The sequence below is a fragment of the Acidovorax sp. Leaf160 genome, assembly GCF_001424265.1.
In the GTDB taxonomy this organism is placed as follows: domain Bacteria; phylum Pseudomonadota; class Gammaproteobacteria; order Burkholderiales; family Burkholderiaceae_C; genus Paracidovorax.
Genome location: NZ_LMOV01000002.1, coordinates 1 through 111,392 on the forward strand (window position 1 = coordinate 1; position 111,392 = coordinate 111,392).

The following is a 111,392-nucleotide window of genomic DNA, read 5'->3' on the forward strand; positions in this document are numbered from 1 at the left end:
CCGAAGTGCTCGGTGGACTGCATTTCCTGGTTTTCGCAGTGCTCATGTTGCCCGCTGCCGTACGGGTGCTGACTTCGGCGGGAAGTTCATAACACGCTCTAGAGCAGGATGAGTTCGCCCACCAGGGCATTGGTGGTGTCAGCTCCGCCGTCCACCACCAGCACGTGGCCGGGGCGCATCAACGTCAGCGCCTTGTAGATCAGCAGGTTGTCTCCGGGGCGCACCTTCACCGTGAGTGCCGTGCCGACGAGCCTGGTGCGGGTGTGAATGCGCCGCAGGTTGCACAGGCCCGACAGGCGCTGGAGGTTGTCGCTCAGATGCGAGACGGCGATCTCGCGGAACGACTCGGCCAGCGGGTGCGGGTCGGGAGTGGGCAGGACGGTGTAGGGGCTGGGGTTTGCGCTCATCGGTTGACTTCAATGCCATGTAACGAGCGCCCATTCTTCGATGTCCGGCAGTTTAAAAAAAGCGATATTTATCGATATTTTTCAATATCAGAACTTGATATATTGGCCGGGTAAATACCCCCTCCATCCATGTTTTCCTTCAAGCAACTCGAAGCGGTCTACTGGATCGACCGGGCCGGCAGTTTCGCTGGCGCCGCACTGCGGCTCAACACGTCCCAGGCGGCCATCTCCAAGCGCGTTCAGGAACTGGAGTCGGTGCTTTCCGCCGACATCTTCGATCGCAGCCAGCGCCAGGCCCGCCTGACCGAGAAAGGCGAGGAAGTGCTGCAGGCCGCCGTGCGGCTGCTGGAACAGCGCGATCAGGCGCTGGAAGCTCTGACCCGTCCCGAGGCGATGACCCGGCGCCTGCGCATCGGCGTCACCGAACTGACCGCCATGACCTGGCTGCCGCTGCTGCTGCAGCGCGTGCGCGCCGAATACCCGCGCGTCGCCATCCTGCCCGACGTGGATTCCGGCCTCAATCTGCGCGACAAATTGCTGGCCGATGAGATCGACGTGGCCATCGCTCCACAGGCCCTGGACGAACCCCGGTTCTCCACGCTGTCGCTGGGCCAGGTTCCGTTCGCCTGGATGTGCCAGGCCGGGGCGCTGCCTGCCGACCGGAAAGTGGCCGCCCACGAACTCGCCGGGCAGACCATCCTGGTACAGGGGCCGAAGTCGGTGCTGGGCACCTTGGTGGAGCGCTGGCTGCGCAGCCAGCAGGTGCACCGCGCGCAGTCCATCTCCACCGACAGCGTGCTGCCGCTGATCGGCCTGACCGTGGCCGGCATGGGCGTCAGCTACCTGCCGCGCGACTGTCTGGCGACCTGGATCGACAGCGGTGCGCTGCAGGTCTTCCACACGTCTCTGCCGGCGCCCGAGGTGCACTACGCCGTCTCGTGGCGGGCAGAGCGCCGCAGCGTGCTGGTGTCGTCGGTGACCCAGATCGCCAGGGAGTGCTGCGACTTTTCCAACTTGTTCCAGCGGTCGGCGCAGGAGCCTGCCGCGGGGCGCGCCTGAGAGCCGATACCCGCTTTGTCCGGTCTGGGACAGAAGTGTCTTGGACGTGCCTTCCACCGCCCCTAGAATGGAAAAGCACGATCGTTCGATTCGTCGCCCAGCGCGGCGTCCCGTTGTTTCCCATCCTTTCACTTCTGAGGAACCCCAGAGCATGACCGCTGCCTACGAAGTCCACGGCGACATTGCCGTGATCACGCTGAACAACCCACCCGTCAACGGGCTGGGCCATGCCACCCGCAAGGGCATCACCGACGGTCTGGAGCGTGCCAACGCCGATGCCGCCGTCAAGACCATCGTCATCACGGGCGCGGGGGGCGCGTTCTCGGGTGGGGCCGACATCAAGGAATTCGGCACCGACAAGGCGCTGCAGGAGCCCAACCTGCTGTCCGTCATCAGCACGGTCGAGAATTCCCCCAAGCCGGTCGTCGCCGCCATCCACACCGTCTGCATGGGCGGCGGCCTGGAACTCGCCCTCGGCTGCCACTACCGCATCGCCGCGCCCGGCTGCAACGTGGCCCTGCCGGAGGTGAAGCTCGGCATCCTGCCCGGTGCCGGCGGCACGCAGCGGCTGCCGCGCGTGGTGGGCGTGGAGCCGGCCCTGAACATGATCGTGAGCGGCGAGCCGGTCAAGAGCGAGCTGATCGGCTCCATGCCCGGCCAGAAGCTGTTCGACAAGATGGCCGCTTCGCCCGAATCGCTGGCCGAGGAAGCCCTGGCCTTCGCCCGCAGCGTGGCCGACGCGCGCCCGCTGCCGCTGGTGCGCAACCTGCCCTGCAAGCACCCCGAGGGCGATGCTTACTTCCAGTTCGCGCGCAACATGGTCAAGGGCATGGCCAAGAATCTGCCCGCGCCCGCCAAGTGCGTGGATGCGGTCGAGGCCGCCACCAAGCGCAAGTTCGCCGACGGCATGGCCTATGAGCGCGAACTGTTCATCAACCTGATGTGGACGCCCGAGTCGCGCGCACTGCGCCACATCTTCTTCTCCGAGCGCGCGGCCAGCAAGATTCCGGACGTGCCGTCCGACACGCCGCAGCGCGCCATCAAGACGGTGGGCGTGATCGGCGCCGGCACCATGGGCGGCGGCATCGCCATGAACTTCCTGAACGCCGGCATTCCCGTGATCATTTTGGAAACGAAGCAGGAAGCGCTGGACCGGGGCATCGCCACCATCAAGAAGAACTACGAAGCCCAGGTCAAGAAGGGCAAGCTGAAGGAAGACAAGTTCCAGCAGCGCATGGGCCTGCTGCAAACCACGCTGAGCTACGACGACCTGAAGGACGCCGACCTTGTCATCGAGGCCGTGTTCGAGGAAATGGGCGTCAAGGAAGCCGTGTTCAAGCAGCTCGACGCCGTGGCCAAGCCCGGCGCCATCCTGGCCTCCAACACCTCCACGCTGGACGTGGACCAGATCGCCTCCTTCACGAAGCGCCCGCAGGACGTGGTGGGCATGCACTTCTTCAGCCCCGCGAACGTGATGCGCCTGCTGGAAGTGGTGCGCGGCAAGGAAACCGCCAAGGACGTCCTGGCCACGGTGATGGCGATCGCCAAGAAGATCAAGAAGACGGCCGTGGTCTCTGGCGTGTGCGACGGCTTCATCGGCAACCGCATGATCGAGCGCTACAGCCAGCAGGCCGGCTTCCTGCTGGACGAAGGCGCCACGCCCCAGCAGGTGGACCGTGCCATCGAGAAGTTCGGGTTCGCGATGGGCCCGTTCCGCATGGGCGATCTGGCCGGCAACGACATCGGCTGGGCGATCCGCAAGCGCCGCGCCGTCGAGCGTCCGGACATGAAGTACAGCCGCACGGCCGACAAGCTCTGCGAGCTGGGCCGCTTCGGCCAGAAGACGGGTGCGGGCTGGTACGACTACCAGGCCGGCAAGCGCGACGCCATCCCGAGCGATCTGGTGAACAAGATGGTGGAAGACCACCGCAAGGAACTGGGCGTGACGCCGCGCAAGATCAGCGACGAGGAGATCGTGCAGCGGCTGGTGTTCGCGCTGGTGAACGAGGGCGCGAAGATCCTGGACGAAGGCATCGCCAGCAAGGCGGGCGACATCGACATGGTGTACCTCACCGGCTATGGCTTCCCCATCCACCGCGGCGGCCCCATGCACTACGCCAGCGAACTGGGCCTCTTCAATGTCGAGCAGTCGATGAAGCGATTCGCGCAGAACCCGCTGGACGACGCCTCCGCCTGGGAGCCCGCGCCGCTGCTCTCGCGCCTGGCCGCCGAAGGCAAGGCCTTCGCCTGAGCACGGCGCCTTCGCCGCTCCCGCTGACCGAACAAGGAATCTTGCACATGACCTCCGCAGTGATCGTCTCCACCGCCCGCACCCCGCTCGCCAAGAGCTGGAAGGGCTCGTTCAACATGACCCACGGCGCCACGCTGGGCGGCCACGCCGTGCAGCACGCCGTGCAGCGCGCCGGCATCGACGGCGCGCACGTCGATGACGTCATCATGGGCTGCGCCACGCCCGAAGGCGCGACCGGCAGCAACATCGCCCGCCAGATCGCGCTCAAGGCCGGCCTGCCCGTCACCACCTCGGGCATGACCATCAACCGCTTCTGCTCCTCGGGCCTGCAGACCATCGCCACCGCCGCCCAGCGCATCATCGCGGGCGAGGGCGACGTGTACGTGGCCGGCGGCGTGGAAAGCATCTCCTGCGTGCAGCAGGAAATGAATCTGCACATGATCCGCGACCTGGCGCTGGAAAAGCAGAAGCCCGAGATCTACTGGAACATGCTGCAGACGGCAGAGCAGGTCGCCAAGCGCTACGGCATCGGCCGCGAGGCGATGGACGAATACGGCGCCGCCAGCCAGCAGAAGGCCTGCGCCGCGCAGGCCGCCGGCCTGTTCGACGCCGAGATCGCGCCCATCACCGTCACGGCCGGCATCGCCGACAAGACGATGGGCCTGATCACGAAGCAGGTCACCGTCTCCAAGGACGAAGGCACGCGCGAAGGCACGACGGTCGAGGCCATCCGCGGCCTGCGCTCGGCGCTGCCGGGCGGCCTGGTGTCTGCCGGCAACGCCAGCCAGTTCAGCGACGGCGCGGGTGCCTGCGTAGTCACCAGCGAGGCCTACGCCAGCCAGCATGGACTCAAGCCCCTGGGCCGCTTCCTCGGCTTCGCGGTGGCCGGCTGCGAGCCCGACGAGATGGGCATCGGCCCCGTCTTCGCCGTGCCCAAGGTGCTGAAGAAACTCGGCCTCACGGTGCAGGACATCGACCTCTGGGAGCTGAACGAAGCCTTCGCCGTGCAGGTGCTCTACTGCCGCGACAAGCTGGGCATTCCGGCCGACCGCCTGAACGTCAACGGCGGCGCCATCGCCCTGGGCCACCCCTACGGCGTGAGCGGCCAGCGCCTGACGGGCCACGCGCTCATCGAAGGCAAGCGGCGCGGCGCCAAGCGCGTGTGCGTCACGATGTGCATCGGCGGCGGCATGGGGGCTGCGGGCATCTTCGAGGTGCTGTAAGTCGGGTGGCCATCCGCTGATGGCCCCGCTGTCCCGCTATCCCGCTGATCCAGCGACCCAGCCCCGTGCGGACGACCTGACCGCACGGGGCTTTTTCATTGCGCCACGGTGCCTGCGCCGGACGGCGCTGCCGCGGCGGCGGGGCGCCCCAGGCCATCGGAAAGCAGCGAGGCCATCGGCGGGACCGGCTTACCGGCTGCGGCCGACCATCGCCAGAATGGTCGCCCGCAATTCATCCCGCGCCTGCTCTTCGTCGATGTCTCCGGCCACCGCGGCCTGCGACAGCGCATCCGCCGCACCCAGCATCGCCCACAGGCCGGCCGGCGACACACCCTTGGGGCCTGCGAAGGGCGCGAAGATCGCCTCGCACTTTTCAATGAAGGCTTGCTGGTACTGCCGCTTCACCGCAGCCAGTTCCGGCGACCCGCCCAGGGCCGCAAGCACGTCCGGAATCTCGCGTCCCTGGGTCAGCACGCATGCGACGTAGCTGGCAGCGATGACGCCTGCTTTGTCCTCCAGCGTCGGCCGGCTGGCAGCGATGGCTGCGTCGATCACCGCCGTCTGACGGATGTCGAAGTCCTGATAGAGCGCAGCCAGCAGGCCGTTGCGCGTGCCGAAGTGGTCATAGACCACGGGCTTGGTGACGCCCGCGGCGTCGGCGAGTCGCCCCAAGGTCAGGGCATCCGTGCCTTCGTTTCCGATCAAGACCCAGGACACATCCAGCAGTTGGCGCAGCCGCTCGCCCTTGGGCAGGCGACGGCGGGGTGGATCCTGGGCGGTTTCAGGGGTTTTGTTTGCGCTTGACATCGCTATGTACCAAAGGTAACTTACCGTTTGTAGGTTACCTAAAGTATATAGCGCCCATTTCCGGGACGCCATCGGAACGCGCACGCAACGAGCCCAAGACCATGCCAAACCACACTCCATCGACAGCGCAACCCGCCGGCCGCAAAGCCTGGCTGGGCCTTCTCACCGTTCTTGCCCTCGTCCTGCTGGTGGCGATGGATGGTTCGGTGCTGTATCTCGCCATGCCGCGCGTCACGTCCTCGATCCGGCCTTCGGCGGAGCAGGCTCTTTGGATCCTCGATATCTATGGCTTCGTCGTGGGTTCGCTGCTGATCACCTTCGGCAACATCGGCGACCGCTATGGGCGGCTGAAACTGATCATGGCTGGGGCCGTCATCTTCGGCCTGGGATCCCTGGGCGTGGCGTACTCGACCACGCCGGAGGCCATGATCGCATTCCGTGCGCTGATGGGTCTGGGTGGAGCCACGCTGCTTCCTTCGGGGCTGGCCATCGTCAGCGCCTTGTTTGCCGACCCGCGCCAGCGTGCGCAGGCCATCGGCATCTTCGCGGCGACTTTTGCGGCGGGTTTCGCCATCGGACCGGTCATCGGCGGGCTGCTGCTGCAGCGCTTCGACTGGGGCGTGGTTTTCCTGATCAACGTTCCCGTGGTGCTGGCCTTTCTGCTGGCCGCACCCCTGCTGTTGCGCGAAGTACGGGCGACACGCTATGGCCGCATCGATGCGCCCAGCCTGCTCCTGTCCTTCGCCGGCATTCTGCTGCTCACGTACTCGATCAAGAGCGCAGCGGCCATGGGCTTCGGGATGCCCCAGATCGCCTTGAGCCTCTTGGGCATCCTGGCGCTGGCGATCTTCGTTCGCAGGCAGTCAAAGATCGAATTCCCGTTGCTGGACCTGGCTCTGTTCAAGGACCGCATCTTCCTGATCGCCATCCTGACCGGCCTGCTGTCACTGGTGGTCTGGTCCGCGGCGGGCTACTTGTCGGGTATCTATCTGCAATCGGTGCTGGGATTCGAGGTGTTCACCGCAGCCCTGCTGACGCTGCCTGGCGCCGTGGTGCTCACGCTCACCTGTATCGGCACCAGCCGCATCGTGGAGCGCACGGGCCGCAAGGCCGCGCTGGTCGCCACCCATTTTTTGATCAGCGCCGGCGTGTTCTTGCTGCTGTTCACGACGACAGGGGCAGGCGCCATCGCGTTTGTCGCTTCGACCGTCATTGCCGGGATGGGGTTCGGCCTGTCATTCAGCCTGGTGGCCGAAATTGCGGTGTCGGCCGTGCCGCCCGAGCGTGCGGGCGCAGCCGGCTCGATTGCAGAAACCAGTAATGAGATCGGCAATGCCCTGGGCATCACGCTGCTTGGATCCCTGGCGGCGCTGGTCTTCCGCCTGTCCGGGCCCGGTGTGGCCGGCACCTTGAACGAAACGCTGGACCACGCGGGTCTGTCCGACGCAGCAGTCATGCAGGCGAAGGAGGCTTTTATGGCGGGGCTGCACCTCGCGGTGGGCCTCGGTGGGCTTCTGACGCTGTTGGTGGGTATAGCCGCCTGGTTCTGGCTGCCGAGAAAGCTGCCGGACTAGGGAGCCGGGGGCGGAATTTCGGGCTTGCTGTCGCCCGTCCGAGCGCTAGTGCGGCGGCGATGAACGGTCACTCACCCGGCCGCCGTCGGGGCCGCGTTGGTCGTCCGGGCTCTGCGGCACGTCACGCAGCGGACATGCCGCAGCCTGCGCCCGCTCCCATAATTTCCCGCATGACCACCTCCCTGCGTTCCACCCTCGACTTCCTGCTCTACGACTGGCTGCAGGCCGAAGCGCTGCAGCAGCGCGAACGCTTTGCCGACCATGCACGCGAGACCTTCGATGCCGTGCTGGACACCAGCGAGCGCATCGCCCGCGAGAAGTTCGCGTCCTTCAATCGCCTGGTCGATACCGAAGAGCCGCGCACCGAAACCCAGCCCGGCGGCACGCTGCGCGTGGTGCTGCCCGAGGCCACGCATGCCGCGCGCCGCGCCTATGCCGAATCCGGCCTGCTGAGCGCCGCGCAGGACTACGCCATTGGCGGCATGCAGCTGCCCTACACGGTGGAGGCGGCGGCCAACAGTTTCTTCGCGGCGGCGTCGGTCAGCATCGGCTCCAACCTGCTCACTTCGGGCAATGCCAACCTGCTGATGGCGCACGGCACGCCGCTGCAAAAGCAGGTGTTCGCGCAGAACGAATTCGACGGCCGCTGGGCCGGCACCATGTGCCTGTCGGAGCCGCAGGCCGGCTCTTCGCTGTCCGACGTGGCCACGCGCGCGGTGCCCGATGGCGAAGGCTTCGAGGCCGACCCGCTCGGGCCGCGCTACCGCCTGACCGGCAACAAGATGTGGATCAGCTCGGGCGACCACGAGATGACCGAGAACATCGTGCACCTGGTGCTGGCGAAGATTCCCGCAGCGGACGGCAAGCTGGTGCCGGGCGTGCGCGGCATCTCGCTCTTCATCGTGCCCAAGCAGCTGGTGAACGCGGAAGGCCAGCTGACCGGGGAGCGCAATGACGTCGCCCTGGCGGGCCTGAACCACAAGCTGGGCTGGCGCGGCACCACCAACACGCTGCTGAACTTCGGCGAAGGCACCTACCCCGTGCGGGGCGGTGCCGGGGCCATCGGCTACCTCGTCGGCCAGCCGGGCGAGGGCCTGAAGTGCATGTTCCACATGATGAACGAGGCGCGCATCGGCATCGGCATGGCGGCCACCATGCTGGGGCTGGCCGGCTACTACGCCAGCCTGGACTACGCAAAGAACCGCCCCCAGGGCAGGCCCGTCGGCAAGGGCGGCAAGGACGCCGCCGCGCCCCAGGTGCGCCTGATCGAGCATGCCGACATCAAGCGCATGCTGCTGGCGCAAAAGAGCTATGGCGAAGGCGCTTTGGCGCTCAACCTGTACTGCGCGCGGCTGGTGGACGAGCAGCACACCGGCGATGCGGCCCAGGCCGACGAGGCGCGCCTCTTGCTGGAGGTGCTCACGCCCATCGCCAAGAGCTGGCCCAGCGAGTGGTGCCTGGAGGCCAATTCGCTCGCCATCCAGATCCACGGCGGCTATGGCTATACGCGCGACTTCCCCGTGGAGCAGTACTGGCGCGACAACCGCCTGAACATGATCCATGAAGGCACGCATGGCATCCAGGCCCTGGACCTGCTGGGCCGCAAGGTGCTGATGGAGGGCGGCCGGGGCCTGGCCCTGCTGGCCGCGCGCATCAACGCCACGGTGCAGCAGGCGATCCAGCAGCCCGAACTGGCGGCGCACGCCAACGCCCTGGCCGGCGCGCTGGGCGAAGTGGGCGCGGCCACCAAGGCCGCCTGGGCGACGGGCGAGCCCACCGAAGCGCTGGCCAACGCCGTGCCCTACATGCAGGCCTTCGGTCACACCGTGATGGCCTGGGTCTGGCTGGACCTGGCGCTCGCCACGCTGCGCTCTGATGCTACTACTTCGATAGCATCGAGCCAAGGCAGGTTGGGCGCTGCACGCTATTTCTTCCATTACGAGCTGCCCAAGATCGGCGCCTGGCTGAACGTGGTGAGGCAGCGGGACACCACCTGCGCAGCGCTGCCGGAAGACGCCTTCTGACCGTGCCCCGGTAGGGCCGCTCCGGCCGGTCAACGGCGCGACACGGCGCGCGCCGGGCGGCCCCCACAATGCTGCCCAGGGCCCCGGCCGCCCCAGCCATCCAGGCCGTCCAGGCCCGCCGCTGCGGGCTGGCCACGTCCCTTCCGCCATTCCAACGAGCCTTACCAGGAGACCTTCGACCATGAGCCGCACCGTCCAGCAACTCTTCGACCTTTCGGGCAAGACCGCCCTCGTCACCGGCGGCTCGCGCGGCCTGGGCCTGCAGATGGCGCATGCGCTGGGCGAAGCCGGCGCCCGCGTGCTGATCACCTCGCGCAAGGCGGCCGACCTGGAGGAGGCCACCGCCACGCTGCAGGCCGCCGGCATCGATGCGCGCTGGGTCGCGGCCGATTGCGGCCAGGAGGCCGACATCCAGCGGCTGGCGGCTGAGACGCTGCAGCGCCTGGGCGACGTGGACATCCTGGTCAACAACGCGGGCGCCAGCTGGGGCGCGCCGGCCGAGGACCACCCCACCGCCGCCTGGGACAAGGTGATGAACCTCAACGTGCGCGGCTACTTCCTGCTGTCGCAGGCGATTGCCAAGCAGAGCATGATCCCGCGCAAGAGCGGCCGCATCCTGAACGTGGCGTCGGTGGCGGGCCTGGGCGGCAACCCCATCGAGATGAAGACCATCGCCTACAACACGTCCAAGGGCGCGGTGATCAATTTCACGCGGGCGCTGGCGGCCGAGTGGGGCGTGCACGGCATCACGGTGAACGCCATCTGCCCGGGCTTCTTCAAGACCAAGATGGCGTCGGTGCTGATCGAGACGCTGGGCGAGGAGAAGATGGCCCAGCACGCGCCGCTGCGCCGCCTGGGCGACGACGAAGACCTGAAGGGCATCGCGCTGCTCTACGCCAGCGACGCGGGCAAGCACATCACCGGCCAGTGGATGGCGGTGGACGGCGGCGTGAGCGTGGTGACGGGCGGCTGATTGCGGTACAACCGCCTGCTGTCCTCCACGCCCAACGTCCGTCCTTGCATCCATCCATGTCCCCACACAACGATTCGCTGAGCTTCGGTGTCGAGATCCCGTTCGTCACCCACCTGGGTTTCACCCTGCACCACATGGAGGGCGGCGAATCCGAGCTGCGCTATGAGGCCGCCCCGGAACATCTGAATTCGTTCGATGTGACTCACGGCGGGGCCACCATGACGCTGCTGGACGTCACCCTGGCCACCGCAGCGCGCAGCGTCACGCCCGATTTCGGCGTGGTCACCATCGAGATGAAGACCAGCTTCATGCAGCCGGCCGTGGGGCCGCTGGTGGCCAAGGGGCGCCTGCTGCACCGCACCCGGTCCATCGCGTTCGTCGAAGGCACGGTGTATGACGCCCAGGGGCGGGCCTGCAGCCATGCGACCGGCACCTTCAAGTACGTGAAGCGGGCGCCGGCCGAAGGCGCGGCCGTGTCCACGGACTGACGCACGCACCCCGCAGGCCGCGCGGCAGGCGCTGACGGCTTGCAACTTCTGCATCCGATCGTGCTGCAGCGCTTGATTTACCGGCGCATGCAGCTATCGTAAAAATAGCAAAGGAGATTCCCGCATGCCACGCAACCAACAAGTTCTGCTCGACAACCGCCCGCAGGGCGAAGCCACCACCGGCAACTTCAAGCTCGTCACCACCGACACGCCCGCCTTGCAAGACGGCGAGGTGCTGGTGCGCCACCACTATCTGAGCCTCGACCCCTACATGCGCGGCCGCATGAACGAAAGCAAGAGCTACGCAGCCAGCCAGCCGCTGGGCGAACCCATGATCGGCGGCACGGTGGGCGAGGTGGTGGAAAGCCGCAACGCCAAGTACGCCGTGGGCGACAAGGTGGTCGGCATGGGCGGCTGGCAGGAATACAGCGTGGCCGACGGCAACGCGCCCGGCATGCTGCGCAAGGTCGATACGACCCACGTGCCGCTGCCTTCCTACCTGGGTGCCGTGGGCATGCCCGGGGTGACGGCCTGGTATGGCCTCGTCAAGATCATCGAGCCCAAGGCCGGCGAGACGGTGGTGGTGAGCGCCGCCACGGGCGCGGTGGGCAGCGCGTTCGCGGCCCTGGCCAAGGCGCGCGGCTGCCGCGTGGTGGGCATCGCCGGCGGGCCCGAGAAGTGCCGCTACGCCACCGAAGAGCTGGGCTTCGACGTCTGCATCGACCACCGCGAACACGGCGATCTGAAGGCCATGTCCAAGGCGCTCAAGGAAGCCTGCCCGAACGGCATCGACGGCTATTTCGAGAACGTGGGCGGCTACATCCTCGACGCGGTGCTGCTGCGCGCCAACGCCTTCGCCCGCGTGGCGGTGTGCGGAATGATCGCGGGCTACGACGGCCAGCCGCTGCCCCTGCAGAACCCGGCGCTCATCCTGGTCAACCGCATGAAGGTGCAGGGTTTCATCGTGAGCGAACACATGGATGTCTGGCCCGAGGCGCTGAAGGAACTGGGCGGGCTGGTCGGCTCCGGCAAGCTGCGCCCGCGCGAGACCATCGCCGAGGGGCTGGCCGCCGCGCCGGAAGCCTTCCTGGGCCTGCTCAAGGGCAAGAACTTCGGCAAGCAGCTGGTCAAGTTGGTCTGAATGGCCGCAGCCTCGACCGCAGCCTCTGCCTGGCACTGGACCTGGGCCCGATTCGACGACCTGGGCGTGCATGCGCTGCATGATGCCCTGGCGCTGCGCTGCCGCGTGTTCATCCTGGAGCAGGGGCCCTACCAGGACCCGGACGACGCCGACAAGACCGCCTGGCACCTCTTGGGCCGCGCCGCGCCGGGCGGCCCGCTGCTCGCCACCTTGCGGGTCGTGGACCCGGGGGTGAACTACCCCGAGGCCTCCATCGGCCGCGTGGTGACCGCCCCCGAGGCGCGCGGCACCGGCGCCGGCCGTGCGCTGGTGGCCGAGGGCCTGGCGCGCTGCCGCCAGGTGTGGCCGGGGCAGGCGGTGCGCATCAGCGCGCAGGCGCACCTGCAGCGCTTCTATGGCGACCACGGCTTTGCCACCGTGTCGCCCGAATACCTGGAAGACGGCATTCCCCACGTCGAAATGCTCTGCCCACCCGCCTGAGGGCGGTGCGGCAGCCAAGCCAAGGAGACTCCCATGACCACCGAACTGATCCTGCACCACTATCCCTCGTCGCCGTTCTCCGAAAAGATCCGGCTCGCGCTGGGCATGAAGCAGCTGGCGTGGAAGTCCGTCATCGTGCCCAGCGTGGCGCCCAAGCCGGACGTGGTCGCGCTCACCGGGGGCTACCGCCGCACGCCCTTCGTGCAGCTCGGGGCCGACATCTACTGCGACACCGCCCTGATCTGCGATGTGCTGGAGCATGTGCAGCCCGAGCCGCCGCTGCACCCGCCGCACCTCAAGGGCGTGGCGCGTGTCTTTGCCCAGTGGGCCGACACCACGCTGTTCTGGGCCGCCATGGCCTACAACCTGCAGCCCAGGGGCGCCAGCGTGCTGTTCGCCAATCTGCCGCAGGCGGCGCAGCAGGCTTTCGTGGCCGACCGGCGCGCCATGAACGGCGGCATGCAGCGGCTCGACCCCCGCGACGCGACGGCGGCCTACCGCTCGTACTTGCGCCGCATCGCCCACATGGCCGAAGAGCACGACTTCCTCTTCGGCGCCGAGCCCTGCGTGGCCGACCTGGCCGCCTACCACCCGCTGTGGTTCACGCGCCAGTGCGTGCCGGTCATGGCCGACATCTTCACGGCCACCCCGGCCGTCACCGAATGGATGGACCGCGTCGCCGCGCTGGGCCACGGCCGCATGGAGAAGTTCGACGCCGAGGGCGCCATCGCCGTGGCGGCCCGCTCGGAGCCGCTGCCGCTGGTGGGCGACGTCTTCCAGGACGAGCACGGCATACCGCTGGGCAGCGAGGTCACCATCACGGCGGAAACCTTCGGCCCCGAGCCCACGCAGGGCACGCTGGTGGCTGCCACCCGTACCCGCTACACCCTGCGCCGCACCGACCCGCGTGCTGGCACGGTGCATGTGCATTTCCCCCGCATCGGGTATGCATTGAAGCGATCCCCCTGAGGCGCTGCGCGCCTTCCCCCTTCTCTCGTCCCGCTGCGCGGTCCGGGAAGAGGGACGACGCCAGCGGAGTCCCGCGGCGTCTGCTGGCTTAGGCCGCGATGAGGCATACCCCGCCGACCGATTCACAGTCACGTAAAACCGTACGCAGGAGACACAAGATGATCGAAGACTTCCACGGCAAGACCGCCGTCATCACGGGCGCGGGCTCCGGCTTCGGGCTGGAATGCGCGCGCATCGGCGCGCAGCGCGGCATGAACCTGGTGCTGGTCGATGTGCAGCAGAACGCACTCGACGCCGCAGCGGCCGAGCTGCAGGCCGCCGGTGCCCAGGTGCTGGCACGGCGCGTGGACGTATCGGATGCAGGGCAGATGGAGCAGCTGGCCGCGGACGTGCAGGAGCGCTTCGGCGCCCCGCACCTGGTGTTCAACAACGCGGGCGTGGGTGCGGGCGGCCTGCTGTGGGAGAACACGGTGGCCGACTGGGAATGGGTGCTGGGCGTGAACCTCTGGGGCGTGGTGCACGGCGTGCGCCTCTTCACGCCGATGATGCTGCAAGCGGCGGCCCAAGACCCCGCCTGGCGCGGCCATATCGTCAACACCGCCAGCATGGCGGGGCTGCTGAACCCGCCCAACATGGGTGTCTACAACGTCAGCAAGCACGCCGTGGTGAGCCTGAGCGAGACGCTCTACCAAGACCTGTCGCTGGTCACCGACCAGATCGGCGCCAGCGTGCTGTGCCCTTACTTCGTGGCGACGGGCATCCACTCCAGCGAGCGCAACCGGCCCGGCACCCTGGCGGCAGGACAGCCCACCAAGAGCCAGCTGATCGGCCAGGCCATGACGGGCAAGGCCGTCAGCAGCGGCAAGGTGTCGGCTGCCGACGTGGCGGCCAAGGTGTTCGACGCCGTCGCCAGCAATCAGTTCTATATCTACAGCCACCCGAAGGCGCTGGGCCCCGTGCAGACCCGGCTGGAAGACGTGATGCAGCAGCGCAACCCGACCGACGCCTTCGCCGACAAGCCAGAACTCGGCGCCCAGCTGCGCGCGCAGCTGCGCGGGGCCTGAGCCCTCGGCTCACAGCCAGCCCAGCCACGTGCCCCAGACAAGCTGACCCATCGCCCGCTGCGGCAGCAGGGTGAAAAGCCCGGCGACGAGGCAGGCCCCCATATAGAGCCGCTGCATGCAGCGCCGGTGCCTGGGGATGTCGCCTCGCGCCAGGGCCCGGAACGCCGCGAACAGGTAAGCCGCCGTGACCACGACCAGCAGGTGGATCGGCGTGAACCCTGCGACGTTGGGCAGCCCGAAGTCGCGAATGAAGATGGCCGATGTGGCGGTGATGACCATCAGCACCACCCACGCATAGCCGAACATGCGGTGCAGTCGCGGACGGGTGATCCGCCCGTGGCGGGCCCACAGAGCCACCGGCCCGGTGAGCACGGCCAGCAGGGCAGCGGTCGCGTGAAGGGCGATGAGCGGTGTGAAGTGCATGGCGGCCTGACGGGGGGTGGTGCACGCACTGTGCCGGCGGCCCGCGCGGGCCGCCGTGCGCTTGCGACGGGCTGTGCCTGCCGCGCCGCGAGCGGTGCGGTGGCTGCGCGAACGGCGGCCCGAACGGCGGCCCGGTGGGCAATACCCGCCGGTGAATCGACGTCCGTTCGTGCCGGCCTGCCGAAGCCTGTGGACCGGACGGGCCCAGCCCTTTGGCAGGCGCACGGCGAGCGAGTCAACGGACTGCCACGAGGCCCAGGGGGCAGCGCCGCGCGGCGCGCAGCGCGGTCAACGCGTGTCTGTGTCCTGAGGGCCACCGGGTGCCACTGAGTTCCGCCGGGTGCCCACGGGTTCCGCCGGTCAGCGCGGCGGCCCCATGCCGGCCGCCGTGCAGCTCAGCCCGCCGGGGGCGCCACCGACGCGCCTTCGATGCCGTGCCGCGCCAGCGCCTGCGCCACGAACCCGCTCGCCTTGGCCTCTTCGACGAACGCGGCCAGAGCCTGCGCGGCCTCGGCGCCGCGCGACCTGGGCAGGCCCAGGGCCTGCTGGATCACCATGAAGCGGCCCGGCAGCAGGCGCAACCCCGGGTGGTGGGCGGCGTCGGACTGCAACTGCTGGCGCACCCCGGCTGCCACGTCGGCCTGCTCGGCCAGGAAGGTGGCGACCACCTCGGGTGACGTGGGCGCGCGCAGCAGCTCGGCGTGGCGTATCTCGCGCGAGAGGTGCAGGTCGTAGGCGCTGCCGCGGCCCACCACCAGCCGGTGGCCGGGCGCATCCACCTCGGCGTTGTCCTGCAGCGGGGAGTCGTAACGCACCAGGTAGCTGCCCTCGATCAGCACGTAGGGGGCTGAAAACGCGATGCCGGCGCCGCGCACCGGGTCCACTGCGAAGAAGCCGAAGTCGGCCCGCTCGTCCGTCACCGCTTCGACCGACTTGCCGGCGGCGTCGAAGACGCACAGCTGCAATGGCACGCCCAGCTGATCGGCCAGGCGCCGCGCCAGATCCACCGACACGCCTTCGGCGCCGCCGTCGCCGGCCGGCCGCGCGAGGATGGGGTTGCCGGTGTTGATCGCCGCGCGCAGGGTGCCTGCAGGGGCCAGAAGGGGGCGGAGAGCGCTGGACAGGGGCATGGAGCATCAGGCGGTGAAAGGCCTGCCGGTGGAGGAAGAAAAGAGACGATACGGCATACGCCGGTCTGCGAAGCCCTGTCGGCCGGAGCCGGGCGCCGGCGCACTGCCCAGGGCGTGCTTTGGCTTCGGCAGGCTCAGCCCGGCTAGGCTTTACTCGTGTCGACTCGATGGCATCGGCTTCACGGCGATTGCAGGGGGCGCGTCACCCGAGGATTCGGGCATGCCGTTCACGGCATCGGCCGCACGAGACGCACCGGCAGCCGCGTGCCTTTGCCGATGTTGCCGCGCGCCTCGCCGGTTTCCATGTCCACGGCCCAGCCCTGCTGCGCCTGCAGGCCGCTTTCGCCGCTGCCGCCGCGCGCCACGGTGCCGTAGTTGTAGGGGTTCACCGTGGCGGTGTTCACGCTCGCCGTGCCGGTCCAGTGCCATTCCATCGGCGTCGCCGGGAACAGCACCGGATCGACGATGGCCGGCTGGCGCGTGCGATCGACCAGCCGGCGCAATTCCGGCACGCGCGGTAGGCGCCAGCGCACGCCCTCAGCCTTCCAGCGCGCCTGGGCCAGCGCCTGGGCCTGCGAATAGGTGAAAAGACGCGCCTCGCCAGCGCAGCTGCGGCCCGTCCACTGCATGCCCTCGACGCAGCGGGGCCAGGCCAGCCGCGCGCGTTCGTCCAGCACCGAAGCACCGTCCGCAGACGGCGCCAGCACGGGCCGGCGGGACGGCGCCCCCTCGGGCTCGCCGGCGTCCTGCGCCGCTGCGCCGGCCGCGAAGGAAGGGGGCGGGAACACGGCGGCCGCAGCGCCCAGCGCCAGCAGGACGGCCGCCGCAGCGTGGGAGGCGGCATGGCCGTGGGACGGGAGCAGGGCGGTTGCAGGCATGGTCCCGGCATTCTCGCGCAAGCCCCTGCGCGGCGCGCGGGCCTGGCGGCCAGGGCGCTGCAGGGCGGCACAATGTCGTCCCCTTTCGTTTGGCATGCCGGTGCATGCCGGCCGTTCGCACACTTCCCGCCCGTATCGCTCGCCCATGTCCACCACGCTTTCTCCTGCAGGCAGTTCGACTGCGTCACGGCGCCTCGCTTCCATCGACGCCCTGCGCGGACTGGTGATCGTCTTCATGCTGCTGGACCATGTGCGCGAGACGTTCTTCCTGCACCACCAGGTGACCGATCCCATGGCGGTCGCCACCACGCTCCCCGAACTCTTCGGCAGCCGCCTGCTGGCCCACCTGTGCGCGCCGGTGTTCGTCTTCCTCACCGGGCTGTCGGCCTTTCTCTACGGCGCCCGGCAGGCGGATGGACGCGCCGCCACCGCTGTCTTCCTGGCCCAGCGCGGTCTGTTTCTGGTGCTGCTGGAGCTGACGTTGGTGAACTTCGCCTGGACGGCCCAGTTTCCGCCGCAGGTCATCTATCTGCAGGTGATCTGGGTCATCGGCCTCAGCATGCTGGCGCTGGCCGGCCTGCTGTGGTTGCCGCGCCCGGTGCTCGTGGCCCTGGGGCTGGTCATCGTGGCGGGCCACAATCTGCTGGACGGCCTGCACTTTCCGCCCGGCGACCCGCTGCACGTGCCCTGGGCGGTGCTGCACGATCGCGGCTGGCTGTCGTTCGGGGGAGAGGGCGGCGAAGCCGGCCTGCGGCTGCGCACCTCGTACCCGCTGCTGCCCTGGATCGGGGTGATCGCGCTGGGCTACGCTGCGGGGCCCTGGTTCGCGGCCAACGCCGACCCGGCCGCGCGCCGCCGGCGCCTGTGGGGCTGGGGCCTGGTGCTGCTGGCCGGTTTCGTGCTGTTGCGCGCGCTGAACGTGTATGGCGACCATCCGTGGGCCGCCGGCGAGTCCGGCCTGCGCACGGCGATGAGCTTCGTCAACATCACCAAGTACCCGCCGTCGCTGCTCTACGTGGCGCTGACGCTGGGCGTCGGCCTGCTGCTGCTGTGCGGGTTCGAGCGGATGAACCCCGACGGCGCGCTGGTGCGGGTGCTGACGGTGTATGGCGCGGCCCCCATGTTCTTCTACCTGCTGCACATCTACGTGCTGCGCTGCGCCTACATGGCGGCCGTCGCGCTGTGGGGGCCGAACCAGGGTGCGTATTTCGGCTTCGACAGCGTGGGGGCCGTCTGGCTGGCCTCGCTGGTGCTGGCCGTGGCGCTGTTCTGGCCGGTGCGCGCCTTCGGGCGCTTCAAGGCCCGCCGCAAGGACATCGCCTGGCTCAAGTACCTGTGAGCCGGGGCTGGCCGCCGCCGCCGACGTGCATGTTGCCGTGGCGTTGAATGCTATCAATATGATAGCTGAAGGCCTAGGCAGTATCAGCGGTTGAGGCTTGAAACGCTGCAGGTCTTGCCCCCACGGCGGCGCACTGCGGCGGGTAAGGCGACAATCGCCGGAATGCGTTCCCCGTCCGACTCTTCTCCTCCCGCCCATTCTTCCGCCCCACCTTCCGCTGGCCCCGCCGCCAGTTCCTCGCCGTCTGCCGCCGCCGCGCCTGCGGCTTCCACGACCCACTTCGTGGGGCTCGCGCTGGTGCTGGGCCTGCTGTCTGCCATCGGCCCGTTCGCCATCGACATGTACCTGCCGGCGCTGCCCGACATCGGCGCCAGCCTGCGCGCCGACGTGGGTGCCGTGCAGTGGAGCCTGACCGCCTTCTTCGTCGCGCTGGGGGTGGGTCAGCTGGTCTACGGCCCCGTCTCCGACCGGGTCGGCCGCAAGCCGCCGCTCTACTTCGGGCTGGCCTTGTTCGCCGTCACCAGCGTGGGCTGCGCGCTCGCCACCGACATCCAGACGCTGATCGCGCTGCGCTTCCTGCAGGGGCTGGGCGCCGCCGCCGGCATGGCGATTCCGCGCGCGGTGGTGCGCGACCTGCACACCGGCACCGAGGCCGCACGGCTGATGTCGCTGCTGATGCTGGTGTTCAGCGTGTCGCCGCTGCTGGCGCCGCTCGCGGGCAGCGGGGTGATCGCGCTCGCCGGATGGCGCGGCGTCTTCTGGGCCGTGGCGCTCGCCGCGGTCGCCGGCCTGGTCATGGTGAACCGTTCGCTCGAGGAAACGCTGCCCGCCGCGCGCCGGGCGCAGGGCCCGCAGGCCTCCTGGGGCCGGGCGTTGGCCGCGTACGGGGTGCTGCTGCGGGACGCGCACTACCTGGGGCTGGTGCTGATCGGTGGCTGTTCGATGGCCGGCTTCTTCGTCTACCTGGCCAGCTCGCCCTTCGTACTGATCAACCACTACGGCCTGTCCTCCGTGCAGTACAGCTTGGCGTTCTCGGTCAACGCGGCGGCCTTCTTCGCGGCGGCGCAGTTCACCGCCCGGCTGGGGCAGCGCTTCGGGCTGGTGCGGGTGGTGAAGGCTGCGGTCTCCGTGGCCGCCGCCGTCATGGCGGTGATGCTGGCCTACTACGCTTCGGGCGGCGACCGGCTGGGCGTGCTGCTCGGCCTCTACTTCCTGGCCAGCGCCGCGATGGGCCTGGTGATTCCCACCACCTCCGTGCTGGCCCTGGAAGAGCACGGCGCCATCGCCGGCACGGCATCGGCCCTGCTCGGCACGCTGCAGATGCTGGTGGGCGCGGCGGCGATGGGGGTGGTCGGCCTGTTCGCCAGCGGCAAGCCCTTGCCGATGGTGGTCGGCATGACGGCGGGCGCCCTGGTGGGCTTCGCGCTCACCTGGCTCACGCTGGGCGGCAAGCGCGCCCACCGCGTCGGCGGGGCGGGGCTTTGACGGGCCTGCCAGCGCCGGGCGCGGCCGCAGCCGATGGCCTGCCCCAGCCGGCGCGCACGCACGCCATGCTGGTCATCATCCTGGGCCTCACGCTGGCGGTGCTCGACAGCAGCATCGTCAACCTGGCGCTGCCGGGCATCGCGCGCGAGCTCGATGCCAACGCCTCGCAGGCCATCTGGGTGGTCAATGCCTACCAGATCGCCGCGCTGGTGCTGCTGCTTCCGCTGGCCGCGCTGGGCGACCGGCTGGGCTACCGGCGTGTCTACCTGGTCGGCATGGCCGTCTTCGTGCTGGCCTCGGTGGGCGCCATGCTGGCCTCGTCGCTGTCCGCGCTGATCGCTGCGCGGGCGGTGCAGGGCATCGGCGCGGCGGGCGTGATGAGCGTCAATGCGGCGCTGGTGCGGCTGATCTTTCCGCGCGCCATCCTGGGGCGCGGCGTGGCGCTCAACTCGCTGGTGGTGGCGGGCGCCACCATGGCCGGGCCTTCGGTGGCGGCGGCCATCCTCTCGGTGGCCAGCTGGCCCTGGCTGTTCGCCCTGAACCTGCCGCTCGGCGCCTTCACGCTCTGGCGCGGCCGGCAGGCGCTGCCCGGCAATCCGGTCAAGGCGGGCGGCGCGCCGATCTCGCTGACCGACGTGGCGCTCAACATCGCCATGTTCACGCTGATCTTCATCGGCGGGGAGCGCCTGGGCGTGCGAGCCGAGGCGGCAGGTGCTGCCGGTGCGGCAGGCCCTGCGGGCGTTTCCGGCGGGTGGCTGCTCGCGGCCGGCCTGGCGGTGGGCGTGGCGTTCCTGCGGCGGCAGTGGCGGCTGCAGGCCCCGCTCTTTCCGGTCGATTTGCTGCGCATTCCGGTGTTCGCGCTGTCGATGGCCTCGTCGGTAAGCGCCTTCTGCGCGCAGATGCTGGCCTTCCTGGCGCTGCCGTTCCTGCTGCTCGAAGTGCATGGCCGCTCGCACATCGAAGCGGGCCTGCTCATCACCGTGTGGCCGCTGGGCATCGTGCTCGTCGCCCCGATCGCCGGCCGGCTCATCGGCCGCTATGCCGACGGCGCGCTGGGCGGCATCGGGATGGCCGTGTTCGCCTGCGGCTTGCTGGCGCTGGCCTTCCTGCCCGTGCATGCCGGCAGCGCCGACATCGTCTGGCGCATGGCCCTCTGCGGCGCGGGTTTCGCGCTGTTCCAGTCGCCCAACAACCACACCATCGTCACGACGGCGCCGCTGCACCGCAGCGGCGCGGCCAGCGGCATGCTGGGCACCGCGCGCCTGACCGGCCAGACGCTGGGCGCCGTGCTGCTGGCAGGCATCTACGCGGTGTGGCACCAGCACGACGGGCGGGCCGAATCCATCGCCATGCTGCTGGCGGCCGGCAGCGCCGGGGTGGCGGGGGTGTGCAGCACATTGCGGGTGGGGCGTGCTCGGCAGTGACGGCCCAAGGCGCCCGCGTCTCGACCGGGCGGCGCGTGCCCCTCAGCCTTGCGCCACGATCCGTTCCGCCAGCGTGCGGATCGTGAGCGGCGCACACCCCTCGGCGTGGTTGCTGATCGTGACGTAGGCGTTCTGCCCCCGCGCCGTGATGCCGGCGACCGCGTGCGCGAGCTCGGCATGCAGGGCCGGGTCCGGGTGGTGGATGCGGTCGAACGGCTCATACAGCTTTTCGGCGTCTTCGTAGCCGTACATGCCGTGCACCGGGTTCAGGTTCCAGCGGCAGACCAAAGGGCCGGGCCAGAGCATCCGCAGCAGCGGCAACTGATCCTGCAGCGCCGGCATGCGCGCATGCAGGCCCAGGCAGTAGGTGGCGCCGCTGGCGCGCAGCACCTCGGCCAGGCGCGGCAGCACCGCCGCAGTCAGCCACTCGGGGTCGCGCACCTCTACGGCCAGCACCGCGTCCGGGGCGACGTCATGGAGCGGCGGCTGGGCGCGCAGCATCGCATCGAGCCGGTCCAGCACATCGGGCAGCCGGTGCAGCAACGGCGGCGGCAGCGGGCTGAGCTGGAACACGAGCGCCCCGGCCTTGGCGCCCAGCCCCTCCAGCACCGGTTGCACGAATTCCTGCAGCGCCAGCTCCGGGCTGAGGAAGGCGCTGTTGGCCTGCTTGCCGCGCCCGTCCTCGCTGCGCACCAGCGCATCGGTCACCAGACTCGGCGCCTTGACCACGAAACGGAAGTCGTCGGGCACCTGGGTCGCGTAGCGGGCGTATTGCTCGGCGGTCAGCGGGCGATAGAAGCTGCGGTCGATGCTCACGGTGCGCAGCAGCGGGTGCTGCGCATAGACCGCCAGGCCCTGTTTCGACAGCACCGCCTGGGAATGTTCGCCCTCCCAGACCAGCCCCTTCCAGCCCGGGTAGGTCCAGGAGGAAGTGCCCAGGCGCACGCGGCGCGGCAGCGCGGCGCCCAGGGCGCGCAGGGGTTCGTCCCAGTCGGCAGGCTGCACGCCGGCGGATCGGCGGGGCGGTGGTTGGGTTGCGGGCTCGGCCGCCGCCCGCCGGGCCCGGGGTGCGGCAGCAGACTTCGCCGCGCCCGTCTCGGGTTCGGGCGCGAGCGTGTCGGCAGGCAGGTCGCCGAACAGGTCGTCCTGCACGGCGCCTGACGCAGGGGCCTTGCTCACGCGGTGCCGGGGCCGAACAGCCCGTCTTCATCCAGCAGATCCCAGGCGATCTGCGGCCGCTGGTCCATGCTCTTCTTGATGGCGGCGGGTATGGCCTGCCGGGTTTTGCGGCAGAGGCCAGGCTGCTCGTGCACGAGGATGGTGATGCCGCGCAGCGTGCGCACTTCGTTGCCGCCTGCTGCGATCGAGAGGCGGACACCCAGTTGCTGGACGAGCCGCTCTTCCATCCGGCGCAGATCCGGCAGGTCCACCAGGTTTTCGAGCCGCTGCAGCAGCCGTTTCTCTTCCTCCCGGGTGAGCCGCAAGATCCGCATGTCCCCGTCGGGCTGGCCGATCAGCACGTCCCGCCCGCACACGCAGGCACCCGGCGGGCATTCGGTGCGGATCGGAAAGGGCAGGTGCGGCATCTTGGAAAGAAGAATCGGGCGCGGCCCGGGTGGGGGCCGCGCCCGCATTCTAAAAACGATTGCGCACCCCGCACGCAGGCGGGGTGCGCAGCCAGGGGCGCGGGCCCCGGCCTCAGCCCGCGTTCTTCAGCGACTTCTTGGCCTTGTTGGCGGAGTGTTCCGAGCGCTTCTTGTGGTAGCCGGCCTTGGTGTTGTTCACCGCCTTGCCGACCGGGCCGCTCTTTTGTGCTTCGTTCTCCGCACGCTTTTGTTCGATCTTGTGCTCTGCCGAGTCGGAGGCTTCGGCCGCCGCCTTGCCGACCTGGGCGGTTGCGGTGCCGGCGGCAGCCAGGAGCGACAGCGACGCGGCGATGGCGAGCAAAGTCTTGCGTTGCATGGAAGGCCTTTCTGGAGTGGGTTGTTGTTTGCACATGGTTGCAGTTGCGCCAGGCAGTCCGTGTCGGCCGGGGCCGAAACGTCCGTAGGCGCTATGGCAAACTGCCCGGTTTCGTTTTTCGTCTCATTCATCGGCAGAACATGCAGCAGATCATCCGGCAGTTGGCGGCAGAAATCAGGGTCAGTGAACATCAGGTGCGTTCGGCGGTCGAGTTGCTGGATGGCGGCGCCACGGTGCCGTTCATCGCGCGCTACCGCAAGGAAGTGACCGGCGGGCTGGACGACATCCAGCTGCGCGAGCTGGAGGCGCGGCTTTCGTACCTGCGCGAGCTGGAAGACCGGCGCGCCGCCGTGCTCAAGGCCATCGACGAGCAGGGCAAGCTGACCGATGCGCTGCGCGCGGCCATCGCCGCCGCGCCGACCAAGCAGGAGCTGGAGGACATCTACCTGCCGTTCAAGCAGAAGCGCCGCACCAAAGGGCAGATCGCCCGCGAGTTCGGCATCGAGCCACTGGCCGACAAGCTGTTTGCCGACCCCACGCTGGACCCGGCCGCCGAGGCCGCGGCCTTCACCCGTCCGCCCGAGGTGCTGGACGACGGCAAGCCCGGCGCCGACTTCTCCACCGTGCCGGCGGTGCTCGACGGCGTGCGCGACATCCTGTCCGAGCGCTGGGCCGAAGACCCGGCGCTGGTGCAGTCGCTGCGCGAATGGCTGTGGGCCGAGGGCCTGCTGCGCAGCAAGAAGGTCGATGGCAAGAACGAAGCCGACCCGGAGGTTTCCAAGTTCCGCGACTACTTCGAATACGACGAGCCCATCGGCCGGGTGCCGTCGCACCGCGCGCTGGCTGTCTTCCGCGGCCGGGCGCTCGAAATTCTGGAGGCCAAACTGGTGCTGCCGGTGGAGCCCGAACCCGGCAAGCCCAGCGTGGCCGAAGGCAAGATCGCCCTGCACCTGGGCTGGAGCCACGCCGGGCGCGCCGCCGACGACCTGCTGCGCAAATGCGTGGGCTGGACCTGGCGCGTCAAGCTCAGCCTGTCCACCGAGCGCGACCTGTTCGCCCGCCTGCGCGAAGAGGCCGAGAAGGTCGCCATCAAGGTCTTCGCCGACAACCTGCGCGACCTGCTGCTGGCCGCGCCGGCCGGCCCGCGCGTGGTGATGGGGCTGGACCCGGGCATCCGCACGGGCGTGAAGGTCGCGGTGGTCGATGCCACCGGCAAGCTGGTCGAAACCGCCACGGTCTATCCGCACGAGCCGCGCCGCGACTGGGAAGGCTCGTTGCACACGCTGGCCAAGCTGGCGGACAAGCACGGCGTGAACCTGATCGCCATCGGCAACGGCACGGCCAGCCGCGAGACCGACAAGCTGGCCGCCGACCTGATCAAGCTGGCGGCCAAGGCCGAGCGCGTGATCGAGAAGGTGGTGGTGAGCGAGGCCGGTGCGTCGGTCTATTCGGCGAGCGAGTACGCCAGCCAGGAAATGCCCGATGTGGACGTGAGCCTGCGCGGCGCGGCCTCCATCGCCCGCCGCCTGCAGGACCCGCTGGCCGAGCTGGTGAAGATCGACCCCAAGAGCATCGGCGTGGGCCAGTACCAGCACGACGTGAACCAGAGCGAGCTGGCGCGCACCCTCGGCACCGTGGTGGAGGACTGCGTGAACTCGGTCGGGGTGGACCTGAACACGGCCAGCGTGCCGCTGCTCTCGCGCGTCTCGGGCCTGTCGGGCAGCGTGGCCAAGGCCGTGGTGCGCTGGCGCGAAGCCAACGGCGCGTTCAAGAGCCGCCGGCAGCTGATGGACGTGAGCGGCCTGGGCGCGAAGACCTTCGAGCAGAGCGCGGGCTTCCTGCGCATCCGCGGTGGCGACAACCCGCTGGACATGACCGGCGTCCACCCGGAGACCTATCCGGTGGTCGAGCAGATCATGGAAAAGACGGGCAAGCCGGTGGCCGAGCTGATGGGCCGGGCCGACATGCTCAAGACCCTGAAGCCCGAACTCTTCGCCAACGAGAAGTTCGGCGTCATCACGGTCAAGGACATCCTGGGCGAGCTGGAAAAACCCGGCCGCGACCCGCGCCCGGACTTCAAGGTGGCGCGCTTCAACGACGGCGTGGAAGACATCAAGGACCTGAAGGAAGGCATGGTGCTGGAGGGCACGGTGAGCAACGTGGCCCAGTTCGGCGCCTTCGTCGACCTGGGGGTGCACCAGGACGGGCTGGTGCACGTGAGCCAGCTGAGCCACAAGTTCGTGAACGACGCCCGCGAGGTGGTGAAGACCGGCGACATCGTCAAGGTGAAGGTGATGGAGGTCGATGTGGAGCGCAAGCGCATCGGCCTGTCGATGAAGCTCGACGCCGTCCCCGCCCGTCGCGACGGGCCGCGCGACAACCGCTTCGAAGGCGCCAGCCGCAGCCAGCAGCATGCGCCCCGGCGCCAGGCCGAGCCGGCTGGGCAGTCGGCGATGGCCTCGGCGTTCGCCAAGCTGCAGCAGGGCAAGCGCTGACGGCTCGGGCGGCCGAGGGCCGGCGCGGGTCGCCCCGCCGGTCACGGGCGCGGGCACGTGCAGGGGCGGGGGAAGGGGCAGGGCGCATCGATGTCTGGTGGCGCCCCGAGCTGCGGCTTAGCTTGGATAATCCCTGGTCTGCCCGCCCCGTCGTCCCGAACCCCCGCCCCCCAACCCACCACCTTCCATGGAGCTGAACGCACTGCTGGCTGTCCCCATCGCGCTGCCGAGCCAGCCGAAGGCCGTGGCGTTGCTGATGAGCGAGCTGGCGTCGCCGGAGCCGAACCTGCGGCGGGTGAACCAGGTGTTCTGCACCGACCCCGCCATGGCGGCGCGGTTGCTGGAAGAGGCCAACTCGCCGGCCTTCGGCTCCGAAGGGCATATCGCCGGCATCCCTGAAGCGCTCGCCCTGCTCGGCCTGCGGCAGCTGCGCACGCTGGTGGCTTCGGCGCCGCTGGGCACCACCTCGCGCTCGGTGCCCGGGGTCAACCTGCAGCAGTTCTGGCGCTACAGCCTGCGCACGGCCAAGCTGGCCCGCTCGCTCGCGGGCATCGTCCACCAGAACCCGCTGGCGGCCTATACCGCCGGCCTGCTGCACGCCCTGGGCGAATTGGCCCTGCATCTGGCCGACCCGGAGCGCGCCCAGTCCATCAATGCCCTGATCGCCCCGCTGGAGCTGCGCCGCGCCAAGCTGGAGCAGCGTGTGATGGGCTACACCTATGCGCATGTCAGCGCCGGCCTGGCGCGCCGCTGGCAGCTGCCGCCGACGGTGGTCGATGCGCTGCAGCACCACTGCGCGCCGTTCGACAACGGTGTCTACGAACCCCTGGCGGGCGTACTGCACCTGTCGGCCTGGCGCGTGCGCGCGGGCGAGGCGGAGATGGGCGAGAGGGAGCTGGCGGTGAGCTTTCCCGACGAGGTCGGGGTGGCGCTGGGCCTGGACATCGACATGGTGCTGCAGCAAGACCCCATCGACTGGGCGCCGCGGGCGGACCCGGGCGACTGGGTGTGAAGGCGCTGCGCATCCACGCCGGGCCGGGCGCGCTGCGCCGGCTGTGCGAGCGTGGCGGCCTGCACCCGGCCGATGTGGGCGTGGTGCCAGCGGCTGCCGGTGGGCCGAAGGGGCTCGTGCTGGGCCCGCTCGACCGCTTCCTGTTCGGCGACTGGCTCGCCGCCTCAAGCCAGCCGGTGCATCTGGTCGGTGCCTCCATCGGTGCCTGGCGCATGGCCACGGCCTGCCTGCAGCAGGACGCGCCTGGCGCCTTCGACCGGCTGGAGCACGAATACCTCCACCAGACCTACGAGGTGCCGCCCGGCGCGCGCCGGCCGACCGCCGCGCATGTCAGCGAGCGCTTCGGCCAGACCCTGCGCGGGGTCTTTGGCGGTCGGGAGGCGGAGGTGCTGTCGCACCCACGCTGGCGGCTGCACATCGTCACCGCGCGCGGCCGGCATGTGCTGGCGCGGGAGCATCGCTTCGCCACGCCGCTGGGCTATCTGGGCGCCTTCGCCAGCAACGCCTTGCACCGGCAGGCGCTGGGCTGGTGGCTGGAGCGGGTGGTGTTCTCTTCGGGCGCGGGGCAGGGGGCGGGGCAGGGCGGCGGTCCGGCAGCGCTGCCCTTCGATGCGGGTGACCTGCCGACCCGGCAGGTGGCACTGTCGGCGGCCAACCTGCTGCCGGCGCTGCAGGCCAGCTGTTCGATTCCGTTCGTGCTGCAGGCGGTGCACGGCATTCCGGGCGCGCCACCAGGTGCCTATTGGGACGGCGGCCTCACCGATTACCACCTGCACCTGAGGTATGGCAAAGCAGATTCGAATGCTATAGATAATATAGCTGAAAACCCATATGCATCAAGCGCTGCAGGCCATTTTGATTCGAAAAACGCCGCGCGCCTGGTGCTCTACCCACATTTCCAGTCCAGCGTGGTGCCGGGCTGGCTGGACAAGCACCTGCGCTGGCGGCACCGCAGCACGCCCGCCCTCGACCCGGTGATCGTGCTTTCGCCCAGCGCGCAGTGGATTGCGGGCCTGCCTCTGGGCAAGCTGCCCGACCGCAACGACTTCATGCACTACGGCACCGACACGGCCGCCCGCGTGCGCGCGTGGAGCGCTGCGATTGCCGCCAGCCGTCGGTTGGCGGACGAATTCGCCGAGTGGCTGCGGCGCCCCGACCTGGATCGCGTGCAGCCGCTGTGACGCCCGGTAGCGGGCGGCCCGCTGCGGCCCGCCCGGGCGGAGCCTGTCGAAGCCAGGGCCAGCCGCCGGCGACTGGTCCGTCCGGCCAGGCTCCGCGTTGCCCGGCCCTCCTACATCGACGCGCGCAGCATCTCGCGGTAGTCCTCCACGCTGGCTTCGCGCGGATTGGTCTTGTGGCAGTGATCGGCCATGGCGCCGCGGATCACGTCGTCGAACATCTCCTCGGTCACGCCCAGGCCGGCCAGGCCCGTCGGCAGGCCCAGCCGGGCCGTCATGTCGCGCACGGCTTCGGGCACGTCGCTGGCGCTGGCCAGGCCCATGGCATGCGCCATGCGTTCCAGGCGCCGGCTTTGCTGCACGGCCGGGGCGCCCGCATTGAAGCGGATGACGGCGGGCAGGAAGACGGCGTTGAGCGTGCCGTGGTGCAGGCGCGGATCGACGCCGCCCAGGCTGTGGCTGAGCGAATGCACGCAGCCCAAACCCTTCTGGAAGGCCATGGCGCCCTGCATGCTGGCGCTCATCATGTTGAGCCGGGCCTCCTGGTCGGCGCCGTCGCGCGTGGCGCGCTCGATGTGGTGCCAGCCGCGCTCCAGCCCGTCCAGCGCGATGCCGTCGGCCGGCGGGTTGAAGGCCGACGACATGAAGGTTTCCATGCAGTGCGCGATGGCGTCCATGCCGGTGGCGGCGGTCAGGTGGGCCGGCAGGCCCAGCGTCAGTCCGGGGTCGCAGATGGCGGTGCGCGGCACGATGTGCCAGGAATGGAAGCCCAGCTTGCGGTGGTCGTCCACGATGATGATGGCGCCCCGGGCCACCTCGCTGCCGGTGCCGCTGGTGGTGGGCACGGCGATCAGCGGCGCGGCCTGGTCGGTGATGAGGCCGGAGCCGCCCTCGATGGTGGCGTAGCGCGTGAGCGGCCCCTCGTGCGTGGCGGCGATGGCGATGCCCTTGGCGCAGTCGATGGCCGAGCCTCCGCCCACGGCGATCAGGCCGTCGCAGCCCTGAGCGCGGTAGAGCGCCACCGCGTCGCGCACGGCCGCCTCGGTGGGGTTGGAAGGCGTCTGGTCGAACACGGCGTGGGGCAGGCCGCCCAGGGCATCCAGCGCGGTCTGCAGCACGCCGGCCGCCTTCACGCCCTGGTCCGTCACCACCAGCGGGCGGGTGATGCCGACGCGCGCGCATTCCTGCGGCAGCAGGCGCACGGCGCCGAATTCGAACTGGATCTGGGTGACGTAGTAGATGAAAGCCATGGTGCGCTGTTCGAGAGTCCTCATTACGATGCCCCACACCCTACAACCCGGAGACGTGCATGACCATGAAGCAAACCCTCATCGCCCCCATCGCCCTCATGGCCGTGGTCGCGTGCGCGACAACCACCGCCGCCCGGGCCGACTGCCTGAGCGATGCGCAGGTCGCCGAGTTGGCCGGCCACTATCTGGCCAAGACTCCCGCGCCGAATTTCCCGGCCCTGTCGGACGCCGATGGCGCCTGCAGCCGCGCCAAGCTGAATGCACAGCTCGCGCCCCGGCTCGGCAAGGTGATCGGCTACAAGGCAGGCCTCACCAACCCGGCGGTGCAAAAGCGGTTCAACACCGACAAGCCGGTCTGGGGCAAGCTCTATGAAGGCATGGTGCTGGCGAGCGGCGCCACGGTGGACGCTGCCTTCGGCGCACGCCCGCTCTATGAAGCCGACATGCTGGTGCGGGTGAAGAGCGCCGCCATCAACCACGCGCGCACTCCGCTGGAAGTGCTGCAGCACATCGACCAGGTGATCCCGTTCATCGAACTCCCCGACCTGGCCGTGCAGGCGCCGCCCCAGCTCAACGGCGCGGGCGTGGCCGCCATCAACGTGGGCGCGCGGCTCGGCGTCGCGGGCTCGCCCATCGCGGTGCCGGCGACGCGCGGCGAGCAATACGCGCTGCTCGACGCGCTGGAGCGCATGACGGTGACGCTGACCGACGGCCAGGGCTACCGGCTGGGCGGCGGCCAGGGGGCCGACATCCTGGGCCAGCCGCTGCAGGCGGTGGTGTGGCTGGCCGAAGCGCTGCAGCAGGAGAACATCGCGCTGCAGCCGGGGGATCTGGTCAGCCTCGGATCGTTCTCCGCGCTGCTGCCGCCCCGCGCCGGGCTGGCGGTGACGGCCACCTTCGACGGGCTGCCGGGCGCCCGGCCGGTGCGGGTGAACTTCAAATGACCGGCGCTGCGCCGCCGGCCGCCGGCTGCGCGGCCGTCTGCCGGTGCACCCAGTCCACCACGTCCTCGCTGGGCTGGTAGCCCGCCACCAGCCGCTGCAGCAGGGCGCGCACCGCCACCACGTCGTTGCCGTGCGCTGCGGCCCGCAGCGCGGCCAGCTGCGGCTCCAGCACCGGCCAGGGCAGGAAGTCCTCGTGCGCCTTCATGATGCGTTCGTGCGCCGTGGGCTGGGGGGCGTTGCCGATCAGCAGTTCCTCGTACAGCTTCTCGCCCGGCCGCAGGCCCACCACGCGGATGGGCACGTCGCCGTCGGGCCGCAGCTCGTCCTGCACCGACAGGCCCGACAGCTCGATCATCCGCCGCGCCAGGTCGGCGATGCGGATCGGCTGGCCCATGTCCAGCACGAACACGTCGCCCCCGCGCGCCATCGCACCGGCCTGGATCACCAGCTGCGCCGCTTCCGGGATGGTCATGAAATAGCGGGTGATGTCCGGATGCGTCAGCGTGACCGGCTCGCCCCGGCGGATCTGATCGCGAAAGAGCGGCACGACCGAACCGGACGAGTCGAGCACGTTGCCGAAGCGCACCATCGACAGGCGGGTCCGCCCGGCGGCCCCGGGCTGGTCCGACAGGGCCTGCAGCGTCATCTCGGCCAGCCGCTTGCTGGCGCCCATGATGTTGGTCGGGCGCACGGCCTTGTCGGTGCTGACCAGGACAAAGTCGGCCACGCCGTGGGCGATGGCGGCCCGCGCCGTCTGCAGCGTGCCGAACAGGTTGTTTTCCAGACCCTCGGCCGGATTGCGCTCCACGATGGGCACGTGCTTGTAGGCGGCTGCGTGGTAGACGGTGTCGGGCCGCCAGGCGCCCATGACGGTGTGCAGCCGATCGGCGTCGCGCACCGAGGCCAGCAGCGGCACCAGTTCGGTCGGCAGGCCGGCCTGGGTGCAGCGCTGGGCCAGGTCCAGGCTGATTTCGTGCAACGCCGCCTCGCTGTGCTCCACCAGCACCAGCGTGCTCGGCTGCGCCATCAGGATCTGCCGGCACAGCTCGCTGCCGATGGAGCCGCCCGCGCCCGTCACCAGCACCACCTTGCCGGTGATGTTGCGGCCGAGCAGCGCCGGGTCGGGCGGGATCGGGTCGCGCCCGAGCAGGTCCGACACGTCCACGTCGCGCAGTTGGCTCACCTGCACGCGGCCCTGGGCGATGTCGGTCACCGTGGGCAGGGTGCGCACGGCCAGGGCCGGCGCCACGGCGCGCACCGCCTGCACGATCTCGGCGCGGCGCTTGCGCGTGGCGCTGGGCAGGGCCAGCAGCAGTGCATCGACGCGCGTCTTGCGCAGCAGCTGCGGCAGGTCGGCGGGCGGCAGCACCGGCACGCCCTGCAGGTTGGAGCCATGCAGCCGCGCATCGTCGTCCACGAAGCCGACCAGCCACACCTTGCGGCCGTGGGCCAGGGCGCTGGCCAGCTGCTGGCCGGCGTTGCCTGCGCCGTAGATCAGCACGCGCGGCCACTTGTCGCGCAGCTTCAGGTCGCGGTGCAGGCCGCCCAGCCAGTAGCGTGCGACGGCGCGCGACGTCAGCACGAAGGTCAGGAACAGCACCGGCTGGATGATGCCCACCGTGCGCGGCACGCCCCCCACGCGCAGCAGCGTGAACACCGCCGCGTAGACCACGCCATAGACGGCGGTGGCCTTGACCACCTGGGCCAGCGCCGTCCAGCCGCTGAAGCGGAACACCTCGCGGTAGAGGCCGGCGGCCACGAAGATCGGCAGGAACAGCAGCAGCGCGCCGGCCAGGCCCGGCAGGTAGATGGCCTGGAAGACGTCGATGCGGTCCAGCCGCACCATGAGCGCCAGGGCGAAAGCGGCGGCGCAGAGGGCGGTGTCCAGCGACACGACCACCAGCCGCTTCACCGGCCGGGGCAGCTGGCGGATGCGCCGGGCGATGGGCTCGCGGCGCGCCCGGGCCGGGTCGGCGGCGGGGTGCGGAGTCACTGCGCCGTCGCCTCGGTCAACACGGCGCGCAGGGCGGCCACCGTGCAGTCGATGTCGCCCTGGCGCAGCGTGGGGTGCACCAGCAGCATGACGCTGGTCTCGCCCAGCTGCCGCGCCACCGGCAGGCGCTCGGCCGGTCGCCAGGGGGTGCCGTCGAACGCCCGCTCCAGGTACACCTCCGAGCACGAGCCCTGGAACGCCGGCACGCCGAGTTCCGTCAGCGCCTGCACGATGCGGTCGCGGTTCCAGCCCGGCGCCAGCCGCTCGGGGCGCAGGTAGAAATACGCCTTGTAGTTCGCGTGCCGGGTCTGTCCGCCATCGGCCGGGCAGCGGGGCACCCGGGCGCAGCCGTGCCGCGCCGCTTCGTCCAGGATCGCGTCTGCGTTGCGCTGTCGCAGCGCGCTCCACTCGGCCATGCGGCCCAGCTGGATGCGCCCGATGGCGGCCTGCATCTCCAGCATGCGCCAGTTGGTGCCGAAGCCGTCGATCACCCAGCGATAGCCGGGCGGGTGTTCGCGCTCGTACACCGCCTCCCAGGTCTTGCCATGGTCCTTGAAGGCCCACATGGCGGACCAGAGGGCGGCATCCTGCGTGGTGACCATGCCACCTTCGCCGCCCGTGGTCATGATCTTGTCCTGGCAGAAGCTCCAGGCGCCGACGTCGCCCAGCGTGCCCACGCTGCGGCCCTTGTAGCGGGCGCCGTGCGCCTGCGCGCAGTCCTCGATCACCTTGATGCCGTGCCGGCGTGCCAGGGCCAGGATCGGGTCCATGTCGGCGGGCCAGCCCGCCAGGTGCACCACGACGATGCAGCGGGTGCGCGGCGTGAGCACGCGCGCGATGGTCTCGGCCGTCAGGTTGCCGCTGTCGGCATCCACGTCGGCGAACACCGGCGTGGCCCCGGCATTCACCACACACGACACACTGGCCACGAAGGTGCGGGGCGTGACGATGACCTCGTCGCCCGCGCCCATGCCCAGCCCGCGCAGCGCCAGGTCCAGCGCCAGCGTGCCGTTGGCCACGGCGACGGCGTGGCGTGCGCCGCTCCATTGCGCAAACTCGCGCTCGAAGTCGCGGCCTTCGGTGCCCGTCCAGTAGTTCACTCGGTTGGACAGCAGCACCCGCTGCACGGCTTGCGCTTCCTCCGGCGTGAAGCTGGGCCAGGGGGCGAATCGGGTATTCAGCATGCGGATTCCTTTCGCGGCAGCGGCCGGGCCGGGTTGCCGGCCACCACGGCGCCGGGCGGCACGTCGCGCGTCACCACGGCGCCCATGCCGACCACGGCCCCCGCACCGATCACCAGCGGAGCGCCGGGCCTGCCCTGCCGGATGACCGCGCCGGCGCCGATGTAGGCATGGTCACCGATGACCACGTTGCCATTGCAGCGCACGCCGGGCGCGAAGGTCACGTAGTCGCCGATGACGCAGTCGTGCGAGACGTGGCTGTAGAGGTTGGCATGGAAGCAGCGGCCGATGCGCAGGTTGCACGTCAGCGCGGCGAACGGGCTGATGAGCGCGCCGGCGCCCAGTTGCACGTCGTCCATCAGCACGGCATTGGCGGCCTGCAGGCTCCAGAGCGCCACGGCGTGGGCCTCGCAGCGCAGCGCCAGCCGCTCGCGCACGCGGCTGCCGGCGATGGCGATGGCGGCGTGGCGGGAGGTGGCGTCCTGCTGCAGGAACGCCTCCCAGGTCAGCACGCGGTGGCCGTTGACCAGCGCGGCCGGGGGGGCGTCGTCGATGAACACCAGCCGGTCAGGCGGCAGCCCGTGGCTGGAGCACCAGCCGCGTGCCAGGGGCATGGTTTCGCGGCCGTGGCCACTGGCGCCGTACACGGCATAAAGCGGTAATGTCATGGCGTTTCGATTCTGTCGCAGGCGGGTGGGGCGCTGCCGGTGAAGGGCGCCACCGTGGCTTCGCCCGGCGCGTTGATGCCGTCGCGGCGCAGCACCTGCGCGACCGTCATCCACAGGATGCGCAGATCGAGCCGCAAGGAGCGATGGTCCACATACCAGACGTCGAAGGCGAACTTGTCTTCCCAGCGCAGCGCATTGCGCCCGTTCACCTGCGCCCAGCCGGTGATGCCCGGGCGCACGTCGTGGCGCCGCATCTGTTCCTTCGAATAGAGCGGCAGGTATTCCATCAGCAGCGGGCGCGGGCCGACCAGGCTCATGTCGCCGCGCAGCACGTTGATGAGCTCGGGCAGCTCGTCCAGGCTGGTGGAGCGCAGCCAGCGGCCGAAGGCGGTGAGCCGCTCGCCATCGGGCCGCAGCGCGCCCTGTGCGTCGCGTGCGTCGGTCATGGTGCGGAACTTGAACATCAGGAACGGCTGGCCGTGCAGGCCGGGCCGCTGCTGGCGGAACAGCACCGGGCTGCCGAGCCGGCGGCGCACGCGCCACGCCAGCCACAGCAGCGGCAGCGCCAGCAGCACCAGCGCCACCGTTGCGCACACGATGTCGAAGAGGCGCTTCACGATGGCAAGCCTTGCGCGGACACCGGCGCGGCCGGATCGGGCGGCAGGCCCATGGCCCGCAGCATGGCGTCGTTGACCAGATCCACGTCGTATTTCGCCAGCGCGATCTGCCGGGACCGCTCGCCCATCCGCTGCCGCTCTGCCGCGTCCGCCGCCAGCGCGGCCATGGCCTCGGCCAGCGCCTCGGCCGAGCGCACGGGCACCAGCAGCCCGTTGTCACCCGCGACCACCGTTTCCCGGCAGCCCGGCGCGTCGGTGGTGATGATGGCCCGGCCCATCGCCATGGCCTCCAGCACCGTGCGCGGCGTGCCTTCGCGGTAGGAGGGAAGCACGAAGACATTGCATTGCGCGATGGCAGGGCGCACGTCGGACAGCCGTCCCAGGTATTCGATGTCGCCGCGCTCGATCCAGCGCTCCAGTTCGTGCCGGGCGATGGCGTCCGGGTTGTCGCCGTCGATCCAGCCCACCAGCAGGCACCGCGTGCCCGGGTGCCGGCGGCGCACGCTCGACGCTGCCTCGGCGTATTCCCGCACGCCCTTGTCGCCCAGCAGCCGGGCGATCAGCAGGAAGCACGCCGGGCCGCCGGGCAGTGGCTCCGGCGCGAAATGCCGCACATCGACGCCCGAGCCCGCAACCACCACCGCCGCGGTGGGCGGGCGCACCAGTTTGCGCGACTGGAACAGCGCCAGGTCGTCCGGGTTCTGGAAGAACACGGTGTGCACCTTCGCCAGGGCCACGCGGTAGAGCGACTGCACGATGCGCCGCAGCAGGCCGCGCTGCCCCTCGCCCTGGAAGGCATAGCCCAGCCCGGTGATCAGCGCATGGCGGCGCGGCACGCCCGCCAGCCAGGCGGCGAGCGAGCCCCAGACCACCGGCTTGACGGTGTAGCCCAGCACGAAGTCGGGCCGGATGCGGCGCATCAGCCGCCATAGCGCGATGAGCGATCGCAGGTCGCCCAGGGGGTTGGTGCCCGTGCGGGCCAGCGGCACGCTGTGCACGGTCACGCCGCGCTCCTCCAGCGCCTGGCGGATGGGGTCCCCTGCGGCCAGGCCGGGCGCGGCCACATGCATCTGCACGCCGCGTGCCTGCATCGCGGCGATCAGCGGGCCGCGGAAGTTGATGAGCGAGTCGGCCCAGCCCGCAATCAGCAGTCCTTTCATAGCCGGCCCCCCTGGGCAGACTCCGCCGCCTGCCGGAGCAGCCGCGCCAGTCGCGGCGCGGTCACCTCCAGGCAGTAGCCTTGCTCCACCCGCGACCGACCCGCACCGCCCATGCGCTGGCGCAGTGCGGCGTCCTGCAGCAGGCGCGCCAGCGCCTCCACCCAGTCCTGCGGGCTGCGTGCCAGAAAGCCCGTGGTGCCATGCACCACGATGTCCCGGTTCGCGCCCACGTCGCTCGCCACCGTGGGCAGGGCGCACGCCATGTACTGGATGAGCTTGTAGCCGCACTTGCCGCGCTCCCAGGGTGAGTCGTGCAGCGGCATGATGCCGGCCGCCGCGCCCTGCAGCGACGGCACCTCGGTGGCCTCGCTCCACGCGACCGCTTCCGTCTGCACGCCGGGCAGCGGCACCTGGCCGCCACCGATCACGCGCAGCACGAAGGGCGTGCGGCGGGCCAGGTCGCGCAGCGGCTCGGCCACCGCCTGCAGGTAGCGCGCCGTGGAGGGCGAGCCGATCCAGGCGATGCGCGCGGGCTCCATCGGCGCGACGCAGGCTGGCGCGGCCAGGGGATAGCGCTCCAGGTCGACCACCGTGGGCACGATCTCGACCTGCCGCGCGCCTGCCTTCGCCGCCCGCTCCGCCAGATAGCCGTTGCCGGCGACCACCAGTGCCGCGCGGGCCATCAGCCCGTCCAGCTTGCGGCCGTAGAGCCGCCGCACGGCGGCAGCGCGGTGCAGGTCGTACTGGTGGAAGGTCGCGTCGTCGTAGTCGAGCACATAAGGCCGCCGCCGCAGCAGCGCCGCTTCCAGCGGCAAGGGCAGCCAGGCCAGCGCTTCCTTTTCGATCCAGAGCAGATCGAACGCCCCCGCGCCCAGCAAGTCGCGCAGCCGGCGGGTGTAGGCAAGCAGCAGTGCGGCCGGGCCGTAGCGCCCCCTGTCGTAGCGGGCCTGGAGCATGGCGTCGGGCACGAGCGGGTGCACGTCCAGCTGCACGCCGTGCTGCGCCAGCAGCGGCAGGTACTGCAGCGTGCGCATGCGCGACGAGGCGCCGAGCCGGCCGTATTTGGTGAGCGCGAGCACGCGCAGCGGTGCCGTCATGGCAGGGGCTCCCGCACAGCCGGGTTCAGCAGCCAGCGCCACAGCATCGCGTAGGCCGCGCCGGTCTCGCGTGCGGATGCCCAGGACCGCCGCACCAGCGCCTGCGCCAGCCGCGCCAGCGGTTCCGCCAGCAGCGTGGCGGCAGCGACGGCGGCCCAGCCCGGGACGCTGAAATGCTTGCGCGCGTAGAGCAGGCGGCTGCGCAGCGAATAGAAAAGCCGCCGGGCCTTGACCTGGCGCGACGTGCCGCCGCCCGCATGGAAGGCCCGCGCGGTCGCCACATACCAGCTGGCCCAGCCGGCATGGTGCGCACGGCGGGAGAAGTCCAGGTCTTCGAAATAGAGGAAGAACCGTTCGTCGAAACCGCCCAGCGCTTCGAACAGCGAGCGGCGCACCAGGTAGAAGGCACCGATCACATGGCCCACCTGGCGCGTGGCGTCGTGCGGCCATTCGGCCATGGCATAGCCCAGCCGCGGAAAGCGCCGCGTCAGCCCGGCGGCGTGCGCGGCCATGCGGGCGGCGGTGGGCAGGCGCGCGCAGCTGCGGGCCACATGGCCGCGTTCATCGACCAGCTGCACGCCGCAGATGCCGGTGCGTGCGTGGCCCGGGCTGCGCAGGGCGGCCAGCGCCTGCGAGAGCGCGTCGCCGCGCAGTTCGGCGTCGGGGTTGAGAAACAGGATGAACTCGGCCTGCCCCTGCCGGGCGCCCCGGTTGCAGGCCTTGCCGAAGCCCAGGTTGGCGCCGGCCCGCACGAAGGCCATGTCGCTGAACGCGGCTTCGGCGGTGTCGAGCGAGCCGTCGGTGGAACCGTTGTCGACCACCCGCACCGTGCAATGCGGCCACTGCCTGTCGGCGCGGATGGACTGCAGGCAGCGCATCAGCTGCTCGCTGGCGTTCCAGTTGACGATGACGATATCCACCGTCGCGTCGGCAGCGGTATCGGCGGCGGTATCGGCGGCGCTGGCGGCGTTCATGCGGCGGCCCTCCGCGGCCGGGTGCCGCCCAGCGCGAACCACGCCAGCAGCGCCGCGTCAGCCACCATGCGCAGGGTCCACGCCCAGGCGGCGCCGCGCAAGCCGTACTCCTGGATCAGCCCGGCCAGCAGCAGCAGGAAGACGGGCAGTTCCACCACATGCAGGCGCGCCGTGATGTCTGCGCGGCCCCTCGCATGCAGCAAGGCATAGAACAGGGTGCCGAGCGCGTTGGCGAACACGCCCAGGCACAGAATCTGCCCCACGGCGACCGACACCGGCTGCAGCTGCGGCCCGATCCAGGCGCGCAGCAGCAACGGCAGCAGCAGCGCGAGCAGGCCGCACACCAGCGCCATCAAGGCGGCCACGCGGCCCAGCCAGGTCATGAAATAGTGCCGCCAGCCCAGCGGGTCTTCCCGCAGCAGGCGGCTGAGGCCCGGGAACATCACCGACGACACCGCTCCCGTCAGCACCAGGCTCTGCACCACCACCTCGTAGGGCAGCACGTAGGCCGACACGGCGGCCGCCGACACCAGCGCGCCGATGGTGAAGCGGTCCGCCTGCACCAGCATCGGGCTGATGATGCTGCTCACCGTGACCCAGCGGCCGAAGGCGAAGAGTTCGCGCCCCGTGCGGGGCCGGTAGCGGCCGGGGGCGGTGGCGCCGCCCTGGCGCACGCAGCGCCACGCGAGCGCGCGGTAGATCGCCAGGCTCAGCAACCGGCTGGCCACCAGCGGCAGCACCAGCCAGCCCAGATGCGGGGTGAAGTGCGACACCAGCCACGGCCCTGCGAAGTTCACCACCCCCAGGCCCGCGCGCAGCAGGCTGATGCCGCGGAAGTTCAGGTACGCCTCGTTGAGCCCGCGGTAGGTCGCGCTCATGGCCTGGGCGGGCAGCGCCAGGGCCAGCAGCAGTACCGCTGCGGTGATCTCGCCGCGCGGCGTGCCTGCGGCATGCACCCAGCCGGCCGCCCCGGCGGGCACGGCCAGCAGCACCAGCACGCCGAAGCACAGCCCGGCGATCAGGGTGATGCGCCCGGCCGTCGCCAGCACGTCGGGCACGTCGTGTTCCTGCCCGGCGCCGCGCAGGCCGGCCACCCGCTGGGTGAGCGCGCGGCCCAGGCCCAGGTCCAGCCCGCTGGCATAGCCGATCAGGCCCCAGGCCAGCGCCAGCAGGCCGAACCGCTCGGGCCCGATGCGCGCCAGCAGCGGTGGCACGGTGAGCGCTGCCACGGCCAGCGGCACGGCCAGCCCGCCCAGGTTCCAAGCCACATGGGAGAGACGCACGGTCAGCCCGCGCCCTGCAGGTCGGCTGGTCCGCCAGCCTGCTCGCCGCGCGGCCCGCCGACGTGTTCGGCGTACCAGTCCACGCAGGCGTCCAGGCCCTGGGCCAGCGTATGCGAGGGCATGTAGCCCAGCAGCCGCTCGGCCTTGGCGATCTCGGCCTGGCTGTGGCGAATGTCGCCCGCACGGAAGTCGCGGTAGAGCGGCGCCGCCGCAGCCGGCACGCCGTGGCCGCTCAGCCGGTCGCGGATCAGCCCGAACAGCGCATTCAGGCTGGTGCGCTCGCCCACCGCCACGTTGTAGATCTGGTTGCGCGCCTCGTCGTTTGCCGTGGTGGCGGCCAGCAGATTGGCCTGCACCGCGTTGGCCACGTAGCAGAAGTCGCGGCTGGTCTCGCCGTCGCCGTTGATGTGGATCGGCTCGCCCTTCAGCAGCGACTGGGTCCACAGCGGAATCACCGCGGCATAGGCGCCGCCCGGGTCCTGCCGCTGCCCGAACACATTGAAGTAGCGCAGGCCTATCGAATGGAAGCCGTAGCTGCGGCTGAACACCTGCGCATACAGCTCGTTGACGTACTTGGTCACGGCGTAGGGCGACAGCGGCTTGCCGATGGCGTCCTCCACCTTGGGCAGGCCCGGATGGTCGCCATAGGTCGAGCTGGACGCCGCGTAGGTGAAGCTCTGCACGCCCGCGTCCCTGGCGGCCACCAGCATGTTGAGGAAGCCGTCGATGTTGGTGGCGTTGGTGGCGATGGGATCGTTGAGCGAGCGGGGGATGGAGCCCAGGGCGGCCTGGTGCAGCACGTGCTGCACGCCCTCGCACGCGCCCCGGCAGGCGGCCAGGTCGCGGATGTCGCCTTCGATGAACCGGAACGCCTGCCAGCGTGCCTCGCCCACCAGCGAACGCACCTCATGCAGGTTGCGCCGGTGGCCGGTGGCAAAGTTGTCCAACCCCACCACGCGCTGGTTCAACCGCAGCAGGGTTTCGAGCAAATGGCTGCCGATGAAGCCCGCCACACCGGTGACCAGCCAGGTGCGCGGGTCGCCGGCAAGCTGGGTCTGGAGGGCGGCGTAGGCGTGGGGCATGGGAAATGGGGATGGGGATGTGGGGCCGAAGGAAGGGGCGGTTGGCAGGGGTGGGCTGCAAGGGCGAAAGCCGCCTCACAGCCGGAGATCGGATTCTGCGGCGCCCAGCACGTACTTCAGGTCGAACAGTACATGCTCGGGCTTGCCCAGCGCGCGGATCGCGGCGGCGCCCATGGTGCGGAACTGCCCGTGCGCGACAGCCACGATGATCGCATCGTAGGCGCCCGCCGCGGGCGAAGGCACCAGCGCGATGCCGTATTCGTCCTCGGCCTCGCGCGCGCTCACCCAGGGGTCGTGCACGTCGGCCTGCACGTCGTACTGCGCCAGTTCGCGCACGATGTCCACCACGCGGGTGTTGCGCAGGTCGGGGCAGTTCTCCTTGAAGGCCAGCCCCATCACCAGCACGCGGGCGCCCTGCACGTGAATGCGCCGCTGGGTCATGGCCTTGACCAGCTGCGTGACCACGTAGGCGCCCATGCTGTCGTTCAGCCGCCGGCCCGCCAGGATGATCTCCGGGTGGTAGCCGATCGACTTGGCCTTGTGCGTCAGGTAGTACGGGTCCACGCCGATGCAGTGCCCACCCACCAGGCCGGGGCGGAACGGCTGGAAGTTCCACTTGGTGCCGGCCGCCTGCAGCACCGCCTCGGTGTCGAGCCCCAGGCGGTTGAAGATCAGCGCCAGCTCGTTCACCAGGGCGATGTTCACGTCGCGCTGGGTGTTCTCGATCACCTTGGCGGCTTCGGCGATGCGGATGCTGGCAGCGCGGTGGGTGCCGGCGGTGATGATCTCCGCATAGAGCGCATCGACCAGATCGGCCGCCTCGGGCGTGGAGCCGCTGGTGATCTTGACGATGCCGGTCAGCCGGTGCGCCTTGTCGCCCGGGTTGATGCGCTCGGGGCTGTAGCCGGCAAAGAAATCGCGGTTGAACCGCAGGCCGGAATGGCGCTCCAGCACGGGCACGCAGTCTTCCTCCGTCGCGCCCGGGTAGACGGTGGATTCGTACACCACCACGTCGCCCGGTTTCAGCAGCCGCCCGACCGTCTCGCTCGCGCGCATCAGCGGGCCCAGGTCGGGCTGCTGGTGTGCGTCGATCGGCGTCGGCACGGTGACGATGAAGACGTTGCACTGCGCCAGGTCGGCCGCCTGGGCGGTGAAGCGCAGGTGGGAGGCCTGGGCGAGTTCCTCGGCGCTCACTTCGAGCGTGTGGTCCTGGCCGGCCCGCAGCGCGGCGATGCGTTCTTCCCGGATGTCGAAGCCGACCACCGGCCGGTGCTTGCCGAATTCCACGGCCAGGGGCAGGCCCACGTAGCCCAGTCCGATGACGGCGATGTGAACGGAGGACAGGGTGGGCAGCATGCGGATGGGTGGGAGGAGGCCAGCGGCGGAAAGGGGCGGCTGCGGAATGCAGCCCGGCGGGCGTCGCGCAAAGCGCAAGGCAGGCGGGCGGGGCGCCGGTGATCCGCTATTGTGTCTGGCTGGCAGCGGCCCGTGGCGATGATGCGCTTTTGGCCTGGCCGTCCGCCGCTCATTTTTCAGGATCGTCCGCCCGTTTGTCTGTCCCTTCGCCTATGCCCCAGCCTGCCGTTTTTCTGACCCCCAAGATGCGCGACGTGCTCGACCGCATGGTTCGCGCCGGCCGCCCGCCGCTGCACACCCTGGGCCCGGTGCGCGCCCGCGCCGCGTACGAATCCGGCGCAGGCGTGCTGGAAGTGCCCAAGGCCCCGCTGGCCCGCGTGGAGGAGCTGGGCATTCCGGCGCGCGACGGGGCGGTGCTGCCCGCGCGGCTCTACGCCCCCGTGGCGGCCGGCGACTCCGCCGGCGCCGGCCTGCCGCTGCTGCTCTACCTGCACGGCGGCGGATTCACGGTCGGCAGCGTGCAGACCCACGACGTGCTGTGCCGCGAACTGGCGCGCCTGGCCGGCTGCATGGTGGTGTCGCTGGACTACCGGCTGGCGCCCGAGCATCGGTTCCCCACCGCATCGAACGACGCCTGGGACGCCCTGGCCTGGCTCGCCGCGCAGGCGGCTGCGCTGGGCGCGGACGCGACCCGGCTGGCCGTGGGCGGCGACAGCGCCGGCGGCACGCTGGCGGCTGTGAATGCCATCCTGGCGCGCGATGCGGGCCTGCCGCTGGCGCTGCAGCTGCTGTTCTACCCCGGCACGACGGCGCACCAGGACACGGAATCGCACCGCCGCTTCGCCCACGGCCTGGTGCTGGATGCGGAGGCCATCGACTGGTTCTTCAGCCAGTACATCGAGCACCCGCAAGACCGCGAGGACTGGCGCTTCGCACCGCTGCTGGCACCCGACGTGGACGGCGTCGCCCCCGCCTGGGTGGGCCTGGCCGAGTGCGACCCGCTGGTGGACGAAGGCGTGGCGTATGCCGACCGCCTGCGCGCCGCCGGCGTGCCGGTGGACCTGGAGATCTACCGGGGCGTCACACATGAATTCATCAAGATGGGCCGCGCCATTCCCGAAGCGCGCCAGGCGCATGCCGACGCCGCCCGCGCCCTGCGCAACGCCTTCGGACTGGAGCCATGACCCCATGACCGCGCCTTCCACTCCTTCCACCCCTTCCACGCTTTCCACGTCCTCGGCCCCGTCGACGCGTCCCGCCGCCCTGTCGGCCGACCGGCCCCGCCGCGCCCAGTTCCGCTGCCTGCACCGCCTGCGGGTGCGCTGGGCGGAGGTGGACATGCAGAAGATCGTCTTCAACGCCCACTACCTCATGTATGCCGACAACGCCATGGGCGAGTACTGGCGCCAGCTGGCCGTGCCGTACGAGGCTGGCATGCAGGCGCTCGGCGGCGAGCTGTACGTGAAGAAGGCGGAGGTGCAATACCACGCCTCCGCCCGGCTCGACGACGTGCTCGACGTGGGCCTGCGCTGCCTGCGCATCGGCCGCTCGTCGCTGCAGTTCGTGTTCGGCATCTTCTGCGGCGACCGGCTGCTGGTGTCGGGCGAGCTGATCTACGTGTTTGCCGACCCTGCGACCCAGACCTCGCGCCCGGTGCCGGAGGCGCTGCGCGCCATGATCGAACGCTTCGAGGCGGGCGAGCCGATGGTGGAAGTGCGGGTGGGTGACTGGGCGACCTGGGGCCCGGCTGCGTCCGCCCTGCGCACCGAGGTGTTCGTGGCGGAGCAGGGCATTGCGGCTGCCCTGGAGCAGGACGGCCGCGACGCCGACGCCGTGCATGCCGTGGCGTTCAACCGCCTGGGGCTGCCGGTGGCGACCGGCCGGCTGCTGCGCGGTGACGCCGGTGAAGGGCTCATCGGCCGCATGGCGGTGGACCGGGCCGTGCGCGGCCAGGGCTGGGGGCGCGAGGTGCTGGATGCGCTGGTGGATGCCGCTGCGCAGCGGGGCGACGGGCGGGTCACGCTGCATGCGCAGGCGACGGCCGAAGCGTTCTACCGGCGGGCCGGCTTCTCGGTGCGGGGCGAGCCGTACGAGGAAGCCGGCATTCCCCACGTCACCATGCAGCGCCAACTGTGCACTGCTATCGAATCAGGAGCTGCCTGCGCTTGATTCACCGGCGCTTCAAGCCATTTTTACCTGAAAGTATTGGCAGGGCGGGCGCAGGCAGCTATTGATTCGATAGCTTCCGCGCCCAGCGAGAAGGGCGCGCCTCAGATGTCTTCCAGCAGCGCGTAGGGCAGCGGCTGCAGCGTCAGCGCCGGGCCGTCCGCACTGGTTACGGTCAGCGCCGGGCCGTCGGCCGCGCTGATCTGCATGGAGACGATCAGGTCCACGCCGTCGCCGGGCGCCGGGGCGGCCTGCACCACGGTGCCCACCGGCTGCTCCGCGTCGCCGCCTGCGAACACTTCGCTGCCTACCGCCACGGTGGACGCCACATCCGGCGCGGCATCCGGCGCCACGTGCGCCAGGTACGCACGGCGCTTGAGCGTGCCGCGGAACTGGCTGCGCGCCACCACTTCCTGGCCGGGGTAGCAGCCCTTCTTGAAATTGACGCCGCCCACCGACTCGTAATTGAGCATCTGCGGAACGAAGGCCTCGACCACGGGCGCCGTCAGCGTCGCCACGCCGCTTTGCACTTCGCTCCACTGCCAGAGTGCCTCGCTCAGGCTGGCGCCGGCTGGCGCTGGCGTGCCTGCCGGCGCCACCCACAGCGCCCGCGGCTGGCCCTGCGCCGGGTAGAGGCGCACGGCGGTGGCGCCGTCCACGTCGCGCTTGGCCCAGGGAGCCTGCGCACCCTCCAGCAGCGCTTCGGCGGCGGACCCGGCCAGCCCGCAGAGGGCGAAGTCGCCCGTGGCGTCGGTTAGCCGGGCCTTGGCGCGCAGGACGAACATCGACAGGCGCTTGAGCGTGGGCGCCAGCAGGTCATGCGAGCAGATCAGCAGCACCTCGGTGGCACTGCGCTTGAAGCCGATGAAGCTCGCCTGCATGCGGCCCTTGGCCGACAGGAAGGCGGCCAGGCGGGCCTCCTGCAGGCCCAGCAGGGCGAAGTCCTGCGTCAGCTGGCCGTGCAGAAAGGCGGCGGCATCAGCGCCTTCGACGCGGATCACGCCGAGATGCGAGAGCGGCGCGACGCCGTCCAGAAGCGGGGGCTGGGAAGAAGTCATGCCTGAATTATGATGCCCGGTTCCTTTCATACAGGCAGCAGGGTCGTGCGTCGTTTCCTCGCATTGGTGTTGGTCATTCTTCTTGCGGCGGGCGCCACGGCGGCCTGGTGGCTGCACGCGCCCATGCCGGTGGCGCCCCGCACCGGCGTGGCGCCGGGCGATCCGCTGGAGCTGGCCATCGAGCCCGGCACCACCCCACGCGGCGTGGCCCAGGCCGTGGCCGCCGCGGGCGTGGCCATCGACCCCCGGCTGCTCTACGCCTGGTTCCGGGTGTCGGGGCAAGACCGCCTCATCAAGGCCGGCAACTACGAGATTCCGGTGGGCACCACCCCGCGCGAGCTGCTGCAAAAGCTGGTGCGCGGCGAGGAAGCCCTGCGCGCGGTCACGCTGGTGGAGGGCTGGACCTTCCGGCAGGTGCGCCAGGCGCTGTCGCGCGAGGAGCAATTGAAGCCCGAAACCGCCAACCTGCCCGAGGCCGAGATCATGCAGCGCCTGGGCCGCCCGGGCGTGGCGGCGGAAGGCCGGTTCTTCCCCGACACCTACACCTACGCCAAGGGCAGCAGCGACCTGGCGGTGCTGCGCCGCGCGCTGCACGCCATGGACAAGAAGCTGGAGGCCGCCTGGGCGCAACGCGCCGCCGATACGCCGTTGAAGTCGCCCGACGAGGCGCTGACGCTGGCCAGCATCGTCGAGAAGGAGACCGGCCGCGCCTCCGACCGCGCGCAGATCTCCGGCGTGTTCACCAACCGCCTGCGCATCGGCATGCTGCTGCAGACCGATCCGACGGTGATCTACGGCATGGGCGAGAAGTTCGACGGCAACCTGCGCCGCCGTGACCTGCAGACCGACACGCCCTGGAATACCTACACCCGCGCCGGCCTGCCGCCCACGCCCATCGCCATGCCCGGCAAGGCGGCGCTGCTGGCCGCCGTGCAGCCCGAGCGCACGCAGGCGCTGTATTTCGTCTCGCGCGGTGACGGCACCAGCCATTTCAGCCCGACGCTGGACGAACACAACCGCGCCGTGAACCGCTACCAGCGCGGCCAGCAGTGACCCCGCCCGGCATGGATGCACACACCTTGACCCCTGATCACGCAACGCCTGCGAAAGCCGGGCTCTTCATCACCTTCGAGGGGATCGACGGTGCGGGCAAGTCCTCGCACATCGATGCGCTGGCCGCCGCCCTGCGCGGGCAGGGCCGCCAGGTGGTGGTGACCCGCGAGCCCGGCGGCACCCCGCTGGCCGAGAAGCTGCGCACCCTGCTGCTGAACGATGCGATGGACCCGCTGACCGAGGCCCTGCTGGTCTTCGCCGGCCGGCGCGACCATCTCCGATGCGTGATCGAACCCGCCCTGGCGCGGGGCGACGTGGTGCTGTGCGACCGCTTCACCGACGCTACCTTTGCCTACCAGGGCGCGGGCCGGGGCTTCGACATTCGTCTGCTATCGATTCTGGAGCGCATGGCCCAGGCTGCATCTGCGCCGGAGGGCGATTTCATTCGTAATCCCGACCTCACGCTGTGGTTCGACCTGCCCCCCGCCGACGCCGCCGCCCGGCTGGCCGCGGCGCGCACGCCTGACCGGTTCGAGTCGCAGCCCGAGGACTTCTTCGCCCGCGTGGCCCAGGGCTATGCCGACCGCGCCGCGGGCGCGCCGGAACGATTCGTGCGGCTGGATGCGCGCCAGGAACGCAGCGCCGTCTGGGCGCAACTGGCGGCGGCGCTGGCCGCACGCGGCCATCTGCCCGCTGCGGCGGAGGGCTCGGCATGAGCCCGGCGCCGGTCACCGCCGACGGCGCGGCGCCAGTGCCCGTCGCGCCCTGGATCGCCCAGCAGCGGCAGTCCCTGCTGGCGCAGCGCGGCCATGCCTGGCTGCTGCAGGGCCCCTCGGGCCTCGGGCAGTACCCGTTGGCGCTGGAGCTGGTGCGCGCCTGGCTGTGCGATGCGCCCACGGCGGGCGGCGCCTGCGGCGTCTGCACGAGCTGCCATGCCATCGACGTGCGCGCCCATGCCGACCTGTGCGTGCTGATGCCCGAGACCCAGATGATGGAGCTGGGCTGGCCCCTGCCCGAGAAGGCGCAGGCCGACATCGACGACAAGAAACGCAAGCCCAGCCGCGAGATCCGCGTGGACGCGATGCGCGACGCGGTGGAATTCTGCCAGCGCACCTCCGCGCGCGGGCGCGGCAAGGCGGTGCTGGTGTATCCGGCCGAGCAGATGAACCACGTCACGGCCAACGCGCTGCTGAAGACGCTGGAGGAGCCGCCGGGCGACGTGCGCTTCGTGCTGGCGACGGAAGCGGCGCACCAGCTGCTGCCCACCATCCGCAGCCGCTGCCTGGGCCACACGATGGTCTGGCCGCAGGACGCCGCCATGCACGACTGGCTGGCAGGGCAGGGCGTCGCACCCGGCGCGGCCACCGCGTTCCTGCGGGCGGCGGGTGGCCGTCCCGACGACGCCCTGGCGCTGGCCCGCGCCGGCCGCAGCCCCGAGGCCTGGTCGCGCCTGCCCAAGGCGATGGCCCGTGGCGACGTGACCGCGCTGGCCGACTGCTCGCCTGCCCAGGCGGTCGATGCGCTGCAAAAGCTCTGCCACGACCTGCTGGCGCATCGCGTGGGCGCCGCGCCGCGCTATTTCGACGCGGCCGACCTGCCTGCGCCGCCGGGTATCGGCCCGCTCACCCGCTGGGGCCGCGCGCTGGCCCGGGAGGCCCGTACGGCGGAGCATCCGTTCAACGCCGGCCTGATGCTGGAGGCTCTGGCGGCCCAGGCGCGAAACGCCCTACACTCAAAACACTGATGAAGCCGTCCTCCACCGCCGCCACACGCCCATGAACAGCTCCCTCAACGCGCCGCGCCCCAGCGTCATGCAGCTGGCCATCAAGGAGAAGGCGGCCCTCTACGCGGCCTACATTCCGTTCTTCGCCGAGGGCGGCATCTTCGTTCCGACGGCCCGCGAATACCGCCTGGGTGACGACGTCTACGTGCTGCTGACGCTGCCCGAAGACACGCAGCGCTACCCCGTCGCCGGCAGGGTGGCATGGGTCACGCCCGCCCGTGCGGCGGGCAACCGCACGCAGGGCGTGGGCATCCAGTTTCCGAAAGACGAGAAGTCGCGCCAGCTGAAAGCGAAGATCGAGGAGATCCTCGGCTCGACCCTGGGCTCCGACCGGCCGACCCAGACGATCTGAGCCGCCCGGGCTCGCTGCGGCGCTCCCCATGCCGACCGTGCACCCCGGTCGGCATTTGTTTTTGTGGATACTGCCGGTGCTGCGCCGCCCGGGGCCGTGCGCCGCCCAGCCTGGCCCATCCGTTCCGTCATCTCGTACCGCATGTTCACCGACTCCCATTGCCACCTCAACTTTCCCGAGCTGCTCGAGCAGCTGCCACAGATCCGGCAGGCCATGGCCGAAGCCCGCGTGGACCGGGCGCTCTGCATCTGCACGACGATGGAGGAATTCGCCGGGGTCCATGCGCTTGCCACCGCGCATGACAACTTCTGGTCCACGGTGGGGGTGCACCCCGACAACGAGGGGGTGACCGAGCCGTCGCTGCAGGACCTGCTGGACGGGGCCGCGCTGCCCCGCGTGGTGGCGATCGGCGAAACCGGGCTCGACTACTACGGCATGGAAGACCGCAAGGGCGGCCGCTCGGTGGCCGATCTGGGATGGCAGCGCGAGCGCTTCCGCACCCACATCCGTGCCGGCCGGGCGGCGCGCAAGCCGCTGGTCATCCATACCCGCAGCGCATCGGACGACACCCTCGCCATCCTGCGGGAAGAGGGCGAGGACGGCGCCGGCAACCGGGCCGGCGGCGTCTTCCACTGCTTCACCGAAACGGCCGAGGTGGCGCGCGCGGCGCTCGACCTGGGCTACTACATCTCCTTTTCGGGCATCGTCACCTTCAAGAACGCGCAGCATCTGCGCGACGTGGCCGCCTTCGTGCCGATGGACCGGCTGCTGATCGAGACCGACAGTCCCTACCTGGCGCCGGTGCCCTATCGCGGCAAGACCAATAATCCCTCGTATGTGCCGTTCGTGGCGCAGCAGCTGGCGGCCGTCAAGGGCGTGACGGTCGAGGAAGTGGCCCACGCCACCAGCCGCAATTTCGACAACCTGTTCTTGAAAGGAGCGACGCCATGATCCACCGGCGGCATTGCATGACCTGGATGGCGCTGCTGGCGATGGGCGGCTGCGCCCATGCCGGCGCCTACGACGACTTCTTCACGGCGATCATCCGCGACGATGGCGGTGCCATCAACGCCCTGGTGCGCCGCGGCTTCGACCCCAACACCCGCGATCCCAAGGGCCAGGTCGGCCTGACGCTGGCGCTGCGCGAAGGCTCCATGAAGGCGTTCGACGCCTTGATGAAGGCCCCCGGCATCAAGGTGGAGGCGCGCAACGCGCAGGACGAAAGCCCGCTGATGATGGCTGCGATCAAGGGCAACCTGCCGGCTGCCCGCGCGCTCATCGCCAAGGATGCCGACGTCAACAAGACCGGCTGGGCGCCGCTGCACTACGCGGCTTCCTGCACCACCGACGATGCCGCGGCGATGACCAACCTGCTGCTGGAGAACCACGCCTACATCGACGCCGGCTCACCCAACGGCACCACGCCGCTGATGATGGCCGTGCGCTATGGCGCCGCCGACGTGGCCCGCGTGCTGCTGAAGGAGGGTGCGGACGTCACCATCAAGAACCAGCTCGGCATGACGGCGCATGACTTCGCGGTGGGGGCCGACCGCAAGGACATGGTGGAACTGATCGCCGAGGCCATGCGCCGCCGGCAGCCGCCGCGCCAGGGCAAGTGGTGAACCGCCGCTGAGGGCGGCAGGGGCGCCCTTGCCCCGGCCTGGGGCTCAGGCGGTTCAGGGCGTGTTGTGCCGTGACTGAAGCCGCGCGTAGAGCCCGCCCGTCGCCATCAGCTCGTCGTGGGAGCCTTGCTCGGCGATCCGGCCCCGCTCCATGACCACCACGCGGTCCGCGTGCTCGATGGTGGAGAGCCGGTGCGCGATCACCAGGGTCGTGCGGCCGCGCATCAGGCGCTGCAGGGCTTCCTGCACCAGGCGCTCCGATTCGGTGTCGAGCGCCGAGGTGGCTTCGTCCAGGATCAGGATGGGCGCGTCCTTGTAGAGCGCGCGTGCGATGGCCAGGCGCTGGCGCTGGCCGCCGGAGAGCTGCGTGGCGTTGTGCCCCACGAGCGTGTGAATCCCTTGCGGCAACGCCGAGACATGCTCGGCCAGATTGGCTGCGGCAAGGCAGGCCTGCACCCGGGCTTCGTCGATCTGGCCACCCAGCGCCACGTTGGCGGCCACGGTGTCGTTGAACATCACCACGTCCTGGCTGACCATGGCGAACTGGCTGCGCAGGGACTCCAGGTCCCATTGCGGCACCGGCACGCCATCGACCAGCACCTCGCCCGCCGTGGGCGCGATGAAGCGGGGCAGCAGGTTGACCAGGGTGGTCTTGCCCGCGCCCGATGGACCGACCAGGGCGACGATCTCGCCAGGCCGGATGTCCAGCGTCACGCGGTCGAGCGCCTGGGCATGGTCGGTGCCGAACGACACGGCCACGTCGCGCAGTGCGATGGCGCCGCTCGCGCGCTGCGCGCGGTGCGCGCCCCCGGTCTCGGCGGGCGAGCTTTCCAGCAGGGCCAGGCCGCGTTCCAGCGCCGCCACGCCGCGCGTGATGGGGTTGGCGACGTCCGCCAGCCGGCGGATGGGCGCGATCAGCATCAGCATGGCGGCGATGAACGAGGCGAAGCCGCCCACCGTGACGTCGCGCGTGCCGGCCGCCTGGGCCTGCCAGAGCGCGATGCAGATCACCGCCGACAGGGCGCCGGCCGCCAGCAGCTGGGTCAGCGGCGTCATGGCCGCCGAAGCGATGGTGGACTTGATGGCCAGCCCGCGCAGGCTCTGGCTCAACTGATGGAAGCGGCCGGCCTGCCCGGCCTGTGCGCCGTGCAGCCGCACCATGCGGTGCGCCAGCACGTTCTCTTCCACCACGTAGGCCAGATCGTCGGTGGCCTGCTGGCTGCTCTTGGTGAGCTTGTAGAGCCTGCGCGACAGGGTCTTCATGATCCACGCCACGCCCGGCACCAGCACGGCCACGATCAGGGTCAGCTGCCAGTTCAGGTAGATGAGATAGCCCAGCAGTGCGATCAGGGTGAAGCCGTCGCGCGACAGGCCCATCAGCGCCTGCACCAGCGACAGGAAGCCGGTCTGCACCTCGTACACCACGGTGTTGGATAGCGCGCTGGCCGACTGCCGGCCGAAAAGGCTCATGTCGGCAGCCAGCAGCCGGTCGAACAGCGCCTGGCGCAGCTTGAGCATGCCCTCGTTGGCGATGCGGGCCAGCGCGTATTGCCCGCAGAACTGCGCGAGTCCGCGGATCAGGAACACGCCCATGATGGTCACGGGCACCATCCACAACTGCAGCGTGCCCTCGGTGAACCCCTGGTCCAGCAGGGGTTTGAGCAGGGCCGGAATGAGCGGTTCGGTGATCGCGCCGACCAGCGTGGCGGCGATGGCGATGGCCCACAACATGCGCTGGTTGGCGAAGTAGGGATAGAGCCGTTTCAGCCGCGTGAACAGGGGCAGCGTCGTGGTTTTCCCGGTTGACTGGTCCTGCGTGGCGCTATGATTCGAAGGTTGCATGAGAGACGGATTCTAAGTTTTCAGCCTTGGCAGGTTGCACAGATTGTCACAGGCATCTGCAGGCGATGTGTAACATGGCTGGCTCTCCTGCCGGCACCCGCACGGTTACCCGATCGTTGACCCATCACCAATGACTACTGACCGAACCCCTTCTTCCCTCTCTCCTCTGGCGGCGCTGCCGCACATCTCCCGACGGCATGCGGTCGCTGCCCTCGCGGCATCTTCGGCGGTGCCGGCTCTGGCGCAGTTCCGGGTGGAAATCAAGGGTGTGGGCCTGACGCAGCGCCCCATTGCCATCGTCCCGTTCCGTGGCGAGGCGCAAGCCCCCCAGAAGATCTCGGCCATCGTGCAGGCCGACCTGGAGCGCAGCGGTGAGTTCCTCGGCATCGACGCGTCCGGCGTCGCGCTGGACGAATCCACCCGTCCGGATTTAGCGCAGTGGCGCGAGAAGAAGGCCGATTCGCTGGCCTCCGGCAGCATCACACGGCTGGGCGATGGGCGCTACGACATCCGTTTCCGCCTCTGGGATCTGGTCAACGGCCAGGACCTGGGCGGGCAGAGCTTCGTCGTCACCGAAGGCGACCTGCGGCTGGTCGCGCACCGGATCGCCGACTACATCTACCAGAAACTCACGGGTGAGCGGGGCATCTTTTCCACCCGCATCGCCTACGTCACCAAGGCCGGTACGCGCTTCAGCCTGTGGGTGGCCGACGCCGATGGCGAGAATGCCCAGTCGGCGCTCTCCAGCCCCGAGCCCATCATCTCGCCGGCCTGGTCGCCCACGGGCGGCCAGCTGGCCTACGTCTCGTTCGAGTCGCGCAAGCCCGTGGTGTACGTGCATGACGTATCCAGCGGCCGCCGCAGGCTGATCGCCAACTTCCGCGGCTCCAACAGCGCGCCCGCCTGGTCGCCCGACGGGCGCACCCTGGCCGTGACGCTCAGCCGTGACGGCGGCTCGCAGCTGTATCTGATCGACGCGGCGGGCGGCGAGCCCCGGCGGCTGATGCAGAGCAGCGGCATCGACACGGAGCCCACCTTCTCCAGCGATGGCCGCAGCATCTACTTCGTGAGCGACCGCGGCGGTGCACCGCAGATCTACCGCGTGCCGGCTTCGGGCGGCAATGCAGAGCGGGTGACGTTCACCGGCTCCTACAACATCTCTCCTGCCGTCAGCGCGGATGGCCAGTGGTTGGCCTACATCTCCCGCATAGGCGGCGCCTTCAAATTGCAGGTCATGGATCTCAAGTCTGGCAGCGTGACGGCTGTGACCGACACCTCTGCGGACGAGAACCCCAGTTTCGCGCCCAACAGCAAGCTGATCGTGTATGCGAGCCAGCAGCAGGGCCGGGAAGCCTTGATGACCACCACGCTGGACGGTCGCATCAAGGCGCGCCTGGCCGGCAAGAGCGGCGACATTCGGGAACCCGACTGGGGCCCGTTCCAGAAGCAGTGATTTTTGGTTAGTTTTTATTTGAAGCATCAGCCCGACAGGAGAAATTGAATGATGAATGCCAAGCTCAAACGCGTGTCCCTCGCCCTCGCCATCACCGCTTTGATGGCGGGTTGCAGCTCTGGCGTCAAGCTGGAAGACGCACCGGTCGAAGACCGCGGCGCAACTTCCACGCCCGGCAACGGCGGCACCACCGGCAATCCCAACATCAGCGGTGTGGCTCCTGTCAACCTCGATGGCTCTGCCCGTGACGGCGCAGGCCCCGTCGGCGTGGCCCGTATCGTGTACTTCGACTACGACAGCTACGTCATCAAGGGCGAATTCCAGTCGGTGCTCGACGCGCACGCACGCTTCATCAAGGCATCGCCCAACCGCAAGGTCATGATCGAAGGCCACACCGACGACCGCGGCGGCCGTGAATACAACCTGGCGCTGGGCCAGAAGCGTGCCGAGGCCGTGCGCCGCGCGCTGGGCCTGCTGGGCGTGCCGGACAGCCAGATGGAAGCCGTGAGCTTCGGCAAGGAAAAGCCTGCCGTGCAGGGCAGCACCGAAGACGCGCACGCGCAGAACCGCCGCGCTGAACTGTCCTACCGTTGATGGCTGCGCAGCGCATGAGCACCCGTTTCGGTGCGCTGGCTGCGCTGGCAGCTGCGATGTGGCTGGCGGCAGCGCCCGTCAGCCACGCCGCGCTGTTCGAGGACGACGAGGCACGCCGCGCCATCCTTGAGCTGCGCCAGCGCGTGGACGTTTTGCAGCAGGGCGGGCAGCGCGCAGGCGACGAAACTTCGCAGATGCGCCGCAGCCTGCTGGAACTGCAGACCCAGATCGAAACCCTGCGTTCCGAGCAGGCCAGCCTGCGGGGCCAGAACGAGCAACTGCTGCGCGACGTGGCCGACCTGCAGCGCCGGCAAAAGGAGATCGCCCAGGGCGTGGACGAGCGCCTGCGGCAGGTCGAGCCTGCCAAGGTGACCGTGGATGGCCGTGAGTTCCAGGCAGATCCGGCCGAGAAGCGCGACTTCGACGCGGCGCTCGCGGTCTTCCGCACCGGCAAGTTTGCCGATGCCGTGCCGCTCTTCACCAACTTCCTGCGCCAGTACCCTTCGGGCGGCTATGCACCGTCTGCGCGCTTCTGGCTGGGCAACGCCCAGTACGCCACGCGCGACTACAAGGAAGCGATCAACAACTTCAAGGCCCTGCTCGCGGTCGCTCCCGATCACGCCCGCGCACCTGAAGCCGCACTGTCCATCGCCAACTGCCAGGTCGAGCTGAAGGACACCCGCGCCGCCCGCAAGACGCTGGAAGACCTGATCAAGGCCTATCCGCAATCCGAAGCCGCCACGGCGGCCAAGGAACGCCTGGCGCGGCTGAAGTGACCCTTCCGGAGGCTGCGCTGCTCCCGGCCTCTCCCGCGTCCCTGGTGGATGCTGGGGGCGCCGACGCCGAGCGCCGATTCGGTGGACTGGCCAGGCTGTACGGCGTGGAAGGCGCTGCGCGCATTCGCGCCGCGCACGTGGTCGTGGTCGGCGTGGGCGGCGTGGGCTCCTGGACCGCCGAGGCCCTGGCCCGCAGCGGCGTCGCCCGGCTGACGCTGGTGGACATGGACCATGTCGCCGAGTCCAACATCAACCGCCAGATCCACGCGCTCAGCACGACGGTGGGCCAGTCCAAGATCGACGCGATGCGCGAGCGCATCGCGCTCATCCACCCGGGCTGCCAGGTGGACGTGATCGACGATTTCGTGTCGCCCGACAACTGCGACGCCTTATTGCCGCCATGCTGCGACGCGTTGGTGGACGCCTGTGACGACGTCAAGGCCAAGACCGCCATGGCGGCCTGGGCCATGACGCGTCGCGGCCTGCCATTCGTCAGCGTCGGCGCGGCGGGCGGCAAGCGACTGGCGCACCTCGTCGACATCGACGACCTGTCCAAGACCACGCACGACCCCTTGCTCGCGCAATTGCGCTATCGCCTCCGCAAGCAGCATGGCGCCGCGCGCGAGGGCAAGAAAATCGGCGTGGCCTGCGTTTTCAGCCGCGAAGCCGTCGCGCCGCCGCATCCCACATGCGAGGTCACCGCGGGGGATGGCAGCCTCAACTGCCACGGTTACGGCTCGGTGGTGGCCGTCACCGCCACTTTCGGCCAGTGTGCCGCTGGGTGGGTGCTGGATGCGTTGGCAAAGCCGGCGGCCGCCAAAAGCAAGCTATAATCCAGGGCTTTGCTGCAATGCAAGTTGCCGCAAGGGACGTTAGCTCAGTTGGTAGAGCAGCGGACTTTTAATCCGTTTGTCGTGGGTTCGACCCCCGCACGTCCCACCAATCTGAAAAAGCCGCTTTCAAGCGGCTTTTTTCTTGCCTGTTGGGCGGTGATCTTTGCCAGCCAACGCAACGGCGTTCCGCAACGGCTTCGTCGCCAGATGAGTTCTAGAAACGAGGCCGCCGTGACACCACCCTACGACCGCTCCAAGCTGTTCGCCACCTACCAACGGGCAGCCGCAGACGCAGCGCACAAGCAGTCGCTGGTCAAGGCCGCCGGCTCAAAGGGGCCGAAGGCGATTCAGGCAGCGCTCGAAACCTCAGCGAAAGCGGTCAAGCGGCGGGACTCGTATGCACAGAAGCTGGCCGATTTGGGCGTGAGCGTGGAGGGGTGAGGCTGGTCAGCTGTGTCCAGCGCCTTGCTGTGACCGCTTGCCCATGGGAACAGGAGCTATGTGCGGGCCTCAGACACCAGAAAGCCCGCATCGGCGGGCAAAAGCCAACCTGCACGCGGCCGGCTTCGTGGCATGGGAGAGAAGAGGGTCAGCCGTTCCCGGACCGGTCGCCGACCGGATCGTCCAGCTCGTCCTCTGCTTCGTCCAACGCGGGCGGGTGAGGCTTGGCGTGCACTTGGGCGTAGGGGTGTTGCTGGGCAACCGGGGGACGCTTGCTCTGCTGCCCTGGCACGGGGGCCTGCTGGTGGTCGATCTGTTGCTGCTTCGTTGGCTGGCTCGGAATCATCGCGGTCTCCTGTAGTCGGGCACGGTGCCCAGGGCCATTCGCCGGCAACCGGCTGGCGCAGGTCGTCGGGCTGGGCCGCTGTGTCTGGTAGGACGTGCTCCCAAGGGTGCCGGCGGTAGCGCAGGCCAGCACTGCGGGTCCGGCAGGCGCGGGGACTGCCCGGTTCTCGACAAGCACGGCTGCCGGGTACTCCCTCTGATCCGCTAGCGATTCGAGTTTGCGCAGCGCCCGATCACTCAGTGCCGAGCTGTACGGCGCTCAAGCGCAGCACGCTGCATCACGGTACACGCCCGCACCGTTGGCCCACTTGGCATCCGCGAGCGCGCGTCACCGAGAATATATACAATTCGTATATGTTTCATATAAGTCGTGTGTGATGGGTATCGTCAAAATTTCCGATGCGATGCATGACAACCTGCGTGTCGCAGGGGCGGCTCTCAGCCGGTCGATCAATGCGCAGGCGGAGCACTGGATGCGGGTCGGCATGCTGGCCGAACTGCATCCGGAACTCGACCACCGGGAGATCTGCCGGTTGCTGGTGCGTGCCGAACTGGCCGGTGGGCTGGACATTACTGCGGCTGTGGCGAAAGGCGGCGCGGGCCAGCCGAAGCTGCCGCAGATCGGCAAGCACTGATGGGCGACGGAATCTCTCTCCGGTCGGCCGATGAACTCGTCATGGCGCGGCGCGCTGCGGCCTTGGCGGCCGACGTGCTGTCCATGGTCGAGCGCCACGTGGTTCCGGGCGTGAGCACCGAAGCCCTCGACCGGCTCTGCCATGACTACATCGTCGATGTGCTGGGCGCCATACCCGCCAACGTCGGCTACAGCGGCTATCCCAAGACCATCCTGACATCGGTGAATCAGGTGGTGTGCCACGGAATCCCCTCGGCCGAAAAAATCCTGAAGAAAGGCGACATCGTCAACATCGACGTCGCAGTCAACAAGGATGGCTGGTTCGGGGATACCAGCCGGATGTTCTTCGTGGGTACGCCCAGCGTGTTGGCGCGGCGACTGGTGAACGCGACGTATGAGGCGATGGTCGCGGGCATACGGCAGGTCAGGCCGGGCGCGCGTCTGGGCGATATCGGGCATGCGATCCAGTCGGTGGCGCAGCGGGAGCGGTTCAGCGTGGTGCGGGAGTACTGCGGTCACGGCATCGGCAGGGTCTATCACGACGAGCCGCAGGTGCTGCACTACGGCCAGCCGGGCACGGGGCTGAAGCTGGAGGCCGGGATGGTGTTCACCATCGAACCGATGCTCAATGCGGGCCGGCGCGAAACCAGGAAGCTGGCCGACGGCTGGACGGTGGTGACCAAGGACCGGTCGCTTTCGGCGCAGTGGGAGCACATGGTGGCGGTCACGCCGGACGGCTATGAAGTGCTGACCGCATGGCCGGGTGGCACGGGCTAATACCCGGCGGTGTAGCACCCGCTGCTGGCCGCCGAGCGGCGGTGCGCGCCGGCTCGCGTTGCCTTGCGCGCGGGCCGTGCCGGCTCGATCACCCGTGGCGACACCCCGATCTCGACAAGGCACGCGCCAGCCCCGAAACTCGTCGGTACATCAACCGGCGCCGTGACTTCAGTGCGCCATGCGGAGAACGTTGTGACGACTGCAAGCAAAGACGTGAAGATGATGGCGGGACCCTCCGGCGCTGCGCCAGCGCAAGGGTCTGATTCCCCTCCACGGCCCAGACCGCTGGCGCGCGCCGACTACCCGGTCTTCCACACCATCACCACCCGCTGGGCGGACAACGATGCGTATGGCCATGTGAACAACGTCGTCTACTACAGCTGGTTCGACACCGCGGTGAATGCCTACCTGATCCGTCAAGGAGCGCTCGACATCCACCATGGCGAGACCATCGGCCTCGTCATCGAAACCCAGTGCAATTACTTCGCGCCGCTGGCTTTCCCTCAGACCGTGGAGGCGGGGATTCGTGTGGCCCGCATGGGCACCAGCAGCGTGCGGTACGAAGTGGGCCTGTTCGCCGAGGGCGCGGAGCAGACGGCCGCCTGCGGCCATTTCGTGCATGTCTATGTCGGGCGGGACGACCGCCGGCCGAAGGCGCTGCCAGAGGCTTTGCAGGCCGCCCTGGCCCCGCTGCTGGTGCGCGGCAGCCACTAACGACTAGGCCCGCCGCCGCCAGCCTGCCGCCATCGGCCGTGCAGGGCCGACGGTGGTGCAAGCAGAAGCACCCGGACTGGCCTGATCGGCTGCCAGCCCGGGGCTCCAGCCTCAGGGCTGGAAGGTGTCGCCCAGCACCACGCCTTCGCGGCGTGGGTCGGCGCCGCCCTGCAGCACGCTGGCGCCGTTGCGCTGCACGCGCATGATGGTGCTGGTGCCGCTCGATTGGGCGGACGTGGACACGGTGTGGCCCAGCGCGCGCAGACCGGTGACCAGCGGATCGTTCGCGCCGCCGTTGGCCGTGTCGACGTTGGGGTGCTCGCCACCGACCGACGTGGTGGCGCTGTTGCTGGCGCCGAAGTCGATCAGCGAGGTGGCCTGCTGCGCGTCCAGACCCCAGTCGAGCGCGCCGACGACCGTCTTCACCACGTACTGGATGATCGTGCCGCCGCCTGGCGAGCCCGTGCCCATGACGAAGTCACCCATGCCGCCATCGGCCGCCTTCTTGAACACCAGCGTGGGCGCCATCGAGCTGCGCGGCCGCTTGCCCGGCTCCACCCGGTTGGCGACCGGTGCGCCGGTGCTGTCCGTGGGCGTGGCCGAGAAGTCGGTCAACTGGTTGTTCAGCACGAAGCCCTGGGTCATGTGGAACGAGCCCAGGCTCGCTTCCACGGTGGTCGTCATGACCACCACGTTGCCCTGGCGGTCGACGATGGTGAAGTGCGTGGTGCCCTTCTCGTCGATCAGGCTGACGCCCTGGGGATTGGTGCCGAGCACGCCGGCCGTGGCCGTGCCCATGCTGCGGCTCGGGCTGATCAGGTCGGCGCGGCTGCGCAGGTACGGCTTGTTCAGCATCGTGTTCCACGTGCCGCCGGGCAGCGGCACGAAGTCCGTGTCGGCAACGTACTTGTCGCGGTCCGCATACGCCAGGCGCTCGGCTTCGCTGATCAGGTGCACGCCCATCACCGTGGGCTTGCCGCCTTCGAGGTCGATGGCGGTGGGCTTCTGCGCGGCGAGGTCGAAATTCTCCAGAATTCCCAGCGCCGAGGCCACGGCGATGCCGCCGGACGAGGGTGGCGACATGCCGCAGACCCAGTAGTCGCGGTAGGTCGTGCAGACGGGATCGCGGCGCTTGGCCTGGTAGTTGGCCAGGTCGCTCAGTTCCGTCAGGCCCGGGGTGATGGTCACGGCCGGATTGCCGCCGCTGGTGACCTTGATCTTGTCCACGATGCCCTGCGCCACCGGCCCGGTGTAGAACGCATTGGCACCGCCGTTCGCGAGGGTGGTCAGCGTGGTGGCATAGGCCGGGTTGCGGATGACCGTGCCCAGCGGCTTGGGGCTGCCGTCCGCGTTCAGGAAGTAGGCCGCCGCCTCGGCGTCGCGCGCCAGGCTGCTGGCCGACCCCGAGATGGCGCCGGCCATGCGGCCGCTGATCGGAAAGCCGTCCGTCGCCAGCTTCACGGCGCTGGGGAAGAGATCCTTCCACGCCAGCTTGCCGTGGTCGCGCTGCGCCATCTCCAGCATGCGCACGGCACCCGGCGTGCCGATCGAGCGGCCGCTGGCACGCGCGCCGCCGGGCTGCGGCTGGGTGCGGTCGGTGTCGCTCACCCAGCGCAGATAGTTCTGCGTGGCGGCTGCCGGTGCGGTTTCGCGGCCGTCATAGGCCTGCACCTTGCGCGTCGCCGCGTCGTAATGAAGCATGAATGCACCGCCGCCCAGGCCGGACGATTGCGGCTCCACCAGGCCCAGCACCATCTGCACGGCGACAGCGGCGTCAGCCGCCGTGCCGCCTTGCTTCAACACGTCGCAGCCCGCGCGCGACGCCAGCGGGTTGGCGGTCGACACCATGTAGTTCTTGGCATAGACGGCCGTCTTGCCGACGCGGTAGCCCGATGCGGGTTCCGGCGCGGCCGGGTCGCCCGGCAGGCCCGATCCCACGACGACCGAGCCGCCGCCGCTCACCGCCGTGCAGGCCGACGCCTCGGCCACCGGATCGCTGCCGCTGTCGTTGCTGCTGCTGCCGCCGCATGCGGACAGCAGCAGCAGGCAGGCCGTCAGCGTGGCGGACAGGCGCCACACGGAGTGCGTGCCATCGCCCTGGAGCGATGGCGTGGAAAGGGGCAGGGTGCGAGCGGCCATGGGCAGGTGCCTTTGCTTTCTTTGGAGGGGGGAAATAGGGAATGCGGGAACGTGCCGTCGTCTCACCGGCGCTTGCAGCTTAACCCTCGCCGGCGCCGGCGCAAGTGACGCACACCGCGCAGGGACTCACGCAATTTGCGTGCTCGCGGCGCATAAGTCCTTGGCCCGAAAGGCTTGGTGCCACAATGGCACCAGAGAGACAAGCCTGCACGGGCACCCTTGCCAGATTCGCGCTTTCCGCAGCGCGGAGTTCACATGATCATCACCAGCCTGCTCGACACCGACCTGTACAAGTTCACCATGATGCAGGTGGTGCTGCATCAGTTTCCCGGAGCGCAGGTGGAATACCGCTTCAAGTGCCGCAACCCTGGCGTGGCGCTGGCGCCTTATGCGAGCGAGATCCGCGATGAGATCCGCTCGCTGTGCAGCCTGCGGTTCCAGGACGCGGAGCTGGCCTACCTCCGCTCGCTGCGCTTCATCAAGAGCGACTTCGTCGACTTCCTGGCGCTGTTCCGGCTGAACGAAAAGTACATCTCCGTCACGGCGCAGCCCTCGGGCGAACTGGAGATCACCATTGCCGGGCCGTGGCTGCACACCATCCTGTTCGAGATTCCGGTGCTGGCCATCGTCAACGAGGTCTACTTCCGCAACACGCAGAAGGTGCCCGACTTCCCCGAAGGCCGGCGACGGCTCGACACCAAGATCGCGCAGCTGCAGGGGGAGGGTCTGGCGGAGCTCAAGATCGCCGACTACGGCACCCGGCGGCGCTTCAGCCGCGCGTGGCACGAAGAAGTGCTGCGGGTGCTGTGCGCGCGGCTGGGCACCGGCGACCGGCGGCCCGACCGCGCGGCAGGCCCCGGGCAGTTTGCGGGCACCAGCAACGTGCTCTATGCGATGAAGCTGGGCCTGACCCCGCTGGGCACCATGGCGCACGAGTACCTGCAGGCCTGCCAGGCGCTGGGCCCGCGCCTGCGGGACAGCCAGATCTACGGCTTCGAGATGTGGGCCCGTGAATACCGGGGCGACCTGGGCATCGCACTGTCCGATGTATACGGCATGAATGCCTTCCTGCGCGATTTCGATCTCTACTTCTGCAAGCTCTTCGATGGCGCCCGCCACGACAGCGGCGACCCGTTCGCCTGGGGCGAGCGCCTGCTGGACCACTACCGCAAGAACCGGGTGGACCCGCTCACCAAGACGCTCATCTTCAGCGACGCACTCACCGTGCCGCGCACCATCGCGCTCTACCGGCAGTTCAAGGGCCGTTGCCAGCTGGCCTTCGGCATCGGCACCAACCTCACCAACGACCTGGGCGACGCGCCCGTGCACGTGCCGCTGCAGATCGTCATCAAGATGACGCGCTGCAACGGCCAGCCGGTCGCCAAGCTGTCGGACACGCCGGGCAAGGGCATGTGCGACGACGAGGCCTATCTCGCCTACCTGCGGCAAGTGTTCGAGATTCCCGCCAACGCATGACCGGAGGGCGGCTGCACCTTCAGGCATTGCGGCTCGCGCTCGTAGCAGCGTGCGCGCTGCCCGCCGCGGCCAGCGCGGCTCAGCTGGACGGCGCCACCCTATCGACGGCCTGGGGTGTGCCGTTCGCCGGCCTGCTGCTGTCCATCGCCTTGCTGCCGCTGCTGGCGCCCGCGTTCTGGCACCGCCACTTCGGCAAGGTCACGGCGGCTTGGGCACTGGCCTTCCTGCTGCCGTTCGCCACCCGCTTCGGCCCGGGCGCGGCGGCAGCCGGTGTGATGCATGCGCTGCTGGCGGAGTACCTGCCGTTCGTGATTCTGCTCACCGCGCTCTACACCGTGGCGGGCGGCATCCACATCCGGGCCGACCTGCGCGGCACGCCGGCCGTCAACACCGCGCTGCTGGCCGTCGGCGCGGCCCTGGCAAGCGTGATGGGGACGACCGGCGCGTCGATGCTGCTCATCCGCCCGCTGCTGCGCGCCAACGCGCACCGCACGCACCGGGCGCATGTGGTGGTGTTCTTCATCTTCATCGTCTCCAACGCCGGTGGCGCGCTCACGCCGCTGGGCGATCCGCCGCTCTTCCTCGGGTTTCTCAAGGGGGTCGACTTTTTCTGGACCGTGACGCACATCGGTCCGCAGACGCTCTGGCTGGTCGGCATGCTGCTGGTGGTGTTCCATGCGCTCGACGCCTGGCAACTGCGGCGCGATCCTGCCGCCATGACGGCACCGGCACCGGCACCGGCACCGGCGCCGGCGTCTGCAGGCGCCACGCCGCGACGCGTGCGCATCGGCTTCGACGGGCGGATCAACTTCGTGCTGCTGGCGCTTGCCGTGTCGCTGGTGCTGACGAGCGGCGTGTGGAAGAGCCCGCTCGCCTGGAACGTGGCCGGAACCACCGTCGGTCTGCCCGGCCTGGTGCGTGACGTGGGCCTGGTCGGGGTCACGCTGCTCTCGCTCGCCCTGACGCCGCGCGGCGTGCATGCCGCCAACCAGTTCAGCTGGGCGCCGATGCAGGAGGTGGCCAAGCTCTTCGCCGGCATCTTCGTCACCATCGTGCCGGTCATCGCCATGCTGCAGGCGGGCGCGGCCGGGCCGTTCGGCGCCGTCCTCGCGGCGGTCACCCGGCCCGATGGCCTGCCCGATACGGCAGCCTACTTCTGGGCGACGGGGCTGCTCAGCTCGTTCCTGGACAACGCACCCACCTATCTGGTGTTCTTCAACACGGCCGGGGCTGACCCGGTGGCGCTGATGACCGTCATGGCACCCACGCTGGCGGCGATCTCGGCCGGCGCGGTGTTCATGGGCGCCAATACCTACATCGGCAACGCGCCCAACCTCATGGTCAAGGCCATCGCCGAGGACCGTGGTGTGAAGATGCCGAGCTTCTTCGGCTACATGCTGTGGTCGTTCGGCATCCTCGTGCCGCTCTTCGTCGCCATGACCTTCGTCTGGTTCCGCTGACTACCCACCCCAAGGACTTGTTCATCCCATGACCCCACCCCGCATCCTCGTCGCCCGCAACATCTTTCCCGAAGTGGTGGAGCGCCTGTCGCAGCACTTCGATGTCGAGTCCAATCCCGAGGACATCATCTGGACGCCGGCCGAGCTGGCCGAGCGCGTGAAAGACAAGGACGGCGTGCTGACCACCGGCAGCCAGCGCGTGGACGCCGCGCTGCTGGCCGCGGCGCCACGGCTGCGCATCGTCGCCAACATGGCGGTGGGCTACAACAACTTCGACGTGGATGCGATGACCGCCGCCGGCGTGCAGGGCACCAACACGCCCGACGTGCTGACCGAGACCACGGCCGACTTCGGCTTCGCGTTGCTGATGGCCACGGCCCGCCGGGTGACCGAGAGCGAGCACTATCTGCGCGCCGGGAAATGGAACCGCTGGAGCTACGACATGTTTGCCGGCAGCGACGTGCACGGCAGCACGCTGGGCATCCTGGGCATGGGCCGCATCGGCCAGGGCATCGCCCGGCGCGGGGCGCACGGCTTCGGCATGAACGTGATCTATCACAACCGTTCGCGCCTGTCGCCCGAGCTGGAAGCGGAGTGCAAGGCCCGCTACGTCAGCAAGGAAGAGCTGCTGCGCACCGCCGACCACCTGGTGCTGGTGCTGCCCTACACGCCCGAGTCGCACCATGCCATCGGCGCCGCCGAGATCGCGCAGATGAAGTCCACCGCCAACCTGATCAACATCGCGCGGGGCGGCATCGTGGACGATGCGGCCCTGGCCCAGGCCTTGAAGGACAAGCGCATCGCCGCCGCCGGACTGGACGTGTTCGAGGGCGAGCCCAAGGTGCACCCCGCGCTGCTGGAGGTGCCCAACGTCGTGCTGACGCCGCACATCGCCAGCGCCACCGTGCCCACGCGCCTGGCGATGGCCAACCTGGCGGCGGACAACCTCATCGCTTTCTTCGATGGGCGCGGCGCCCTGACGCCCGTGAACCGGCCTGCACCGAAGCGGGCTTGACGCGGTTTTTTGAGTCAAATCATGCGCCGGCGCTTGATGGTCCAGCGCATGATGCTATGAAAAAAATAGCAGTTTAATAACAACGAGAAAGTAAGCGACCGGATGACGATGGTGATGTGGGCAGCCCTGGGGCTGTTGCTGGTGACGACGGCGCTGCTGGTGGTGCTCCTGCTGCGCCGCCCGCAGGTGGAGGTGGAACTGCCGCCGGAATGGCTGCAACGGCTGCACGCGCTGGAGCGCGCGGTGCAGGCCACCCAGCTGTCGGTGGCCAAGAACGACGGCGCGCTGGACGGCATGGGCCAGCAGCTGCGCGGGTTCACGCACACCACGCAGGGCACGCTGGAGGGCCTGCGCGGCGCGGTGGACGAGCGCCTGGCCCAGGCCGTGGCCGAATCGCGCAACGGCCGCGCCGAGCTGCTGGCCGCCTTCGGCGCCTTCGAGGCGCAACTGGAGCAGCGCCTGGCGCGCGGCCAGGCCGAGGCCGCCCTGGCGCGCAAGGAGCTGGCCGAGGCGCTCGCGAGCTTCCGCGCCGAGCTGACGCACACCGCCCAGTCCCTGGTGGCCGACAGCGGCAAGTCGCGCGAAGCCATGGCGGAAGGCGCCAAGCGCTTCGAGGAGCGCATCCAGGAACGCTTCGAGGCGCTGACCCATGCGACGCGCGGCACGCTCGACTCGCTCAAGAGCGACATCCACGCGCAGCTCGGGGCCGTCTCCACTGCGCTGACACACCAGCTGGAGGCCAACGGCCAGCAGATCCGCAACCAGTTCGCGGTGCTGCAGGACGCCGTCTCGCAGCAGCTGGCGGGCATGGCGCAAGGCAGCCAGCACAACGCCGAGGCGCTGCGCGGCGCGCTGAACGAGCGGCTGGCCGCCATCCAGGCCGACAACACCGCCAAGCTCGAGGAGATGCGCCGCACGGTCGATGAGAAGCTGCATGCCACGCTGGAGCAGCGGCTGGGCGAGTCGTTCAAGCTGGTCAGCGACCGGCTGGAGCAGGTGCACAAGGGGCTGGGCGAGATGCAGACGCTGGCCGGCAGCGTGGGCGATCTGAAGCGCGTGATGACCAACGTGAAGACGCGCGGCACCTGGGGCGAGATGCAGCTGGGCGCGATCATCGAGAACGTGCTCACACCCGATCAGTTCGCGCGCAACGTCAAGGCCGTGCCGGGCAGCGACGACCTGGTCGAATTCGCCATCCGCCTGCCGGGCCGGGGCGACGAAAAGCCCGTGTGGCTGCCCATCGACTCCAAGTATCCCGTCGAGCAGTACCAGCGCCTGCTGGACGCGCAGGACGCGGCGGACAAGGCCGCCATCCTCTCGGCCGGCAATGCGTTCGAAACCTCCATCAAGCTCGAAGCGCGCAAGATCTTCAGCAAGTACGTGTCGCCGCCGCACACCACCGACTTCGCCGTGCTGTATCTGCCCACCGAGGGCCTGTTCGCCGAGGTGATCCGCCGGCCCGGGTTGGTGGAGGCGGTGCAGAACGACTGCCGCGTGATGATCACTGGCCCGGCCAACCTGGCGGCCATGCTCAGCAGCCTGCAGATGGGTTTCAAGACCCTCGCCATCGAGAAACGCTCGTCCGAGGTCTGGGGCGTGCTGGGCTCGGTGAAGACGGAGTTTTCCAAGTTCGGCGAGATCGTCGAATCCGCCAAGAAGTCCATCGACGCGGCGGCCAAGAAGTTCGACGACGTGGGCGTGCGCACCCGCGCCATCCAGCGCAAGCTGCGCGACGTACAGGAGCTGCCCGCGCCCGCGCCCGCAGCATCGGTAGAGGGGGGGACTGCGCTGCCCGGCGTGGCCGTGCAGGCCGGCCTGTCGCTCGATGGCGAGGACGACGAAGGCGGAGGCCTTTGACGTGAACTGGGCGCTGGCGCGGCTGATCCTCGGGCAGATCTGCATCCATGCGTGCATGGCCGGCATGCGCATGGCCACGCCGTTGCTGGCGCTGCGCGAAGGCTACAGCCCGGCGGCGGTCGGCGTGCTGCTGGCGCTGTTCTCACTCACGCAGGTGTTCCTGGCACTCCCCGCCGGCCGCTATGCCGACCGGCACGGGCTCAAGCGCCCGGTGCGCCATGCCGTGGTGTTCGCATCGGCGGGCGCGGGGCTGGCGGTGGCGTTCCCCGTGTTTCCGGTGCTGTGCCTTGCGGCGCTGATGACGGGCGGGGCTTCCGGCGCGGCCGTCATCGCGCTGCAGCGGCATGTGGGCCGTGCCGCCGAGGGCGCCACGCAGCTGCGGCAGGTGTTCAGCTGGCTGGCCATCGGGCCGGCGGTTTCCAACTTCCTCGGGCCCTTCACGGCCGGCCTGCTGATCGACCATGCGGGCGCGCTGGTGGGCGAAGGCGCCAGCAGCACGGCCGGCTACCGCGCCGCTTTCCTGCTGATGGCCGTGCTCCCGCTGGCGACCTGGTTCTGGGTGCGCGCCACGGTGGAGCTGCCCCCGGTCATCGCCGCAGCCGGCGGCCCGCGCGCCCGCGCGTGGGACTTGCTGGACGACCCGGCTTTCCGCCGCCTGCTGCTGGTGAACTGGCTGCTGTCTTCCTGCTGGGACGTGCACACCTTCGTCGTGCCGCTGCTGGGCCACGAGCGCGGCCTGTCGGCGTCGGTGATCGGCACCATCCTGGGCGGCTTCGCCATCGCGGCGGCCGTCATCCGCGTGCTGATGCCGTTCGTCGCATCGCGGCTGAAGGAGTCGGTGGTGGTGGCCGGCGCCATGGTGGCCTCGGCCGTGCTGTTCGGCATCTACCCGCTGATGCCGACCGCCCTGGCCCTGGGCATCTGCTCGGTGCTGCTCGGGCTGGCGCTGGGCTCCGTGCAGCCCATGGTGATGAGCCTGCTGCACCAGATCACCCCGCACCATCGGCACGGCGAAGCCCTGGGCCTGCGGCTGATGGCCATCAATGGATCGAGCGTGCTGATGCCGGTGCTGTTCGGCTCGGCCGGTGCGCTGATCGGCGTGGCGGGCCTTTTTTGGGTGGTGGGCGCCGCGGTGGGCGCAGGAGCGCGCCTGGCCTGGCGCATGGACGCCGGGCCGCGCGGGCATGGCTGACGTCCGTTCCGCGCGGATGAGGACCGAGCAGGCTGCGGCTGCGTCGCCCCTGCCTTCTGGCCGGGACACCCCGTGTGCCCCCGGCGGCGCGTCACCGGAGCGCCATCCTCACGCCCCGCTGGCCGCGAGGCGCGTCTTGGCCAGCTGCGTGCCTTCCGCCAGGGCCTTGAGCTTGCGCCACGCCACGTCGCGGCCCATCGGGGCCAGGCCGCAGTTGGTGCAGGGAAAGAGCCGCTCCTTGGGCACGAACTCCAGAGCGCGGCCGATCGTGTCGGCCACTTCCTCGGGCGTTTCGACCACGTCGCTCGCCACGTCGATCACCCCGACCATGACGTCCTTGCCCGCCAGCAGCTTCATCAGCTCAGGCGGCACGTGGGAATGGATGCATTCCAGGCTCACCTGGTCGATGCTGCTCTTGGCCAGGGCAGGGAACACCGTTTCGTACTGCCGCCATTCCTCGCCCAGGGTGCTCTTCCAGTCGGTATTGGCCTTGATGCCGTAGCCATAGCAGATGTGCACCGCGGTCGTGCAGGTCAGCCCCTGCGCCGCTCGCTCGAGGGCCTGCACGCCCCAGTCGGCAGCGTCCTTCATGTAGACGTTGAAGGCGGGCTCGTCGAACTGGATGATGTCCACGCCATCGGCCTGCAGTGCGAGCGCTTCCTGGTTGAGCAGTTCGGCGAACGCGAAGGCCATCTTGACCCGCCCTTCGGCATCGCCGCCGTAGAAGCGGTCCGCCACCGTGTCGACGATGGTCATGGGGCCGGGCAGGGTGAACTTCAGCTTCTTCTTCGTATGGGCGCGCGCCAGCTGTGCCTCGAACGCATGCACCCGGCCTTTGAGGCGAAGGTTCGACACCACCTGCGGCACCATCGCGTCGTAGCGGTTGTCGCGGATGCCCATCTTCACCTTGTGCTCGAAGTCGATCCCCTTGACCTGCTCGAGGAAACCGTGCACGAAGTGCTGGCGTGACTGTTCGCCATCGCACACGATGTCCAGTCCGGCATCTTCCTGGGCCTTGATCCAGAGCAGCGTGGCGTCGGCCTTGGCCTGGCGCAATGCATCGCCTTCGGCCATCCACTGCGGCCACAGCTTGTGGGTTTCTGCCAGCCAGGCGGGTTTCGGCAGACTGCCGGCGATGGAGGTTTCAAACATTGGGAGATTTCCTTTTCAGTCAAAGAGGGGAAAGCCGCGCGCCTGTCGATCGAGCCGCTGCAGGCGCATGGTGATGAGGAGCGGCGATGCGGGCCCCCGCGAGAGGTCAGCGCGCGCAGCCGGCAACCCATCGCTCCAGCACCTGTCCGTACGGTTCGATGAAATGCTCCTGCGCGAACCGGCCCTGCTTCACCGCCAGCTGGCTGCGCTCTTCGCGGTCGTAGACGATCTGGGTCAGCGAGTAGTCCTGGTTCTTCAGGCTCGGCCGATAGAGGGTGCCGGCGGCGGAGTTGGCGTTGTAGATCTCTGGGCGGTAGATCTTCTGGAAGGTTTCCATCGTGCTGATGGTGCCGATCAGTTCCAGATGCGTGTAGTCGTTCGGCAGGTCGCCGCGGAAGTAGAACGCCAGGGGCGCGACGCTGTCCGGCGGCATGAAGAAGCGAACCTGCATTCCCATCTTGGCGAAGTACTGGTCGGTCGAGGACGCCTCGTTCTGCTGGTACTCCACTCCCAGCACCGGATGCTGGTTGCCGGTTCGCCGGTAGGCCTTGCTGGTCGCCGCGCTGATGCAGATCACGGGCGGCTTGTGGAAGTGCTCGCGGTAGGCGTCGGAGCGGCTGAACTGCTGGAACAGCTGGCCGTGCAGGTCGCCAAAACCTTCTGGAATGCCGAACTCCGCCCGCCCGGCGTTGTAGCCCGGAAGCACCACGCTGAAGTCGTAATCGCGCAAATACGACGAGAAGTTGTTGCCCGCGATGCCGTCGATGCGCGTGTCCGTCGTCTTGTCGAGGATGACGGTCTTCAGGATTTCGATGAGCGGAACTGCGGCAGGGCTGTCGCCGCCACCGACGCGCATCTCGACGGAGATGATCTCCAGTTCGACGGCATACCGGTCTGCCTGAGGATTGTCCCAATGCGCCAGCGCATTGAAGCGGTTGTCGATCATCCGCAGCGTGTTGCGCAGGTTCTGCCGCCGGCTCGCCCCCCGGGCCAGGTTGGCGAAGTTGGTGGTGATGCGCGTGCTGTCCGATGGTTCGTAGTTCTCATCGAAACGGATGCGCTGCAGATGGAAGGTGGGTTGTGGATTCATCGCAGTCCGGTGGGCCAATGGGGAAGGGCCGATGCGGTGGGTGGTTGCCAGGCCGCTCATCGGTGATTCGAGGGTGGATGCTAAGCAGCCGGATCGATGAAGTAAAATGGTTTTATCTCACGTATCCATGAATGAGGCTCATTGAATGCTGGAGCGCATCCACCTCAGCATCGTCCAGCAGGTCGAAAGACAAGGTTCGTTGACGGCGGCAGCTGGCGTGTTGAACCTCACCCAGTCGGCCCTGAGCCACAGCATGAAGAAGCTGGAGCAGCAACTGGGCACCGCCATCTGGCTGCGGGAGGGCCGCAGCCTGCGGCTGACCCAGGCGGGTCACTACCTGCTCGCGGTGGCGAACCGCGTCCTGCCCCAGCTCGATCTGGCGGAAGAGCGGCTGGGACAGTTTGCCCAGGGCGAGCGCGGAGCGCTGCGCATCGGCATGGAATGCCACCCGTGCTACCAGTGGCTGCTGAAGGTGGTGTCGCCCTACCTGTCCGCGTGGCCCGACGTGGACGTGGATGTGAAGCAGAAATTCCAGTTCGGCGGCATCGGTGCGCTGTTCGGCTACGAGATCGACCTGCTCGTCACGCCGGACCCGCTGTTCAAGCCCGGGCTCAGGTTCGAGCCCGTGTTCGACTACGAACAGGTGCTGGTCGTGGGCAAGTCCCATCCGCTCGCACGGCAGGCCTACGTCAAGCCGGCGCAGTTGACCGGCGAGGTCCTCATCACCTACCCGGTGAGCCCGGAGCGGCTGGACGTCTACACCCAGTTCCTGACGCCTGCTGGCGTCAGCCCGCGCCGGCACAAGACCATCGAGACGACCGACATCATGTTGCAGATGGTGGCCAGCGGACGCGGCGTGGCCGCGCTGCCGCGCTGGCTGGTGCTGGAGTACGCCGAGAAGATGGATGTCGTGCCCGTCCGGCTGGGCCGCCACGGCATTGCCAAGCAGATCCACCTGGGCGCCCGCGAAAGCGACCTCGATACGGACTATCTGCGCGCCTTCGTGGAGTTTGCGCGAGGGACGGCGCAGTGGGCGCAGGTTGCCGGGCTACCGGGCTGAAAGGCGTTCCTGCCTGTGGAGGGTGGGGCCACGCCGGAAGGGGGCCGCCCATCAGGTATAGCGGTCCTCAAGGGCATCCCACTCGGGCTTTCCGACCAGCCGCTGCCGTTCCGCGAACGGCGCCACCAGGCCGCCTGACTCCAGCACCTGCTTGCTGTTGCGCAGCACGGTCAACGCCTGTTGCATGCCCATCAAGGCGCCTTGCAGCGCGGCATTGGCGTACAGCACGATGCCGTAGCCGAGTTGGGCCAGCTCATCGGCGTTGAAGATGGGCGTCTTCCCGCCGATCACCATGTTCATCAGCTGGGGCGTGGCAAGGCGTTGGGGGAGCGAGCGGACCTGTTCCGCCTGGGTCACGGCTTCCACGAAGAGGATGTCGGCGCCGGCTTCGGCAAAGCGCTGGGCGCGCTCCACCGCGGCTTCGAAGCCGTGCGTGGCCGCCGCATCGGTGCGGGCCATGATCATGAGGTCGCTGTCCCGGCGGGCATCGACGGCTGCCTTGATCTTGCTCACCGCTTCCTCGGTGGATATGACTTCCTTGCCGGAAAAGTGCCCGCAACGCTTCGGCGCCACCTGGTCTTCCAGTTGGATGCAGTCAGCGCCCGCGCGTTCGAGCGTGCGCACCGTGTGATAGACGTTGAGCGCATTGCCGAAGCCCGTGTCTGCGTCCACCAGCAGCGGCAGCTCCACCGCGTCGCGGATGCGCGCCGTGTGGTCGGCGATTTCGGCCAGGCCCATGAAGCCCTGGTCCGGCATGCCGAACCACATGTTGGTGACACCGGCGCCGGTGACGTAAATGGCCTCGAAGCCCAGGTCTTCGATCACCTTGGCGGACAGGGCGTTGAAGGCGCCGGGCACGAGCACGCCGCGGCGCGCGTGGGCCAGCGCCTTGAGGGTCTTGCGAGTGGACATGGGTCTTTTTTCCTGGGTTCTCGTTCTAGAAACAGTCGCCGGGTACGCGGACCCAGCCTTCCATCAACACGCGAGCGCTGCGGCTCATCAGCGCTTTCGTGACCTGCCACTGACCTTGCGCGCCCCGCTCGGCCTGCGCGCCCACGCGCAGCGTGCCCGAGGGGTGGCCGAAGCGCACGGCCTGGCGCTCGCCACCGCCCGCCGCCAGGTTGACAAGCGTGCCAGGAATGGCGGCGGCGGTGCCGATGGCCACGGCCGCCGTGCCCATCATGGCGTGGTGCAACCGGCCCATGGAGAGGGCGCGCACCAGCAGATCGACGTCGCCCGCCCGCACCCGCTTTCCGCTCGACGCGGTGTAGCTGGCCGGCGGCGCGACGAAGGCGATCTTGGGCGTGTGCTGGCGCGTGGCGGCTTCGCCGATGTGCTGGATCAGGCCCATCTTGACCGCGCCGTGGGCACGAATGGCTTCGAAGCGGGCGAGGGCCGCAGGGTCGCCATTGACCGCATCCTGCAGTTCCGTGCCCGCGTAGCCGAGGTCGGCCGCGTCGAGAAAGATGGTCGGTATGCCCGCGTTGATCAGCGTGGCGCGCAGCATGCCCACGCCGGGCACTTCCAGGTCATCGACTAACTGGCCGGTGAGGAACATGGCGCCACCGCCATGGCCATCTCCCTCGTCGGCGGGGTCGAGAAATTCCAGCGCCACCTCGGCCGCCGGAAAGGTGACCCCGTCGAGTTCGAATTCCCCCGTTTCCTGCACCTGGCCATCGGCAATGGGCACATGCGCCACGATGGTCTTGCCGATGTTGGCTTGCCAGATGCGCACGGTGCACAAGCCGTCTTGCGGAATACGCTCTGCCGGCAGCAATCCGTTGGCAATGGCGAAGGGACCGACAGCGGCCGAGAGATTGCCGCAGTTGCCCGACCAATCCACGAAGGCGCTATCGATGGATATCTGCCCGAACAGGTAATCAACGTCGTGGCCCGGCCGGGCCGATGGCGCGAGGATCACGGCCTTGGACGTGGACGAGGTGGCCCCGCCCATGCCATCGATCTGCTTGCCGTAGGGGTCCGGGCTGCCCATCACGCGCAGCAGCAGCGCATCACGGGCCGCGCCGGGCTGTCGGGCTGCGGCCGGCAGGTCTTGCAGGCGAAAGAACACGCCCTTGCTGGTGCCGCCGCGCAGGTAGCTGGCGGCGATCTTGATCTGAGGTGTGAATGGCATGGTGCTTCCTCAATCCCTTGCACTCTCGGCCAGGAAGTCCTGCGCGAAGCGCTGCAGCACGCCGCCCGCCTCATACACCGAAACTTCCTCGGCCGTATCCAGCCGGCAGGTGAGGGGCACCTGCAGCACGCTGCCGTCGCGGCGGCGCACCACCAGGGTCAGCGTGGCGCGCGGTGCGCGGTCGCCGGTCACATCGTAGGTCTCCGTACCGTCCAAGCCAAGAGTGATGCGGGTGGTGCCGGGCCGGAATTCCAGTGGCAGCACGCCCATGCCGATCAGGTTGGTGCGGTGGATGCGCTCGAAGCCTTCGGCCACCACCGTTTCCACACCGGCCAGGCGCACGCCCTTGGCCGCCCAGTCGCGCGAGGAGCCCTGGCCGTAGTCGGCGCCCGCGATGACGATCAGCGGCTGCTTGCGCTGGAGATAGGTTTCCATGGCCTCCCACATGCGCATCACCTGGCCTTCGGGCTCCACGCGGGCGAGGGAGCCGGCGCGCACGGTGCCGTCGCGGTTGCGCACCATCTCGTTCCTGAGCGTGGGGTTGGCGAAGGTGGCGCGCATGGCTGTGAGGTGGTCGCCCCGGTGGGTGGCGTAGGAATTGAAGTCTTCTTCCGGCACATCCATTCTGTGCAGGTATTCGCCTGCGGCGCTGTCCATCAGGATGGCGTTGGAGGGCGACAGGTGGTCGGTGGTGATGTTGTCGGGCAGCAGCGCCAGCGGCCGCATGCCGGCAAGCGTGCGGGGGCTGGCGGCCAGCGCGCCCACGCCCTCGGTATCCCAATAGGGCGGCCGGCGGATGTAGGTGGACTGCGGGCGCCAGGCGTACTGGGGCGACACCGTTTCGCCGCCGTCCACGCGGATGGCGAACATGGGCTCGTACACGGACCGGTACTGCTCGGGTTTGACGGCCGCCTGGACGACGGCGTCGATGGCCTCGTCGCTCGGCCAGATGTCCTTGAGGCGAATTTCCTGGCCATTCACCGTCGCCAGCACGTCGTTCTCGATGTCGAAGCGCATGGTGCCGGCGATCGCATAGGCCACCACCAGCGGCGGCGAGGCCAGGAAGGCCTGCCTGGCGTAGGGGTGGATGCGTCCATCGAAATTGCGGTTGCCCGAGAGCACGGCGGTGGCGTATAGATTGCGGTCGATGATCTCCTGCTGGATCTTCGGGTCCAGCGCGCCCGACATGCCGTTGCAGGTGGTGCAGGCGAAGGCCACGATGCCGAAGCCCAGCCTTTCGAGATCGGCGAGCAGCCCGCTTTCGGCCAGGTACAGCTCCACCGCCTTCGATCCCGGCGCCAGCGAGGTTTTGACCCAGGGCTTGCGCACCAGGCCCAGGCGGTTGGCGTTGCGCGCCAGCAGCGCTGCCGCGATCACGTTGCGCGGGTTGGAGGTATTGGTGCAGCTGGTGATGGCCGCGATGATCACCGCGCCATCGGGCAGAAGCCCTTGCGCCTCTTCGGCGCGGGCCTGCTCCAGCCCGGTGGCGATGCCGCGCTCCGCCAGCGCCGAGGTGGGCAGGCGGCGATGCGGGTTGGACGGACCCGCCATGTTGCGCACCACGGAAGACAGATCGAAACGCAGTACGCGCTGGTAGGCCGCATGCCGCAAGCTGTCCGCCCAGTAGCCGGCGGTCTTGGCGTAGTTCTCGATCAGCTGGATCTGCGCGTCCTCGCGGCCCGTGAGCCGCAGGTAGTCCAGGGTCTGCCCGTCGATGTAGAACAGTGCGGCCGTGGCGCCGTACTCCGGGCACATGTTGGAGATGGTGGCGCGGTCGCCAATGCTCAGCCCGCGTGTGCCGTCGCCAAAGAACTCCAGGTACGCGCCCACCACTTTCTGGTCGCGCAGGAACTCGGTCAGTGCCAGCACGATGTCGGTCGCGGTGATGCCCGGCTGGCGGCCGCCGGTGAGCTCGACGCCCACTATCTCCGGCAGGCGCATCCACGAGGCGCGCCCCAGCATCACGTTCTCGGCTTCGAGCCCGCCCACGCCGATGGCGATCACGCCCAGCGCGTCCACGTGCGGGGTGTGGCTGTCGGTGCCCACGCAGGTGTCGGGGAAGGCCACGCCGTCCTGCACGTACACCACGGGCGACATCTTCTCCAGGTTGATCTGGTGCATGATCCCGTTCCCCGCGGGGATCACGTCCACGTTGGCGAATGCCTTTTTCGTCCACTCGATGAAGTGGAAGCGGTCTTCGTTGCGCCGGTCTTCGATGGCGCGGTTCTTCGCGAAGGCATCGGGGTCGAAGCCGCCGCACTCCACCGCCAGCGAGTGGTCCACGATGAGCTGCACCGGCACCACGGGGTTCACCCGGGCCGGGTCGCCGCCTTCCTGGGCGATGGCGTCGCGCAGGCCGGCCAGGTCCACCAGGGCCGTCTGGCCCAGGATGTCGTGGCACACCACGCGCACGGGGTACCAGGGGAAGTCGCGGTCACGCCGGTTGTCGATGATCTGCAGCAGGCACTCGTCCAGGATGGCCGGGTCGCAGCGGCGCACCAGGTTCTCGGCGTGCACGCGGGCGGTGTAGCAGAGCCGGTTCCAGGCGCCGGGGCGCAAGGCCTCGACCGCAGCGCGCGCGTCGAAGTAGTCCAGCGTGCTGCCGGGCAGGCGTTTTCTGTGTTGCGTGTTCATGGGGCGACAAGGACTGTTCAGCCGCGCGAGTCGATCGGCACGAACGCGAGGTCTTCGGGACCGGTGTAGTGGGCACTGGGGCGAATGATCTTGTTGTCAACCCGCTGTTCGATCACATGGGCCGCCCAGCCGCTGGTGCGGGCGATGACGAACAGCGGCGTGAACATCGCTGTGGGCACGCCCATCATGTGGTAGCTCACCGCACTGAACCAGTCGAGATTGGGGAACATCTTCTTGACCTCCCACATCACCGCCTCCAGCCGCTCGGCAATGTCGTACATCTTGGTGGACCCGGCGGCATCGGAGAGGTGCCTGGCCACGCGCTTGATCACGATGTTGCGCGGGTCGCTCACGGTGTATACGGGGTGGCCGAAGCCGATCACCACTTCCTTGGCCTGCACGCGGCGGCGGATGTCGGCCTCGGCCTCGTCTGGGTTGTCGTAGCGCTTCTGGATCTCGAAGGCGACCTCGTTGGCGCCGCCGTGCTTGGGGCCGCGCAGGGCCCCGATGGCGCCGGCGATGGACGAGTACATGTCGCTGCCCGTGCCGGCGATCACCCGCGCCGTGAAGGTCGAGGCATTGAATTCGTGCTCGGCATACAGGTTGAGCGAGGTATGCATGGCGCGCACCCATTCGGCGCTGGGCTTTTCGCCGTGGAGCAGGTGCAGGAAATGCCCGCCGATGGAGTCGTCGTCGGTCTCCAGCTCGATGCGCTTGCCCTGCGTGCTCCAGTGGTACCAGTACAGCAGCATGGACCCCAGCGATGCCATCAGCCGGTCGGCGATGTCGCGCGCGCCGGGCAGGTTGTGGTCGTCCTTCTCGGGCAGGATGCAGCCCAGGGCGGAGGTGCCGGTGCGCATCACGTCCATGGGGTGGGCGCCGGCGGGCAGGTGTTCCAGCGCCTCCTTCACGCTGGCGGGAAGGCCGCGCAGGGCCCGCAACTTCGTTTTGTAAGCTTCGAGCTCCGCCTTCGTGGGCAGCTTTCCGTGCACCAGCAGGTGGGCGATTTCCTCGAATTCGCACACTTCGGCGATATCCAGGATGTCGTAGCCGCGGTAGTGCAGGTCGTTGCCCGTGCGGCCGACCGTGCACAGCGCGGTGTTGCCTGCGGTCACCCCGGAAAGGGCGACGGACTTCTTGGGCTCGAAGGCCGGCGTGGGCGCCGGGGCCTCGGTCATCGTCGTAGCGGTCATGGGGTGGTCTCCTGGTTCAGATAGGCGTGGTCGATGGCTGCGGGACGGCCTGCGGCGTCCACCGCGACCATTTCAAACACTCCCTTGAGGACTTCTTCGCTGGGCACGTTCGCCCTGACGGCAAGGCCGGCAACGCACACGGTCATGGAACTGCGGCCCACGCGGCTGACCCAGCCGCGCAGCGTGAGCTGGTAGCCAACGGGGATGGGTGCGGCGAATTCCACGCCCGTCACGCCGGCCATCACCACCTCGCGCCGTGCCAGCCCGCGAGCCGCCAGAAAGGCCGCCTTGGCCAGGAACTGCAGGCCGTGGCCTGCGAACAGGGTGCCGTGGTGGTTGGCATGCGCCGGCAGAACCAGTTCACGCAACTCGATAGTTGCCAAGGGTGTTGTCATGATTCGCAATTTACGCAAAATGCCGTGTGGCGAATAGAACTGAAAAGGCGAATTTCTGCGAATCACATCCGGCTGATTTGCGAATTTTGCAAATTGACAGGGGCATGCACGACGATGGCAAAGACATTCATGGGGGTCAAGCTGCGCAAGCTGCGCTCCGAACGCGGCATGTCGCAGATCGCCCTGGCGCAGGCGCTCAGCATTTCGCCGAGCTATCTGAACCAGGTCGAGCAGAACCAGAGGCCTCTCACGGTGGCCGTGTTGCTCAAGCTGAACCGGGCCTTGGGCGTCGACATTCAGCAGTTCTCGGAAGACGAGGAAGTGCGGCTCATCGCCGGCATGCGCGAGGCCCTGGCTGACGCCGCCGAGCCGATCAGCTTGCCCGAGCTGCAGGAGGTGGCGGTGCAGATGCCTGCGGTAGGCCGGGCCATCGTGGCCCTCTATCGCCGCAATGTGGAGGCCGCAACGCAGTTGGAGGCCATGGCGCTGCGCCTGGGGGACGACCGGGCCGAGTCCACGACGGTGCGGCCCGCTCCGTTCGAGGCCGTGCGCGACTTCTTCTTCGCCCACCAGAACTACTTCGATGCGCTGGACCGCGCCGCCGAGGCCATAGCCACCCAGGCCGGCGTCTCGGGAGCCGAGCTGGCGGGCTGGCTGCAGGAGCGGCTTGCCGGCCACCACGGCATCCAGGCCGTGCCGACGGAGGGTTACCGCGGCGGCAAGCGCGCGTACGATCCGCGCTCGAAATTCATCCGCATCGCGCGCGCCCTCGATGCAGGGCAGCGCGCTTTTCAGCTGGCCACCCAGCTGGCGTTATTGGAAGCGGGCGAGTTGCTCGACGCGCTGACACGCACCACACCCTTTGCGGACGACGCGCCGACGCTCCAGCTGGCCCGGATCGGCCTTGCCAACTACTTCGCCGGAGCGCTGCTGCTGCCTTACGGACAGTTCCTTGAAACGGCAGAGGCTCTGCGCTACGACATCGACCTGCTGGGGCAGCGCTTCGGAGTCGGGTTCGAAACCGTATGCCACCGCTTGAGCACGCTGCAGCGGCCTGCGGCGCCGGGCGTGCCCTTCTTTTTCGTGCGGGTGGACCGGGCAGGCAACATTTCCAAGCGCCAGTCGGCCACCCACTTCCACTTCAGCCGCACGGGCGGCACCTGCCCGCTGTGGAACGTGTATGAGGCTTTCGCGCAGCCCGAGCGCGTGGTGCCGCAGCTCGCGCGCATGCCTGACGGGCGGACTTACCTGTGGATCGCGCGCACGGTCACCAGCCATTCGCGGGGCTATGGCTTTCCGCGCAAAGTGTTCTCGATCGGCCTGGGCTGCGACGTGCGCCATGCGCCCAGACTCATATATGCCAAGGGCTTGGATCTGGCCGACCCCGAAGCGGCGACCCCGATTGGAATGGGCTGCAAGGTCTGCGAGCGCGAGGCCTGCCCGCAGCGGGCGTTTCCCTACGTGGGCAGGCCCCTGGATGTCGATGAAAACCAGAGCGGATTTTCACCGTATGGAGCGGTAGCGCAGCGCCAGGCGCACGCTGCGGACTAAGAGCGGCTTGCAAAATCCTTCTGGCGTCGTTGCCGTATCTTGTCGTACTACCCGTACTACCCGTACTACCCCTACTACCCGTACTACCCGTACTACCTGCGATGCAGCGCCTAGCCAGAACCGCTTCGCTGGGTTTTGTTAGCCGCTCTAAACGCGTACGTCAGCCGGACTGCTTCATCGCCGTCACTTCGATCTCGATCTTCATGCGCGGATCGAGCAGCCGGGCCGAGATCATCATGGCCGCCGGCCGCACGGCGCCGAAGTATTTCCGCAGCACCGGCCAGCAGGCCTCGAAGTCTTCGCCCCTCGGCAGCACGTAGGTCACGCGCACCACGTCGGCCAGGCTGGCGCCGGCCTGGGCCAGGGCGTGCTCGATGTTCTTCAAGCACTGCTCGGCCTACGCCGCGACGTCGTCCGCGATGGTCATCGTGCCGTAGTCGAAGCCCGTCGTGCCCGAGACGAACACGAACGGCCCCTGGGCGACCGCACGCGAGTAGCCGATCTGCTCCTCGAAGGTGGAGCCGGAGCCGATGAGTTGGCGTGACATAGGTGTGCCTGCGGGGGTTCAGAGCTTGTAGAACGCCTTGATGATGCTCCAGGCTTCCTGCGGGTCGTCGGTGTAGTGGAAGAGCTTCAGGTCGGCTTCGGAAATCGTGCCGTGTTCGACCAGCGCCTCGAAGTTCACCACCTTCTTCCAGAACGACGTGCCGAAGAGCACGATCGGCACCGGCTTGGCCTTGCCGGTCTGCACCAGCGTCAGCACCTCGAATAGTTCGTCCAGCGTGCCAAAGCCGCCCGGGAAGGCGACCAGCGCCTTGGCGCGCATCATGAAGTGCATCTTGCGCAGCGCGAAGTAGTGGAACTTGTAGCTGAGCGATGGCGAGATGAAGCGGTTGCCGCTCTGCTCGTGCGGCAGGGCGATGTTCAGGCCCACGTTCAAGGCGCCCACTTCGTGCGCGCCGCGGTTGGCGGCTTCCATGATGCCGGGGCCGCCGCCGGTGCAGACGTAGAGGCGCTCGGCCGGAGGCTTCGCTTCGCTGTGTTCGGCCACGATGCGGGTGAACTGCCGCGCCAGGTCGTAATAGACCGCGTTCTTCACGCCCAGCTTGGCCCGGGCGATGCGGGTGGCGTCGCCGCTGGCCTCGGCCGACTCCAGCTGCACCTGGGCTTCATCGGGCGCGACGAAGCGGGCGCTGCCATAGACCACCACGGTGTGCTCGATACCCTGCGCCGTCTGGCCCAGGTCGGGTTTGAGCATCTCCAGCTGAAAGCGGATGCCGCGGGTTTCGCGGCGCAGCAGGAATTCGGGGTCGGCGAAGGCCAGCCGGTAGGCATCGGCGTGCAGCGGGTTGCCTTCGACGGCATGGTTTTGCAGCGTGGCCCAAGCGTCGGCCAGGCTGCTTTCTTTCAGGTCGGTGGTGGTTTCCATGGACTTCGGAATGGAGGGAGTCTGAAGGTAGAACGGTTGTTTGCGCTCATGAATCAAGCGCATGCAGCTATTAAAATAATAGCATCATTGCATGGCTTCGCTCAGGCGCGCCAGTGGGGACACAGGGCCGCCACGGTCTGCAGGCCGGCCCAGGTCAGCAGCAGCGATCCGCACACATGGACGAGCGCGGTGCCGAAGGCCATCAGCCAGCGTTCGGCCATCAGCATGGTGACGACTTCGGCGGAGAAGCTGGAGAAGGTGGTCAGGCCGCCCAGAAAGCCGGTCACCAGCAGCAGCCGCCACATCGGGTCGAGCTGCGGCAGGTGCTGGAACACGCCCACGCACAAGCCGATGAGGTAGCCGCCGATGAGGTTGGCCGCCAGAGTGCCCCATGGGATCAGCACGTTGCCGGTGCTGAGCCAGAGGCCCAGCTGCCAGCGCAGCAGGGCCCCCAGGCTGGCACCGATGGAAATGGAAAGGACGGCAAGCATGTCTGCCAATGCTAGCGGCTTCGCGCCCCGCCGCGCAGGCTCAGAACACGTTATCGGCGCCCGCTGCCCGCACCGATGTCCTGCCAGGCGGCGACCGCAGCCAGCGTGGCGTGCATCTGCACGGTGTGGGCAAAGCGGAAGGCCTCGCCATGTACTGTCTCGTCCGGGAATTCGGTGATGAGGGTCACGGCTGCATCATGCGGCTGTTCCGCAACGACGTAGGGGAAGCCATGCAGCGTCTCAAACGGGATCGGGCCGGCATGCCGCTCGAAGAGCGCCAACTGGCGCGCGTTGAATTCGGCCAGGCCCGGCACGTCGTGCAAAGCCCTCGCCACCGCCTGCACGAGCGCCCGCGCCTGGTCGCCGCGGCCGGCGTGGTGCCGCAGGATCAGGAAGAAGCCCTTGGGCAGCATCCAGGTCTCGAAGCCGCGCGGTACGTAGCCGGTGAGAGGTCGCGTCCATTCATGCGCCGGATAGCCGTGCAGGTTGACGTGCAGGGCGGCGCCGGAAAGCGCCAGCGCTTCTTCGCGCGCCGCGCGCTCGTAGAGCGGCAGGGGCGCCGCGCGGTATTCGATGTCGTCGCCCAGCGCGCTGTAGCGCGCGGCATGCTGCATGTGGTGCGGGTGCTGCGCGCCCAGCTCTCGGTGCAGGGCGTAGCCGTCGGGGTTCTCCAGCGGGATCAGCGCGAAGTGCGCACGGCCTTTCTGCTGCTGCAGCGCCTGCGCGGCTCTCAGGGCCCCGACGACGCCGGATGTCTCGTTCGCATGCTGGCCCGCGCTGATGAGCACCGGCACGCCGCTGCCCGGCTGGTAGAGGCCGTGCACCGCGCGACCCTGGCGCGAGGTGGCGGAAAAGCACCGCGCGCCGGGCCCCGCGAGGGCCTTCAGTGCGTCCAGCGTCTGCACGATGCGCGCCGGCGCGGCGGCTTGCTGCAGCTCATGCAGCGGTTGGTCGGGTGCGTCGACCTCGGGCCATGCGGCGGCGTCCTGCGCCGCTACGTCGAAGGACTGCAGTGCGATGCGCAGGCGGGGCTGCGCGCCGTCGGCCAGGGGCCGCACGTCCGGCACGATCTGGCCGGGCTGAAGCCGGCGGTCGCCCGTGGGCCGGCCCGACTGCTGCTGGAAGTGTTCGAGCAGCGAGAAATACAGGTCTTCGTGCAGCGCCTCGTGCGTGCTCACGCGCTCGTCGCCCACGGGCAGGGCGTATTCCAGGCCGGGCGCATCGATGCGGATCTGCAGGCGCTCGAAACAGGGCGCCTGCAGGTTCCAGGGCTGTGTCTGCACGGTGTGCAGGGCGAGGCTGAAAAGCTGTTCGTAGTCGGTGAACTGGGGGCCGTCCAGCCGGTCGGCGGCGCCCGAAGAACTGCCGACGCGGAGCCAACCGGTGGGCGACAACTGCTGCTGGCCGATGGCGTCGAGATGCCGGCGGTTGGGCGCGAAGACGCGGGCGCGGTGCAGGCTGCCGTCCTTGAGCGTGACTTCCACCTCGTAATGCAGGGCGGACAGGTCGTCGCCACCGACCGCGAGGGGCTCGAACTGCAGGGCTCCGGGCGCTAGCAGGCCGGCGAGCGGATAGGCCTCCAGAATGAAGCGGCGCTCGGACGCGGGGGCAACTGCGGGGTAGCGCACCACCGCCTGCGCGATCTGCGCGACATCCCACGCCTCCAGAAAGTGGTGGAGCAGCGGCTTGTACGCGCTGTAGAAGCGGGCAGAAACGCCTGCCTGGGCCAGTGCTGCCTCGGCGGCCCGGCGCGTGGTTGCGTCTTCGAAGACCCAGCCCTGCACGTGAGCGCCTGCCCACTGCGACTGGCTGAACTGCAGGACCCAGGCTTGCAGCGTTCGAGGCACGGCGGCGTCGATCAGCCAGGAGGCCGGTGCGGCTGGCTTGGAGGCAGGGGCTTGGAGCATGTATGGGGTTCCAGTCGGAGCGCTGCGGTGGGACTGCAGGTGGCCCCGGGTAAGGGATTGCTGGAAGCGGAAAGCCGGAAGTGGGGCGTCGTCGGGAGGCTCAGGAATCACGCTCGTCGCTGGAGACGATGCGGCTCAGACTGCCGGGCACGTCCTTGCCGGAGCGGCGCGCACGGAAGAGCGCCGCGCGCATCAGGAAGATGGTGGTCACCGGCACCGTGATGGCGATGAAAAGCGCGATCAGCAGTGCATGGATGGCGAGCCCGCCGCCCTGCATGGAGAAGTACAGCAGCGTGCCGTGCATGATGCACCAGCAGCCCATGGTGGCAATCACCGAGGGCGCGTGGACCCGCTCGAAATACGTCTTGAGCCGCAGCAGGCCCAGCGAGCCCAGCAGCGCGATGATCGAGCCGGCCAGCACCAGCACGGCGATGGTGATTTCCGCCCAGAGCGGCAGCGTGCCTTCGGTCATTCGATCACCTCGCCGCGCAGCAGGAACTTGGCCATGGCGGTGGAACTGACGAAGCCCAGCAGCGCGATCAGCAGCGCGGCCTCGAAATAGTTCGTGCTGCCGTAGTAGATGCCCAGCACCAGCATCAGCAGCATGCCGTTCAGATAGGTGCAGTCCAGCGCCAGCACCCGGTCCTGCGCCGAGGGGCCGCGCAGCACGCGCAGCAAGCAGCAGCCCATGGCCAGGGCCAGGATGAAGAGCGCGATCGGCAGCGCCCACGAGAGAATCGGGCTGTTCATTCGAAGATCTCCATCAGGGGGCGCTCATAGCGCGTTTTGATGTGGTCGATCAGCTCCTGCGGGTCGCCCACCTCCAGCGCGTGCAGCAGCAGCACCGAGCGATCGAGCGACAGCTCCGCCCAGGACGTCCCCGGGGTGATGCAGACGATGACCGCCAGCACCGCCAGCGCATTGGGGTCGCGCAGTTCCAGCGGGATGTACACGAAGGCCGATGGATGGCGGCGCAGCGACTTGAAGGCCAGGAAGCGCGACACGGCGAAGTTGGAGACCGAGGTGTCGATCAGCACATTGAGGGCCAGCCGCAGCACGGTGCCGGGTTTGCGGATGCGCACCGGCAGCGGCCGCAGCCCGCGCGTCAGCACCGGAATGACCACGGCCACCAGCAGGGCCAGCACCAGATGGCCGGGGCTGACCGAGCTGTTCAGCAGCAGCCACATGCCGAAGAGAGCGACCGACAGCAGCGGTGCGGGGAAGATGCGCTTCATCATTGCGAGGCCCCTGGAATGCGCGTGGCTTCCGGCGTGGTGGCCGGCTGGCCGCTGGTGACGGGGCCGGGCACGGGCTTGGCCGACATCACGGCGCGCACGTAGTTGTCGGGTGCGTGCAGCGAGTGGGCGGTGGCCTGCATGAAGCGCATCACGCTGTCGGCCTGCACCGTCATCACGATGCAGGCGGCCAGCAGCACGGCGATCGGCACGCTCTCGGCCACGCGCAGCTGCGGGTTGGGCCGGTCGTGGCTGGCCCAGAAATGCGTGATGCCGGCGCGCGTGAGCGCGATGAGCGCAATGAGGCCGGTGGCGATCATCAGCGTGATCAGGGCCCAGCCGGGAACGCCCGGGGTATGGCCGGCGGACGACCCCAGTCCCAGCGGATTCAGCAGCGCGGTCAGCATGGCGAACTTGCCCACGAAGCCCGACAGCGGCGGCAGCCCCGCGATGACCAGGGTGCAGGTGAGAAAGGCCAGGCCCAGGAAGGCGGTGGCGGCAGGAATCACGCGGCCGATCAGCGCAGCTTCGTCTTCGTCCAGGTTGTGGGCGCTGGTCGGCAGCAATTGGGCGTTCAGGAACGGCGCGTCGCCATCGGTTTCATACGGCGCGAGGGTGGCGCCGTCGTTGCGCCAGCGGTCGATGAGATCGGCCAGCAGGAAGAGGGCGCTCACCGCCATCACGGAACTGGGCAGATAAAAGAGCAGGCCGGCGGTGAGCACGTTCTGGCCGAAGCCCAGGGCCGCGAGCAGCGTGCCGGACGAGAGCACCGCCGCGAAGCCCGCCAGGTGGGTGAGCCGCTGCGAGCCCATCATGCCGATCGCGCCGAACGCCATGGTGACCAGGCCGCCCGCGATGAGCCACATGCCGCCGAACAGGGCCGAGGCGCCGGCTTCGCTGCTGAACATCAGCGTCCAGAGCCGAAGCAGCGTGTAGATGCCGACCTTGGTCATGAGCGCGAAGAGCGCGCCGACGGGTGCGGTGGCGGCGCCGTAGGCCGGCACCAGCCAGAAGTTGAGCGGCCAGGCGGCTGCTTTAATGAGGAATGCGGTGGCCAGTATGCCGGCGGCCGCATGCAGCAGGCCGCGGTCGACCGCAGCCACCTGCGGAATGCTGCGCGCCAGGTCGGCCATGTTCAGCGTGCCGGTGATGCCGTAGAGCATCGATGCGCCGATGAGGAACAGCGACGACGCCGCCAGGTTGATGGCGATGTAGTGCAGGCCCGACTGGATGCGGGTGCGCCCGGAGCCATGCAGCAGCAGCCCGTAGGAGGCGGCCAGCATGATCTCGAAGAACACGAACAGGTTGAACAGGTCGGCCGTCAGGAAGGCGCCGGCCAGGCCCATCAGCTGGAACTGGAAGAGCGGGTGGTAATGGACGCCTGCCCGGTGCCAGCGGGTGGCGGAAAAGAGGATCGAGCACAGCGCGACCACGCCCGTCAGCACCAGCATGAGGGCCGAGAGCCGGTCAATCACCAGCACGATGCCGAAGGGCGCCGGCCAGTTGCCCGGCAGATAGACGCCCATCGAGGTCGGCGCGCCGGCCTTGTGCGTCCACTGCAGCAGGGCGATGGAGATGACCAGGCCGAGCAGGGTGGAGGCGATGTTGACGCCCAGCTTGAATCGCTGGCGCTCCTCGCGCAGCAGCAGCATCAGCGACGCCGTCAGCAGCGGCAGCATGATCGGCGCGAGCATCAGGTGCGGCATCAGCGACGCCGTGAGTGCGGACCAGCCCGTCATGGCATCTCCTGCAGGTCACGCGCGCGGCTGCCGTCCACATGGTCGGTGCCCGAGATGCCGCGCGAGGCGAGCAGCACCACCAGGAACAGCGCCGTCATGGCGAAGCCGATGACGATGGCCGTCAGCACCAGGGCCTGGGGCATGGGGTCGGCGTAATGCAGCAGATCCTGCGGCACGCCTTCGATCAGCACCGGTTCCCTGTCGATGGACAGGCCCAGCCGGCCCATGCTGAAGATGAACAGGTTGACGGCATACGACAGCAGCATCAGGCCCATGATGACCTGGAAGGTGCGCGGGCGCAGCAGCAGCCACACGCCGGAGCCGGTGAACACGCCGATGGCGATGGCGAGAACGATTTCCATCAGCGGGCTCCGTCAGGCAGGGGGTGTGTGGGAGAGGCGGGCGGCGCGGCCGAAGAGTGCGCTGCCGGCGAACCGCCCACCGTGACGGCCGCTGCTGCGGCGGCGACGGCAGCTTCCCGCTCGGCGCGCTCGTCGTCCTGCAGCCGCGCGTGGTAGCGGTGGCCGCGCACCGACTGGTGGGCGATGCCGGTCAGCATGAGCAGCGTGGAGCCCACCACCAGCGCGAACACGCCGATGTCGAAGAACATGGCGCTGGCGACATGGATCTCGCCGATCACCGGCAGCTCGAAATGCGCGGTATGGCTGGTGAGGAAGGGGTAGCCCAGCACGATGGCGGCCGCGCCGGTGGCCAGTGCGACCAGCAGGCCCGTGCCGATCCAGCGGCGCGGATAGAGCGGCAGGTGCGCCTCCACCCATTCCGTGCCGGAGATGATGTATTGCAGCAGCAGCCCGACCGACATCACCAGGCCCGCGACGAAACCGCCGCCCGGCTCGTTGTGGCCGCGCATGAAGAGGTAGAACGACACCAGCGTGGCAAAGGGCAGCAGCAGCCGCACCAGCACGGCGGGCACCATGAGGTAGCCGACGGCGGTGTCCGGCGCGTTGCGCGGGTTCAGCAGGTCGGTCTGCAGGTCGGCCGGCAGCGCGCGTTGCTGCTCGGGCAGGTCCATGGTCTCCCGCGCCGGGCGGAAGCGCCGCAGCAGCGCATAGACGGTGAGCGCGACGATGCCCAGCACGACGATTTCGCCGAAGGTATCGAAGCCGCGGAAGTCCACCAGCATCACGTTGACCACGTTGGTGCCACCGCCCTCGGTCAGCGCGCGTTCGAGGAAGAAGGTGGAAACGCTGTCGGCGAACGGCCGGCTCATCATGGCGTAGGCCAGCCAGGCCATGCCGGCGCCGGCCGCCACCGCGATCACCAGGTCGCGCAGCCGCCGCGCGCGGGCAATGGCCAGGCTCACGCCCGTGCCGCGCAGGCTCTCGTCGCGGCGCGGCAGCCAGCGCAGGCCGAGCAGCACCAGCACCGTGGTGACGACCTCCACCACCAGCTGGGTCAGGGCCAGATCGGGCGCGGAGAACCAGAGGAAGGTGATGCAGGTACACAGGCCCGCGCCGCCCAGCAGCGTGAGGGCCGCCAGCCGGTGGTACTTGGCCTGCCACGCGGCGGCGATGGCGCAGGCGATGCCCAGCACCCACAGCAGCACGAAGCTGGGTGAGAGGGGCAACGTGCCCCGGTCGCCGAGCTGCAGCCCTTGCGTCCAGAGCGGCAGGCTGCCAGCCACCAGCGTGGCCAGCACCAGCCAGAGCATCTGCCACTGCAACCGCTCGGTGGACAGCAGCGCCCGGCCGCTGCGCCCTGCTGCGGTGAGCCGCGCGAGCAGGCCCTCGAACGCCCGCTTGCCGCTGATGCGGTACATGAGCGGGGGCGCATCGACATGGCCTGCCTGCCGCTGCCAGCGCAGGAAGAGGTAGAGCGCGATGCCGCCCAGCATGGCGACGATGCTCATCACCAGCGGCGTGTTGAAGCCGTGCCAGACGGCCAGGCTGTATTCGGGCAGGGTACCGCCCACCACTGGCAACGCGGCTGCGGCCAGGAAGCGGCCGACCGACCAGGCAGGCAGCATGCCGACGACCAGGCAGGCCAGCACCAGCAACTCGACCGGCACGCGCATCCAGTGCGGCGGCTCGTGCGGCTCGCGGGGCAGGTCGGTGGCGCGCGGGCCGAAGAACACATCGACGATGAACCGCAGCGAATAGGCCACGCTGAACACGCCGGCGATGGTGGCGGCCACCGGCAGCGCCCACGCCACCAGCGGCGTGGCGTTGATGTACACCGTCTCGGCGAAGAACATTTCCTTGGACAGGAAGCCGTTGAGCAGCGGCACGCCGGCCATCGACGCGCTGGCCACCATGGCCAGCGTGGCGGTGACCGGCATCATGGTGCGCAGGCCGGACAGGCGGCGGATGTCGCGTGTGCCGGATTCATGGTCCACGATCCCGGCCGCCATGAAGAGCGACGCCTTGAACGTGGCGTGGTTCATGATGTGGAACACCGCTGCCACCGCCGCGAGCGGACTGTTGAGCCCCAGCAGCAGCGTGATGAGACCCAGATGGGAGATCGTCGAATACGCCAGCAGACCCTTGAGGTCGTGCTGGAACATGGCCGCGTAGCCGCCCACCAGCAGCGTGCACATGCCGGCGCCGCCCACCAGCCAGAACCAGGCTTCGGTGTCGCCCATCACCGGCCAGAACCGGGCCAGCAAAAAGACACCCGCCTTCACCATGGTGGCCGAGTGCAGGTACGCCGACACCGGCGTGGGCGCGGCCATGGCATTGGGCAGCCAGAAGTGGAAGGGGAACTGCGCGCTCTTGGTGAAGGCGCCCAGCAGCACCAGCACCAGCGCCGTCAGGTACAGCGGGTGGTTGCGGATCTGCTGGGCCGCCGCCAGCACGTGGTCCAGGTCGTAGCTGCCGACGATGTGGCCGATCACCAGCATGCCGGCCAGCATGCACAGCCCGCCCGTGCCCGTCACCGTCAGCGCCATGCGCGCGCCGCGCCGGGCGTCCTTGCGGTGGTGCCAGTAGCCGATCAGCAGGAACGAGAAAAGGCTGGTCAGCTCCCAGAAGAACGCCAGCTGGATGATGTTGCCGGACAGCACCACGCCGGTCATGGCGCCCATGAAGGCCAGGAAGAACGAGAAAAAGCGCGGCACCGGGTCTTCGGCGGACATGTAGTAGCGGGCGTACAGCACCACCAGCGAGCCGATGCCCAGCACCAGCATGCAGAACATCCACGCGAACCCGTCCATGCGGATGACCAGGTTCAGCCCGAGCGAGGGCAGCCAGGGGATTTCCTGCCGCAGCACGCCGCCCGCCGCCACCTCCGGAAAACACATCGCCACCTGCACGGTGCAGAACACCGCGATCACACCGGCCAGGGTGGACTCGGTGTTGCGCGCATTGGTGGGCAGCAGCGCCGCCAGCACGCTGCCGAGGAAGGGTAGAAGGATGAGGAGGACGAGGGGCATGCTTGAACCATTCTACGGGCGCCCCTCCCGCGCCGCTATGAAAACCCGAGCAGCGGACGGCGATTGGCTGCGTGCCCGCAGCGCTTATGCTGCAGTGCGGCAGATCGGGCAAAGCCGTGCCGCGCCCCTCGTCCGGCGTCAGCGCGAGGGGGTCGGCGCGGCGGGCTTGAAGGTGTCGCCGTTGACGGTCAGGCCCTCTGAGGAAAACTTGGCCGCCGAGCCCGGCCCGATGCCCTTGACGCGTTCCACCAGGTCCTGCCAGTCCTTGAACGGTGCCTTGGTGCGCTCCGCGAGAATGCGGCCCGACATGGCCGGCCCGATCCCCTTGATGGCATCGAGCTGTGCTTCGGTCGCGCGGTTGACGTCCACCGCGGCGAAGGCAGCGGCGGCCCACAGTGCGGCGGTGAGGGTGATGACGGTTTTGAACATGCGAAAGCTCCCTGTCTTGTGTGGATGCGCAGCGGTCTGCTGCCATGACAGGTTAGGCGCAAGCCGCGCATCTGCACACCCTGAGCGGGCGGCCTGCGTCGCAGTTGACCTTCATTGACGAACCAGGCCGTGCCACCGCGCGCAGCCGGGCAGCTATCCACCCGTTGCGCTAGAGCTCTTCGACGCGCCGGGCCGGATAGCTGTCCCAGGTCTGGCAGCCGGGGCACTGCCAGAAATGCTGGCGCGCCTCGAAGCCGCAGGCGGCGCAGCGGTAGCGCGTCAATGGTTTCACGGCCGCATCGAGCGCGCGCTGGATCTGCGGGTGGAATTCCTCGTGGCCCAGCGTTTCGGTCGCCAGCCATTTCGATGCCGCCACCAGCGACGGCTCCTTCTCCAGATGGCGCACATACCACTCGCGTCCGGGGCCGGCGGGGGCGTTGGGCGCCAGGTCGAGCGCCACGATGCCTTCCAGCAGATCGAGCGAGGGAAACTGCTCGTAGTGCCGCAGCAGCAGCGCCCGGATCTCGGCGGAGCGCCCCGTGGCGGTGGCCAGCTCGACCAGCAAGGCCGCGGCCAGGGGCAGCGCCGAGGGCGCGTCTTCCGCCAGCTTCAGCAGTGCGGCCAGCGCACCGGGCGCATCGCCCTGGCGCTGGAGCAGGCGGGCCAGCTCGATGGGCGCGCGCGCGGCGCCGGGGGCCGCTGCAATCGCCGATTCGAGCAGGCGCTGGGCGGCGGCGAGGTCGCCCTGGGCGGCCTGGGTGAGCGCCTGTTCGCACAGGTAGTGGGCCTGGCGCGGACTGAAGTCGCCCTGGTTGGAGCCCTGCATCTTGCGGGCAATGGCGGCGGCCTGCGGCCAGTCGCGCGAGCGCTCATAGATGGCCAGCAGCGCCATGCGGGCCTGGTTCTCGAAGGGCGTGCCCTCCAGCCGGCGCAGCGCGTCCTCCGCCCGGTCCAGCAGGCCCGCCTTGAGGAAATCGAGGGCCAGCGCGTGCTGCGCGCGCTCCCGGTCGCTGCGGCTCAGGTCGCCACGCGACAGCAGGTGTTCATGGACGCGCACGGCCCGGTTGTATTCGCCCCGGCGCCGGAACAGGTTGCCCAGCGCGAAGTGCAGCTCGGAAGTGTCGGGATCGTTCTGGACGGCCTCGATGAAGGCGTCGATGGCCTGATCCTGCTGTTCGTTCAGGAGGTAGTTGAGGCCCTTGAAGTAGGCCTTGGGAGCCCGGCGGTTTTCCTCGCGGAGCTGGCGCAGGTCGAAACGGGAGGCGAGCCAGCCCAGGCCGAAGGCCAGCGGAAAGCCGAGCAGGATCCAGCTGAGATCAAATTCCATGGAAGGGCGAGTGTGGTGTGGTCAGTTCGGCCGGCACCAGTGCGGCAGGAGCAGGCGCGTGCGGGTTCGCCGCATGGGCGGCTGGGCCTGCCACCACGCCGGCTTTGCGGGCAGCGCTGCGGTGCTTCCACCAGCGCGGCACCATGCCCAGCACGCCGACGACCAGCCCGGAGGCGAAGGCCGTCAGCACGACCAGCACCATCGGTGCCCGCCACTGCGTGCCGAAGAAGAAGTGCACGGTGGCGTCCTGCTGGTTGTTCAGCGCGAAGGCGAACAGGGTAAAAAAAATGGCTGCCTTGAGCAGCCACAGAAAATATTTCATGCGTCTCCCCGGTGGATCGTCGATTCTACGGTCGCACGGCAGGAGGCGCGGAGCCACGGGGCAGGGCCTTCGTCGACCCCCGCGCAGGAGCAGCGCAGGGCAGGAGCAGCGGCCGGGACGCTGGGCGGCGCGTCAAACCCTGCAAGCCCTTCGGAGGCCGGGGCTGGCACGTCAATTTCATGCCATTTTGACCGTCCGCGCTTGATATATATGGATATGATGCTATCAAATATATAGCATCAATCGTCCGAGGCGTCTTTCAGTTGCGCAGTGCGCTGGTCCACCGCCTCGCGCAGGGCCTTGCCTGGCTTGAAGTGGGGCACCCGCTTTTCCGGAATGGCCACCGCTTCGCCGCTGCGTGGGTTGCGGCCCATGCGGGGCGGGCGCCGGTTGACCGAAAAGCTGCCGAAACCGCGGATCTCGATCCGGTGCCCGCGCACCAGTGCGTCGCCCACCGCGTCCAGAATGGTCTTGACGGCCTGTTCGGCGTCGCGCTGGGTGAGCTGGCTGAATCGCGCAGCCAGGTCTTCGACGAGGTCTGATCGGGTCATGGAAGGCTTTGCAGGATCGGAAGGTGTCATCGGAAAAGAAGGCGGGCGCCCGAAGCGCCCGCCGTTGGTGCCTGCCGGGGCGAACCCCGGCGGTCAGTAGCCGATCTGGCTGGTGATGGCTTACTTGTCGGAGTTGTCCAGCTTGGCGCGCAGCAGGGCGCCCAGGCTGGTCGTGCCGGCGCTTTCGCGGCTCGATTGCTGCGACAGGCTGGCCATGGCGCCTTGCTCGTCGGCCATGTCCTTTTGCTTGATCGACAGCTGGATGTTGCGGGTCTTGCGATCCACGTTCACCACCACGGCCGTGACTTCGTCGCCTTCCTTCAGCACGTTGCGGGCATCTTCCACGCGGTCGCGGGAGATTTCCGAAGCGCGCAGGTAGCCCACGATGTCTTCGCCCAGGTCGATTTCAGCGCCACGGGCGTCCACGGTCTTGACCTTGCCGGTCACCGTCTGGCCCTTGTCGTTCACCGTCACGAAGGTGGTGAATGGGTCGCCGTCGAGCTGCTTGATGCCCAGCGAGATGCGTTCGCGGTCCACGTCCACGGCCAGCACGATGGCTTCGACTTCCTGGCCCTTCTTGTAGTTGCGGACAGCGGCTTCACCAGCCTCGTTCCACGACAGGTCGGACAGGTGCACCAGACCGTCGATGCCGGCAGCCAGGCCCACGAACACGCCGAAGTCGGTGATCGACTTGATCGGGCCCTTGACGCGGTCGCCACGCTTGGTGTTTTGCGCGAACTCTTGCCATGGGTTGGCCTTGCACTGCTTCATGCCCAGGCTGATGCGGCGCTTGTCTTCGTCGATCTCGAGGACCATGACTTCGACTTCGTCACCCAGCGACACGAGCTTGGAAGGAGCGATGTTCTTGTTCGTCCAGTCCATTTCGGACACGTGCACCAGGCCTTCGATGCCGGGTTCCAGCTCCACGAACGCGCCGTAGTCGGCAATGTTCGTGACCTTGCCGAACAGGCGGGTGCCCGAAGGATAGCGGCGCGAAACGCCCATCCATGGGTCGTCGCCCATCTGCTTCAGACCCAGCGAGACACGGTTCTTCTCGGTGTCGAACTTCAGGATCTTGGCCATGATTTCCTGGCCAGCCGTCACCACTTCGGAAGGGTGACGCACGCGGCGCCACGCCATGTCGGTGATGTGCAGTAGGCCGTCGATGCCGCCCAGGTCCACGAACGCACCGTATTCGGTGATGTTCTTGACCACGCCCTGCACGATGGAGCCTTCCTTCAGGGTTTCCATCAGCTTGGCGCGCTCTTCGCCCATGGAGGCTTCCACCACGGCGCGGCGGCTCAGCACCACGTTGTTGCGCTTGCGGTCGAGCTTGATGACCTTGAATTCCAGGGTCTTGTTTTCGTAAGGCGTCAGGTCCTTGATCGGACGCGTGTCGATCAGGGAGCCGGGCAGGAAGGCGCGGATGCCGTTGACCAGCACCGTCAGGCCGCCCTTGACCTTGCCGCTGGTCGTGCCGGTGACGAATTCGCCGGATTCCAGGGCCTTTTCCAGCGCCAGCCACGAGGCCAAGCGCTTGGCGGTGTCACGCGACAGGATGGTGTCGCCGTAACCGTTTTCGATCGAGCCGATGGCCACGGAGACGAAGTCACCGACTTGCACTTCGACTTCGCCCTTGTCGTTCTTGAACTCTTCCAGGGGCACGTAGGCTTCGGACTTGAGGCCTGCGTTCACCACGACGAAGTTGTGCTCGACGCGCACGACTTCAGCGGTGATGACTTCGCCTGGGCGCATTTCGGTGCGCGTCAACGACTCTTCAAAAAGGGCGGCAAAAGATTCAGACATGTATTTCCTAGCGCCGCAAACAGGTTTCCGACAGCACCATTGCCGTCGTTTCTAAGACTGCCTGCGGAAGGTTGTGCGGCGGAGGCCGCGGTTGGGTTGCGAACCACGCGAGCCGGGCGCTGGACGCGCGGCGGGGGCTCGGTGGGCCAGTGCGGGGCGGCTTTTCACCCCGCGGTGCTGGTCGGTCACTGCAAGGCAGCGAACGGCTGGCGTTCCTGCCACCAGGCAATGACCTGCTCGACGGCCTCATCGATCGTGAGCAGGGAATTGTCCAGCACCAGGGCATCCTGCGCGGGCTTGAGCGGCGCGACGCTGCGGGAGCTGTCCCGGGCATCGCGCGCCTCCAAGTCGGCGCGAAGGTCGGCTATGTTAGCCGAAATTCCCTTTGAAATCAACTGTTTATGGCGGCGCTCCGCCCGGCAGGCGGCACTGGCGGTGAGATACACCTTCAGGGGCGCGTTCGGGAAGATCACCGTGCCCATGTCGCGACCGTCGGCGACCAGGCCCGGCAGCTGCTGGAAGCTGTGCTGGAGCTCGACCAGTGCCTCGCGGACCTGGGGCAGGGCGGACACGCGCGAGGCGTTCATGCCGGCCTCTTCGGTGCGGATGGCTTCGGTCACATCGGCCTCGCCCAGCCACACGTGGCCGGCCTCGAAGCGCACCGGCAGCGCCCGGGCCAGCGCGGCGATGCGAGGTTCGTGGTCGGCATCGATCTGCAGTCCGGCCTGCACGGCGGCCAGGGCCGCGATGCGGTACATGGCGCCTGAGTCCAGGAAGCGATAGCCCAATCGCTTGGCCACGGCGGCAGCGACGGTGCCCTTGCCGGAGGCCGTGGGTCCGTCGATGCAGATCACCGGAATGCTTGCGACGGGCGCCTGAGCGACCGTGAAGAGCGCCTCGAAGTAGTCCGGGAAGGTCTTGGCCACGCATTGCGGATCGAGGATGCGCACCGGCAGCCCGGCGGGGTTGAACGCCGCGAGCGAAAAGCACATGGCGACCCGGTGGTCGTCATAGGTGTGGATGCTGGCAGCGCGCCAGTCGCCCGGGCGGGCGGGCGGGGTCACGCGGATGAAGTCGGCGCCTTCTTCCACGGTCGCGCCCAGCTTGCGCAGCTCTGCGGCCATCGCGGCGATGCGGTCGGTTTCCTTCACGCGCCAGCTGGCGATGTTGCGCAGCGTGGTGGTGCCGTCGGCATAGAGCGCCATCACGGCCAGCGTCATGGCGGCGTCAGGGATGTGGTTGCAGTCCATGTCGATGGCCTTGAGAGGCCATGCGCCTCGGCGGATCGTCAGCCAGTTCGGGCCGCTTTCGACCTGCGCGCCCATCGCCTGGGCCGCTTCGACGAAGCGGATGTCGCCCTGGATGGAATCCTGCCCCACACCCAGCACCTTCACGCCCTGCGTGCCCGCCGTGCCCGTGGCTAGCGCGCCCAGTGCGATGAAATAGCTGGCGGAAGAGGCGTCGGCCTCGACATGGATGCTGCCGGGCGAGCGGTACTGGCTGCCGGCCGGAATCGTGAAGCGCTGCCATGCGTCGTGGCGCACATCGATGCCGAAGCGCGCCAGCAGTTCCAGCGTGATGTGGATGTAGGGGCGCGAAATCAGTTCGCCCACCACCTCGATCACCACGTCCTGCGTGCGGGCCACCAGCGGCAGTGCCATCAGCAGCGCCGTGAGAAACTGGCTGGAGACGTCGCCGCGCACGCGGATCGGTTCGCTCAGCGACAGAGGCGGCACGCCGCCCTGGTGGGCGATGCGCAGCGGCGGAAAGCCTTCGTTGCCCAGGTAGTCGATATGGCAGCCCAGCTGGCGCAGCGCAGAGACCAGATCGCCAATCGGTCGCTCGTGCATGCGGGGCACGCCGGACAACTCGAACTCGCCGCCCAGCAGTGCGAGCGCAGCCGTCAGCGGCCGCATGGCCGTGCCGGCATTGCCGAGGAACAAGCGCGACGGGGACCGGGCCGCGTTTTCCCCCAGGCCGGTGATGCGCACGATGCTGCCCGATTCCTCCACCATGCAGCCGATCTGCCGCAGCGCGTCCAGCATCACCCGCGTGTCGTCCGATGCCAGCAGGTCATGAACCTCGGTGATGCCATGGCTCAGCGCCGCCAGCAACAGCACGCGGTTGGAAATGCTTTTGGAGCCGGGCAGCTGCACGCTGCCGCCGGCCGAGGCCAGCGCAGGGAGGTCGAGAAATGCGGTGGTGTACATCAGGAGACGTTCTTGTTCGTTCTTTGCGCGCCCATGCGCCAGTGCGTTCGCGTGGCGCTGGCCAGCGTGATGAGGTCTTCGACCGCCTGGCCGTCGTCCGCCTGCATGGCTCGCTCGAAGTCGCCCAGCGCCTGCTTGAAGAGGCGGGCCTGCAGCAGCAGCTCCTCGCGATTGGCGAGCAGGATGTCGCGCCACATCTTCGGGTCGCTGGCGGCGATGCGGGTGAAGTCCCTGAAGCCCGGGCCGCCCAGCGACAGGAAGGCGTCGCCCTCGGTTTGCGCCGTGATGCTGTTCATGATCGAGAAGGCCAGCATGTGCGGCAGATGGCTGACGGCCGCGAAGGCGGCATCGTGCGACTCCGGCGACATGCTCTGCACGTGGCAGCCCAACGCCTTCCACACCGCTTCGGCCCGCTGCAGGTGGGCGGTGAGGGTGCGCTCGGTCGGGGTCAGGATGACCTGCCGGCCGGTGTAGAGATCGACATCGGCATGCTCGACCCCGGAGACTTCGCGGCCGGTGATGGGATGCGCCGGCACGAAAGAGCCGACCTGGTCCCGCAGCGCCTGGCGCGCGGCCTGCACCACGTCGGTCTTGGTGGAGCCCACGTCCATGATCAGCATCTGCGGCGTGACCAGGTGCTTGATGGCTTTCAGCGTGGACTCGGTCGCAGCCACCGGCACGGCCAGCAGCACGATGTCGGCGCCGGCCACGGCCAGCAGCGCGGAGGGTGCTTCGACGTCGATCACGCCGAGCTGGCGCGCGCGGTCGGTGGTGGAGGGCGACTTGCTGTAGCCGACCACCCGCTTGACGAGCCCGGCCTGCTTGAGCGCCAGCGCGAACGAGCCGCCCATGAGTCCGCAGCCGATGAGGCCGAGCTGCTCAAACATGCCGGGCCTTCCGTCGCGGGGTGGGCGCTATCGCTGCGGCTGCACGGGGCCGCAAGCCGCTGTGGAGGCCGTCCATCGGCAAGCTGCTCGTGGGCCTGGTCATGGCGCGACCGGGTAGGAGCCCAGCACCTTGTAGAACGCGCACAGGCTGCGCAGTTCTTCCAGCGCCCGGGCCACGTGCGGCTGGCTGGGGTGGCCGTCCAGGTCGATGTAGAAGTAGTACTCCCACTGTCCGGTGCGGGCCGGGCGCGACTCGAAACGCGTCATCGACACGCCGTGCTTCTTGAGCGGCACCAGCAGGTCGTGCACCGCCCCCGGCTGGTTGGGCACGGAGATGACGAGGCTGGTGCAGTCCTTGGCCGATGCGGGCGGCGTCGGCAGGGTGTGCGGCAGGCAGATCACGGCGAAACGGGTGCGGTTGTACGCGTCGTCCTGGATCGCATGCGAGACGATGTGCAGGCCGAATTGCGATGCCGCGCGCTCGCTGGCGATGCCGGCCCATGCCGGGTTGGTGGCCGCCAGCCGCGCGCCTTCGGCGTTGCTGGACACCGGGCGGCGCTCCACATGCGGAAGGTGCTTGGACAGCCACGCCTGGCACTGTGCCAGTGCCTGCGGATGGGCCAGCACGGCTTCGATGCCTTCCAGGCTGTTGGACTGCCGCAGCAGGTTGTGCCGCACCAGCAGGCTGACTTCGCCCACCACATGGCAGGGCGTGTGCAGGAAGAGGTCGAGCGAGCGCGTGACCACGCCTTCGACGGAGTTCTCGACGCCGACCACGCCGTACTGCGCGCTGCCGGCAGCCGTGGCGTGGAACACTTCGTCGAAGTTGGCGCAGTACATCAGGTCGGCCGCGCCACCGAAGAATTCCACGGCCGCCTGCTCGCAGAACGTGCCGGCCGGGCCCAGGACCGCCACGCGCTGCGGGGCTTCGAGCGCCAGGCAGGCCGACATGATCTCGCGCCAGATGGCGGCCACGTGCGGGCCCTTGAGCGGGCCGGGGTTGGCGGTCTGGATCTTGTCGATCACCTGCGCCACCCGGTCGGGGCGGAAGAAAGGCGTGCCCTCGCGCTTCTTGACCTCACCCACCTGCTCGGCCACCAGTGCGCGCTGGTTGAGAAGGGTCAGCAACTGCTGATCGATGCTGTCGATCTGCACGCGCAGGCTGGCGAGATCGGAGGAGGCTTGCGGAGTGGACATCGGGGTGGGGTGTCTGAGAGGGTGGGGCGGTGACCGAAGGTGGATGGCTGCGGGTCAGGCGTGCTTCTGCTCGAAGTCCTGCATGTAGGCCACCAGCGCTTCGACGCCTTCGATGGGCATGGCGTTGTAGAGGCTGGCACGCATGCCGCCCACCGACTTGTGCCCCTTCAGCTGCAGCAGTCCGTGCTCCTTGGCCCCGGCCAGGAAGGCGTCGTTGCGCGATTCGTCGCGCAGCAGGAACGGGATGTTCATGCGCGAGCGCGCCGTCGGGGCCACCTTGTTGAAGTACAGCTGCGACTGGTCGATGTAGTCGTAGAGCCGGGCCGCCTTGGCCATGTTGCGCCGCTCCATCGCCTCGATGCCGGTGGCGCCGCCTTCGGTCTGGCTCTTGAGCCACTGGAAGGTCAGGCCGGCGATGTAGATGCTCCAGGTCGGCGGCGTGTTGTACATGGACTGGTTGTCCGCCACGATCTTGTAATCGAAGGCGCTGGGGCAGATCGGCAGAGCATGGCCCAGCAGGTCTTCCCGCACGACCACCAGCGTCAGGCCGGCAGGGCCCAGATTCTTCTGCGCACCACCGAAGGCCAAGCCCACCCGCGACCAGTCCACCGGGCGCGACGCCACATGCGAGGAGAAATCGATGACCAGGGGCGCATCGCTGCCCAGCGCCTTCAGGTCGGGCAACTGCTGGAATTCGACGCCGTGGATGGTTTCGTTGCTGCACAGATGCACGTAGCTGGCGCCGCGGCTCAGCTGCCAGGCGGCCGGGTCGGGCACGGTGGTGAAGCCGCTCTCTTCGCCAGACGCCACCACGCGGACTTCGGACGCGTAGCGCTTCGCTTCCTTTTGCGACTTCTGGCTCCAGCTGCCGGTCACCACGACATCGACCGTGCCAGCGCGGGACAGGTTCAGGGGCACGATGGCGTTTTCGGCCAAGCCTCCGCCCTGCATGAACAGAATCTTGAACTCGGGCGGCACCGCCAGCAGCTCGCGCAGGTCGGCTTCGGCCTGCTCGTAGATGGCGATGAATTCCTTGCCGCGATGGCTCATCTCCATCACACCCATGCCGCTGCCGTGCCAGTCCAGCATCTCCGCTGCGGCCTGCTGCAGCACTTCGGCGGGTATGGCGGCGGGGCCGGCAGAAAAGTTGTAGGGACGGTTCATGGCGGAATTCATGGGTCAAAAAGGCTCCCAGCGCTTATGCAATAAGCGCTGGTAGCTATTAAAACAATAGCAAATGCGGCCGCTGGGCCGGCCTCGCGGCTGCTGCGGGTCAGGTTTCGTTGGCTGGAGGCGCCGTGTCCGGGCCGGCGTCGTCGGAGCCCTCTGCCGGGAGGTCGCCCTCCGGCACGTTCGCGTCGTTCTCGACGATGCGTTGCAGGCCGCCCAGCTTCGCGCCTTCGTCCAGGGCGATCAGGGTCACGCCCTGGGTGGCACGGCCCAGTTCGCGGATCTCGGACACGCGGGTGCGCACCAGCACGCCCTTGTCGGTGATCAGCATGATCTCGTCATCGGCATGCACCAGCGTGGCCGCCACAACCTTGCCGTTGCGCTCGCTCTGCTGGATGGCGATCATGCCTTTGGTGCCGCGCCCATGGCGGGTGTATTCGACGATGCTGGTGCGCTTGCCGTAGCCGTTCTCGGTGGCCGTGAGCACGCTCTGCGTCTCGTCCTCGGCCACCAGCATGGCGATCACGCTCTGGCCTTCCTCGAGCATCATGCCGCGCACACCGCGCGCTGCACGGCCGAGCGGACGCACGTCGTTCTCGTCGAAACGCACGGCCTTGCCGCCGTCGGAGAACAGCATCACGTCGTGCTTGCCGTCCGTCAGGGCCGCGCCGATCAGGTAGTCACCGTCATCCAGGTTCACCGCGATGATGCCGCCCTTGCGCGGGTTGCTGAACTCGTCCAGCGCGGTCTTCTTGACCGTCCCCATGCTGGTCGACATGAAGACGAAACGGTCGGCCGGGAAGGTACGCATGTCGCCGGTCAGCGGCAGCACCACGTTGATCTTCTCGCCTTCCTGCAGCGGGAACATGTTCACGATGGGGCGGCCGCGCGAGCCGCGCGAGCCGGCCGGCACTTCCCACACCTTCAGCCAGTACAGCCGGCCACGGTTGGAGAAGCACAGGATGTAGTCGTGCGTGTTGGCGATGAAGAGCTGGTCGATCCAGTCGTCTTCCTTGGTCGCCGTGGCCTGCTTGCCGCGCCCGCCGCGCTTTTGCGCGCGGTATTCGGACAGCGGCTGGCTCTTGATGTAGCCGGTGTGGGAGAGCGTCACCACCATGTCGGTGGGCGTGATCAGGTCTTCGGTGGAGAGATCTTGCGCGCTGTATTCCACCACGCTGCGGCGTGCGCCCAGCTTGGACTGGCCGAACTCCTGCTTGATGTGGCCCAGCTCCTCGCCGATGATGACCGACACGCGTTCCGGCTTGGCCAGGATGTCCAGCAGGTCTTCGATCACCGACATCACCTCCTTGTATTCGGCGACGATCTTGTCCTGCTCCAGGCCGGTCAGGCGCTGCAGCCGCATCTGCAGGATTTCCTGCGCCTGCGTGTCCGACAGCCGGTAGAGGCCGTCCTGACCCATGCCGAATTCCCGCTCCAGGCCCTCGGGGCGGTAGTCGTCGGCATTGATCGCGCCGCCGTCTTCGCGGGTGCGGGTCAGCATCTCGCGCACCAGCTTGCTGTCCCAGGCGCGCGTCATCAGTTCGGCCTTGGCGACCGGCGGCGTGGGCGATTCGCGGATGATGCGGATGAACTCGTCGATGTTGGCCAGCGCCACGGCCAGGCCTTCCAGCACGTGGCCGCGGTCGCGCGCCTTGCGCAGCTCGAACACCGTGCGGCGCGTCACCACTTCGCGGCGGTGCTGCAGGAAGACGACGATCAGGTCCTTCAGGTTGCAAAGGCGGGGCTGGCCGTTGACCAGCGCCACCATGTTCATGCCGAAGGTGTCCTGCAGCTGGGTCTGCTTGTACAGGTTGTTCAGCACGACCTCGGGCACCTCGCCGCGCTTGAGCTCGATCACCAGGCGCATGCCCGATTTGTCGGATTCGTCCTGGATGTGGCTGATGCCTTCGATCTTCTTTTCGTGCACCAGTTCGGCCATGCGTTCCTGCAGCGTCTTCTTGTTGACCTGGTAGGGCAGCTCGTCGACGATGATGGCCTGGCGCTGGCCGCGGTCGATGTCCTCGAAATGGCAGCGCGCGCGCATGATGACCTTGCCGCGGCCCGTGCGATAGCCGTCCTTCACCCCGTTGATGCCGTAGATGATCCCCGCCGTGGGAAAGTCGGGCGCTGGAATGATCTCCATCAGCTCGTCGATGGTGGCTTCGGGGTTGCGCAGCATGTGCAGGCAAGCGTCCACCACCTCGTTCAGGTTGTGCGGCGGGATGTTGGTGGCCATGCCCACGGCAATGCCGGCCGATCCATTGACCAGCAGGTTGGGCAGCTTGCTGGGCAGCACCAGCGGCTCTTTTTCGCTGCCGTCGTAGTTGGGGCCGAAATCGACGGTCTCCTTGTCGATGTCGCCCAGCATCTCGTGGGCGATCTTCGCCAGCCGGATTTCGGTATACCGCATGGCTGCGGCGTTGTCGCCATCGACCGAGCCGAAGTTGCCCTGACCGTCCACCAGCATGTGGCGCAAGGAGAAGTCCTGCGCCATCCGAACGATGGTGTCGTACACCGCGCTGTCGCCGTGCGGGTGGTACTTGCCGATCACGTCGCCGACGATGCGGGCGGACTTCTTGTAGGGGCGGTTCCAGTCGTTGTTCAGCTCGTGCATGGCGAACAGAACCCGCCGGTGCACGGGCTTCAGTCCGTCGCGCGCATCGGGCAGCGCACGCCCTACGATCACGCTCATCGCGTAGTCGAGGTAACTGCGGCGCATTTCCTCTTCTAGGCTGATTGGCAGGGTTTCTTTGGCGAACTGGGTCATGGCAACAGAGGGACGACGGGGAGCGACAGGGAAGATTCATTTTAGTTCCAAGACTGTGTCGCGGGTTTGCAACATAACGGCGCCATCGCGCTTCTGTCCTACGGTGCACACCCCGCCAAAACCATCTTTGGGTTGTTACGTATGGCACAATCAAATCAACGTTTTTAGTGATGGTCACTGAGGACGTCCCTGATTCGCAGCGCGGCTGCGGCTTTTTCCCCAAGAGGAGAACCATGAAGAAACTGAACAAAGTGGCGATGTTGTTGGCCTCTGCCGTAATCGCGACGTCGGCTGGCGCCCAGGTCAAGGCAGCTGATGGCGGCAAGGTCATCGACAACTGGCAAAACGGCAGCGGCGAGTTGGTCTGGAAGAACGGCACCAACGAACTCTGCTGGCGCGACGCCAACTGGACCCCCGCCACGGCCGCTGTCGGCTGCGACGGCGCTCTGGTTGTTCAGGCTGCCGCTCCTGCTCCTGCAGCTGCTCCCGCTCCAGCCGCTGCTCCCGCACCGGCTCCAGCTCCCGCACCTGCAGTGGCTTCGAAGGTCACCTACGCTGCTGACGCGTTCTTCGACTTCGACAAGTCCGTGCTGAAGCCAGAAGGCAAGGCCAAGCTGGACGACCTGGTCTCCAAGGTCAAGGGCATCAACCTGGAAGTCATCATCGCCGTGGGTCACACCGACTCCATCGGTACCGATGCGTACAACCAGAAGCTGTCGGTCCGTCGTTCCGAAGCCGTGAAGGCGTATCTGGTGTCCAAGGGCATCGAACGCAACCGCGTCTACACCGAAGGCAAGGGCGAGAAGCAGCCTATCGCTGACAACAAGACGAAGGAAGGCCGCGCCAAGAACCGTCGCGTTGAAATCGAAGTGGTGGGCACCCGCGCCTCCAACTGATCGATCTTCGACCGATCCCAAAAAGAGCCCCGGAAACGGGGCTTTTTTTATGCGCGTCTTTTTCTTGGTGGGACAATCCAACGATGATCGAACACGTCAATGCCGACCCGGCCGAACTGGCCAAGTTTTCCGAACTGGCTCACCGCTGGTGGGATGTGGAAAGCGAATTCAAGCCTCTGCACCAGATCAACCCGCTGCGACTGGACTGGATTGACCAGCTGGTCGGACTGAAGGGGCAGGCGGTGCTGGACGTGGGTTGCGGCGGAGGCATTCTGGCCGACTCGATGGCGCGTCGCGGCGCGGACGTGTTGGGCATCGATCTGTCGACGAAAGCGTTGCGGGTGGCCCAGTTGCATGCGCTGGAGGCAGAGACCCCGCGCGTCCAGTACCGTGAAGTCAGCGTCGAAGCGCTAGCTGCCGAAAGGCCGGCTTCTTTCGACGTGGTGACCTGTATGGAAATGCTGGAACACGTCCCGCAACCGGAATCGGTCGTGAAAGCTTGTTCACAATTGGTGAAACCCGGTGGTTGGGTTTTCTTTTCAACGATTAATCGCAATCCCAAAGCGTTCTTATTGGCGATTGTCGGCGCCGAGTATGTGCTGAAAATGCTCCCGCGCGGCACGCATGAATTTGCCAAGTTTCTCAAGCCCAACGAATTGGCGCATGCCTGTCGCCAGGCGGGGCTGAACGTAACCCAGACCCGGGGTCTGGAGCACAACCCCCTGACCGGCCGCTACTGGCTGAGTGCGGATACCAGCGTCAATTACCTGTTCGCAACCCAGCGGCCGCCACAGTGAACCCAGCTATCTCCCCCCATTGCCAGGCCGTGCTTTTCGATCTGGACGGCACGCTGGTGGACAGCGCGCCCGATCTGGGCGCGGCGGCGGACAAGATGCGCGTCGACCGCGGTCTGCCGTCGTTGCCTTTGGCGGACTACCGCCCCATGGCCGGCGCTGGTGCCCGGGGCATGCTGGCTGTCGCCTTCGGAATGACGCCCGACCACGCCGACTTTGCCGCCATGCGCGAAGAATTCTTCGTCAACTACGAAGGCCGGCTTTTGCACGGGACATACGCTTTCGACGGGGTGCCTGAACTCATCGCCCAACTGCAGCGGCGCGGTCTTCCCTGGGGCGTGGTCACCAACAAGGCGGCCCGCTTCACGCAGCCTCTGGTGCAGGCGATGCCGCTGTTCGACTCCGCCCTGGCCGTGGTCAGCGGAGACACCACGCCCTTCTCGAAGCCGCATCCGGAGCCGCTGCTCGAAGCGGCGCGGCAGTTGGGAGTCGAGCCGCAGGCGTGCGTCTACGTCGGCGACGACGAACGGGACATCGTCGCGGGCCTGGCGGCAGGCATGAAAACCGTCGCTGCGACGTACGGGTACCTCGGCGCGGTGCCCATCGAGTCCTGGAAGGCCGATGCTGCGATTAAATCGCCGCTGGAGCTCTTGAAACTGCTGGGACTGGACTAAGATAGGAGTCTTGGGGCTGCCCTGGTTTCGACGTGGGTTCGGAATCGGTGTGGTGCATGTCGAGCTTGATTGGCGCTCGTAAATCTGCATTCAACAAACTAACTGCAAACGACGAACGTTTCGCACTCGCTGCTTAATTGCCAGTGAGCCTTGCAACAGTTGGCCGATGGGCTGGGCAAGGGGGTTCTGAGCAATCAGTGCCTCCCGGCTGCAAGGATAATTACATGGGCTGGCCTCGATCCGGGTACCTTGGGTCGAGGTGAGAAATTAGGGTGCTGGCCGCCGTTGTAGCGTGCGACTGCGCGACGACGGTAGCGAGATCCAAAACAGACCGCTAAACATGTAGATCTGCCCGATGAAGGCTTGCGGACGCGGGTTCAATTCCCGCCAGCTCCACCACTTTTATAACTCGTTGTTTTTAAAGGATTTTTTAGGGTACGGTTACACACCCACTGCGGGGAGACACGAAGGGGCACACTCGGAGTCCTTGAATGCTGTCCTCGTCGTACCTTCAAAAGTCCCGCAACGGCGTCTATTTCGCGCGGTTCGTCATACCTGCGCCTCAAAGAGCACCTGCCGATGGCAGGGACTTCAAGCTCTCTACCGGTACCAAAGACCCGCGCCACGCTAAGGCGGCGGCGCGATATTTGCGCGTTCTTTTCGACACGTTCTTGGTGGAAAATGCGACAGTCACGCGCGCTAGCGCGGTTGCATACCTTCAAGCGCGCATGAAAAAACCGACAGTACCGCCCATGCCCTTTGGGGTGAAGATAAAGGGGCAGGGGTTCGACATTGAACTGACCGACCTTGGCCCACAGGATGTGGGCAACATGGATGCGCTCATCGAGAACGTGACCCGAGGCGTCGCCAGGATTGCGCCTTCGACCATTGCGGTTTGGGAGCGGCCTTCCGACCAACCGACCGCGCCAGACCATGCCCCAGCCATCAACGAGCCCGGGCGCCTATCTCCCGTAGCAGCAAAGACCGTTGGCCGACTGGTCAAAGAGTATTTGAAGTACGAGGAAGACCGGGCCACCGAGAAGGAAATCGGCGTCAAGAAGGTGCCGCAGATTCGCACTCGATTGAAGCCGTTTATCGACCGTTTCAGCGCTCGCCATGTTGGCACCCTTACGCCTCTGGACTTGGAGCAGTACCGCAAGGACTTGGCGTACTACCCCAAGAACATCGACAAGCTGCCAGGGGCCGGGGCACTTCCTTTCGATACGCTCATCCAGCGGGTGCGTTCCAAGTCGCTTTTCCGGGCGAGTGGTCTGCAGGCACAGACCATCACGCAGAACACATTGGATGGCTATCTAACCGTCGCGGCCAACTTTCTAGAGTTTTGCAAACGGCAGTACGCCGTCAATCCAACCCTGTTGGAAGGATTCAAGGTGAAGACAACCCAGGCCCGCAAGGGCGCATCTCGACGCGCCTTCACCCAAAAGGAAATGCAGCAAATCTTTGGATCGGACTACTACCGGGATGGGGCCTACAACCGCTCCTATCAGTATTGGGTCATCCACTTGGCAGCCTTCACCGGGGCGCGTGTCAATGAGCTGTCGCAACTGACTACCGACGACGTTCGGCAGGACGATGAAGGGCTGTGGTTCCTGAACATCACCGCAGCGGAAGACGACGGCCAAAGCGTCAAGAACGAGGAGAGCCGCCGAGTCATTCCGGTGCACCAAAAACTCATCGACTTGGGGTTCATCGACTATTGCCAAAACAAGAAGGCTTCAGCTAAGGAGGGGGCGGTCAACCTGTTCGACCTAAACCGTGCCAAGGCTGACGGTTACGGCAAGGCTGCGAGCCAATGGTTCAACACGAAATACCTGCGGGACTATTTGAAGATTGAGGACCCTAACGTAGTGTTTCACTCGTTCCGCCATCGGTTCATCAGTTCGCTGGCCCAGGCCATCTTGGATGCCTCCGGCGTATCGGAAGAGACGGCCATCAAGGAGCGCATCCCCGAGGCCCTGATTCTTCGGCGCGTTGCCGGACATTCAGTGGCCCACGCCATGACAGCAGGCCGTGGACAGTTCGACGTTCACACGGATACCTATACCGGGGCCTTTTCGGTCAGGAGTATGAAGCGTGTCATAGACCGTTTAAATTATCCTGGCGTCGATTTTTTTACCTACATATCTCCGAGCACTTCTTCGCGAAAGAGAATTCGCAAAGGTGCTAATGAGCCGTTTGAGGTCTACTCGTTAGATGGCCTTGTTTAGCGGCTGAGTAATACTTACAAGCTCCGGTATTTGGGCATCTTCGAAGGCGCGGGGCTTGTCACCTTTAGCGGTCGCCCAGGCCTTTTTGAGAATGCTGTGAGCCTGAGGGTCATTAGCCGCCAGCTTAAGTAGAGCGCCTCCCAAAGCGTATTTTCTAGCGTCTGAATTTTTTCTGGCGGCGGTGGATACCTTTGCGAGGATTACAGCCTTCTCGGCATCGAGTTGGCTCAATCGCTTTTTCATGGCAATTATACTTGTCATGCTATAAATCTCCTTTTTATCCTATCAAATTACCACTTTCTTTTTGATTGTGCTAATTTAATAGGGTGAATATACCAAGCGCGTTAATCAGTCCCAGCCCCCAGGTAGCCCCCTGCAAGGGCTCACTTATGCAAACTCTACGAGTTTGCGTTCGCCATGGGCTGCGCCCCTGGACCCCGTTGCTTCGCAATCGCCTTCGGGGGTGCTGTGCCTAGTCTCGCCACTTGGTTTACTCCTTCGCTGCAAGTCTTGCAGCGCTCCAAAGGCCGTAACGCCGTCCAGGCGGCTGCGTACCGCTCCTGCACTCGGCTCAGCGAGGAGCAGCTAGGCGAGGTGCACGACTACCGCCCTAAGACTGGTCACGTCTGTACCGAGCTGTTCGGTGTTGCCGGTCTTGAAATGGGTATGGACGATATCGGCACCCTCTGGAATAGGGCGGAACGGTCGGAGACGCGAAAGAATTCGGCAGTCGCTCGCGAACTGATGGTGCCTTTACCGCACGAATGGACGGATGAGCAGCGCCGCCTTTGTGTACGTGGCTTGTCCGAAATGCTGGTAGCCCGCTACAGTGTCGCGGTGATGGCTTCCATCCATCGCCCAGCGAACGGCCAGAACGACCATGTCCATATTTTGTTCACCACCAGAGAGGTGGATTCGCAAATGACCTTCGGCAAGAAGACCCGCATCCTGGACGACATGAAGACCGGTGAAGTGAAGAACATGCGGGAGGAGGTTTGCCGCATCATGAACGAGCACGCCAAGGCCAACGGCGCCCATTGGTATGTGTATGCAGGAAAGTTTGCAGAGGTGGTCGAAGGACACATTCCCACGGCTCATATTCCGGTCAACGCCCCCCGCGAACTGCGCGAGGCTATGGAAGCGGAAAACCTGGCGATTGTCGAGGCCCGCCCCCTTCTCAAACGCATCATGGAAGAGTCGAGGGAGACGTTCGCGCAGGTCCAAGCAGCGTTGCAGGTTGCCGCAAGCGCAGCAACCCAAGAACACCAGATCGTCAAGGCGGAAGTGCCCCAAGAGCGTCCCTCACGTCTGCCGCCTGTTCCCAGCCCAAGCCCATTGGCCGAGGACGCTCAGCAGCGGATATCGCAACTCAACAATTCCCTAGACATTCAGCACGCATACCGCGAGGTGCTTCGCACTCACGCCAAGCGAAAAGAGGGGCGCGAAGTGGCGAAGAAATGGAAGGAGCATCTCCGAGCACTGGAAGCCGACCCGCCCGGCCCCCTTGTCTCCATCATGTCCAAGCTAGCTCGTGCCTTGGGCGTCCGGGACACCCTGGCGATTTACGAAGAGAAGGTAGCCAAAGCCCGAGCGACCATCGAGCAGTGCAGGAAGAACAACGCGGTCTTGACTGCGTACATCGAGGACCCAGAGCGCAGGCGCAAATATGAGGAGTGGAAGCAATGGCCCGAGCACCGCGAGCGCGTCAAGGCGCACGAGGCCACGTTGCCCGATGCTCTCCGTACCAATCCGGTACCCGGACCCGAAGACCACAGCGTAACCCCGTCCAACACTTGGCATGGCCCCTTCACTCTGACGCCGCACCAGACGCCGAAGGTGCCCGAGCCGTGGGGGTGAGTCCGTCATGGACAACGCCCCCCAGACTAAGTGCAAGCAGCAATCCGGTCTTGCCAGCAAAGGCCTTTCCTGATACCCTTCAACGCATGGTCACTCGGTTTGTCACCCATCTGGAATTGGTCGAAGGTCCAGTTCGTCAGCGCGAGCAAACGACTCCGCGTTCAGCAGACGTTCGTCCGCGTACGGGGCGTGCTGCCGAATTGGCTCGGTACTTTGAGACAAATCCTCGATACACACCTGCCGCCGCGCTGGCAGCGTTGCAAGCATCACTCGTTAGAGCTGGGCGCTAACGTCCCAGACACATAGCACATGAGCCCGCTTAGGCGGGCTTTTTGCTGTTTGTCATTCCTCCACCTTAAGTCCAAATTGACTGCTTATGAGTGTTCCTACCGTTGTGATTACGAAAGTGTTAAAAGACGCTTTGAGCGAGGATGGGTACGACGTCGCCGACTATTTGGTTCAGTTTCGCGACTGGAAGACCGACTGGAATCGGAGGGAGTACACTTTTTGGTTTTTTGGCAAAGACGGTGAAAATAAGTTTCCTTTACGCGATAAGAAAAAAGTACTAAGTCACGTGCATTTGCCACCTGAAATTGAAGCGAAATCAAGGGACTTTTGGGATAAGAAATTCGATGATAAAGGAAAAAAGACGAGCAACACTGTATTGTTTTACGCTGGCAGCGCAAAACTCAATCGTGACTTGTTACTATTTGTGGTGACGGAGCCGAATGGGCACGATGTTCAAGAAATGAATACGCCAGATGACAACAGACTTATGAATATGCTGGCAGATCAAGCAGCGGCATATATAGATACAGGAGAAATTTATCTGTAGCTTGGTTGCCTCGCCTCGCGGGGGCGACCTCATCTATGTTTTTGGATAAAAATGGATGAGGGCCACAAAGCAGAATTGATATCAGGCTGCCGACCTTGGGAAGAATGGGGATACTCCGACACATTGCTTCAAAACGATATCAGGAGTGCAGTTCCCCCGTCATCACTTGACCCCGCACCCCCTCACTTGATAAGTTGATTGGACAAAGAAAAAGGCCCGCACGGGGCGGGCCTTTTTTACTGCATCTTTCTTTTGCCGGGAAATGCAGTACAGGGAACAAGTCCATGATACTAATTCATCGTTCATTGTCAAGTAAACAAGTCGGCGCGAAAGCCGGCAATGTCGCTTGACCCAAAGAAACCATCGAAATCGAGCCCTAATAGGTCGTACATTCGCGTTTCAACCGCGTCGCGGCTAATGGCAGGCTACTACCACAAGAACGGCGAAAATCTGAGAGGTTCATCAGTTGTCGGCTGCGGTCGTTGGCGCGCTTTCGGATTCGACGCCACGCACGCGGAAATTGAGGTTGGCCCAGACGGTACGAAGCTCCATGGCCACTTCAAATGCGGCAACGTCTGGACCTGTGACCAGTGCGCCCGCGCCAGAGTCTCGCAGGCCCGGTCGTGGATTCGTGCTGCCTTGATTCCGGCATTGGAAGCCCATGGCTTGGGGGCTGCGATGATGACATTCACCATGGCGCACAGCTACGACGGCAACTGGAAGGATTCCATCGACCTCCTGCACGCTGCCTTCAAGCTCTTCGACAAGAACATGTCTAGGCGCTACAAGGCAATCGGCTGCATGGGCAAACTGAAAAGCTTGGAAGCGCCGGTAGGTGTCCATGGTATCCATGGGCACTTCCACATCCTTCTAACCCACCTTCTAGGGGCAGATTTGACCGCTTTCGAAGCCCTTGCCCGTGCCGAGTGGGAAAAGGCCGTGGCGCAGGTGGGCGGCAAGTGCAATGACCACGGCTTTGACGTGAAACTGAACGCCATGGCGGACTACCTCGCCAAACAGGAATTGGCTCACGAAATGTCCAACCACGACACTAAGAGAGCACGCAAAAAGGGGCTGTTGCTGGGGCAGTTGCTAGACCGCGCTGCCCGAGGCGATGCCAAGGCATCCGCCGAATGGCTGCGCGCCATCGAAGCACTGCAAGGCCGTAGCCGCTTCCACGCTGGCGACATTGCCAAAAAATTGGGCATTTCGACGTGCACAGCTTGGGAGGATGAGGAGCGGCAGGCGGAGAGGGAAATCCTCTCCGCTGACTTGCCCGAGCCGGTGCGCATTACGTATCCGATGCGCGACCACCTGACCGCGACACGTCCCGACTCCTCGCGCCCAGGCTTGGCGATGATTCTGCGCGCAGCGAGAGACGGCGACGCCGCGAAGGTGCTGCAGATGGTGGCAGCTCTGTGCCGAGAGGCGAGGGCGCGTGACCGGCGCACGCCGAACAGTGCCCCGCCGTCCTTCTGGGACTGGACGGACGACTACTTCGACCAGTTCAAAACATGCGTCACAAACTAGGCTTGACGCCCTTGTTCTGTTGGTCCTGGACTCGCTTGCGGGCATCGGCCTCGCTGCCCGCGCTCTTGCCGTCGATGGCTCGCAGGATGGTGGCGGAGTCAATGGCCCTCAGGGCTACTGCCTCCACCAGCCCGTCGCTATCGTGAGTCCATTCGGCGTAATACGCGCGGCTGCACGAGCGCTTGAACTCGGATGGCAGGATGATGGACATAGGTTCAGGAAGGAAGTTGTCCCCACCCGTGGGGTTGGACCCAATCCTCACGAGGTCGAACATCCGGCACGGTGCTGCCGGTATCGCAGCGCCCGTAATGGTCCGTCCCCCTTCGGAGTACGGGCCGAAATATTGCTTTCCGTCTTGGTCAAATTCCCGCCCAACCACTATGGCACCGAGCTTGTCGCCCATCTCACCCCTGATGAAGCTCTCTTTGCCGAATTTTTTCCGGACGGCTTCCAGCAGGACTTGGCGTGTGTACCGCGCAGTCTTTGGTAGGCGCTGATTTTTTTGCACGAACCAGATGCTGTCGGCGTGGCCCTTGAATGCCGTGAACTCATCGAGTGGCCCACTCCACGAGTTGTCGTAAAGACGCTCCCCTTGCCAAGCTGCAAGGCCGCTCTCAACCTTGTTGGTGTAGATCGGTATCACCTTCATCTGTGCAGGTCTACCAAAGGCTGTTTTTGCCTCTGCAACTGACATCCCTAGCTTCACGCCAGCAATGTCGGTGGCGTGCGCGCCGAAGCTAAGCAGCGCGAGGGCAACGCCAGTCACGAGGGCCGCACGTATTTTTTCGACGATAAAACGCATCTTGCCCCCTTAGTCCGCCATGCCGTTCGAGCCGGTTGCCCACGGAAGAGGCTGAACGTGTGATGCCGGGCCATGGCTGGCTTTCGGTGCGTTGGGGGTTGTGCAGCCTGACAAGGCTGCAAAGGCGAAGGCAAGGATTGCCAGTTTCATAAGCGATGACCTCCTGTTAACGATGGCGGCACCACGCCGCAACCAGGGCGGGACTGTAGCTCAAAAAGTCGTGTTACGACTATTCTGAAACGGACTAAACGATGTGAGGTATGTCTGCCTCTCTCTATCATGTTGACTACGAAGACTTGCGCAAGTTGCTGCGCGATGTGCGTGTGAAGGCCGGCTTGACCCAAGTGCAGATGGCCGAGGCGCTTGGGGTTGGTCAGTCATACGTCTCGAAGCTTGAACGAGGTGAAAATTTTGTGGACGTGTTGCTCTACGCTCGGTGGTGCCAAGCTTGCGGTTCAAGGCCCGGTGTAGTTTTGGACAAGTTATTCGATAAATCTATTTAGAGGAGGGAGTATGGTTTATTTCGATGGCGTCGATTACGACGCGATGTTTGGAAGTGACTCGGGAGAGTACGAACGCGACCAAGCGCTGAGAGAATATTTTGTTGAATTGCCACAATTTAAGAAATTTTTCAATGCTGATAACAAAATAGGATTTGTTCGGGCGCGGAAGGGTATGGGTAAATCGGCCATGTTGAAAGTTCTTTCTCTTCGAAGGAAGGAAGAGCGACCGGATG

Annotated in this window: 103 protein-coding genes, 1 tRNA gene and 1 other RNA gene (1 of these 105 running past the window's edge); 52 read left to right on the forward strand and 53 right to left on the reverse strand. The window is 67.7% G+C overall.

The genetic code is table 11. From position 1 onward, the window contains the following. Nucleotides 1-98: 98 nt before the first annotated feature. Complete coding sequence (locus ASF94_RS02015) at nt 99-407, reverse strand: hypothetical protein (RefSeq protein WP_082492924.1); 309 nt, start codon at nt 405-407, stop codon at nt 99-101. A 129-nt stretch (nt 408-536) separates the two neighbouring features. Here ASF94_RS02015 and ASF94_RS02020 point away from each other — a divergent pair, with 129 nt between their 5' ends. From ASF94_RS02020 to ASF94_RS02030, 3 genes are all read left to right on the forward strand, one after another. Continuing rightward, nucleotides 537-1,466 (forward strand): LysR family transcriptional regulator, encoded by a 930-nt coding sequence (locus tag ASF94_RS02020; protein WP_056660842.1) that lies wholly within the window; start codon nt 537-539, stop codon nt 1,464-1,466. Nucleotides 1,467-1,617: 151 nt separating this feature from the next. Continuing rightward, nucleotides 1,618-3,717, forward strand: coding sequence for a 3-hydroxyacyl-CoA dehydrogenase NAD-binding domain-containing protein (locus tag ASF94_RS02025; RefSeq protein WP_056660845.1), 2,100 nt, complete (start codon nt 1,618-1,620; stop codon nt 3,715-3,717). Nucleotides 3,718-3,764: 47 nt separating this feature from the next. Further along, entirely contained in the window at nt 3,765-4,940 is a 1,176-nt protein-coding gene (locus tag ASF94_RS02030) for an acetyl-CoA C-acyltransferase (protein WP_056660848.1), read from the forward strand. A 189-nt stretch (nt 4,941-5,129) separates the two neighbouring features. Here the strand turns inward: ASF94_RS02030 and ASF94_RS02035 are convergent, their stop codons facing one another. Continuing rightward, entirely contained in the window at nt 5,130-5,747 is a 618-nt protein-coding gene (locus ASF94_RS02035; protein ID WP_056660851.1) for a TetR/AcrR family transcriptional regulator, read from the reverse strand. A gap of 101 nt (nt 5,748-5,848) precedes the next feature. Here ASF94_RS02035 and ASF94_RS02040 point away from each other — a divergent pair, with 101 nt between their 5' ends. The 8 genes from ASF94_RS02040 to ASF94_RS02075 all read left to right on the forward strand — a co-directional run bounded on the left by ASF94_RS02040 (nt 5,849) and on the right by ASF94_RS02075 (nt 14,460). Further along, nucleotides 5,849-7,321 (forward strand): MFS transporter, encoded by a 1,473-nt coding sequence (locus ASF94_RS02040; RefSeq protein ID WP_056660854.1) that lies wholly within the window; start codon nt 5,849-5,851, stop codon nt 7,319-7,321. A gap of 170 nt (nt 7,322-7,491) precedes the next feature. Beyond that, entirely contained in the window at nt 7,492-9,345 is a 1,854-nt protein-coding gene (locus ASF94_RS02045; RefSeq protein WP_056660857.1) for an acyl-CoA dehydrogenase, read from the forward strand. Nucleotides 9,346-9,526: 181 nt separating this feature from the next. Then, nucleotides 9,527-10,318: an SDR family oxidoreductase gene (locus tag ASF94_RS02050; protein ID WP_056660860.1), complete on the forward strand. Its 792-nt coding sequence runs from the start codon at nt 9,527-9,529 to the stop codon at nt 10,316-10,318. 56 nt (nt 10,319-10,374) lie between these two features. Next, nucleotides 10,375-10,806 (forward strand): PaaI family thioesterase, encoded by a 432-nt coding sequence (locus ASF94_RS02055; RefSeq protein ID WP_056660863.1) that lies wholly within the window; start codon nt 10,375-10,377, stop codon nt 10,804-10,806. A 124-nt stretch (nt 10,807-10,930) separates the two neighbouring features. Continuing rightward, on the forward strand, nt 10,931-11,947 hold the full coding sequence (locus tag ASF94_RS02060; protein WP_056660866.1) for an NADP-dependent oxidoreductase: 1,017 nt from the start codon (nt 10,931-10,933) through the stop codon (nt 11,945-11,947). Then, the gene (locus ASF94_RS02065) at nt 11,948-12,427 is read left to right on the forward strand and encodes a GNAT family N-acetyltransferase (RefSeq protein ID WP_056660869.1); all 480 of its coding nucleotides are present in this window, start codon (nt 11,948-11,950) and stop codon (nt 12,425-12,427) included. Between the two features lie 33 nt (nt 12,428-12,460). Next, on the forward strand, nt 12,461-13,396 hold the full coding sequence (locus ASF94_RS02070) for a glutathione S-transferase (protein ID WP_056660872.1): 936 nt from the start codon (nt 12,461-12,463) through the stop codon (nt 13,394-13,396). 158 nt (nt 13,397-13,554) lie between these two features. After that, nucleotides 13,555-14,460, forward strand: a complete 906-nt coding sequence (locus ASF94_RS02075) for an SDR family oxidoreductase (protein ID WP_056660875.1) — start codon at nt 13,555-13,557, stop codon at nt 14,458-14,460. Nucleotides 14,461-14,469: 9 nt separating this feature from the next. Here the strand turns inward: ASF94_RS02075 and ASF94_RS02080 are convergent, their stop codons facing one another. The 3 genes from ASF94_RS02080 to ASF94_RS02090 all read right to left on the reverse strand — a co-directional run bounded on the left by ASF94_RS02080 (nt 14,470) and on the right by ASF94_RS02090 (nt 16,891). After that, a complete protein-coding gene (locus ASF94_RS02080; protein ID WP_056660878.1) occupies nt 14,470-14,883 on the reverse strand; it encodes a DUF2306 domain-containing protein in 414 nt (137 codons plus the stop codon). 395 nt (nt 14,884-15,278) lie between these two features. Further along, nucleotides 15,279-16,013: an ABC transporter substrate-binding protein gene (locus ASF94_RS02085; protein WP_056660881.1), complete on the reverse strand. Its 735-nt coding sequence runs from the start codon at nt 16,011-16,013 to the stop codon at nt 15,279-15,281. Between the two features lie 227 nt (nt 16,014-16,240). Beyond that, nucleotides 16,241-16,891 carry a DUF1566 domain-containing protein gene (locus ASF94_RS02090; protein ID WP_082492925.1) on the reverse strand — a complete coding sequence of 217 codons (651 nt, stop codon included), beginning with the start codon at nt 16,889-16,891 and terminating at the stop codon, nt 16,241-16,243. A gap of 145 nt (nt 16,892-17,036) precedes the next feature. On the opposite strand from ASF94_RS02090, the gene ASF94_RS02095 reads away from it, so the two are divergent. The 3 genes from ASF94_RS02095 (at nt 17,037) to ASF94_RS02105 (ending at nt 21,139) form a co-directional block, all read left to right on the forward strand. Next, nucleotides 17,037-18,230 (forward strand): DUF1624 domain-containing protein, encoded by a 1,194-nt coding sequence (locus tag ASF94_RS02095; protein WP_156382389.1) that lies wholly within the window; start codon nt 17,037-17,039, stop codon nt 18,228-18,230. A 162-nt stretch (nt 18,231-18,392) separates the two neighbouring features. Further along, nucleotides 18,393-19,715 carry a multidrug effflux MFS transporter gene (locus tag ASF94_RS02100; protein WP_082492926.1) on the forward strand — a complete coding sequence of 441 codons (1,323 nt, stop codon included), beginning with the start codon at nt 18,393-18,395 and terminating at the stop codon, nt 19,713-19,715. A gap of 65 nt (nt 19,716-19,780) precedes the next feature. Further along, complete coding sequence (locus ASF94_RS02105; RefSeq protein ID WP_082492947.1) at nt 19,781-21,139, forward strand: MFS transporter; 1,359 nt, start codon at nt 19,781-19,783, stop codon at nt 21,137-21,139. A gap of 42 nt (nt 21,140-21,181) precedes the next feature. On the opposite strand, the gene ASF94_RS02110 is transcribed toward ASF94_RS02105, so the two are convergent. The 3 genes from ASF94_RS02110 to ASF94_RS02120 all read right to left on the reverse strand — a co-directional run bounded on the left by ASF94_RS02110 (nt 21,182) and on the right by ASF94_RS02120 (nt 23,101). Continuing rightward, the gene (locus ASF94_RS02110) at nt 21,182-22,291 is read right to left on the reverse strand and encodes a DUF72 domain-containing protein (protein WP_056661355.1); all 1,110 of its coding nucleotides are present in this window, start codon (nt 22,289-22,291) and stop codon (nt 21,182-21,184) included. 23 nt (nt 22,292-22,314) lie between these two features. Further along, a complete protein-coding gene (locus ASF94_RS02115; RefSeq protein WP_056660892.1) occupies nt 22,315-22,725 on the reverse strand; it encodes a hypothetical protein in 411 nt (136 codons plus the stop codon). 112 nt (nt 22,726-22,837) lie between these two features. After that, nucleotides 22,838-23,101, reverse strand: coding sequence for a hypothetical protein (locus ASF94_RS02120; RefSeq protein ID WP_056660895.1), 264 nt, complete (start codon nt 23,099-23,101; stop codon nt 22,838-22,840). Nucleotides 23,102-23,241: 140 nt separating this feature from the next. Between ASF94_RS02120 and ASF94_RS02125 the strand changes: the two genes are divergently transcribed. The 3 genes from ASF94_RS02125 to ASF94_RS02135 all read left to right on the forward strand — a co-directional run bounded on the left by ASF94_RS02125 (nt 23,242) and on the right by ASF94_RS02135 (nt 27,789). After that, complete coding sequence (locus tag ASF94_RS02125; protein WP_056660898.1) at nt 23,242-25,596, forward strand: Tex family protein; 2,355 nt, start codon at nt 23,242-23,244, stop codon at nt 25,594-25,596. Between the two features lie 187 nt (nt 25,597-25,783). Continuing rightward, the gene (locus ASF94_RS02130; RefSeq protein ID WP_056660901.1) at nt 25,784-26,608 is read left to right on the forward strand and encodes an HDOD domain-containing protein; all 825 of its coding nucleotides are present in this window, start codon (nt 25,784-25,786) and stop codon (nt 26,606-26,608) included. Continuing rightward, nucleotides 26,605-27,789 carry a patatin-like phospholipase family protein gene (locus ASF94_RS02135; protein WP_056660904.1) on the forward strand — a complete coding sequence of 395 codons (1,185 nt, stop codon included), beginning with the start codon at nt 26,605-26,607 and terminating at the stop codon, nt 27,787-27,789. Before ASF94_RS02130 ends, ASF94_RS02135 begins: the two co-directional genes overlap by 4 nt. Before the next feature lie 110 nt (nt 27,790-27,899). Here ASF94_RS02135 and ASF94_RS02140 read toward each other — a convergent pair whose 3' ends face one another. Then, the gene (locus ASF94_RS02140) at nt 27,900-29,036 is read right to left on the reverse strand and encodes an iron-containing alcohol dehydrogenase (protein ID WP_056660907.1); all 1,137 of its coding nucleotides are present in this window, start codon (nt 29,034-29,036) and stop codon (nt 27,900-27,902) included. A 59-nt stretch (nt 29,037-29,095) separates the two neighbouring features. Here ASF94_RS02140 and ASF94_RS02145 point away from each other — a divergent pair, with 59 nt between their 5' ends. After that, on the forward strand, nt 29,096-29,980 hold the full coding sequence (locus tag ASF94_RS02145; RefSeq protein WP_056660910.1) for a 2-keto-4-pentenoate hydratase: 885 nt from the start codon (nt 29,096-29,098) through the stop codon (nt 29,978-29,980). On the opposite strand, the gene ASF94_RS02150 is transcribed toward ASF94_RS02145, so the two are convergent. The 10 genes from ASF94_RS02150 to tviB form a co-directional block, all read right to left on the reverse strand. Beyond that, nucleotides 29,973-31,973 (reverse strand): nucleoside-diphosphate sugar epimerase/dehydratase, encoded by a 2,001-nt coding sequence (locus tag ASF94_RS02150; protein WP_235505232.1) that lies wholly within the window; start codon nt 31,971-31,973, stop codon nt 29,973-29,975. The genes ASF94_RS02145 and ASF94_RS02150 overlap by 8 nt on opposite strands. Then, on the reverse strand, nt 31,970-33,157 hold the full coding sequence (locus ASF94_RS02155; RefSeq protein WP_056660912.1) for a DegT/DnrJ/EryC1/StrS aminotransferase family protein: 1,188 nt from the start codon (nt 33,155-33,157) through the stop codon (nt 31,970-31,972). The genes ASF94_RS02150 and ASF94_RS02155 overlap by 4 nt, the downstream gene beginning before the upstream one ends. Further along, nucleotides 33,151-33,822 carry an acetyltransferase gene (locus ASF94_RS02160; protein WP_056660915.1) on the reverse strand — a complete coding sequence of 224 codons (672 nt, stop codon included), beginning with the start codon at nt 33,820-33,822 and terminating at the stop codon, nt 33,151-33,153. The genes ASF94_RS02155 and ASF94_RS02160 overlap by 7 nt, the downstream gene beginning before the upstream one ends. After that, complete coding sequence (locus ASF94_RS02165) at nt 33,819-34,442, reverse strand: sugar transferase (RefSeq protein WP_056660918.1); 624 nt, start codon at nt 34,440-34,442, stop codon at nt 33,819-33,821. Before ASF94_RS02165 ends, ASF94_RS02160 begins: the two co-directional genes overlap by 4 nt. Continuing rightward, a complete protein-coding gene (locus ASF94_RS02170; RefSeq protein WP_056660921.1) occupies nt 34,436-35,599 on the reverse strand; it encodes a glycosyltransferase family 4 protein in 1,164 nt (387 codons plus the stop codon). The genes ASF94_RS02165 and ASF94_RS02170 overlap by 7 nt, the downstream gene beginning before the upstream one ends. After that, on the reverse strand, nt 35,596-36,696 hold the full coding sequence (locus ASF94_RS02175) for a glycosyltransferase family 4 protein (RefSeq protein WP_082492928.1): 1,101 nt from the start codon (nt 36,694-36,696) through the stop codon (nt 35,596-35,598). Before ASF94_RS02175 ends, ASF94_RS02170 begins: the two co-directional genes overlap by 4 nt. After that, nucleotides 36,693-37,670, reverse strand: a complete 978-nt coding sequence (locus ASF94_RS02180; RefSeq protein WP_056661364.1) for a glycosyltransferase family 2 protein — start codon at nt 37,668-37,670, stop codon at nt 36,693-36,695. The genes ASF94_RS02175 and ASF94_RS02180 overlap by 4 nt, the downstream gene beginning before the upstream one ends. Further along, a complete protein-coding gene (locus ASF94_RS02185) occupies nt 37,667-38,953 on the reverse strand; it encodes an oligosaccharide flippase family protein (RefSeq protein ID WP_056660925.1) in 1,287 nt (428 codons plus the stop codon). The genes ASF94_RS02180 and ASF94_RS02185 overlap by 4 nt, the downstream gene beginning before the upstream one ends. A 2-nt stretch (nt 38,954-38,955) precedes the next feature. Further along, entirely contained in the window at nt 38,956-40,035 is a 1,080-nt protein-coding gene (locus ASF94_RS02190) for an NAD-dependent epimerase/dehydratase family protein (RefSeq protein ID WP_056660928.1), read from the reverse strand. A 75-nt stretch (nt 40,036-40,110) separates the two neighbouring features. Then, nucleotides 40,111-41,391 (reverse strand): Vi polysaccharide biosynthesis UDP-N-acetylglucosamine C-6 dehydrogenase TviB, encoded by a 1,281-nt coding sequence (gene tviB, locus ASF94_RS02195; protein ID WP_056660931.1) that lies wholly within the window; start codon nt 41,389-41,391, stop codon nt 40,111-40,113. Between the two features lie 212 nt (nt 41,392-41,603). On the opposite strand from tviB, the gene ASF94_RS02200 reads away from it, so the two are divergent. Together ASF94_RS02200 and ASF94_RS02205 are read left to right on the forward strand one after the other, a co-directional pair. Next, the gene (locus ASF94_RS02200) at nt 41,604-42,575 is read left to right on the forward strand and encodes an alpha/beta hydrolase (RefSeq protein WP_056660934.1); all 972 of its coding nucleotides are present in this window, start codon (nt 41,604-41,606) and stop codon (nt 42,573-42,575) included. A 4-nt stretch (nt 42,576-42,579) separates the two neighbouring features. Beyond that, a complete protein-coding gene (locus ASF94_RS02205) occupies nt 42,580-43,560 on the forward strand; it encodes a YbgC/FadM family acyl-CoA thioesterase (RefSeq protein ID WP_082492929.1) in 981 nt (326 codons plus the stop codon). A 101-nt stretch (nt 43,561-43,661) separates the two neighbouring features. Here the strand turns inward: ASF94_RS02205 and ASF94_RS02210 are convergent, their stop codons facing one another. Continuing rightward, complete coding sequence (locus tag ASF94_RS02210; RefSeq protein ID WP_056660937.1) at nt 43,662-44,615, reverse strand: folate-binding protein YgfZ; 954 nt, start codon at nt 44,613-44,615, stop codon at nt 43,662-43,664. A 9-nt stretch (nt 44,616-44,624) separates the two neighbouring features. On the opposite strand from ASF94_RS02210, the gene mltG reads away from it, so the two are divergent. The 6 genes from mltG (at nt 44,625) to ASF94_RS02240 (ending at nt 49,425) form a co-directional block, all read left to right on the forward strand. Continuing rightward, a complete protein-coding gene (mltG, locus tag ASF94_RS02215; RefSeq protein ID WP_156382390.1) occupies nt 44,625-45,668 on the forward strand; it encodes an endolytic transglycosylase MltG in 1,044 nt (347 codons plus the stop codon). Between the two features lie 11 nt (nt 45,669-45,679). Beyond that, nucleotides 45,680-46,384, forward strand: a complete 705-nt coding sequence (gene tmk / locus ASF94_RS02220) for a dTMP kinase (protein ID WP_056660943.1) — start codon at nt 45,680-45,682, stop codon at nt 46,382-46,384. After that, complete coding sequence (locus tag ASF94_RS02225; RefSeq protein WP_056660945.1) at nt 46,381-47,412, forward strand: DNA polymerase; 1,032 nt, start codon at nt 46,381-46,383, stop codon at nt 47,410-47,412. Before tmk ends, ASF94_RS02225 begins: the two co-directional genes overlap by 4 nt. A gap of 31 nt (nt 47,413-47,443) precedes the next feature. Then, nucleotides 47,444-47,803 (forward strand): PilZ domain-containing protein, encoded by a 360-nt coding sequence (locus tag ASF94_RS02230; RefSeq protein ID WP_056660949.1) that lies wholly within the window; start codon nt 47,444-47,446, stop codon nt 47,801-47,803. Nucleotides 47,804-47,944: 141 nt separating this feature from the next. Beyond that, nucleotides 47,945-48,754 (forward strand): TatD family hydrolase, encoded by an 810-nt coding sequence (locus ASF94_RS02235; protein WP_056660952.1) that lies wholly within the window; start codon nt 47,945-47,947, stop codon nt 48,752-48,754. Beyond that, nucleotides 48,751-49,425, forward strand: a complete 675-nt coding sequence (locus ASF94_RS02240; protein ID WP_056660955.1) for an ankyrin repeat domain-containing protein — start codon at nt 48,751-48,753, stop codon at nt 49,423-49,425. The genes ASF94_RS02235 and ASF94_RS02240 overlap by 4 nt, the downstream gene beginning before the upstream one ends. Before the next feature lie 54 nt (nt 49,426-49,479). Here ASF94_RS02240 and msbA read toward each other — a convergent pair whose 3' ends face one another. Further along, a complete protein-coding gene (gene msbA, locus ASF94_RS02245; RefSeq protein ID WP_056660958.1) occupies nt 49,480-51,267 on the reverse strand; it encodes a lipid A export permease/ATP-binding protein MsbA in 1,788 nt (595 codons plus the stop codon). A 130-nt stretch (nt 51,268-51,397) separates the two neighbouring features. Between msbA and tolB the strand changes: the two genes are divergently transcribed. From tolB to ASF94_RS21035, 6 genes are all read left to right on the forward strand, one after another. Beyond that, nucleotides 51,398-52,720, forward strand: coding sequence for a Tol-Pal system beta propeller repeat protein TolB (tolB, locus tag ASF94_RS02250; protein WP_056660961.1), 1,323 nt, complete (start codon nt 51,398-51,400; stop codon nt 52,718-52,720). 48 nt (nt 52,721-52,768) lie between these two features. Next, nucleotides 52,769-53,314 carry a peptidoglycan-associated lipoprotein Pal gene (gene pal / locus ASF94_RS02255; RefSeq protein ID WP_056660965.1) on the forward strand — a complete coding sequence of 182 codons (546 nt, stop codon included), beginning with the start codon at nt 52,769-52,771 and terminating at the stop codon, nt 53,312-53,314. A 14-nt stretch (nt 53,315-53,328) separates the two neighbouring features. Next, the gene (gene ybgF / locus ASF94_RS02260) at nt 53,329-54,090 is read left to right on the forward strand and encodes a tol-pal system protein YbgF (RefSeq protein ID WP_200932998.1); all 762 of its coding nucleotides are present in this window, start codon (nt 53,329-53,331) and stop codon (nt 54,088-54,090) included. A gap of 17 nt (nt 54,091-54,107) precedes the next feature. After that, nucleotides 54,108-54,923 (forward strand): ThiF family adenylyltransferase, encoded by an 816-nt coding sequence (locus ASF94_RS02265; protein ID WP_056661371.1) that lies wholly within the window; start codon nt 54,108-54,110, stop codon nt 54,921-54,923. Between the two features lie 33 nt (nt 54,924-54,956). Further along, nucleotides 54,957-55,032: transfer RNA gene (locus ASF94_RS02270), tRNA-Lys, on the forward strand. Then, nucleotides 55,005-55,364, forward strand: coding sequence for a hypothetical protein (locus ASF94_RS21035; RefSeq protein WP_156382391.1), 360 nt, complete (start codon nt 55,005-55,007; stop codon nt 55,362-55,364). The genes ASF94_RS02270 and ASF94_RS21035 overlap by 28 nt, the downstream gene beginning before the upstream one ends. 148 nt (nt 55,365-55,512) lie before the next feature. Here ASF94_RS21035 and ASF94_RS02280 read toward each other — a convergent pair whose 3' ends face one another. Continuing rightward, a complete protein-coding gene (locus ASF94_RS02280; RefSeq protein ID WP_056660974.1) occupies nt 55,513-55,710 on the reverse strand; it encodes a hypothetical protein in 198 nt (65 codons plus the stop codon). A 376-nt stretch (nt 55,711-56,086) separates the two neighbouring features. Here ASF94_RS02280 and ASF94_RS02285 point away from each other — a divergent pair, with 376 nt between their 5' ends. From ASF94_RS02285 to ASF94_RS02295, 3 genes are all read left to right on the forward strand, one after another. Then, a complete protein-coding gene (locus ASF94_RS02285) occupies nt 56,087-56,344 on the forward strand; it encodes a ParD-like family protein (RefSeq protein ID WP_056660977.1) in 258 nt (85 codons plus the stop codon). Next, nucleotides 56,344-57,120, forward strand: coding sequence for a type I methionyl aminopeptidase (map, locus tag ASF94_RS02290; protein ID WP_056660980.1), 777 nt, complete (start codon nt 56,344-56,346; stop codon nt 57,118-57,120). Before ASF94_RS02285 ends, map begins: the two co-directional genes overlap by 1 nt. A 222-nt stretch (nt 57,121-57,342) precedes the next feature. Continuing rightward, nucleotides 57,343-57,834: a thioesterase family protein gene (locus ASF94_RS02295; RefSeq protein ID WP_056661374.1), complete on the forward strand. Its 492-nt coding sequence runs from the start codon at nt 57,343-57,345 to the stop codon at nt 57,832-57,834. A gap of 111 nt (nt 57,835-57,945) precedes the next feature. Here ASF94_RS02295 and ASF94_RS02300 read toward each other — a convergent pair whose 3' ends face one another. Beyond that, entirely contained in the window at nt 57,946-59,973 is a 2,028-nt protein-coding gene (locus ASF94_RS02300) for a gamma-glutamyltransferase family protein (protein ID WP_082492932.1), read from the reverse strand. Between the two features lie 255 nt (nt 59,974-60,228). On the opposite strand from ASF94_RS02300, the gene pncB reads away from it, so the two are divergent. The 5 genes from pncB to ASF94_RS02325 all read left to right on the forward strand — a co-directional run bounded on the left by pncB (nt 60,229) and on the right by ASF94_RS02325 (nt 66,973). Beyond that, nucleotides 60,229-61,449, forward strand: a complete 1,221-nt coding sequence (pncB, locus tag ASF94_RS02305) for a nicotinate phosphoribosyltransferase (protein WP_056660983.1) — start codon at nt 60,229-60,231, stop codon at nt 61,447-61,449. Continuing rightward, nucleotides 61,446-62,909, forward strand: a complete 1,464-nt coding sequence (locus ASF94_RS02310) for a sodium:proton antiporter (protein WP_056660986.1) — start codon at nt 61,446-61,448, stop codon at nt 62,907-62,909. Before pncB ends, ASF94_RS02310 begins: the two co-directional genes overlap by 4 nt. Before the next feature lie 28 nt (nt 62,910-62,937). Continuing rightward, complete coding sequence (locus tag ASF94_RS02315) at nt 62,938-63,924, forward strand: D-glycerate dehydrogenase (protein ID WP_056660989.1); 987 nt, start codon at nt 62,938-62,940, stop codon at nt 63,922-63,924. 102 nt (nt 63,925-64,026) lie between these two features. Next, entirely contained in the window at nt 64,027-65,781 is a 1,755-nt protein-coding gene (gene rmuC / locus ASF94_RS02320) for a DNA recombination protein RmuC (RefSeq protein ID WP_056660992.1), read from the forward strand. Nucleotide 65,782: 1 nt separating this feature from the next. Continuing rightward, complete coding sequence (locus ASF94_RS02325) at nt 65,783-66,973, forward strand: MFS transporter (RefSeq protein ID WP_056660995.1); 1,191 nt, start codon at nt 65,783-65,785, stop codon at nt 66,971-66,973. Between the two features lie 108 nt (nt 66,974-67,081). Here ASF94_RS02325 and ASF94_RS02330 read toward each other — a convergent pair whose 3' ends face one another. Further along, nucleotides 67,082-68,125, reverse strand: coding sequence for a methionine synthase (locus ASF94_RS02330; RefSeq protein WP_056660998.1), 1,044 nt, complete (start codon nt 68,123-68,125; stop codon nt 67,082-67,084). A gap of 106 nt (nt 68,126-68,231) precedes the next feature. Then, the gene (locus tag ASF94_RS02335) at nt 68,232-69,215 is read right to left on the reverse strand and encodes a DUF1852 domain-containing protein (protein ID WP_056661001.1); all 984 of its coding nucleotides are present in this window, start codon (nt 69,213-69,215) and stop codon (nt 68,232-68,234) included. 145 nt (nt 69,216-69,360) lie between these two features. Between ASF94_RS02335 and ASF94_RS02340 the strand changes: the two genes are divergently transcribed. Continuing rightward, complete coding sequence (locus ASF94_RS02340; protein WP_056661004.1) at nt 69,361-70,275, forward strand: LysR family transcriptional regulator; 915 nt, start codon at nt 69,361-69,363, stop codon at nt 70,273-70,275. 51 nt (nt 70,276-70,326) lie between these two features. Here ASF94_RS02340 and ASF94_RS02345 read toward each other — a convergent pair whose 3' ends face one another. The 5 genes from ASF94_RS02345 to ASF94_RS02365 are packed head-to-tail and all read right to left on the reverse strand — an operon-like array spanning nt 70,327 to nt 76,631. After that, nucleotides 70,327-71,187: an oxaloacetate decarboxylase gene (locus ASF94_RS02345; RefSeq protein WP_056661007.1), complete on the reverse strand. Its 861-nt coding sequence runs from the start codon at nt 71,185-71,187 to the stop codon at nt 70,327-70,329. A gap of 25 nt (nt 71,188-71,212) precedes the next feature. Further along, nucleotides 71,213-72,409 (reverse strand): 2-methylaconitate cis-trans isomerase PrpF, encoded by a 1,197-nt coding sequence (prpF, locus tag ASF94_RS02350; RefSeq protein WP_056661010.1) that lies wholly within the window; start codon nt 72,407-72,409, stop codon nt 71,213-71,215. A gap of 9 nt (nt 72,410-72,418) precedes the next feature. Then, entirely contained in the window at nt 72,419-75,043 is a 2,625-nt protein-coding gene (gene acnD, locus ASF94_RS02355) for a Fe/S-dependent 2-methylisocitrate dehydratase AcnD (RefSeq protein ID WP_056661013.1), read from the reverse strand. A gap of 17 nt (nt 75,044-75,060) precedes the next feature. Continuing rightward, complete coding sequence (prpC, locus tag ASF94_RS02360) at nt 75,061-76,236, reverse strand: 2-methylcitrate synthase (RefSeq protein ID WP_056661016.1); 1,176 nt, start codon at nt 76,234-76,236, stop codon at nt 75,061-75,063. After that, a complete protein-coding gene (locus ASF94_RS02365; protein ID WP_056661019.1) occupies nt 76,233-76,631 on the reverse strand; it encodes an acyl-CoA thioesterase in 399 nt (132 codons plus the stop codon). The genes prpC and ASF94_RS02365 overlap by 4 nt, the downstream gene beginning before the upstream one ends. 114 nt (nt 76,632-76,745) lie before the next feature. Here ASF94_RS02365 and ASF94_RS02370 point away from each other — a divergent pair, with 114 nt between their 5' ends. Beyond that, nucleotides 76,746-78,182, forward strand: a complete 1,437-nt coding sequence (locus tag ASF94_RS02370; protein WP_056661023.1) for a short-chain fatty acyl-CoA regulator family protein — start codon at nt 76,746-76,748, stop codon at nt 78,180-78,182. A gap of 160 nt (nt 78,183-78,342) precedes the next feature. Here ASF94_RS02370 and ASF94_RS21660 read toward each other — a convergent pair whose 3' ends face one another. The 21 genes from ASF94_RS21660 to gyrA all read right to left on the reverse strand — a co-directional run bounded on the left by ASF94_RS21660 (nt 78,343) and on the right by gyrA (nt 101,040). Next, nucleotides 78,343-78,567 (reverse strand): Rid family hydrolase, encoded by a 225-nt coding sequence (locus ASF94_RS21660; RefSeq protein WP_235505234.1) that lies wholly within the window; start codon nt 78,565-78,567, stop codon nt 78,343-78,345. Between the two features lie 12 nt (nt 78,568-78,579). Continuing rightward, nucleotides 78,580-78,729 (reverse strand): hypothetical protein, encoded by a 150-nt coding sequence (locus ASF94_RS21665; protein ID WP_235505235.1) that lies wholly within the window; start codon nt 78,727-78,729, stop codon nt 78,580-78,582. 18 nt (nt 78,730-78,747) lie between these two features. Beyond that, nucleotides 78,748-79,611: a TIGR00730 family Rossman fold protein gene (locus tag ASF94_RS02380; RefSeq protein ID WP_056661025.1), complete on the reverse strand. Its 864-nt coding sequence runs from the start codon at nt 79,609-79,611 to the stop codon at nt 78,748-78,750. A gap of 101 nt (nt 79,612-79,712) precedes the next feature. Beyond that, nucleotides 79,713-80,102 carry a fluoride efflux transporter CrcB gene (gene crcB, locus ASF94_RS02385; protein WP_056661028.1) on the reverse strand — a complete coding sequence of 130 codons (390 nt, stop codon included), beginning with the start codon at nt 80,100-80,102 and terminating at the stop codon, nt 79,713-79,715. Between the two features lie 50 nt (nt 80,103-80,152). Further along, entirely contained in the window at nt 80,153-82,009 is a 1,857-nt protein-coding gene (locus ASF94_RS02390) for a peptidase M14 (protein ID WP_056661031.1), read from the reverse strand. Nucleotides 82,010-82,109: 100 nt separating this feature from the next. Further along, a complete protein-coding gene (locus ASF94_RS02395) occupies nt 82,110-82,481 on the reverse strand; it encodes a Na+/H+ antiporter subunit G (protein WP_056661034.1) in 372 nt (123 codons plus the stop codon). Beyond that, a complete protein-coding gene (locus tag ASF94_RS02400; RefSeq protein ID WP_056661037.1) occupies nt 82,478-82,759 on the reverse strand; it encodes a K+/H+ antiporter subunit F in 282 nt (93 codons plus the stop codon). Before ASF94_RS02400 ends, ASF94_RS02395 begins: the two co-directional genes overlap by 4 nt. Continuing rightward, nucleotides 82,756-83,247 carry a Na+/H+ antiporter subunit E gene (locus ASF94_RS02405; protein ID WP_056661040.1) on the reverse strand — a complete coding sequence of 164 codons (492 nt, stop codon included), beginning with the start codon at nt 83,245-83,247 and terminating at the stop codon, nt 82,756-82,758. The genes ASF94_RS02400 and ASF94_RS02405 overlap by 4 nt, the downstream gene beginning before the upstream one ends. Further along, nucleotides 83,244-84,983, reverse strand: a complete 1,740-nt coding sequence (locus tag ASF94_RS02410; RefSeq protein WP_056661044.1) for a monovalent cation/H+ antiporter subunit D — start codon at nt 84,981-84,983, stop codon at nt 83,244-83,246. The genes ASF94_RS02405 and ASF94_RS02410 overlap by 4 nt, the downstream gene beginning before the upstream one ends. Beyond that, a complete protein-coding gene (locus tag ASF94_RS02415; protein ID WP_056661047.1) occupies nt 84,980-85,345 on the reverse strand; it encodes a Na+/H+ antiporter subunit C in 366 nt (121 codons plus the stop codon). The genes ASF94_RS02410 and ASF94_RS02415 overlap by 4 nt, the downstream gene beginning before the upstream one ends. Next, entirely contained in the window at nt 85,345-88,374 is a 3,030-nt protein-coding gene (locus ASF94_RS02420; protein WP_056661050.1) for a monovalent cation/H+ antiporter subunit A, read from the reverse strand. The genes ASF94_RS02415 and ASF94_RS02420 overlap by 1 nt, the downstream gene beginning before the upstream one ends. 138 nt (nt 88,375-88,512) lie before the next feature. Further along, entirely contained in the window at nt 88,513-88,803 is a 291-nt protein-coding gene (locus ASF94_RS02425) for a helix-hairpin-helix domain-containing protein (protein WP_056661053.1), read from the reverse strand. Between the two features lie 169 nt (nt 88,804-88,972). Continuing rightward, on the reverse strand, nt 88,973-90,130 hold the full coding sequence (lapB, locus tag ASF94_RS02430) for a lipopolysaccharide assembly protein LapB (RefSeq protein WP_056661056.1): 1,158 nt from the start codon (nt 90,128-90,130) through the stop codon (nt 88,973-88,975). Continuing rightward, nucleotides 90,120-90,452 (reverse strand): lipopolysaccharide assembly LapA domain-containing protein, encoded by a 333-nt coding sequence (locus ASF94_RS02435; RefSeq protein ID WP_056661059.1) that lies wholly within the window; start codon nt 90,450-90,452, stop codon nt 90,120-90,122. The genes lapB and ASF94_RS02435 overlap by 11 nt, the downstream gene beginning before the upstream one ends. Before the next feature lie 239 nt (nt 90,453-90,691). After that, nucleotides 90,692-91,003: an integration host factor subunit beta gene (locus ASF94_RS02440; RefSeq protein WP_056661063.1), complete on the reverse strand. Its 312-nt coding sequence runs from the start codon at nt 91,001-91,003 to the stop codon at nt 90,692-90,694. A gap of 120 nt (nt 91,004-91,123) precedes the next feature. After that, entirely contained in the window at nt 91,124-92,809 is a 1,686-nt protein-coding gene (gene rpsA / locus ASF94_RS02445; RefSeq protein WP_056661066.1) for a 30S ribosomal protein S1, read from the reverse strand. A 185-nt stretch (nt 92,810-92,994) separates the two neighbouring features. Continuing rightward, entirely contained in the window at nt 92,995-95,019 is a 2,025-nt protein-coding gene (locus ASF94_RS02450) for a bifunctional 3-phosphoshikimate 1-carboxyvinyltransferase/cytidylate kinase (RefSeq protein WP_056661069.1), read from the reverse strand. Further along, nucleotides 95,019-95,906, reverse strand: a complete 888-nt coding sequence (locus ASF94_RS02455) for a prephenate dehydrogenase/arogenate dehydrogenase family protein (RefSeq protein WP_056661072.1) — start codon at nt 95,904-95,906, stop codon at nt 95,019-95,021. Before ASF94_RS02455 ends, ASF94_RS02450 begins: the two co-directional genes overlap by 1 nt. 99 nt (nt 95,907-96,005) lie before the next feature. Continuing rightward, nucleotides 96,006-97,103, reverse strand: coding sequence for a prephenate dehydratase (gene pheA / locus ASF94_RS02460; protein ID WP_056661074.1), 1,098 nt, complete (start codon nt 97,101-97,103; stop codon nt 96,006-96,008). 54 nt (nt 97,104-97,157) lie between these two features. Then, entirely contained in the window at nt 97,158-98,267 is a 1,110-nt protein-coding gene (gene serC, locus ASF94_RS02465; protein ID WP_056661380.1) for a 3-phosphoserine/phosphohydroxythreonine transaminase, read from the reverse strand. A 109-nt stretch (nt 98,268-98,376) separates the two neighbouring features. Beyond that, complete coding sequence (gyrA, locus tag ASF94_RS02470; RefSeq protein WP_056661077.1) at nt 98,377-101,040, reverse strand: DNA gyrase subunit A; 2,664 nt, start codon at nt 101,038-101,040, stop codon at nt 98,377-98,379. 233 nt (nt 101,041-101,273) lie between these two features. Between gyrA and ompA the strand changes: the two genes are divergently transcribed. From ompA to ASF94_RS02490, 5 genes are all read left to right on the forward strand, one after another. Next, nucleotides 101,274-101,936 (forward strand): outer membrane protein OmpA, encoded by a 663-nt coding sequence (ompA, locus tag ASF94_RS02475; RefSeq protein ID WP_056661080.1) that lies wholly within the window; start codon nt 101,274-101,276, stop codon nt 101,934-101,936. An 83-nt stretch (nt 101,937-102,019) separates the two neighbouring features. Further along, complete coding sequence (gene ubiG, locus ASF94_RS02480; RefSeq protein WP_056661083.1) at nt 102,020-102,733, forward strand: bifunctional 2-polyprenyl-6-hydroxyphenol methylase/3-demethylubiquinol 3-O-methyltransferase UbiG; 714 nt, start codon at nt 102,020-102,022, stop codon at nt 102,731-102,733. A gap of 29 nt (nt 102,734-102,762) precedes the next feature. Then, nucleotides 102,763-103,404 carry a phosphoglycolate phosphatase gene (gene gph / locus ASF94_RS02485; protein WP_082492933.1) on the forward strand — a complete coding sequence of 214 codons (642 nt, stop codon included), beginning with the start codon at nt 102,763-102,765 and terminating at the stop codon, nt 103,402-103,404. A 12-nt stretch (nt 103,405-103,416) separates the two neighbouring features. After that, nucleotides 103,417-103,803, forward strand: a transfer-messenger RNA (tmRNA) gene (gene ssrA, locus ASF94_RS20595). A 92-nt stretch (nt 103,804-103,895) separates the two neighbouring features. Continuing rightward, nucleotides 103,896-105,632: a site-specific integrase gene (locus ASF94_RS02490; protein ID WP_082492934.1), complete on the forward strand. Its 1,737-nt coding sequence runs from the start codon at nt 103,896-103,898 to the stop codon at nt 105,630-105,632. Here the strand turns inward: ASF94_RS02490 and ASF94_RS21040 are convergent. After that, entirely contained in the window at nt 105,615-105,893 is a 279-nt protein-coding gene (locus tag ASF94_RS21040) for a hypothetical protein (RefSeq protein ID WP_162244623.1), read from the reverse strand. The genes ASF94_RS02490 and ASF94_RS21040 overlap by 18 nt on opposite strands. 249 nt (nt 105,894-106,142) lie before the next feature. Between ASF94_RS21040 and ASF94_RS02495 the strand changes: the two genes are divergently transcribed. The 3 genes from ASF94_RS02495 (at nt 106,143) to ASF94_RS02500 (ending at nt 109,854) form a co-directional block, all read left to right on the forward strand. Continuing rightward, nucleotides 106,143-107,489 carry a MobA/MobL family protein gene (locus ASF94_RS02495; RefSeq protein ID WP_056661089.1) on the forward strand — a complete coding sequence of 449 codons (1,347 nt, stop codon included), beginning with the start codon at nt 106,143-106,145 and terminating at the stop codon, nt 107,487-107,489. Between the two features lie 376 nt (nt 107,490-107,865). Beyond that, a complete protein-coding gene (locus tag ASF94_RS21045; RefSeq protein WP_156382393.1) occupies nt 107,866-108,324 on the forward strand; it encodes a type II toxin-antitoxin system YafO family toxin in 459 nt (152 codons plus the stop codon). A 417-nt stretch (nt 108,325-108,741) separates the two neighbouring features. After that, nucleotides 108,742-109,854, forward strand: coding sequence for a hypothetical protein (locus ASF94_RS02500; protein WP_156382394.1), 1,113 nt, complete (start codon nt 108,742-108,744; stop codon nt 109,852-109,854). Here ASF94_RS02500 and ASF94_RS02505 read toward each other — a convergent pair. Beyond that, on the reverse strand, nt 109,844-110,656 hold the full coding sequence (locus ASF94_RS02505; protein WP_156382395.1) for a hypothetical protein: 813 nt from the start codon (nt 110,654-110,656) through the stop codon (nt 109,844-109,846). The genes ASF94_RS02500 and ASF94_RS02505 overlap by 11 nt on opposite strands. 260 nt (nt 110,657-110,916) lie before the next feature. Between ASF94_RS02505 and ASF94_RS20600 the strand changes: the two genes are divergently transcribed. Beyond that, nucleotides 110,917-111,159, forward strand: coding sequence for a helix-turn-helix domain-containing protein (locus ASF94_RS20600; protein ID WP_082492936.1), 243 nt, complete (start codon nt 110,917-110,919; stop codon nt 111,157-111,159). A 10-nt stretch (nt 111,160-111,169) separates the two neighbouring features. Next, nucleotides 111,170-111,392, forward strand: the beginning of a protein-coding gene (locus tag ASF94_RS21050; protein WP_156382396.1) for a P-loop ATPase, Sll1717 family. It continues 1,235 nt past the right edge of the window; only the first 223 of its 1,458 coding nucleotides appear in the window; its start codon is at nt 111,170-111,172; the stop codon falls past the right edge of the window.

What these genes read in the sequence shown, in the direction of transcription:
- tviB (WP_056660931.1), bottom strand. Translation starts at nt 41,391, where the DNA reads ATGCTGCCCACCCTGTCCTCCGTTCACATCGCCGTCATCGGACTGGGC.
- rmuC (WP_056660992.1), top strand. Translation starts at nt 64,027, where the DNA reads ATGACGATGGTGATGTGGGCAGCCCTGGGGCTGTTGCTGGTGACGACG.
- ASF94_RS02455 (WP_056661072.1), bottom strand. Translation starts at nt 95,906, where the DNA reads ATGTTTGAGCAGCTCGGCCTCATCGGCTGCGGACTCATGGGCGGCTCG.
- map (WP_056660980.1), top strand. Translation starts at nt 56,344, where the DNA reads ATGGGCGACGGAATCTCTCTCCGGTCGGCCGATGAACTCGTCATGGCG.
- ASF94_RS20600 (WP_082492936.1), top strand. Translation starts at nt 110,917, where the DNA reads ATGTCTGCCTCTCTCTATCATGTTGACTACGAAGACTTGCGCAAGTTG.
- prpC (WP_056661016.1), bottom strand. Translation starts at nt 76,236, where the DNA reads ATGACCGCTACGACGATGACCGAGGCCCCGGCGCCCACGCCGGCCTTC.
- ASF94_RS02415 (WP_056661047.1), bottom strand. Translation starts at nt 85,345, where the DNA reads ATGGAAATCGTTCTCGCCATCGCCATCGGCGTGTTCACCGGCTCCGGC.
- ASF94_RS02160 (WP_056660915.1), bottom strand. Translation starts at nt 33,822, where the DNA reads ATGACATTACCGCTTTATGCCGTGTACGGCGCCAGTGGCCACGGCCGC.
- ASF94_RS02180 (WP_056661364.1), bottom strand. Translation starts at nt 37,670, where the DNA reads ATGAACGCCGCCAGCGCCGCCGATACCGCCGCCGATACCGCTGCCGAC.
- ASF94_RS02400 (WP_056661037.1), bottom strand. Translation starts at nt 82,759, where the DNA reads ATGAACAGCCCGATTCTCTCGTGGGCGCTGCCGATCGCGCTCTTCATC.
- lapB (WP_056661056.1), bottom strand. Translation starts at nt 90,130, where the DNA reads ATGGAATTTGATCTCAGCTGGATCCTGCTCGGCTTTCCGCTGGCCTTC.
- ASF94_RS02280 (WP_056660974.1), bottom strand. Translation starts at nt 55,710, where the DNA reads ATGATTCCGAGCCAGCCAACGAAGCAGCAACAGATCGACCACCAGCAG.
- ASF94_RS02370 (WP_056661023.1), top strand. Translation starts at nt 76,746, where the DNA reads ATGGCAAAGACATTCATGGGGGTCAAGCTGCGCAAGCTGCGCTCCGAA.
- gyrA (WP_056661077.1), bottom strand. Translation starts at nt 101,040, where the DNA reads ATGACCCAGTTCGCCAAAGAAACCCTGCCAATCAGCCTAGAAGAGGAA.
- ASF94_RS02175 (WP_082492928.1), bottom strand. Translation starts at nt 36,696, where the DNA reads ATGACGGCACCGCTGCGCGTGCTCGCGCTCACCAAATACGGCCGGCTC.
- ASF94_RS02330 (WP_056660998.1), bottom strand. Translation starts at nt 68,125, where the DNA reads ATGTTTGAAACCTCCATCGCCGGCAGTCTGCCGAAACCCGCCTGGCTG.
- ubiG (WP_056661083.1), top strand. Translation starts at nt 102,020, where the DNA reads ATGATCGAACACGTCAATGCCGACCCGGCCGAACTGGCCAAGTTTTCC.
- ASF94_RS02015 (WP_082492924.1), bottom strand. Translation starts at nt 407, where the DNA reads ATGAGCGCAAACCCCAGCCCCTACACCGTCCTGCCCACTCCCGACCCG.
- ASF94_RS02435 (WP_056661059.1), bottom strand. Translation starts at nt 90,452, where the DNA reads ATGAAATATTTTCTGTGGCTGCTCAAGGCAGCCATTTTTTTTACCCTG.
- ASF94_RS02030 (WP_056660848.1), top strand. Translation starts at nt 3,765, where the DNA reads ATGACCTCCGCAGTGATCGTCTCCACCGCCCGCACCCCGCTCGCCAAG.
- ASF94_RS02490 (WP_082492934.1), top strand. Translation starts at nt 103,896, where the DNA reads ATGCTGTCCTCGTCGTACCTTCAAAAGTCCCGCAACGGCGTCTATTTC.
- rpsA (WP_056661066.1), bottom strand. Translation starts at nt 92,809, where the DNA reads ATGTCTGAATCTTTTGCCGCCCTTTTTGAAGAGTCGTTGACGCGCACC.
- pncB (WP_056660983.1), top strand. Translation starts at nt 60,229, where the DNA reads ATGATCATCACCAGCCTGCTCGACACCGACCTGTACAAGTTCACCATG.
- ASF94_RS02295 (WP_056661374.1), top strand. Translation starts at nt 57,343, where the DNA reads ATGGCGGGACCCTCCGGCGCTGCGCCAGCGCAAGGGTCTGATTCCCCT.
- ASF94_RS02420 (WP_056661050.1), bottom strand. Translation starts at nt 88,374, where the DNA reads ATGCCCCTCGTCCTCCTCATCCTTCTACCCTTCCTCGGCAGCGTGCTG.
- ASF94_RS02120 (WP_056660895.1), bottom strand. Translation starts at nt 23,101, where the DNA reads ATGCAACGCAAGACTTTGCTCGCCATCGCCGCGTCGCTGTCGCTCCTG.
- ASF94_RS02365 (WP_056661019.1), bottom strand. Translation starts at nt 76,631, where the DNA reads ATGACAACACCCTTGGCAACTATCGAGTTGCGTGAACTGGTTCTGCCG.
- ASF94_RS02315 (WP_056660989.1), top strand. Translation starts at nt 62,938, where the DNA reads ATGACCCCACCCCGCATCCTCGTCGCCCGCAACATCTTTCCCGAAGTG.
- ASF94_RS02130 (WP_056660901.1), top strand. Translation starts at nt 25,784, where the DNA reads ATGGAGCTGAACGCACTGCTGGCTGTCCCCATCGCGCTGCCGAGCCAG.
- serC (WP_056661380.1), bottom strand. Translation starts at nt 98,267, where the DNA reads ATGAACCGTCCCTACAACTTTTCTGCCGGCCCCGCCGCCATACCCGCC.
- ybgF (WP_200932998.1), top strand. Translation starts at nt 53,329, where the DNA reads ATGAGCACCCGTTTCGGTGCGCTGGCTGCGCTGGCAGCTGCGATGTGG.
- tolB (WP_056660961.1), top strand. Translation starts at nt 51,398, where the DNA reads ATGACTACTGACCGAACCCCTTCTTCCCTCTCTCCTCTGGCGGCGCTG.
- ASF94_RS02125 (WP_056660898.1), top strand. Translation starts at nt 23,242, where the DNA reads ATGCAGCAGATCATCCGGCAGTTGGCGGCAGAAATCAGGGTCAGTGAA.
- pal (WP_056660965.1), top strand. Translation starts at nt 52,769, where the DNA reads ATGATGAATGCCAAGCTCAAACGCGTGTCCCTCGCCCTCGCCATCACC.
- ASF94_RS02300 (WP_082492932.1), bottom strand. Translation starts at nt 59,973, where the DNA reads ATGGCCGCTCGCACCCTGCCCCTTTCCACGCCATCGCTCCAGGGCGAT.
- ASF94_RS02170 (WP_056660921.1), bottom strand. Translation starts at nt 35,599, where the DNA reads ATGAAAGGACTGCTGATTGCGGGCTGGGCCGACTCGCTCATCAACTTC.
- ASF94_RS21045 (WP_156382393.1), top strand. Translation starts at nt 107,866, where the DNA reads ATGAGTGTTCCTACCGTTGTGATTACGAAAGTGTTAAAAGACGCTTTG.
- ASF94_RS02230 (WP_056660949.1), top strand. Translation starts at nt 47,444, where the DNA reads ATGAACAGCTCCCTCAACGCGCCGCGCCCCAGCGTCATGCAGCTGGCC.
- ASF94_RS21665 (WP_235505235.1), bottom strand. Translation starts at nt 78,729, where the DNA reads ATGTCACGCCAACTCATCGGCTCCGGCTCCACCTTCGAGGAGCAGATC.
- ASF94_RS02390 (WP_056661031.1), bottom strand. Translation starts at nt 82,009, where the DNA reads ATGCTCCAAGCCCCTGCCTCCAAGCCAGCCGCACCGGCCTCCTGGCTG.
- ASF94_RS02105 (WP_082492947.1), top strand. Translation starts at nt 19,781, where the DNA reads ATGCTGGTCATCATCCTGGGCCTCACGCTGGCGGTGCTCGACAGCAGC.
- ASF94_RS02410 (WP_056661044.1), bottom strand. Translation starts at nt 84,983, where the DNA reads ATGACGGGCTGGTCCGCACTCACGGCGTCGCTGATGCCGCACCTGATG.
- ASF94_RS21040 (WP_162244623.1), bottom strand. Translation starts at nt 105,893, where the DNA reads ATGACAAGTATAATTGCCATGAAAAAGCGATTGAGCCAACTCGATGCC.
- ASF94_RS02055 (WP_056660863.1), top strand. Translation starts at nt 10,375, where the DNA reads ATGTCCCCACACAACGATTCGCTGAGCTTCGGTGTCGAGATCCCGTTC.
- ASF94_RS02310 (WP_056660986.1), top strand. Translation starts at nt 61,446, where the DNA reads ATGACCGGAGGGCGGCTGCACCTTCAGGCATTGCGGCTCGCGCTCGTA.
- msbA (WP_056660958.1), bottom strand. Translation starts at nt 51,267, where the DNA reads ATGCAACCTTCGAATCATAGCGCCACGCAGGACCAGTCAACCGGGAAA.
- ompA (WP_056661080.1), top strand. Translation starts at nt 101,274, where the DNA reads ATGAAGAAACTGAACAAAGTGGCGATGTTGTTGGCCTCTGCCGTAATC.
- ASF94_RS02115 (WP_056660892.1), bottom strand. Translation starts at nt 22,725, where the DNA reads ATGCCGCACCTGCCCTTTCCGATCCGCACCGAATGCCCGCCGGGTGCC.
- ASF94_RS02155 (WP_056660912.1), bottom strand. Translation starts at nt 33,157, where the DNA reads ATGCTGAATACCCGATTCGCCCCCTGGCCCAGCTTCACGCCGGAGGAA.
- ASF94_RS02500 (WP_156382394.1), top strand. Translation starts at nt 108,742, where the DNA reads ATGGCAGGCTACTACCACAAGAACGGCGAAAATCTGAGAGGTTCATCA.
- acnD (WP_056661013.1), bottom strand. Translation starts at nt 75,043, where the DNA reads ATGAACACGCAACACAGAAAACGCCTGCCCGGCAGCACGCTGGACTAC.
- ASF94_RS02050 (WP_056660860.1), top strand. Translation starts at nt 9,527, where the DNA reads ATGAGCCGCACCGTCCAGCAACTCTTCGACCTTTCGGGCAAGACCGCC.
- ASF94_RS02065 (WP_056660869.1), top strand. Translation starts at nt 11,948, where the DNA reads ATGGCCGCAGCCTCGACCGCAGCCTCTGCCTGGCACTGGACCTGGGCC.
- ASF94_RS02025 (WP_056660845.1), top strand. Translation starts at nt 1,618, where the DNA reads ATGACCGCTGCCTACGAAGTCCACGGCGACATTGCCGTGATCACGCTG.
- ASF94_RS02045 (WP_056660857.1), top strand. Translation starts at nt 7,492, where the DNA reads ATGACCACCTCCCTGCGTTCCACCCTCGACTTCCTGCTCTACGACTGG.
- ASF94_RS02285 (WP_056660977.1), top strand. Translation starts at nt 56,087, where the DNA reads ATGGGTATCGTCAAAATTTCCGATGCGATGCATGACAACCTGCGTGTC.
- ASF94_RS02020 (WP_056660842.1), top strand. Translation starts at nt 537, where the DNA reads ATGTTTTCCTTCAAGCAACTCGAAGCGGTCTACTGGATCGACCGGGCC.
- ASF94_RS02405 (WP_056661040.1), bottom strand. Translation starts at nt 83,247, where the DNA reads ATGATGAAGCGCATCTTCCCCGCACCGCTGCTGTCGGTCGCTCTCTTC.
- ASF94_RS02070 (WP_056660872.1), top strand. Translation starts at nt 12,461, where the DNA reads ATGACCACCGAACTGATCCTGCACCACTATCCCTCGTCGCCGTTCTCC.
- ASF94_RS02240 (WP_056660955.1), top strand. Translation starts at nt 48,751, where the DNA reads ATGATCCACCGGCGGCATTGCATGACCTGGATGGCGCTGCTGGCGATG.
- ASF94_RS02095 (WP_156382389.1), top strand. Translation starts at nt 17,037, where the DNA reads ATGTCCACCACGCTTTCTCCTGCAGGCAGTTCGACTGCGTCACGGCGC.
- ASF94_RS02440 (WP_056661063.1), bottom strand. Translation starts at nt 91,003, where the DNA reads ATGACCCGATCAGACCTCGTCGAAGACCTGGCTGCGCGATTCAGCCAG.
- ASF94_RS02080 (WP_056660878.1), bottom strand. Translation starts at nt 14,883, where the DNA reads ATGCACTTCACACCGCTCATCGCCCTTCACGCGACCGCTGCCCTGCTG.
- ASF94_RS02235 (WP_056660952.1), top strand. Translation starts at nt 47,945, where the DNA reads ATGTTCACCGACTCCCATTGCCACCTCAACTTTCCCGAGCTGCTCGAG.
- prpF (WP_056661010.1), bottom strand. Translation starts at nt 72,409, where the DNA reads ATGCCATTCACACCTCAGATCAAGATCGCCGCCAGCTACCTGCGCGGC.
- ASF94_RS02200 (WP_056660934.1), top strand. Translation starts at nt 41,604, where the DNA reads ATGCCCCAGCCTGCCGTTTTTCTGACCCCCAAGATGCGCGACGTGCTC.
- ASF94_RS02505 (WP_156382395.1), bottom strand. Translation starts at nt 110,656, where the DNA reads ATGCGTTTTATCGTCGAAAAAATACGTGCGGCCCTCGTGACTGGCGTT.
- tmk (WP_056660943.1), top strand. Translation starts at nt 45,680, where the DNA reads ATGGATGCACACACCTTGACCCCTGATCACGCAACGCCTGCGAAAGCC.
- ASF94_RS02395 (WP_056661034.1), bottom strand. Translation starts at nt 82,481, where the DNA reads ATGACCGAAGGCACGCTGCCGCTCTGGGCGGAAATCACCATCGCCGTG.
- ASF94_RS02425 (WP_056661053.1), bottom strand. Translation starts at nt 88,803, where the DNA reads ATGTTCAAAACCGTCATCACCCTCACCGCCGCACTGTGGGCCGCCGCT.
- ASF94_RS02090 (WP_082492925.1), bottom strand. Translation starts at nt 16,891, where the DNA reads ATGCCTGCAACCGCCCTGCTCCCGTCCCACGGCCATGCCGCCTCCCAC.
- ASF94_RS02145 (WP_056660910.1), top strand. Translation starts at nt 29,096, where the DNA reads ATGACCATGAAGCAAACCCTCATCGCCCCCATCGCCCTCATGGCCGTG.
- ASF94_RS02035 (WP_056660851.1), bottom strand. Translation starts at nt 5,747, where the DNA reads ATGTCAAGCGCAAACAAAACCCCTGAAACCGCCCAGGATCCACCCCGC.
- ASF94_RS02345 (WP_056661007.1), bottom strand. Translation starts at nt 71,187, where the DNA reads ATGTCCACTCGCAAGACCCTCAAGGCGCTGGCCCACGCGCGCCGCGGC.
- ASF94_RS02040 (WP_056660854.1), top strand. Translation starts at nt 5,849, where the DNA reads ATGCCAAACCACACTCCATCGACAGCGCAACCCGCCGGCCGCAAAGCC.
- ASF94_RS02100 (WP_082492926.1), top strand. Translation starts at nt 18,393, where the DNA reads ATGCGTTCCCCGTCCGACTCTTCTCCTCCCGCCCATTCTTCCGCCCCA.
- ASF94_RS02075 (WP_056660875.1), top strand. Translation starts at nt 13,555, where the DNA reads ATGATCGAAGACTTCCACGGCAAGACCGCCGTCATCACGGGCGCGGGC.
- mltG (WP_156382390.1), top strand. Translation starts at nt 44,625, where the DNA reads ATGATGCCCGGTTCCTTTCATACAGGCAGCAGGGTCGTGCGTCGTTTC.
- ASF94_RS02340 (WP_056661004.1), top strand. Translation starts at nt 69,361, where the DNA reads ATGCTGGAGCGCATCCACCTCAGCATCGTCCAGCAGGTCGAAAGACAA.
- pheA (WP_056661074.1), bottom strand. Translation starts at nt 97,103, where the DNA reads ATGTCCACTCCGCAAGCCTCCTCCGATCTCGCCAGCCTGCGCGTGCAG.
- ASF94_RS02085 (WP_056660881.1), bottom strand. Translation starts at nt 16,013, where the DNA reads ATGCCCCTGTCCAGCGCTCTCCGCCCCCTTCTGGCCCCTGCAGGCACC.
- ASF94_RS02335 (WP_056661001.1), bottom strand. Translation starts at nt 69,215, where the DNA reads ATGAATCCACAACCCACCTTCCATCTGCAGCGCATCCGTTTCGATGAG.
- ASF94_RS02380 (WP_056661025.1), bottom strand. Translation starts at nt 79,611, where the DNA reads ATGGAAACCACCACCGACCTGAAAGAAAGCAGCCTGGCCGACGCTTGG.
- ASF94_RS02205 (WP_082492929.1), top strand. Translation starts at nt 42,580, where the DNA reads ATGACCGCGCCTTCCACTCCTTCCACCCCTTCCACGCTTTCCACGTCC.
- ASF94_RS02140 (WP_056660907.1), bottom strand. Translation starts at nt 29,036, where the DNA reads ATGGCTTTCATCTACTACGTCACCCAGATCCAGTTCGAATTCGGCGCC.
- ASF94_RS02225 (WP_056660945.1), top strand. Translation starts at nt 46,381, where the DNA reads ATGAGCCCGGCGCCGGTCACCGCCGACGGCGCGGCGCCAGTGCCCGTC.
- ASF94_RS02210 (WP_056660937.1), bottom strand. Translation starts at nt 44,615, where the DNA reads ATGACTTCTTCCCAGCCCCCGCTTCTGGACGGCGTCGCGCCGCTCTCG.
- crcB (WP_056661028.1), bottom strand. Translation starts at nt 80,102, where the DNA reads ATGCTTGCCGTCCTTTCCATTTCCATCGGTGCCAGCCTGGGGGCCCTG.
- ASF94_RS02190 (WP_056660928.1), bottom strand. Translation starts at nt 40,035, where the DNA reads ATGCCCCACGCCTACGCCGCCCTCCAGACCCAGCTTGCCGGCGACCCG.
- ASF94_RS02450 (WP_056661069.1), bottom strand. Translation starts at nt 95,019, where the DNA reads ATGTACACCACCGCATTTCTCGACCTCCCTGCGCTGGCCTCGGCCGGC.
- ASF94_RS02060 (WP_056660866.1), top strand. Translation starts at nt 10,931, where the DNA reads ATGCCACGCAACCAACAAGTTCTGCTCGACAACCGCCCGCAGGGCGAA.